Annotated in this window: 105 protein-coding genes and 8 tRNA genes (1 of these 113 only partly in view); 97 read left to right on the plus strand and 16 right to left on the minus strand. The window is 63.2% G+C overall.

Translation table 11 applies throughout. From position 1 onward, the window contains the following. Positions 1–14: 14 nt before the first annotated feature. Positions 15–824, minus strand: a complete 810-nt coding sequence (locus tag AC22G6_RS12280; protein ID WP_108947556.1) for an outer membrane protein assembly factor BamD — start codon at positions 822–824, stop codon at positions 15–17. Here AC22G6_RS12280 and rluD point away from each other — a divergent pair. Together rluD and pgeF are read left to right on the plus strand one after the other, a co-directional pair. Beyond that, entirely contained in the window at positions 811–1800 is a 990-nt protein-coding gene (gene rluD, locus AC22G6_RS12285; protein ID WP_487367016.1) for a 23S rRNA pseudouridine(1911/1915/1917) synthase RluD, read from the plus strand. The genes AC22G6_RS12280 and rluD overlap by 14 nt on opposite strands. Then, positions 1797–2540 carry a peptidoglycan editing factor PgeF gene (gene pgeF, locus AC22G6_RS12290; RefSeq protein ID WP_487367017.1) on the plus strand — a complete coding sequence of 248 codons (744 nt, stop codon included), beginning with the start codon at positions 1797–1799 and terminating at the stop codon, positions 2538–2540. Before rluD ends, pgeF begins: the two co-directional genes overlap by 4 nt. A 30-nt stretch (positions 2541–2570) precedes the next feature. Here the strand turns inward: pgeF and AC22G6_RS12295 are convergent, their stop codons facing one another. Then, entirely contained in the window at positions 2571–2789 is a 219-nt protein-coding gene (locus tag AC22G6_RS12295) for a hypothetical protein (protein ID WP_108947559.1), read from the minus strand. A gap of 107 nt (positions 2790–2896) precedes the next feature. Here AC22G6_RS12295 and phaC point away from each other — a divergent pair, with 107 nt between their 5' ends. The 15 genes from phaC (at position 2897) to AC22G6_RS12370 (ending at position 14276) form a co-directional block, all read left to right on the plus strand. Beyond that, the gene (phaC, locus tag AC22G6_RS12300) at positions 2897–4639 is read left to right on the plus strand and encodes a class I poly(R)-hydroxyalkanoic acid synthase (RefSeq protein WP_487367018.1); all 1743 of its coding nucleotides are present in this window, start codon (positions 2897–2899) and stop codon (positions 4637–4639) included. A 109-nt stretch (positions 4640–4748) separates the two neighbouring features. Beyond that, positions 4749–5489, plus strand: coding sequence for a beta-ketoacyl-ACP reductase (gene phbB / locus AC22G6_RS12305; RefSeq protein WP_108947560.1), 741 nt, complete (start codon positions 4749–4751; stop codon positions 5487–5489). Between the two features lie 204 nt (positions 5490–5693). Further along, complete coding sequence (phbB, locus tag AC22G6_RS12310; RefSeq protein ID WP_108951097.1) at positions 5694–6434, plus strand: beta-ketoacyl-ACP reductase; 741 nt, start codon at positions 5694–5696, stop codon at positions 6432–6434. A gap of 127 nt (positions 6435–6561) precedes the next feature. Continuing rightward, on the plus strand, positions 6562–7161 hold the full coding sequence (gene phaR, locus AC22G6_RS12315; protein WP_487367019.1) for a polyhydroxyalkanoate synthesis repressor PhaR: 600 nt from the start codon (positions 6562–6564) through the stop codon (positions 7159–7161). A gap of 50 nt (positions 7162–7211) precedes the next feature. Continuing rightward, positions 7212–8546 (plus strand): 30S ribosomal protein S12 methylthiotransferase RimO, encoded by a 1335-nt coding sequence (gene rimO / locus AC22G6_RS12320; protein WP_487367020.1) that lies wholly within the window; start codon positions 7212–7214, stop codon positions 8544–8546. Between the two features lie 60 nt (positions 8547–8606). Then, complete coding sequence (rssA, locus tag AC22G6_RS12325; RefSeq protein WP_487367021.1) at positions 8607–9572, plus strand: patatin-like phospholipase RssA; 966 nt, start codon at positions 8607–8609, stop codon at positions 9570–9572. 11 nt (positions 9573–9583) lie between these two features. Beyond that, the gene (locus AC22G6_RS12330; RefSeq protein WP_487367022.1) at positions 9584–10990 is read left to right on the plus strand and encodes an FAD-binding oxidoreductase; all 1407 of its coding nucleotides are present in this window, start codon (positions 9584–9586) and stop codon (positions 10988–10990) included. A 118-nt stretch (positions 10991–11108) separates the two neighbouring features. After that, positions 11109–11184, plus strand: a tRNA-Ala gene (locus AC22G6_RS12335). 26 nt (positions 11185–11210) lie between these two features. Next, positions 11211–11286: transfer RNA gene (locus AC22G6_RS12340), tRNA-Glu, on the plus strand. 59 nt (positions 11287–11345) lie between these two features. Beyond that, a tRNA-Asp gene (locus tag AC22G6_RS12345) sits at positions 11346–11422 on the plus strand. 95 nt (positions 11423–11517) lie between these two features. Beyond that, positions 11518–11593, plus strand: a tRNA-Ala gene (locus AC22G6_RS12350). 25 nt (positions 11594–11618) lie between these two features. Beyond that, positions 11619–11694: transfer RNA gene (locus AC22G6_RS12355), tRNA-Glu, on the plus strand. A 67-nt stretch (positions 11695–11761) separates the two neighbouring features. Then, positions 11762–11838 (plus strand) — tRNA-Asp (locus AC22G6_RS12360). Positions 11839–12188: 350 nt separating this feature from the next. Then, positions 12189–13202, plus strand: a complete 1014-nt coding sequence (locus AC22G6_RS12365; protein ID WP_487367023.1) for an NAD(P)/FAD-dependent oxidoreductase — start codon at positions 12189–12191, stop codon at positions 13200–13202. A 219-nt stretch (positions 13203–13421) separates the two neighbouring features. Next, complete coding sequence (locus tag AC22G6_RS12370) at positions 13422–14276, plus strand: 3-hydroxybutyryl-CoA dehydrogenase (protein ID WP_487367024.1); 855 nt, start codon at positions 13422–13424, stop codon at positions 14274–14276. A 66-nt stretch (positions 14277–14342) separates the two neighbouring features. Here AC22G6_RS12370 and rho read toward each other — a convergent pair whose 3' ends face one another. Together rho and trxA are read right to left on the minus strand one after the other, a co-directional pair. After that, positions 14343–15605, minus strand: coding sequence for a transcription termination factor Rho (gene rho / locus AC22G6_RS12375; RefSeq protein WP_108951098.1), 1263 nt, complete (start codon positions 15603–15605; stop codon positions 14343–14345). A gap of 166 nt (positions 15606–15771) precedes the next feature. Then, on the minus strand, positions 15772–16098 hold the full coding sequence (gene trxA / locus AC22G6_RS12380) for a thioredoxin TrxA (RefSeq protein WP_108947568.1): 327 nt from the start codon (positions 16096–16098) through the stop codon (positions 15772–15774). Positions 16099–16375: 277 nt separating this feature from the next. On the opposite strand from trxA, the gene fdxA reads away from it, so the two are divergent. The 25 genes from fdxA to mgtE all read left to right on the plus strand — a co-directional run bounded on the left by fdxA (position 16376) and on the right by mgtE (position 44439). Continuing rightward, positions 16376–16699, plus strand: coding sequence for a ferredoxin FdxA (gene fdxA, locus AC22G6_RS12385; RefSeq protein ID WP_487367115.1), 324 nt, complete (start codon positions 16376–16378; stop codon positions 16697–16699). A gap of 104 nt (positions 16700–16803) precedes the next feature. Then, positions 16804–17253 carry a CBS domain-containing protein gene (locus tag AC22G6_RS12390; protein ID WP_108947570.1) on the plus strand — a complete coding sequence of 150 codons (450 nt, stop codon included), beginning with the start codon at positions 16804–16806 and terminating at the stop codon, positions 17251–17253. Between the two features lie 191 nt (positions 17254–17444). Beyond that, positions 17445–19127 carry a long-chain-fatty-acid--CoA ligase gene (locus AC22G6_RS12395; protein WP_487367025.1) on the plus strand — a complete coding sequence of 561 codons (1683 nt, stop codon included), beginning with the start codon at positions 17445–17447 and terminating at the stop codon, positions 19125–19127. Between the two features lie 276 nt (positions 19128–19403). Beyond that, a complete protein-coding gene (gene ilvB, locus AC22G6_RS12400; RefSeq protein ID WP_487367026.1) occupies positions 19404–21071 on the plus strand; it encodes an acetolactate synthase large subunit in 1668 nt (555 codons plus the stop codon). Then, the gene (ilvN, locus tag AC22G6_RS12405; RefSeq protein ID WP_199915177.1) at positions 21071–21385 is read left to right on the plus strand and encodes an acetolactate synthase small subunit; all 315 of its coding nucleotides are present in this window, start codon (positions 21071–21073) and stop codon (positions 21383–21385) included. The genes ilvB and ilvN overlap by 1 nt, the downstream gene beginning before the upstream one ends. A gap of 75 nt (positions 21386–21460) precedes the next feature. Then, on the plus strand, positions 21461–22597 hold the full coding sequence (gene aroC, locus AC22G6_RS12410) for a chorismate synthase (protein ID WP_487367027.1): 1137 nt from the start codon (positions 21461–21463) through the stop codon (positions 22595–22597). A gap of 132 nt (positions 22598–22729) precedes the next feature. Further along, positions 22730–23890, plus strand: a complete 1161-nt coding sequence (locus tag AC22G6_RS12415) for an MFS transporter (protein WP_487367028.1) — start codon at positions 22730–22732, stop codon at positions 23888–23890. A 12-nt stretch (positions 23891–23902) separates the two neighbouring features. Beyond that, the gene (locus tag AC22G6_RS12420) at positions 23903–24721 is read left to right on the plus strand and encodes a M48 family metallopeptidase (protein WP_487367029.1); all 819 of its coding nucleotides are present in this window, start codon (positions 23903–23905) and stop codon (positions 24719–24721) included. 89 nt (positions 24722–24810) lie between these two features. Then, a complete protein-coding gene (gene leuC / locus AC22G6_RS12425) occupies positions 24811–26220 on the plus strand; it encodes a 3-isopropylmalate dehydratase large subunit (protein WP_487367030.1) in 1410 nt (469 codons plus the stop codon). 15 nt (positions 26221–26235) lie between these two features. Continuing rightward, the gene (gene leuD, locus AC22G6_RS12430; RefSeq protein WP_487367031.1) at positions 26236–26874 is read left to right on the plus strand and encodes a 3-isopropylmalate dehydratase small subunit; all 639 of its coding nucleotides are present in this window, start codon (positions 26236–26238) and stop codon (positions 26872–26874) included. 34 nt (positions 26875–26908) lie between these two features. Beyond that, positions 26909–27973 (plus strand): 3-isopropylmalate dehydrogenase, encoded by a 1065-nt coding sequence (gene leuB / locus AC22G6_RS12435; RefSeq protein ID WP_108947578.1) that lies wholly within the window; start codon positions 26909–26911, stop codon positions 27971–27973. A 24-nt stretch (positions 27974–27997) separates the two neighbouring features. Beyond that, positions 27998–29131: an aspartate-semialdehyde dehydrogenase gene (gene asd, locus AC22G6_RS12440; protein WP_487367032.1), complete on the plus strand. Its 1134-nt coding sequence runs from the start codon at positions 27998–28000 to the stop codon at positions 29129–29131. Positions 29132–29324: 193 nt separating this feature from the next. Further along, a complete protein-coding gene (locus tag AC22G6_RS12445) occupies positions 29325–32384 on the plus strand; it encodes a motility hub landmark protein FimV (RefSeq protein WP_487367033.1) in 3060 nt (1019 codons plus the stop codon). A 58-nt stretch (positions 32385–32442) separates the two neighbouring features. Then, on the plus strand, positions 32443–33036 hold the full coding sequence (locus AC22G6_RS12450; RefSeq protein ID WP_487367116.1) for a CbiQ family ECF transporter T component: 594 nt from the start codon (positions 32443–32445) through the stop codon (positions 33034–33036). Continuing rightward, positions 33030–33827, plus strand: a complete 798-nt coding sequence (gene truA / locus AC22G6_RS12455; RefSeq protein ID WP_487367117.1) for a tRNA pseudouridine(38-40) synthase TruA — start codon at positions 33030–33032, stop codon at positions 33825–33827. The genes AC22G6_RS12450 and truA overlap by 7 nt, the downstream gene beginning before the upstream one ends. Then, positions 33828–34451 carry a phosphoribosylanthranilate isomerase gene (locus tag AC22G6_RS12460; protein WP_108973659.1) on the plus strand — a complete coding sequence of 208 codons (624 nt, stop codon included), beginning with the start codon at positions 33828–33830 and terminating at the stop codon, positions 34449–34451. After that, the gene (gene trpB / locus AC22G6_RS12465) at positions 34438–35652 is read left to right on the plus strand and encodes a tryptophan synthase subunit beta (RefSeq protein ID WP_108973661.1); all 1215 of its coding nucleotides are present in this window, start codon (positions 34438–34440) and stop codon (positions 35650–35652) included. Before AC22G6_RS12460 ends, trpB begins: the two co-directional genes overlap by 14 nt. 43 nt (positions 35653–35695) lie before the next feature. Further along, entirely contained in the window at positions 35696–36511 is an 816-nt protein-coding gene (gene trpA / locus AC22G6_RS12470; protein ID WP_487367034.1) for a tryptophan synthase subunit alpha, read from the plus strand. Continuing rightward, on the plus strand, positions 36508–37380 hold the full coding sequence (accD, locus tag AC22G6_RS12475) for an acetyl-CoA carboxylase, carboxyltransferase subunit beta (RefSeq protein ID WP_108947583.1): 873 nt from the start codon (positions 36508–36510) through the stop codon (positions 37378–37380). The genes trpA and accD overlap by 4 nt, the downstream gene beginning before the upstream one ends. Then, the gene (gene folC, locus AC22G6_RS12480; RefSeq protein ID WP_487367035.1) at positions 37373–38698 is read left to right on the plus strand and encodes a bifunctional tetrahydrofolate synthase/dihydrofolate synthase; all 1326 of its coding nucleotides are present in this window, start codon (positions 37373–37375) and stop codon (positions 38696–38698) included. Before accD ends, folC begins: the two co-directional genes overlap by 8 nt. Positions 38699–38710: 12 nt before the next feature. Beyond that, entirely contained in the window at positions 38711–39355 is a 645-nt protein-coding gene (locus AC22G6_RS12485; protein WP_487367036.1) for an SPOR domain-containing protein, read from the plus strand. A gap of 9 nt (positions 39356–39364) precedes the next feature. After that, the gene (locus AC22G6_RS12490) at positions 39365–39856 is read left to right on the plus strand and encodes a CvpA family protein (RefSeq protein WP_487367037.1); all 492 of its coding nucleotides are present in this window, start codon (positions 39365–39367) and stop codon (positions 39854–39856) included. Between the two features lie 11 nt (positions 39857–39867). Beyond that, positions 39868–41397: an amidophosphoribosyltransferase gene (gene purF, locus AC22G6_RS12495; protein ID WP_487367038.1), complete on the plus strand. Its 1530-nt coding sequence runs from the start codon at positions 39868–39870 to the stop codon at positions 41395–41397. A 5-nt stretch (positions 41398–41402) separates the two neighbouring features. Then, positions 41403–42584: an O-succinylhomoserine sulfhydrylase gene (locus tag AC22G6_RS12500; RefSeq protein ID WP_487367039.1), complete on the plus strand. Its 1182-nt coding sequence runs from the start codon at positions 41403–41405 to the stop codon at positions 42582–42584. Between the two features lie 226 nt (positions 42585–42810). Continuing rightward, positions 42811–44439 carry a magnesium transporter gene (gene mgtE, locus AC22G6_RS12505; RefSeq protein WP_108947589.1) on the plus strand — a complete coding sequence of 543 codons (1629 nt, stop codon included), beginning with the start codon at positions 42811–42813 and terminating at the stop codon, positions 44437–44439. A gap of 25 nt (positions 44440–44464) precedes the next feature. Here the strand turns inward: mgtE and AC22G6_RS12510 are convergent, their stop codons facing one another. From AC22G6_RS12510 to AC22G6_RS12525, 4 genes are all read right to left on the minus strand, one after another. Then, the gene (locus AC22G6_RS12510; protein WP_487367040.1) at positions 44465–45679 is read right to left on the minus strand and encodes an MFS transporter; all 1215 of its coding nucleotides are present in this window, start codon (positions 45677–45679) and stop codon (positions 44465–44467) included. Positions 45680–45817: 138 nt separating this feature from the next. Beyond that, a complete protein-coding gene (locus tag AC22G6_RS12515) occupies positions 45818–46570 on the minus strand; it encodes a UDP-2,3-diacylglucosamine diphosphatase (RefSeq protein ID WP_487367118.1) in 753 nt (250 codons plus the stop codon). A gap of 46 nt (positions 46571–46616) precedes the next feature. Then, on the minus strand, positions 46617–47111 hold the full coding sequence (locus tag AC22G6_RS12520) for a peptidylprolyl isomerase (protein ID WP_108947591.1): 495 nt from the start codon (positions 47109–47111) through the stop codon (positions 46617–46619). A gap of 17 nt (positions 47112–47128) precedes the next feature. Then, entirely contained in the window at positions 47129–47707 is a 579-nt protein-coding gene (locus AC22G6_RS12525) for a peptidylprolyl isomerase (protein ID WP_487367041.1), read from the minus strand. Between the two features lie 313 nt (positions 47708–48020). Between AC22G6_RS12525 and cysS the strand changes: the two genes are divergently transcribed. Then, positions 48021–49403, plus strand: coding sequence for a cysteine--tRNA ligase (gene cysS, locus AC22G6_RS12530; RefSeq protein ID WP_487367042.1), 1383 nt, complete (start codon positions 48021–48023; stop codon positions 49401–49403). Between the two features lie 76 nt (positions 49404–49479). Here the strand turns inward: cysS and AC22G6_RS12535 are convergent, their stop codons facing one another. The 4 genes from AC22G6_RS12535 to grpE form a co-directional block, all read right to left on the minus strand. Further along, positions 49480–50619, minus strand: coding sequence for an ABC transporter substrate-binding protein (locus AC22G6_RS12535; protein ID WP_487367043.1), 1140 nt, complete (start codon positions 50617–50619; stop codon positions 49480–49482). A 142-nt stretch (positions 50620–50761) separates the two neighbouring features. Beyond that, positions 50762–51886: a molecular chaperone DnaJ gene (gene dnaJ, locus AC22G6_RS12540; RefSeq protein ID WP_487367044.1), complete on the minus strand. Its 1125-nt coding sequence runs from the start codon at positions 51884–51886 to the stop codon at positions 50762–50764. 202 nt (positions 51887–52088) lie between these two features. Continuing rightward, positions 52089–54017, minus strand: coding sequence for a molecular chaperone DnaK (dnaK, locus tag AC22G6_RS12545; RefSeq protein WP_487367045.1), 1929 nt, complete (start codon positions 54015–54017; stop codon positions 52089–52091). Between the two features lie 108 nt (positions 54018–54125). Beyond that, on the minus strand, positions 54126–54698 hold the full coding sequence (gene grpE / locus AC22G6_RS12550) for a nucleotide exchange factor GrpE (RefSeq protein WP_487367046.1): 573 nt from the start codon (positions 54696–54698) through the stop codon (positions 54126–54128). Positions 54699–54893: 195 nt separating this feature from the next. Here grpE and gyrA point away from each other — a divergent pair, with 195 nt between their 5' ends. The 27 genes from gyrA to AC22G6_RS12685 all read left to right on the plus strand — a co-directional run bounded on the left by gyrA (position 54894) and on the right by AC22G6_RS12685 (position 81461). Then, a complete protein-coding gene (gyrA, locus tag AC22G6_RS12555; RefSeq protein ID WP_487367047.1) occupies positions 54894–57566 on the plus strand; it encodes a DNA gyrase subunit A in 2673 nt (890 codons plus the stop codon). Continuing rightward, positions 57563–58660 carry a 3-phosphoserine/phosphohydroxythreonine transaminase gene (serC, locus tag AC22G6_RS12560; RefSeq protein ID WP_487367048.1) on the plus strand — a complete coding sequence of 366 codons (1098 nt, stop codon included), beginning with the start codon at positions 57563–57565 and terminating at the stop codon, positions 58658–58660. The genes gyrA and serC overlap by 4 nt, the downstream gene beginning before the upstream one ends. A 28-nt stretch (positions 58661–58688) precedes the next feature. Next, positions 58689–59753 (plus strand): prephenate dehydratase, encoded by a 1065-nt coding sequence (gene pheA / locus AC22G6_RS12565; protein WP_108947600.1) that lies wholly within the window; start codon positions 58689–58691, stop codon positions 59751–59753. A gap of 17 nt (positions 59754–59770) precedes the next feature. Beyond that, a complete protein-coding gene (hisC, locus tag AC22G6_RS12570; RefSeq protein WP_487367049.1) occupies positions 59771–60868 on the plus strand; it encodes a histidinol-phosphate transaminase in 1098 nt (365 codons plus the stop codon). A gap of 17 nt (positions 60869–60885) precedes the next feature. Beyond that, positions 60886–61776, plus strand: a complete 891-nt coding sequence (locus AC22G6_RS12575) for a prephenate dehydrogenase (RefSeq protein ID WP_487367050.1) — start codon at positions 60886–60888, stop codon at positions 61774–61776. A 3-nt stretch (positions 61777–61779) separates the two neighbouring features. Beyond that, positions 61780–63732, plus strand: coding sequence for a bifunctional 3-phosphoshikimate 1-carboxyvinyltransferase/cytidylate kinase (locus AC22G6_RS12580; RefSeq protein ID WP_487367051.1), 1953 nt, complete (start codon positions 61780–61782; stop codon positions 63730–63732). Positions 63733–63822: 90 nt separating this feature from the next. Continuing rightward, complete coding sequence (gene rpsA / locus AC22G6_RS12585) at positions 63823–65526, plus strand: 30S ribosomal protein S1 (RefSeq protein WP_108947604.1); 1704 nt, start codon at positions 63823–63825, stop codon at positions 65524–65526. Between the two features lie 11 nt (positions 65527–65537). Beyond that, on the plus strand, positions 65538–65822 hold the full coding sequence (locus tag AC22G6_RS12590) for an integration host factor subunit beta (protein WP_108947605.1): 285 nt from the start codon (positions 65538–65540) through the stop codon (positions 65820–65822). Between the two features lie 83 nt (positions 65823–65905). After that, the gene (locus AC22G6_RS12595) at positions 65906–66211 is read left to right on the plus strand and encodes a LapA family protein (RefSeq protein WP_487367052.1); all 306 of its coding nucleotides are present in this window, start codon (positions 65906–65908) and stop codon (positions 66209–66211) included. A gap of 5 nt (positions 66212–66216) precedes the next feature. Beyond that, positions 66217–67392, plus strand: a complete 1176-nt coding sequence (lapB, locus tag AC22G6_RS12600; RefSeq protein WP_108947607.1) for a lipopolysaccharide assembly protein LapB — start codon at positions 66217–66219, stop codon at positions 67390–67392. Positions 67393–67425: 33 nt separating this feature from the next. Beyond that, positions 67426–68748: a UDP-glucose dehydrogenase family protein gene (locus AC22G6_RS12605; protein WP_487367053.1), complete on the plus strand. Its 1323-nt coding sequence runs from the start codon at positions 67426–67428 to the stop codon at positions 68746–68748. 39 nt (positions 68749–68787) lie between these two features. Next, positions 68788–69678, plus strand: coding sequence for a cysteine synthase CysM (cysM, locus tag AC22G6_RS12610; RefSeq protein WP_487367054.1), 891 nt, complete (start codon positions 68788–68790; stop codon positions 69676–69678). A 37-nt stretch (positions 69679–69715) separates the two neighbouring features. After that, positions 69716–71674, plus strand: a complete 1959-nt coding sequence (locus AC22G6_RS12615) for a hypothetical protein (RefSeq protein ID WP_487367055.1) — start codon at positions 69716–69718, stop codon at positions 71672–71674. Between the two features lie 39 nt (positions 71675–71713). Beyond that, the gene (locus AC22G6_RS12620) at positions 71714–71905 is read left to right on the plus strand and encodes a hypothetical protein (protein ID WP_108947610.1); all 192 of its coding nucleotides are present in this window, start codon (positions 71714–71716) and stop codon (positions 71903–71905) included. Beyond that, positions 71902–72312, plus strand: coding sequence for a YdbL family probable chaperone protein (locus tag AC22G6_RS12625; RefSeq protein ID WP_487367056.1), 411 nt, complete (start codon positions 71902–71904; stop codon positions 72310–72312). The genes AC22G6_RS12620 and AC22G6_RS12625 overlap by 4 nt, the downstream gene beginning before the upstream one ends. Then, positions 72312–73100, plus strand: a complete 789-nt coding sequence (locus tag AC22G6_RS12630; protein ID WP_487367057.1) for a 3'-5' exonuclease — start codon at positions 72312–72314, stop codon at positions 73098–73100. The genes AC22G6_RS12625 and AC22G6_RS12630 overlap by 1 nt, the downstream gene beginning before the upstream one ends. Positions 73101–73170: 70 nt before the next feature. After that, a tRNA-Val gene (locus tag AC22G6_RS12635) sits at positions 73171–73247 on the plus strand. A gap of 198 nt (positions 73248–73445) precedes the next feature. After that, on the plus strand, positions 73446–75362 hold the full coding sequence (gene thrS / locus AC22G6_RS12640) for a threonine--tRNA ligase (RefSeq protein ID WP_487367058.1): 1917 nt from the start codon (positions 73446–73448) through the stop codon (positions 75360–75362). Between the two features lie 26 nt (positions 75363–75388). Further along, positions 75389–75913, plus strand: coding sequence for a translation initiation factor IF-3 (infC, locus tag AC22G6_RS12645; RefSeq protein WP_108947614.1), 525 nt, complete (start codon positions 75389–75391; stop codon positions 75911–75913). A 151-nt stretch (positions 75914–76064) separates the two neighbouring features. Next, on the plus strand, positions 76065–76262 hold the full coding sequence (rpmI, locus tag AC22G6_RS12650) for a 50S ribosomal protein L35 (RefSeq protein WP_108947615.1): 198 nt from the start codon (positions 76065–76067) through the stop codon (positions 76260–76262). Positions 76263–76274: 12 nt separating this feature from the next. Next, a complete protein-coding gene (rplT, locus tag AC22G6_RS12655) occupies positions 76275–76634 on the plus strand; it encodes a 50S ribosomal protein L20 (RefSeq protein WP_108947616.1) in 360 nt (119 codons plus the stop codon). Positions 76635–76703: 69 nt separating this feature from the next. Next, on the plus strand, positions 76704–77735 hold the full coding sequence (gene pheS / locus AC22G6_RS12660; RefSeq protein ID WP_108947617.1) for a phenylalanine--tRNA ligase subunit alpha: 1032 nt from the start codon (positions 76704–76706) through the stop codon (positions 77733–77735). Between the two features lie 7 nt (positions 77736–77742). Continuing rightward, positions 77743–80133: a phenylalanine--tRNA ligase subunit beta gene (gene pheT, locus AC22G6_RS12665; RefSeq protein WP_487367059.1), complete on the plus strand. Its 2391-nt coding sequence runs from the start codon at positions 77743–77745 to the stop codon at positions 80131–80133. Then, positions 80130–80441 carry an integration host factor subunit alpha gene (locus AC22G6_RS12670; protein ID WP_108947619.1) on the plus strand — a complete coding sequence of 104 codons (312 nt, stop codon included), beginning with the start codon at positions 80130–80132 and terminating at the stop codon, positions 80439–80441. The genes pheT and AC22G6_RS12670 overlap by 4 nt, the downstream gene beginning before the upstream one ends. Further along, the gene (locus AC22G6_RS12675; RefSeq protein ID WP_487367060.1) at positions 80422–80802 is read left to right on the plus strand and encodes a MerR family transcriptional regulator; all 381 of its coding nucleotides are present in this window, start codon (positions 80422–80424) and stop codon (positions 80800–80802) included. The genes AC22G6_RS12670 and AC22G6_RS12675 overlap by 20 nt, the downstream gene beginning before the upstream one ends. A 48-nt stretch (positions 80803–80850) precedes the next feature. After that, positions 80851–80927, plus strand: a tRNA-Pro gene (locus AC22G6_RS12680). Positions 80928–81089: 162 nt separating this feature from the next. Beyond that, positions 81090–81461 (plus strand): cupin domain-containing protein, encoded by a 372-nt coding sequence (locus AC22G6_RS12685; protein WP_487367061.1) that lies wholly within the window; start codon positions 81090–81092, stop codon positions 81459–81461. 12 nt (positions 81462–81473) lie between these two features. On the opposite strand, the gene AC22G6_RS12690 is transcribed toward AC22G6_RS12685, so the two are convergent. From AC22G6_RS12690 to AC22G6_RS12705, 4 genes are all read right to left on the minus strand, one after another. Continuing rightward, complete coding sequence (locus AC22G6_RS12690) at positions 81474–81941, minus strand: NUDIX hydrolase (RefSeq protein WP_487367062.1); 468 nt, start codon at positions 81939–81941, stop codon at positions 81474–81476. A 257-nt stretch (positions 81942–82198) separates the two neighbouring features. After that, on the minus strand, positions 82199–84343 hold the full coding sequence (locus tag AC22G6_RS12695) for a dihydrolipoyl dehydrogenase family protein (protein ID WP_487367063.1): 2145 nt from the start codon (positions 84341–84343) through the stop codon (positions 82199–82201). Between the two features lie 202 nt (positions 84344–84545). Beyond that, a complete protein-coding gene (sstT, locus tag AC22G6_RS12700) occupies positions 84546–85781 on the minus strand; it encodes a serine/threonine transporter SstT (protein ID WP_487367064.1) in 1236 nt (411 codons plus the stop codon). An 83-nt stretch (positions 85782–85864) separates the two neighbouring features. Further along, positions 85865–87244 carry an L-serine ammonia-lyase gene (locus AC22G6_RS12705; RefSeq protein WP_487367065.1) on the minus strand — a complete coding sequence of 460 codons (1380 nt, stop codon included), beginning with the start codon at positions 87242–87244 and terminating at the stop codon, positions 85865–85867. 365 nt (positions 87245–87609) lie between these two features. Here AC22G6_RS12705 and AC22G6_RS12710 point away from each other — a divergent pair, with 365 nt between their 5' ends. The 27 genes from AC22G6_RS12710 to rpoS all read left to right on the plus strand — a co-directional run. Beyond that, the gene (locus tag AC22G6_RS12710; protein WP_108947626.1) at positions 87610–88704 is read left to right on the plus strand and encodes a hydrogenase small subunit; all 1095 of its coding nucleotides are present in this window, start codon (positions 87610–87612) and stop codon (positions 88702–88704) included. 2 nt (positions 88705–88706) lie between these two features. Then, positions 88707–90497 carry a nickel-dependent hydrogenase large subunit gene (locus AC22G6_RS12715; RefSeq protein ID WP_487367066.1) on the plus strand — a complete coding sequence of 597 codons (1791 nt, stop codon included), beginning with the start codon at positions 88707–88709 and terminating at the stop codon, positions 90495–90497. Positions 90498–90565: 68 nt separating this feature from the next. Next, positions 90566–91273 (plus strand): Ni/Fe-hydrogenase, b-type cytochrome subunit, encoded by a 708-nt coding sequence (gene cybH / locus AC22G6_RS12720; RefSeq protein ID WP_487367067.1) that lies wholly within the window; start codon positions 90566–90568, stop codon positions 91271–91273. A 58-nt stretch (positions 91274–91331) separates the two neighbouring features. Then, on the plus strand, positions 91332–91661 hold the full coding sequence (locus tag AC22G6_RS12725; protein ID WP_487367068.1) for a HigA family addiction module antitoxin: 330 nt from the start codon (positions 91332–91334) through the stop codon (positions 91659–91661). A 182-nt stretch (positions 91662–91843) separates the two neighbouring features. Beyond that, positions 91844–92467, plus strand: coding sequence for a HyaD/HybD family hydrogenase maturation endopeptidase (locus tag AC22G6_RS12730; RefSeq protein WP_487367069.1), 624 nt, complete (start codon positions 91844–91846; stop codon positions 92465–92467). A 1-nt stretch (position 92468) separates the two neighbouring features. Then, positions 92469–92780: a HypC/HybG/HupF family hydrogenase formation chaperone gene (locus tag AC22G6_RS12735; RefSeq protein ID WP_487367070.1), complete on the plus strand. Its 312-nt coding sequence runs from the start codon at positions 92469–92471 to the stop codon at positions 92778–92780. Further along, positions 92777–93238 (plus strand): hypothetical protein, encoded by a 462-nt coding sequence (locus AC22G6_RS12740; RefSeq protein ID WP_487367071.1) that lies wholly within the window; start codon positions 92777–92779, stop codon positions 93236–93238. The genes AC22G6_RS12735 and AC22G6_RS12740 overlap by 4 nt, the downstream gene beginning before the upstream one ends. Before the next feature lie 13 nt (positions 93239–93251). Continuing rightward, a complete protein-coding gene (locus AC22G6_RS12745; RefSeq protein ID WP_487367072.1) occupies positions 93252–94109 on the plus strand; it encodes a hydrogenase expression/formation protein in 858 nt (285 codons plus the stop codon). Positions 94110–94212: 103 nt separating this feature from the next. Then, on the plus strand, positions 94213–94425 hold the full coding sequence (locus tag AC22G6_RS12750) for a rubredoxin (RefSeq protein ID WP_487367073.1): 213 nt from the start codon (positions 94213–94215) through the stop codon (positions 94423–94425). Then, positions 94422–94973 (plus strand): [NiFe]-hydrogenase assembly chaperone HybE, encoded by a 552-nt coding sequence (gene hybE / locus AC22G6_RS12755; protein WP_487367074.1) that lies wholly within the window; start codon positions 94422–94424, stop codon positions 94971–94973. Before AC22G6_RS12750 ends, hybE begins: the two co-directional genes overlap by 4 nt. Beyond that, positions 94970–96103, plus strand: a complete 1134-nt coding sequence (locus tag AC22G6_RS12760; protein WP_487367075.1) for a nickel-dependent hydrogenase large subunit — start codon at positions 94970–94972, stop codon at positions 96101–96103. The genes hybE and AC22G6_RS12760 overlap by 4 nt, the downstream gene beginning before the upstream one ends. After that, complete coding sequence (hypA, locus tag AC22G6_RS12765) at positions 96096–96437, plus strand: hydrogenase maturation nickel metallochaperone HypA (protein ID WP_487367076.1); 342 nt, start codon at positions 96096–96098, stop codon at positions 96435–96437. Before AC22G6_RS12760 ends, hypA begins: the two co-directional genes overlap by 8 nt. A 79-nt stretch (positions 96438–96516) precedes the next feature. Continuing rightward, positions 96517–97470 (plus strand): hydrogenase nickel incorporation protein HypB, encoded by a 954-nt coding sequence (hypB, locus tag AC22G6_RS12770; protein WP_487367077.1) that lies wholly within the window; start codon positions 96517–96519, stop codon positions 97468–97470. Beyond that, entirely contained in the window at positions 97470–99830 is a 2361-nt protein-coding gene (gene hypF / locus AC22G6_RS12775; RefSeq protein WP_487367078.1) for a carbamoyltransferase HypF, read from the plus strand. The genes hypB and hypF overlap by 1 nt, the downstream gene beginning before the upstream one ends. 3 nt (positions 99831–99833) lie before the next feature. Further along, a complete protein-coding gene (locus AC22G6_RS12780) occupies positions 99834–100079 on the plus strand; it encodes a HypC/HybG/HupF family hydrogenase formation chaperone (RefSeq protein ID WP_108973752.1) in 246 nt (81 codons plus the stop codon). Continuing rightward, complete coding sequence (gene hypD / locus AC22G6_RS12785; protein WP_108973754.1) at positions 100076–101218, plus strand: hydrogenase formation protein HypD; 1143 nt, start codon at positions 100076–100078, stop codon at positions 101216–101218. The genes AC22G6_RS12780 and hypD overlap by 4 nt, the downstream gene beginning before the upstream one ends. A gap of 34 nt (positions 101219–101252) precedes the next feature. Beyond that, positions 101253–102308 carry a hydrogenase expression/formation protein HypE gene (gene hypE / locus AC22G6_RS12790; RefSeq protein WP_487367079.1) on the plus strand — a complete coding sequence of 352 codons (1056 nt, stop codon included), beginning with the start codon at positions 101253–101255 and terminating at the stop codon, positions 102306–102308. Positions 102309–102318: 10 nt separating this feature from the next. After that, positions 102319–104049 (plus strand): hydrogenase maturation protein, encoded by a 1731-nt coding sequence (locus AC22G6_RS12795; protein WP_487367080.1) that lies wholly within the window; start codon positions 102319–102321, stop codon positions 104047–104049. Then, the gene (locus tag AC22G6_RS12800; protein ID WP_108947643.1) at positions 104046–105491 is read left to right on the plus strand and encodes a sigma-54-dependent transcriptional regulator; all 1446 of its coding nucleotides are present in this window, start codon (positions 104046–104048) and stop codon (positions 105489–105491) included. The genes AC22G6_RS12795 and AC22G6_RS12800 overlap by 4 nt, the downstream gene beginning before the upstream one ends. Positions 105492–105512: 21 nt before the next feature. Next, positions 105513–106508, plus strand: a complete 996-nt coding sequence (locus AC22G6_RS12805) for an NADH-quinone oxidoreductase subunit B family protein (RefSeq protein ID WP_487367081.1) — start codon at positions 105513–105515, stop codon at positions 106506–106508. Between the two features lie 106 nt (positions 106509–106614). Next, entirely contained in the window at positions 106615–108075 is a 1461-nt protein-coding gene (locus tag AC22G6_RS12810) for a nickel-dependent hydrogenase large subunit (protein WP_487367082.1), read from the plus strand. Positions 108076–108085: 10 nt separating this feature from the next. Further along, entirely contained in the window at positions 108086–109450 is a 1365-nt protein-coding gene (locus AC22G6_RS12815; RefSeq protein ID WP_487367083.1) for a sensor histidine kinase, read from the plus strand. Positions 109451–109633: 183 nt separating this feature from the next. Continuing rightward, on the plus strand, positions 109634–110209 hold the full coding sequence (locus AC22G6_RS12820) for a HupE/UreJ family protein (RefSeq protein WP_487367084.1): 576 nt from the start codon (positions 109634–109636) through the stop codon (positions 110207–110209). Positions 110210–110534: 325 nt separating this feature from the next. Continuing rightward, positions 110535–111278: a 5'/3'-nucleotidase SurE gene (gene surE, locus AC22G6_RS12825; RefSeq protein WP_487367085.1), complete on the plus strand. Its 744-nt coding sequence runs from the start codon at positions 110535–110537 to the stop codon at positions 111276–111278. Next, entirely contained in the window at positions 111275–111919 is a 645-nt protein-coding gene (locus AC22G6_RS12830; RefSeq protein ID WP_199915182.1) for a protein-L-isoaspartate(D-aspartate) O-methyltransferase, read from the plus strand. The genes surE and AC22G6_RS12830 overlap by 4 nt, the downstream gene beginning before the upstream one ends. After that, positions 111916–112824, plus strand: a complete 909-nt coding sequence (locus tag AC22G6_RS12835) for a peptidoglycan DD-metalloendopeptidase family protein (protein WP_487367086.1) — start codon at positions 111916–111918, stop codon at positions 112822–112824. The genes AC22G6_RS12830 and AC22G6_RS12835 overlap by 4 nt, the downstream gene beginning before the upstream one ends. A gap of 11 nt (positions 112825–112835) precedes the next feature. After that, on the plus strand, positions 112836–113481 hold the 5' portion of the coding sequence (rpoS, locus tag AC22G6_RS12840) for an RNA polymerase sigma factor RpoS (RefSeq protein WP_108947650.1). It continues 290 nt past the right edge of the window; 646 of the gene's 936 nt are visible here — the first part of the coding sequence; its start codon is at positions 112836–112838; the stop codon falls past the right edge of the window.

A 113481-nucleotide genomic window follows, 5' to 3' on the forward strand; every position in this document is an offset into this window, starting at 1 on the left:
TGGCGCAGCCGCAATTACCAGAGCTGCCACCACGGCCGGTCGTCCGCCGGGCCGCCTGAGTAATACACGCTGTTGGGGAAGTTCTTGCGCATCACGCGATTGGCGTCATCGCGCAGGTCGGTCATCCCCAGGGCGTCGTAGCTCTTGACCATCAGGAACAGAGCCTCTTCGTTCGCAGGTGCGCGCGGATAGGTCGTGATGGCGGCCTGGGCGCGGTTTGCTGCGGCGATATAGGCGCCACGGTTGTAGTAGTAGCGTGCGACGTGCACTTCATGGGACGCCAGCGCGTTTACCAGATACTGCATGCGCTGACGGGCGTCTTCCGCGTAGCGGCTCTCCGGGAAGCGGGTAACGAGGTCGTTGAACGTGTCGAAGGCTTCGCGCGCGCCGCGCGGGTCACGTTCGGACATGTCCTGGTTGGAGAAGCCGGCGAAGATCCCGAGATCTTCGTTGAAGTTGACCAGGCCCTTCAGGTAATAGACGTAATCGACGTTGGGATGGTTGGGGTGAAGCTTGATGAAACGGTCGGCCGCAGCCAGGGCCAGGGCCGATTCGTTGGACTTGTAATAGGCGTAGGCAGACTCGATCTGCGCCTGCTGGGCAAAGCGACCGTAGGGGTAACGAGCCTCAAGCTTCTCGAACATCTTGATGGCCTGGTCGTAGCCGCCCTCAGACATTGAAGCCTTGGCTTCGGAATACAGCTTTTGTGCACTCCAGCCTGCCGTTTCGTCGATCTGCTCCGGCAGCAGACCGCAGCCGCCAAGCAGCAAGGCGCCGATCAGGGCAGCATTTCCCGCTAAACTTCCGAAGGTGAACCTGGACATCGATAACACTCGCGTGAATGAACTGAAAGATTATAGCCTAGCGGAAGCCGCCGACTCGCGCACCGAAGTGATGATTCCTCGGGATTTTGCCGGTATGAGGATCGATCAGGCCCTCGCCAGGCTGTTTCCCGAGCACTCGCGCAGCCGCCTGCAGGCGTGGTTGCGGGATGGACGCATTCTCGTTGATGGCGGTTCGCCCGATGCGAAGCACAAGGTGTGGGGGGGCGAGCGGTTGGTGGTCGAGGCTGCGCCCGAGCCGCAGGCGAGTGCCGAAGCCGCCGAGGACATCCCCCTGCATATCGTCTTCGAGGACGAGGCCTTGCTGGTCATCGACAAGCCGGCCGGACTCGTCGTCCATCCCGGCAGTGGAAACTGGAGCGGTACCCTGCTCAATGCGCTGCTGCATCATGCTCCGGCGCTGGCGGGCATCCCGCGGGCGGGCATCGTGCATCGGCTGGACAAGGACACCAGCGGTCTGCTGGTGGTCGCCAAGACACTTGAGGCGCAGACCGACCTGATTCGTCAGTTGCAGGCGCGCACGGTGAAACGCCACTATCTTGCGCTGGTTCATGGCGGGGTGAAGGGGCCGGGAGAGGTGGATGCGCCAATTGCGCGCCATCCGACCCAGCGCACCAGAATGGCTGTTGTGGGCGGTGGACGTCAGGCGCTGACCCGCTACGTCGTGCGTGAGCGTCTGGCGCGCACGACGCTGGTCGAGTGCAGGCTAGAAACCGGGCGCACACACCAGATTCGGGTGCACATGGCGCACATCGGGCATCCGCTGGTCGGCGACCCGGTCTATGGCCTCAAACGCAGTGCCGATCCATTGCTCGACGCTTTTTCGCGCCAGGCCCTGCATGCATTCCGGCTGGGTTTGGTGCATCCTGTGTCGGGGGATGAGATGGCATGGTTCGCGCCGCTTCCTGATGATTTTTCTGTGCTGTTGCACAGCCTTGGAGGGAGTTTCAAACCATGACCCGTTCCTTGATCGTGCCCGACTGGCCTGCGCCGGGGAATGTGAAGGCACTGGTAACGACGCGTGCGGGCGGTGTCAGTGCTGCACCCTATGACAGCCTGAATCTCGGCGCCCATGTTGGCGACGACCCTCAGGCCGTGGCCGAAAACCGGGCGCGGCTGAAGCGTTTGTTGCCTGCTGAGCCGACTTGGCTGGATCAGGTGCACGGCACGCGTGTCATCGACCTCGACAATCTGCCGCCCGAACCGAAGGGCGATGCGGCGCTGACGCGGCTTGAGAGACGGGTTTGCGCAGTGATGACTGCGGACTGTCTGCCGGTGCTGTTCTGCGATGATGCCGGCACCGTTGTTGCGGCCGCACATGCGGGCTGGCGCGGGCTGGTGTCGGGTGTGCTGGAGGCAACTGTCGCCCGCATGACGGTGCGGCCCGACTGTGTGCTGGCCTGGTTGGGGCCGGCGATCGGGCCGGGTGCCTTCGAGGTCGGCGACGAGGTGCGGGAAGCCTTTCTGGCGCACGATCGCGGCGCAGCAGAGGCTTTCATCAACAATGGCCAGCCCGGAAAGTGGCTGGCCGATCTCTACATGCTCGCGCGACGACGTCTGGTGCGAGCCGGCGTTGCCCGGATTTATGGCGGGGGCTTATGTACCTGGACCGATCGTGAGCGTTTCTATTCCTATCGCCGTGATGGGGTTACCGGTCGCTTCGCATCCATGATCTGGCTTGGAGACGGAGGCAGATGACGCGCTGCAGCGTCGTATCACGCATATTGGCTATTGCTCGGCGCTCGAATCATCTCTATCGTTGAGGTCCTCAGCGGCCTCGCGCTCCCGTTGGCGCCGACGTCGGGCAGGTGTGCCGAACAGCCACACGAAAAGCGCCATTGGAGCGAGTCCGTAAAATACGAATGTCAGCACACCGCCAACTACCGTGTCATCGGAAATGGCGGCGAGAAGTGCGACGTAGAACCAGGCGATTGCGATCAGGTACATGGCGGGATTCTACCCGCGTGGCCGGATACAGTCGTTAAAGCTGGTGCTGGATCTGACGGTGGGCTCTCGCGGCAACGCAGTGCCTGCCGAAGCCTAAGGAGGGGCTGATGTCCGACTCGAATGACAAGCAGGCGCCCGCCGCCATGCAGGCAATGCTGCTGGCGGGGCAAACCATGGCAACGACTTTTTTCGGCATGGTTGCCAAACAGCATGCTGCCATGCAGGACTCGTCGGGTGTCGCTGCGCCGCAGCTGCCGCTGCCGGAATCCGATGCACTCAAGCGGATGCAGGATGAGTTTGCATCCAAGCACGTCGCGCTGTGGTCCTCGCTGCTCGCGAGCAAACCGGGAGAGCCCCGGGAGCAGGTCGCGCAGCCCGAGCCCGGTGATCGTCGTTTTAACGCACCGGAATGGACCGAGAGTCCGATCTTCGACTACGTGCGTCAGGCCTATCTGGTCAATGCCGGCTTTCTGAAGCAGGTTGCTGACGAGATGCCGATCTCCGACGGTCGAGCAAAGTCCCGCATTCAGTTTCTCACCCGGCAATACATCGACGCGCTGGCGCCGAGCAATTTCGCCGCGACCAACCCCGAGTTCATCAAGGCCGCGGTTGAAAGCAAGGGTGACAGCATTACCCAGGGCATCCGCAATCTCATCGACGACCTTGAGAAGGGCCGGATTTCGATGACCGATGACGGCGCGTTCGAGGTCGGGCGCAACCTGGCGGTGTCGCCGGGTGCGGTGGTCTTCGAGAACGAGCTCATGCAGCTTGTCCAGTACGCGCCGCTCACCGAGAAGGTCGGGCAGGTACCGCTGCTGATCGTGCCGCCCTGCATCAACAAGTTCTACATCATGGACCTCCAGCCGGAGAACTCTCTGGTACGCTTCATTGTGGAGCAGGGCGTCACGGTATTCCTGGTGTCGTGGAAGAACGCCGGGGCTGCCCAGTCCAAATGCAACTGGGACGACTACCTGGAGATGGGGCCGATTGCCGCACTCGATGTGGTGCGTTCGATCACCCGTACAAAGAAACCCAACGTCCTGGGGTTCTGCGTGGGGGGCACAATCCTGAGCTCTGCGATTGCAGTGCTGAAGGCGCGTGGCGAAGACCCTGTCTCCAGCCTCACGCTGATGACAACGCTGCTCGATTTCGCCGATGCCGGCGAGCTGGGCTGTCTGGTGGACGAAGCGAGCGTGACTGCGCGCGAGGCAGCAATCGGAAAGGGCGGTCTGCTCAAGGGGCAGGAGCTGGCGAACGTGTTCTCTTTCCTGCGGGCGAACGACCTTGTGTGGCAGTACGTGGTCGGCAACTACCTCAAGGGCAAGAAGCCCCAGGCCTTCGATCTGCTCTACTGGAACTCGGACTCGACCAACCTGCCGGGGCCGTTCCTGACCTGGTACCTGCGCAACATGTACCTCGAAAACAATCTGCGCGTGCCGGGCAAGCTGAAGATGCTCGGGCAGAAGGTCGATCTGGGCAAGGTGGATGTGCCGGCCTATCTGATGGCTGCGCGTGAGGATCACATCGTGCCGTGGGCGAGTGCCTACCTCGGGCGCAACCTTCTGGGCGGCGACACGACTTTCGTTCTCGGCGCAAGCGGTCATATCGCCGGTGCCATCAACCCGGCGACCAAGAACCGTCGCAGCTACTGGACGAGCGCATCGTCTGCCGCAGATCCGGAAGAATGGCTTGGCGCGGCGGAAGAGCACAAGGGAAGCTGGTGGCTGCACTGGGCGGAATGGCTTAAGAGCTTCAGCGGCAAGCAGGTCGCGGCGCGCGGACGCCTTGGCAGCACGAAGTTCGAGCCGATCGAGCCCGCACCGGGGCGCTACGTAAAAGAAAAATCCTGATACAGACTACGGTGTAGTTTGAGTCAACGGTTGCTTGCGGATCGGGCGGGGCCGCTTGCAGCACAAATTGAACCCCCCCGGCACATCCGATTGGGAGAGGAGGAACAATATGTCTAGAGTTGCACTGGTTACCGGGGGCATGGGTGGGCTTGGCGAAGCCGTTTGCATCAAGCTGGCAGCGCTGGGCTACAAGGTGGTGACGACCCACTCGCCGGGTAACACCAAGGCTGAGGAGTGGCTCGCATCGATGAACAAGATGGGCTACGGCTTCAGGGCCTTTGCATGCGACGTTGCAGATTTCGATTCCTGCAAGGCGTGCGTGGAGCAGGTCACCAAGGAGGTGGGCCCCGTCGATGTTCTGGTGAACAACGCCGGCATAACGCGCGACATGACCTTCAAGAAAATGAACAAGGCCGACTGGGATGCGGTGATCAGCACCAACCTCGACTCCGTGTTCAACATGACCAAGCAGGTCATGGAAGGCATGCTCGAGCGCAAGTGGGGACGTGTGATCAATGTGTCCTCGGTAAATGGTCAGAAAGGCGCATTTGGCCAGACCAACTATTCGGCCGCCAAGGCCGGCATGCACGGCTTCACCAAGGCGCTGGCGCTTGAAGTTGCGCGCAGCGGGGTGACGGTCAACACCATTTCGCCGGGCTATATCGGCACCAAGATGGTGATGGCGATTCCGCAGGAGATTCTCGACTCCAAGATCCTGCCCCAGATTCCGGTGGCCCGTCTGGGCAAGCCGGAAGAGATTGCGGGTCTGGTTGCCTACCTTTCCTCCGAGGAAGCGGCATTCGTGACGGGGGCCAATATCTCGATCAACGGCGGTCAGCACATGTTCTGAGCGGTCTTTGCCGCAGTATGGACGGCCTGGCCCGCGAGGGGCAGGCCGTTTTTTCTTGAGCTATTGCAACGCAGCATTTCTGCAAGAGTGCGTTTATACTGTTGGTGTTATGTGGCTGACGCGCTGCCGCAAGACAGGTGTGGGCAGAGGCGGCTTCAGGCTGCGCTGTCCGAAAACGATAACTCGATGCAGAAGGATTCGATGATGTCTCAGAAAATTGCACTCGTTACGGGCGCTATGGGCGGCCTCGGTACCGCAATTTGCCAATCCCTCGCAAATGGCGGGATGAAGGTTGTCGCCAACTGCCTGCCTGCTTTCCCCCAGAAAGATGAGTGGCTGATGCAGCAGAAGGAGCTGGGCTTCGATTTCGTGGCAGCTGAAGGCGATGTCTCCGACTATGAGTCGTGCAAGGCCATGGTTGCAAAGATCGAGGCTGAGGTGGGTCCGATCGACGTCCTCGTGAACAACGCTGGCATCACCCGCGACAAGTTCTTTCCGAAGATGGAGAAGGGCCAGTGGGATGCGGTGATCAACACCAACCTCAACAGCCTTTTCAACGTCACCCATCACATTTCGCCGAAGATGGCTGAGCGTGGCTGGGGCCGCATCATTAACATCTCCTCGGTTAATGGTGTCAAGGGTCAGGCAGGTCAGGCCAACTACTCGACGGCCAAGGCCGGTGTACTGGGCTTCACCAAGGCATTGGCGTCTGAGCTGGCAACCAAGGGCGTGACAGTCAATGCGATCGCCCCGGGTTATATCGGCACCGACATGGTCATGGCAATCCGTGACGACATCCGTCAGGGCATCATCGACACCGTGCCGATGAAGCGTCTGGGCAAGCCGGAAGAGATCGGTGGGCTTTGCGCCTACCTGTCGTCCGAGCTGGCCGGGTACATCACCGGCGCGACGATCAATATCAACGGCGGCCTGCACATGTGCTGATGCCGCATCCGTGGATATTGCGGATTTGCGTAACCCCGTCCTGTGGCGGGGTTTTTCTTTTCGCAGCGCGGTATAATTTCCAAGACAAGTTAGAGCGGAACCCACCGCCGCCGAGGAGGACTTCACCATGGCCGACAAATCGCGCCTGATCAAGAAATACCCGAACCGTCGTTTGTACGACACCCGGACCAGTTCCTACATCACCCTGTCGGACGTGAAGGAGCTCGTGCTAGGAAACGAAGATTTCCAGGTGGTGGATGCCAAGACGGGCGACGACCTGACGCGCAGCATCCTGCTGCAGATCATCCTCGAGGAAGAGGCCGGTGGTGCGCCGATGTTCACCAGCGACCTGCTCTCGCACATGATCCGCTTCTACGGCAATGCGATGCAGGGCATGATGGGCAAGTATCTTGAGAACAACATCAAGGCCTTCACCGACATGCAGGGCAAGCTCCAGGAGCAGGCCCGTGGCATCTATGGAGAGAACAGCCCGATCAGCCAGGATCTCTGGGCGCAGTTCCTGAACTTTCAGGGGCCGGCGCTGCAAAGCATGATGGGCACCTACGTCGAGCAATCGAAGAAGATGTTCCAGCAGATGCAGGATCAGGTTGAGAGCCAGACGCGCAACATGTTTACCGGCTTCCAGTTTCCGGCCTATACACCGCCGACGGCGGACGACAAGGCAGAAAACGCCGAACCCGACGTCAAGACCCGCACCGACAAATAAGGTGCAGCGCCCCGGACAAGGGGCGTTTTTTCTAACAGGCCGTACCCAGCATGACCACCCTCAAAAAACCTGACGTGCCGCGTGTCGGTTTCGTCAGCCTTGGCTGCCCGAAAGCGACAGTCGACTCCGAACACATCCTTACCCGGCTGCGTGCCGAGGGCTATCAGATTTCCGGTAGCTACGAAGACGCAGACGTGGTGGTGGTGAATACCTGCGGCTTCATCGATGCTGCCGTCGAGGAATCGCTCGACGCCATCGGCGAAGCGCTGGCCGAGAATGGCAAGGTGATCGTGACCGGCTGTCTCGGTGCCAAGGACGGTGTGGTCATGTCTGCTCATCCGCAGGTGCTCGCCGTTACCGGTCCGCATGCAACCGAAGAGGTGATGCAGGCAGTGCACAAGCACCTGCCCAAGCCGCACGATCCTTTCATCGATCTCGTGCCCGCGCAGGGCATTCGCCTGACGCCACAGCATTACGCCTATCTGAAGATTTCCGAAGGCTGCAATCATCGCTGCACCTTCTGCATCATCCCGTCGATGCGCGGCGATCTTGTCAGTCGTCCCATTCACGAGATCATGCGCGAGGCCGAAACGCTGGCCGAGTCCGGCGTCAAGGAGATCCTGGTGATCTCCCAGGACACCTCGGCCTACGGCGTGGACGTCAAGTACCGCACGGGTTTCTGGAACGGCAAGCCGCTCAAGACCAAGCTGTACGACCTGGCCAATGCACTCGGCGAGCTCGGCATCTGGATCCGGATGCACTACGTCTATCCGTATCCGAGCGTGGATGACCTCATTCCGCTGATGGCAGAGGGAAAGATTCTTCCCTATCTCGACGTGCCTTTCCAGCACGCCAGTCCGCGCATCCTGAAGGCAATGAAGCGTCCGGCAAATGCCGAGAATGTCCTCGAGCGGGTACAGAAGTGGCGCAGCATCTGCCCGGATCTGACCATCCGTTCGACCTTCATCACCGGCTTTCCGGGTGAGACCGAGGAAGATTTCGAGCAACTGCTGCAGTTCCTCGACCAGGCTCAGCTCGACCGCGTCGGTGCGTTTGCCTACTCGCCGGTTGAAGGCGCAACGGCCAACGAACTGGCCGATCCCGTGCCTGACGAAGTGCGCGAGGAACGTCGCGCACGCCTGATGGATTACCAGGAGGACATCTCCACTCAGCGCCTTGAGGCCAAGATCGGTCGCGAAATGACCGTGCTGGTCGACGATGTCGATGAGGAAGGGGCGCTAGCCCGTTCGCCCGGCGATGCGCCTGAGATCGACGGCATGGTGGTGATTCCCGATGGCGACGATCTCGCACCCGGCGACTTTGTTCGCGTGCGGATTACCGATTGCGATGTGCACGACCTGTACGCAGAGCGTATCGAGGGCTGAGTTCATGCCTGGCCTCGAAGGCTTTGCGCACGTCTTCCATCCACGTCGGAGCTTGCTTGCATGACAGCGTTTCCGATGGTTTCGCGCAGCGGCAGGGAGCCCGTCATTGGCTTGGCGCTGGGCAGTGGCGCGGCGCGGGGCTGGGCGCATCTCGGCGTCCTGCGTGCGCTGGAGGAGGAGGGGATCGTCCCTCAGGTGATCTGCGGCTGCTCGATCGGCGCATTCGTCGGGGCTGCCGCCGCTGCGGGAGAGCTCGGTAAACTCAGGCGCTGGGCCGATTCACTCAAGTGGAAGGATGTGATCGGCCTGCTCGATGTCAGCCTGCGCAGCGGCCTGATCAAGGGCGAGAAGCTGATCCAGTACTTCGAGCGCAATTTCACCGATCGGGACTTCACCGACTTGCCGGTTCGCTTCGCCTGCGTGGCGACCGAGTTGTCTTCCGGGCGTGAGATCTGGCTTCATTCCGGCAGTGTGTCCGAGGCGGTACGCGCATCGATTGCGCTGCCCGGTCTGATGACACCGGTTGCTCGGGATGGCCGGCTGCTGGTCGATGGTGGTCTGGTGAATCCGGTGCCGGTGTCACTGTGCCGGGCGATGGGTGCGGATATCGTCATCGCGGTCGATCTCGGGTCGGACATGATCGGGCGGGCATGGCGGCACACATCCGCCGAACCCGCACCTGAAGAAGAGACCGAAGCGAGCTGGAGCGACCGCCTGCTGTCCCGGCTCGGGCTTGGCGGCACAGGGCTGGCGGGCAATGCTCATGGCGACGGTGGCCCCGAGGAGAGCCTGCCTTCCCTGGTCTCCGTACTCAATGCCAGCATCAATATCATGCAGGTCCGAATTTCGCGCAGCCGTCTTGCCGGCGAGCCGGCCGATGTGCTGATCTCGCCCCGTGTGGGCCAGCTTGGCCTGATGGACTATCACCGTGCCGAGGAAGCGATTGCAGAGGGTGAGGCTGCCGTGGTGCGCGCGAAACCCTTGCTGCGATATGCGTTGGGGCGTGCAGACGACGCTGGCGCCTGAGGGAGGTCCTGATGGATGAATTTCTGAGTACGCTGGCCGCGATCGTCGGTCGTGACTACCTGCTTGTCGACGGCGCGGAAACCGCCCCGTATCTGAACGACTGGCGCGGCCGCTACCGTGGGGCTGCGCGCGCGGTTGTGCGGCCGGCCGACACTGCTCAGGTCGCCGCCGTGCTGGCAGCCTGCCATGCGGCTGCTGTGCCGGTCGTGCCGCAGGGCGGCAATACCGGTCTTTGCGGTGGCGCGACCCCGCTGCCGGACGGGCGCTCGGTGCTGCTCAGCCTGTCGCGGCTCAATCGCGTTCGTGCGCTGGATCCGGACAACAATACCTTGTGTGTCGAGGCCGGCTGCAAGCTCGCTGCGGTGCAGGCGGCGGCGCAGGAGGCCGGGCGCCTGTTCCCGCTTTCGCTTGCCTCCGAGGGAAGTTGCGAGATTGGCGGCAACCTCTCGACCAATGCGGGTGGGGTTCAGGTGCTGCGCTACGGCAACATGCGCGACCTCGTGCTCGGGCTTGAGGTGGTGCTGCCGGATGGCCAGGTGTGGGATGGCTTGCGTGGCTTGCGCAAAGACAATACGGGTTACGATCTCAAGCATCTGTTCGTGGGGGCGGAGGGCACGCTCGGGGTGATCACCGCGGCGACGCTCAAACTCTTTCCGGCACCGCAGGCGCGCGCAACCGCCTGGGTTGCCGTGCCCGATCCTGCTGCGGCCGTTGCGCTGCTCGCGCATATGCGTGCCGGCTGCGGTGATCGCATCACCGCGTTTGAAATCGTCGGTCGCCCGGCGCTGGATCTCGTTCTTCAGCACATCGAGGGCGCGCGTGATCCGCTCCCCGGGTCGGCGTCATGGGCGGTGCTGGTGGAGCTCTCGGACACGCTTCCCGACGCCGCACTCGAAGACATGTTCGAGCGCGAACTCGGCGCCGCCATCGAAAAGGGCCTGGTGCTCGATGCTGCGGTCGCAGGCAGTCTGGCGCAGGCCGAGGCGTTGTGGGCCTTGCGCGAGAACATCTCCGAGGCGCAGCGCCTGGAAGGGGTCAGCATCAAGCATGACATCGCTGTGCCCGTCAGCCGTATTCCGGCGTTCCTGAGCGCTGCCGGGAGCCGCCTGAGGGCTGTCTGGCCCGATGTGCGCATCGTTGTGTTTGGTCATATCGGCGACGGCAATCTGCACTACAACCTGTCCAAGGCCGCGGCCGAAGAAAACGCCTCCTTTATCGCCAGAACGGAGGAGGCGAACCGGGTGGTTCATGATCTTGTGGCAGAACTTGGTGGATCGATTTCGGCCGAGCACGGTCTCGGCCAGCTCAAGCGCGAGGAGATTCGCCGCTACAAGAGTGAGCTCGAGTTGCTGCTCATGCGCAAGATTAAATCGGCGCTGGATCCGTCTGGTTTGATGAACCCTGGCAAGCTTCTGTGAGTGCAGGGGAGGGGCCGGCAAGGCGTGGTTTCAGGGTTTTTTGTGCAGCCCAGCAGATAATTGTTAGAAGGTGCTTTACAAGGCTGAAACCGCTGCCTATAATGCGCGCTCTTTCGAAGGGGGTATAGCTCAGCTGGGAGAGCGCTTGCATGGCATGCAAGAGGTCAGCGGTTCGATCCCGCTTACCTCCACCATCGAAAAGTTGTACTGCCGTACTTAGGTCCCCATCGTCTAGAGGCCTAGGACACTACCCTTTCACGGTAGGTACCGGGGTTCGAATCCCCGTGGGGACGCCAGATTCGGCATGCTGGCCAAGGCGGGCATGCAAAGCGGCAGAGATGTCGGGCAAGGTTTTGGAGTGGTAGTTCAGTTGGTTAGAATACCGGCCTGTCACGCCGGGGGTCGCGGGTTCGAGTCCCGTCCACTCCGCCAGCTACATAGCAAGACTTCGGTTTTGCAGGTTTCGAAAGTTTTACGAAACCATTGCGGTGAGCTTGATTCAGGAGTTATAATCGCCGGCTTGTTGTGGGGGTATAGCTCAGCTGGGAGAGCGCTTGCATGGCATGCAAGAGGTCAGCGGTTCGATCCCGCTTACCTCCACCAAAAGAATTTGTTTTACGGTACATAGGTCCCCATCGTCTAGAGGCCTAGGACACTACCCTTTCACGGTAGGTACCGGGGTTCGAATCCCCGTGGGGACGCCAGTAAAGGCGGATTGATCAGCGCGGTCAGTCAGCTTCGGCAGCAGTTGTTGCCGATACAGTCAAGCGCGGAGTGGTAGTTCAGTTGGTTAGAATACCGGCCTGTCACGCCGGGGGTCGCGGGTTCGAGTCCCGTCCACTCCGCCAACAAATCAAGCAGAAAGGGAAGCTAGGGCTTCCCTTTCTGCTTTTTGCCGTTCACCTCATCTGCGCCGGGGCGAGTCTGTGCCGTCTGCCGGCGTCGCCTTTCCGTTTCCTGCAGATCTCGCTTGCGTGATCGGGGGGCATGGCGCGCCTCCGCTTTGTCGCCACCGGCTTGTCCTTTATGATGCGTCTTAGTTTGTCCAGGACAAAACGACTTCATACCGACTCAGGGTGTGATGGAGTGCCGATCTGCGGCATCGGTCTGCTTTCCATGTCGCTGAGTGCTCTGCCGTTCCGTGCGGCCCGGCGAAGGGGAGTCCTGGTCGGCGTTTCAATTGAGAGGTGTGTACAGCATGAAGGGAACATTGCAGGTTGCCGTGGTGGGGGCGGGTATCGCAGGTCTGTCGTGCGCCGGGTTTCTGGCACAGGCCGGGCTGAGCCCCGTCGTGTTCGACAAGAGCCGCGGTCCGGGAGGGCGGATGAGCACCCGTCGAGGCGAGGGGTGGCAATGTGATCATGGCGCGCAGTACTTCACAGCCCGCGATCCTGCTTTTCACGCCGAGGTCGAGCGCTGGCGTCAGGCGGGTGTTGCGGCCCGGTGGGCGCCGCGCCTGCGGGTTCTGGGCGGCGACTTGGGGCATGATGCGGATTCGGGCCTAGCGCGATTTGTGGGTACGCCCAGGATGACTGCGCCAGCCCGGCTTCTTGCGGATCGACTTGAGCTTCAAGCTGGCGCGACCATTCAGCAGCTTGAACGCGGGGCAGAGGGCTGGCGTCTCCTGTCGGCCGAGCGGGGATGGCTGGATGGCTTCTACGATGCAGTCGTCCTGGCGCAGCCCGCGCCACAGGCTGCTTCGCTGCTGCGCCAGTCGTCCTTGCACAACGCTGCTGCGTCAGGCCTGGTGACGCTCGCCGAGGGGGCTGTGATGCGGGGCAGCTGGGCCTTGATGGCGCGCTTTGCGGACCCGGTTGCGCTTCCCTTTGATGCGGCCTTCGTCAACGCTGGTCCGCTGCGCTGGATTGCGCGCGATAGCAGCAAGCCGGGGCGCGACGGTGTCGAGACCTGGTTGCTGCATGCGAATGCGCAATGGAGCGAGGCGCATATCGAGGATGATGCCGACGACGTTGCTGCAGCCATGCTGCAAGCCTTTCACGATCTGGGTGGCCCGCTGCCGCAGACGTGGACGGCCCATCGCTGGCGCTATGCCGATAGCCAGCCCGCGGGCGACATGGTGTGTGCGTGGGACGGTGACGCGGGCGTCGGACTGTGCGGGGACTGGCTCAACGGTGGCAAGGTCGAGGGCGCCTGGCTGAGCGGGAGGGCGCTCGCGCAGCGGATTGTGGATGGTCTGCGCGTGGCCGGCTGACGTCGGTGGTCGGGATGCAAGGGCGGGCATCGAGCCGGAGATCGAAAGACTGGCTGTGCTCACGGGGGTGCGCCGACATGATCGCCTGGTCTGCTGTTGCCCCGTTCCGCGTTCCGGTCCGGGGCTGGCGCCACTCGTCAGCTTGCGTTACATTTACTCCATACGCAACGGTATGGAGTTGATGAGCCGGGGCGTGACCGCTAACAGGAGACAACAGGTATGAGCATCAGCAAGATTGGAGTCGTCGGCGCAGGTACGATGGGTAACGGAATCGTTCAGGCCTTCGCCGTCGCAGGCTACCCGGTGGTAATGACCGATATCGCCGACGCCGCCCTGCAGCGCGGACTGGCAACCGTTGCCGGTAGCCTGGATCGTCTGATCAAGAAAGAGAAAATGAGTACCGCCCAGAAAGAAGAGGCGATGGCCAAGATCTCGGTGTCGACCGACATGTGTGCCTTGTCCGACTGCGACCTCATCATCGAGGCGGCGACGGAGAATCTTGAACTCAAGCTCAAGATCTTCGCGCAACTCGACGCCGTCGCCAAGCCGGAGGCGCTGCTGGCCAGCAACACCTCCTCGATCTCGATCACCAAGCTCGCAGCCTCGACCAAGCGTGCTGACCGCATGATCGGCATGCACTTCTTCAATCCGGTGCCGATGATGGCGCTGGTCGAACTGATCCGTGGCCTGCAGACCTCTGACGAGACCTATGCGGCGGTTGATGAAGTGGCGAAAGCGATCGGCAAGACGCCGGTGCAGGTGCGCAACAGCCCGGGGTTCGTGGTTAACCGGATGCTGTGCCCGATGATCAACGAGGCGGTTTTCGCGCTGGGCGAGGGCCTGGCCACGGCAGCGGAGATCGACGAAGCAATGAAGCTGGGGTGCAACCACCCGATCGGTCCGCTCGCACTGTGTGACATGATCGGTCTGGATGTCGAACTGGCCGTGATGCAGGTGCTGTTCGAAGGCTTCAAGGATCCGAAATACCGTCCGGCACCCTTGCTGGTGGAGATGGTGGAAGCGGGCTATCTCGGCCGCAAGACGGGCAAGGGCTTCTTTGAGTACGGCAAGTAATCGCTGCTCACAGACGAAAAAAAGCCACCTGCGAAGGTGGCTTTCTCATGTGGGGCGCCTGATTTCTCAGCGTCCCGAACGCATTGCGTCGAAGAACTCGGCGTTGCTCTTGGTGGCCTTGACCTTGTCCAGCAGGAACTCCATCGCGTCGATATCGTCCATGCCGTACAACAGCTTGCGCAGGATCCAGGCTTTCTGGAGGATGTCCGGCTTCATCAGCAACTCTTCGCGGCGTGTGCCAGAGCGATTGACGTTGATGGCCGGATAGACGCGCTTCTCTGCCATGCGGCGGTCGAGGTGGAGCTCCATGTTGCCGGTGCCCTTGAATTCCTCGTAGATCACGTCGTCCATACGGCTGCCGGTGTCGATCAGCGCGGTGGCGATGATGGTCAGCGAACCGCCTTCCTCGATGTTCCGCGCGGCGCCAAAGAAGCGCTTGGGCTTCTGCAGTGCGTTGGCATCGACGCCGCCGGTCAGGACCTTGCCCGAAGCCGGCACGACCGTGTTGTATGCACGTGCCAGTCGCGTCAGGGAGTCGAGCAGGATGACGACATCCTTCTTGTGCTCGGTCAGGCGCTTGGCCTTCTCGATCACCATTTCGGCAACCTGAACGTGACGGGAGGCGGGTTCGTCGAAGGTGGAGGCTACAACCTCGCCCTTCACCGAGCGCTGCATTTCGGTCACTTCTTCCGGGCGTTCGTCGATCAGCAGCACGATCACCACGACGTCGGGGTGATTGGACGTGATCGCATGGGCGATATGCTGCAGCATCACCGTCTTGCCGCTCTTCGGCGGGGCGACGAGCAGACCACGCTGACCCTTGCCGATGGGCGCGATCATGTCGATGATGCGGCTGGTGACGTTTTCCTCGCCACGAATCTCACGCTCAAGCTTCAGGCACTCCTGCGGATGCAGGGGCGTCAGGTTCTCGAACAGGATCTTGTGCTTGCACTCCTCGGGAGGGCGGCCGTTGATCTTGTCCAGCTTGACCAGCGCGAAATAGCGTTCGCCGTCCTTGGGGGTGCGAATTTCACCCTCGATGGTGTCGCCGGTGCGCATGTTGAAACGCCGGATCTGCGACGGCGACACGTAAATGTCGTCGGTGCCCGCGAGATAGGACGTATCGGGCGAGCGCAGGAAGCCAAACCCATCGGGGAGGACTTCGAGTGCACCGTCGCCGCTGATCGGCTGGCCCTTGCGTGCGCGATTCTTCAGCAGCGCAAAGACGAGCTCCTGCTTGCGCAGGCGATTGGCGCCTTCGACATCATTTGCGACTGCCATCTCGAGCAATTCACTGACGTGCAGTGCCTTGAGCTCGGACAGGTGCAGGGCAGGGATGGCCGGATCGGTGGGCGTACCCGTCTCGCCAGACGATTCTGCGTCGAGCAGGTCGTCATCGGACGGAATGTTTTCGGGAGGATTACCGTCGCGGTGCCGGGGGCCCCGGCGGCGGGCGCGCGTCGCACCGCGAGAACGGGCCGGAGCGGTTTCCGGCTTAGATGTTGCTGTCAATGAAGGCTGTCAGTTGAGATTTTGAAAGGGCGCCGACTTTGGTCGCCTCGATGTTCCCGCCCTTGAAAAGCATCAGGGTGGGAATGCCACGAATGCCGTACTTTGCCGGCGTTTCCTGGTTTTCGTCGATGTTGAGCTTCGCGACCTTGAGCTTGCCGGCGTAGTCTTTGGCGACTTCGTCCAGGATCGGCGCGATCATCTTGCAGGGACCGCACCATTCAGCCCAGTAGTCGACGAGTACCGGCGTCTGGGACTGCAGCACTTCGGACTCGAAGTTGCTGTCGGTCACGTATTGAATATGCTCGCTCATGATTCCTCGCATCAGGGGGGAGATGTGTTGCGTAATACTTGATACTAGAGAGATGAAGGGTCGCTGTGGACCCGTTCGGCCAGGCACTGGGAAGGGTGCCCGGAAGAAGGTTTCCCGAAAGTTATGCGATGACGTCGGTCACGTCAAGGTGTTATCCGCCCAAAGCCCGGAAAAAGTGCATTGTCGTGGCGAAAAAGCAAAGCGCTGGACTATATTGTCGCCTGTGAGCACGAATGCCTATCCAGAGGCAGGTGTCGTTACCCGTGAGAGCAAAGCAATGACCTATGTTGTGACCGAAGCCTGTGTGCGCTGCAAATATACCGATTGCGTGGATGTCTGTCCCGTCGACTGTTTTCGCGAGGGGCCGAATTTTCTGGTCATCGATCCGGAGGAATGCATCGACTGTACGCTTTGTGTTGCCGAATGTCCGGTCGAGGCCATTTTCGCAGAGGATGACGTGCCTGCCGGCCAGGAATCCTTCATCGAGCTCAATGCTGAACTGGCAAGCCAGTGGAAGCCGATTGTTGAGCGCAAGGACCCGCTCCCCGATGCTGACGAGTGGGCGAAGGTGAAGGACAAGCTCGGCGAGCTGAAGCGATGACCGTGCCCTGAAGGCCGGCCTCCGGCGCGGCTTTCAGGGAGTTCCCCAATGCACTAAGATGGCGCACAGCCTCAAACTGAACAAAATATCCGAGGAAAACTATCATGCTGGTAAGCGAGATTCTCGCGATCAAGGGGAAGGTGCTTTACACCATCTCGCCAAACAAGAGTCTGGCCGAAGCGGTGACGATCATGACCGAGCAGGACGTCGGTTCGCTGGTGGTCTTCTCCAAGGGTCAGATGGCCGGCATGCTGACTTTCCGCGAGGTGCTTCAGGCCGTTCAGAAAGGCGGAGCGGCCTGGGCCGACATGCTGATCGAGCAGGCCATGCTGGCCGTGCCCATGGTGGCTGCACCCAACATGGAAATGGACGAGCTGCGTCGCCTGATGGTTGATCATCATCAGCGTTACCTGCCGGTAATGGACGGCAGCACCTTGCTCGGTGTGGTGAGCTTCCATGATGTGGCCAAGGCGGTGCTCGAAGAGCAGAGCTTCGAGAACCGCATGCTCAAGAACTATATTCGCAACTGGCCGGGCGAAGGCGCCGAGAGCTGATTTCGCGTTTGATCGTATTGGAGGCGACCTGCCGGAGTCGCATCTGCGTCGAGTTAATGAAGCGCAACCCGCGTCAGACGGGGCGCTTCTGGTTGGAACGGGGCGGCTTGCTGCCTTGACGCCTCGGGAGGGCGGGCTTGTGCGACCTGTTGGTCGCGCCCAAGCTTTTTCCAGCGATACGAGGAGACAACGTGGAAAAGATCTGGCTCAAGAAATACCCGCCCGGTGTACCCGCCGAGGTGGATGTGAACGAATTCGCTTCGCTCGGCGATCTGTTCGAGCAGGGGGTTCGCAAGTTCGCAGACCGAACCGCCTTTGTCTGCATGGACAAGCGCATCAGCTACAGGGAACTGGATCGCCTTTCTGCGAATTTCGGTGCGTACCTGCAGTCCGAACTCGGCTTGCCGCGCGGTACGCGTATCGCGCTCATGATGCCCAATCTGCTGCAGTACCCGGTGGCAATGTTCGGGGCGCTGCGGGCCGGTTATACGGTCGTCAACGTCAATCCGCTCTACACGGCGCGTGAGCTTGAGCATCAGTTGCGTGACGCCGGTGCGGAAGTGATCGTCATTCTCGAGAACTTTGCCCATACCCTGGAGCAGGTGCGAGACCGGCTGCCGCTCAAGCACGTGCTGGTGACGAGCATCGGTGCCATGCTTGGTTTTCCGAAAGGGCTGATCGTCAATTTCGTGATCAGGCGGGTCAGGAAGATGGTGCCGCCCTGGTCGTTGCGGGGGAGCATCGATTTCGGCGCGGCGGTGCGCAAGGGCGCGCATCATGCGCTCAAGCCGGTCGAGGTCGGTGCTGAAGACATCGCCTTCCTGCAATATACCGGCGGCACGACCGGGGTGGCCAAAGGCGCAGTGCTCACGCACGGCAACATCGTGGCCAACCTGCAGCAGGCACATGCCTGGATCAAGCCCTTCCTGCATGAGGGCGAAGAGGTGATCATCACCGCGCTGCCGCTCTATCACATCTTCTCCCTCACCGCGAACTGCCTCACCTTCTTCAAGATCGGTGCGACCAACGTGCTGATCACGAATCCACGCGACATTCCGGGCTTCGTCAAGGAGCTGGCGAAGTACCGGTTTACCGCGATTACCGGGGTGAACACCCTGTTCAATGCCTTGCTGCACAACGCCGAGTTTGCCCGGCTGGATTTTTCCTCGCTGCGGATTTCGCTCGGAGGCGGGATGGCCGTGCAGCAGGCTGTTGCCGAGAAGTGGAAGGAAGTGACCGGTCTGCCGCTGATCGAGGCCTACGGGCTGACGGAGACCTCACCCGCGGTGACGATCAACCCGCTCGATCTGCCGGAGTTCAATCACGCGATCGGGCTGCCGATCTCTTCGACCGATGTGAGTATTCGCGACGACGATGGAACCGAGCAGGCGATCGGCCAGCGCGGCGAACTGTGCGTGCGCGGGCCGCAGGTGACGCGCGGTTACTGGAACCGGCCGGAGGATACGGCGCGTGCATTTACCGCCGACGGTTTCTTCCGCACCGGCGATGTTGCGGTGATGGACGAAGAGGGTTTCATTCGCATCGTCGATCGCAAGAAGGACATGATTCTGGTGTCCGGCTTCAACGTCTATCCCAACGAGGTGGAAGACGTCGTCGCCAGTCATCCGGGTGTGCTTGAGGTGGCCGCCATCGGTGTGCCGAGCGAGCACAGCGGCGAGGCGGTGAAGGTGTTCGTGGTGCGCAAGGATCCGGCGCTGACCAAGGCCGATCTGATCGCTCACTGCCGGCAGAACCTGACCGGGTACAAGGTGCCGCACATGATCGAGTTCAGGGACGAGCTGCCCAAGACCAACGTCGGCAAGATTCTCCGTCGTGTGCTGCGCGAGGGAGGCGACAAGGCTGACCAGGCTTAGCCCGGGGCAGACGCGCGGTCCGGAAAATGCTTGTTTTCGGGCCGCGTTTATGATTTCATTCGTGCCACAACTTGTCTGATTCGAACATGAACCGTCGTTTCCCGTCCCTCTCTGTATCCGTAGTACGCGTAGTAGTAGGCGTAGGGACGCGCGCGTCGTAGCGGATCAGGACAGGCAGTACCAAATCCAGAACCCCCGCCGGCGCGAAAGCCCGGCGGGGGTTTTCTTTTATGCCGCCGGTCAGAAACGCCGCAACATGACCTGAAGGAGATCAACATGAATCAAATGACCGGCGCCCAGCTGATATTGCGCCTGCTCGAACGCCAGGGTGTGCGCACTGCAGCAGGCATCCCCGGCGGCGCAATCCTGCCGCTTTATGACGCGCTGTCGGGCAGTGACGGCATTCACCATGTGCTTGCGCGTCACGAGCAGGGCGCCGGGTTCATGGCTCAGGGCATGGCGCGGGTGTCGGGCAAGCCCGAGGTGTGCTTTGCCTCCAGCGGTCCGGGCGCGACCAACCTCGTGACCGCGATCGCCGACGCAATGCTCGACTCGATCCCGCTGGTGGCGATCACCGGCCAGGTGCCGCTGTCGATGATTGGTACCGATGCCTTCCAGGAAGTCGATATCTACGGCATGACGGTGCCGATCACCAAGCACAACTTCCTGGTCCGGTCGGCGGAGGAGTTGCTCGAGGTCATTCCCGAGGCCTTCCGGATTGCGATGTCGGGCCGTCCCGGTCCGGTGCTGGTGGATGTGCCCAAGGATGTGCAGTGCCAGCTCGTCACCTTTGACGAGTTCCCGCCCGTCGCGGTGCGTGACGCAGCGCCCCAGGCGCCGATTGAGCTCATCGAAGAAGCTGCGCGCATGATCAACGAAGCCGAACAGCCGGTGCTCTATCTTGGTGGCGGTGTGGTTCATTCCGGCGCTGCGCAACAGGCGGTGACCCTGGCCGAGCAGGCCGGGCTGCCGACGACGATGACCCTGATGGCGCTCGGGGCGATGCCGATGGATCATCCGCTCTCGATCGGCATGCTGGGCATGCATGGCGCGCGCTACACCAACTTCGTGCTGGAAGAGGCGGATCTGCTGATCTGCGTCGGTGCGCGTTTCGACGATCGTGCCATCGGCAAGGCGGCGCAATTCTGCCCGCGTGCAAAGATCGTTCATATCGATGTCGACCCGTCCGAGCTGGACAAGATCAAGAACGCCCATGTCGCCATCAATGGTGATGTCGCCGAGGTGCTCGATGCGCTGATTCCGCGTGTGAAGGTGCAGTTGCGCAAGCGCTGGCTGTCGCATGTCGATAGCCTCAAGACGCGCTTTCCGATGCAGTTCGACGCGCTGGAGAATCCGCGCAGTCACTACGGGCTGATCAGCGCCGTTGCCGCTGCGCTCGACGACGAGGCCATCATCACCACCGACGTGGGGCAGCACCAGATGTGGGTGGCTCAGGCCTATCCCTTCCGCCGTCCGCGCCAATGGCTTACATCGGGGGGTCTCGGCACCATGGGCTTCGGCATGCCGGTAGCGCTTGGCGCGGCGCTGGCCGCGCCCGAGCGCACCGTGGTGTGCTTCAGCGGTGATGGCAGCATCATGATGAACATCCAGGAGCTGGCGACGCTGGCTGAGCAGGGGCTCAACGTCAAGATCGTGTTGATGAACAACAACGCGCTCGGTCTGGTGTACCAGCAGCAGAGCCTGTTCTATGGCAAGCGTACCTTTGCGTCGCGCTATGCCGGCGCGCCGGACTTCATGAAGATCGCGGAGGGCTTCGGCATTCCTGCGGTCGATCTCGATCTCGCGGCCAACCCGCGCGCTTCGCTCGCACAGGCCTTGCAGACCCCGGGGCCGTGCCTGATTCATGCCTCGATCGATCGCGAGGAGTTTGTTTACCCCATGGTGCCGCCGGGTGCGGCCAATACCGAGATGATCGGAGGTTGATGATGGAACAAGTTGCCGAACCGCTGCAGCAGTCGGGTTTTGCCAAGGTCGTGCTCGAGCTCGAAGTGAACAACCATGCAGGCGTGATGAGCCACATCTGCAATCTCTTCGCCCGGCGTGCTTTCAACATGGAGGGCATCATGTGCATGCCCATCCCCAACGGCAACCGGAGTCGCATCTGGTTGCTGGTGTTCGAGGATCAGCGCCTTGAGCAGATGATTCGCCAGCTGGAGAAGCTTGAGGACGTGCTGGCCGTAAATCGTCATGGCGCGGAGCACGAGGTATTCGTGCGCATGGAGGAGTTCTTCCTCTGAGTCTGGTGAGAGCGGGGTGGCTGGCGGCCTGTGCTAAACTCGCCGGCCTCCCCGTCAGAACGCTACGAGTCTCCCATGTCCGGCAATTCCATCGGCACGCTTTTCTGCGTCACGTCTTTCGGTGAATCCCACGGCCCGGCGATCGGCTGCATTGTCGACGGCTGCCCTCCCGGGCTCGCGATCAGCGCGGCCGAGATACAGCTGGAGCTCGATCGTCGCAAGCCGGGTACGTCCCGTCATGTGACGCAGCGCCGCGAGCCGGACGAGGTGGAGATTCTGTCCGGTGTGTTCGAGGGTGTGACCACGGGTACGCCGATTGCGCTGCTGATCCGCAATCAGGATCAGCGCAGCAAGGACTACGGCAATATTGCCGACACCTTCCGTCCCGGCCATGCCGATTACCCCTACTGGCAGAAATACGGTATCCGCGATTACCGCGGCGGCGGTCGTTCATCCGCACGTGAAACCGCCGTGCGCGTGGCCGCCGGCGCAATCGCAAAGAAATGGCTGGACGAGAAGTTCGGCATCGTGATCCGGGGCTACATGGCCCAGCTCGGCCCGCTTTCGATTCCCTTCGAATCCTGGGACGAGGTCGATCGCAACCCCTTCTTTGCGCCCAATGCATCCCTTGTGCCCGAACTTGAGCAGTACATGGACGAACTGCGCAAATCGGGCGACTCGGTCGGCGCCCGCATCAACGTGGTGGCCACTGGTGTGCCCGTAGGCTGGGGCGAGCCGGTGTTCGACCGTCTCGATGCCGAGATCGCCTACGCGATGATGAGCATCAATGCGGTGAAAGGCGTCGAGATCGGTGCCGGTTTCGATTCCGTGTCCCAGCTTGGCACGCAGCATGGTGACGAGATGACGCCCGAGGGCTTCCTCTCCAACAATGCAGGTGGTGTGCTTGGTGGCCTGTCCTCCGGGCAGGACATTCTGGTGAGCATGGCAATCAAGCCGACTTCCAGCATCCGGCTCGACCGCGCGTCGATCAATCGTCAAGGTGAGCCTGTCGTGGTCAATACCCACGGCAGACACGACCCCTGTGTCGGCATTCGCGCCACACCGATTGCCGAGTCCATGCTTGCGCTGGTGCTGATCGACCACGCATTGAGGCATAGAGCGCAGTGTGGTGATGTCGTCACCACCACGCCGCGCATTGCCGGACTGGCGCCGGCGGGGCATCAGGCGGTTCCCTCTCCCGTGCGGCGTTGAGGCGCGCGGCACGCGCTTTCTCGCGCAAGGCTTGCGGAGGCGCAGCTGGCCTGATTCGCGCCCGAATGTCTGTCGGCATCCGGGTGCGGTGTCCTGACGGGTGCCGCCGCCCCCTTGCCATGGGGTGCTGAGATGGGGACGACGCTGCCGTACTGGCGACTTTCGTTCTACTACTTCTTCTATTTCGCCTTCGTCGGCGCATTTTCGCCGTATTTCACGCTCTACCTTCAATCGCTGCAATACCCTGCAACCGACATTGCAATCCTGATGTCGCTGATGCAGCTCATGCGTGTGCTGTCGCCAAACCTCTGGAGCTGGCTTTCCGAGCGCCTGGGCATGCGCCTGCCGATTGTCCGCCTGTCGGCTGCGATGAGCCTCGCGGGCTTCTCGATCTTCTTCATGACGCAGGCGTTCTCCGGTATTTTCGTCGGCATGGCGCTGATGGCTTTTTTCTGGAGCGCCGCGTTGCCGCTGGTCGAGAGCGTGACCTTCGTTCATCTCGGCGCGCAGGGGCATCGTTACGGCAGCATCCGCGTGTGGGGGAGTGTGGGCTTCATCGTGGCCGTACTCGGGCTCGGGCTCCTGCTCGATCATTTCGCAATCGATGTTGTCCTGTGGGTGACCGCGTCGATCCTGCTCGGCATTCTTGTGTGTGGGATCCTGGTGCCCGAGGCGAAGCCGAGCGTGAGTTCGCACGTGACCGCCAGCTTTGGCGCCACACTGCGTCGCCCGGAAGTGCTCGCGCTGTTCGGTGCCTGCTTTCTCATGTCCGCCGCACACGGCGCACTGTATGTCTTCTATTCGATCCTGCTGGTGGATCATGGTTATGACAAGGTTGTGGTCGGTTCGCTGTGGTCGCTCGGCGTGCTGGCTGAGATCGGGGTGTTTCTGGTCATGCCGCGCGTGATGCGCCGCTACTCACTGCGCACCATCCTGCTGGTGGCGTTTGCCTGCGCCGTGCTGCGCTTTGCAACCATCGGCTGGGGTGTGGGCAGCATGCTGGTACTGATCCTTGCGCAACTGCTTCACGGCGCGACCTTCGGCGCCTACCATGCGGCGGCGATCGCGGCGGTGAACAAGTGGTTTCCCGGGCGTCTTCAGTCGAGCGGGCAGGCGCTCTACGGAAGTGTGTCCTTTGGTGCTGGCGGCATGCTGGGCGGCTTGATCAGCGGTTACACCTGGGACACTATCGGATCTGCATGGACCTTCACGCTGGGGTCGGTTTTTGCGCTTGCGGGGCTTGTGTGGCTGGCGTTGAGCTGGCGGGAGCACGGCCCCGAGCGCACGATTTGAGAGGAGTGCTGAATGCTGATATTCAAGAAAAGCCTGTTTCCGGTGCTGCTTGCCGCGATGCTGAGCGTGGGATGCCAGACGGTGCAAACCACCGGCGGAGGCGCGGTCGGGGTGGATCGGGGGCAGATGATGATGATCCCGGCGAGCGATATCGAACAGGCGTCGTCGCAGCAGTACCAGGAAATCATTTCCGAGGCGCGGAGCAAGAACCTGCTCAACCGTGAGGCCCGGCAGGTGCAGCGCGTGCGGCAGGTCGCCTCGCGGCTGATTCCCCAGACCGGCAATTTCCGTCGTGATGCGCCAGGCTGGAAGTGGGAAATCAACGTGCTCAAGTCCGATGAACTCAACGCATGGTGCATGGCCGGGGGCAAGATCGCCTTCTATTCGGGCTTGATCGACCGCCTCGGCCTGAGTGACGACGAGATCGCAGCGGTGATGGGGCACGAGATTGCACATGCGCTGCGCGAGCATGCGCGCGAGCGCGTGTCGAAGAGCATGGCGACCGGCCTCGGCATCTCGGTCGCTGGCGCCTTGCTCGGGGTTGGCGAAGTGGGGCAGGACCTGATGGGGTCGGTGGCGAAAGTGACTTTTGAGTTGCCCAACTCGCGCCTGCACGAAACCGAGGCCGACCGCATTGGCGTGGAACTGGCTGCACGTGCGGGCTATGATCCGCGCGCGGCAGTGACGCTGTGGACCAAGATGGCTTCGCAGTCGTCGGGTGCGCCACCGCAATGGCTGTCCACCCACCCCTCGCACGACTCGCGGCAGAAGGATCTGGCCGAGTACGCTGCCCGGGTCATGCCGATCTACGAGCAGACACGGCGCAGATAGCGCCAAACGGAGCGCAGGGCGGGCGCTGCTACCCAGGCGCACGCCCCTGTGAAATAATCGAAACCTTTTCTTTCCGCGGAATACACTGGATGGAAGCCCAAACGCTGTACGAAAAACTCTGGTCGAGCCATGTCGTTCACCAGGAAGCCGACGGCACTGCGCTGATCTATATCGATCGCCACCTTGTACACGAGGTGACCAGCCCGCAGGCCTTCGAAGGTCTCAAGCTCGCTGGACGCAAACCCTGGCGGATCTCGTCCATCGTTGCGACTGCCGACCACAATACGCCGACCGATCACTGGGATCAGGGGATTCTCGACCCGGTCTCGCGTCAGCAGGTCGAAACCCTCGACAGCAATATCCGCGAAGTTGGTGCGCTGGCCTATTTCCCGTTTCGCGATGCCAAGCAGGGCATCGTGCATGTGATCGGACCCGAGAACGGTGCAACCCTGCCGGGTATGACGGTGGTGTGTGGCGACTCGCACACTTCGACCCACGGTGCGTTTGCCTGTCTGGCGCACGGTATCGGTACGTCCGAGGTCGAGCATGTGATGGCGACGCAGTGCCTGCTGCAGAAGAAGTCGAAGACGCTGCTGGTCAAGGTCGAAGGCGAACTCGGGCGTGGCGTGTCGGCCAAGGATGTCGTGCTCGCGATCATCGGTCGCATCGGCACCGCGGGCGGCAACGGCTATGCCATCGAGTTCGGCGGCAGCGCCATCCGGTCGCTGTCCATGGAAGGGCGGATGACGGTGTGCAACATGGCGATCGAGGCGGGTGCCCGCGCCGGCCTGGTAGCGGTCGACGAAACCACCATTGCCTATCTCAAGGACAAGCCGTTCGCACCGAAGGGTGAGCAGTGGGATGCGGCGCTTGCCTACTGGCGCACGCTGACGTCGGATGACGGCGCGAAGTTCGACAAGGTCGTCGAACTCAACGCGGCCGACATCCTGCCGCAGGTCACCTGGGGTACGTCGCCCGAGATGGTCACCACAATCGCCGGTCGGGTGCCCGATCCCGCAGGCATCACCGACCCGGTGCGCCGCGAGGGCATCGAGCGCGCGCTCAAGTACATGGGGCTGACGGCCAATACGCCGATCAACGAGATCGCCGTAGATCAGGTCTTCATCGGTTCGTGCACCAATTCGCGCATCGAAGACCTGCGTGAGGCGGCTGCGGTCGCCAAGGGGCGGACCAAGGCGGCCAATGTGCGCCGCGTGCTGGTGGTGCCGGGGTCCGGGCTGGTCAAGCGCCAGGCCGAGGCCGAAGGGCTGGACAAGGTGTTCATCGAGGCAGGATTCGAATGGCGCGAGCCGGGCTGTTCGATGTGTCTGGCGATGAACGCCGACCGCCTGGAGCCGGGCGAGCGTTGTGCCTCGACCTCCAACCGCAATTTCGAAGGCCGGCAGGGCGCCGGTGGCCGCACGCACCTGGTGAGCCCCGCCATGGCCGCAGCCGCTGCGGTGGCCGGGCATTTTGCCGATGTGCGCGAGTTGCAATAAAAGGATCAGCAGAAGATGAAACCGTTTACCGTTCTCGATGCGCTGGTGGCGCCGCTCGATCGTGCCAACGTCGATACCGATGCGATCATTCCCAAGCAGTTCCTGAAGTCGATCAAGCGCAGCGGCTTCGGCCCCAACCTGTTTGACGAGTGGCGCTATCTGGATGTCGGTCAGCCCGGGCAGGACAACAGCAAGCGTCCGCTGAACACCGATTTCGTGCTCAATCAGCCGCGTTATCAGGGGGCGCAGGTGCTGCTCACCCGCGACAACTTCGGCTGTGGCAGCTCGCGCGAGCACGCGCCGTGGGCGCTGGAGGATTACGGCTTTCGTGCCATTATCGGCACCAGCTTTGCCGATATCTTCTTCAACAACTGTTTCAAGAACGGCGTGTTGCCGATCGTGCTTCCTGCAGCGGAGGTCGATGAGCTGTTCCGCCAGTGCGAAGCGACCGAGGGCTATCAGCTCAAGGTGGATCTGGCTGCGCAGACGGTCACCCGTCCCGATGGCAAGGTGATTGCATTCGACGTCGATGCCTTCCGCAAGGAATGCATGCTCAATGGCTGGGACGACATCGGCCTGACGCTGCGTCATGCCGACAAGATCCGTGCGTTTGAAGACGCGCGTCGCGCCAAGCACCCCTATTATTTCGCCTGAGCCCTTGCGGCCCGGGTTTGCGTGGAGAAACCGGATGAAGATTTGTGTGCTGCCGGGTGACGGCATTGGTCCCGAGATCATGGCGGAAGCCGTGCGTGTGCTCAAGGCGCTCGACCTCAAGTTTGAACTGGAAGAAGGGCTGCTTGGCGGTTGTGCAGTCGATGCTACCGGCACGCCTTACCCCGAGGCGACCCAGAAGCTCGCCCGTGAAGCGGATGCGGTGCTGCTGGGGGCTGTGGGTGGGCCGAAATGGGACAACCTCCCGCGCGAGCAGCGCCCCGAGCGTGGCCTGCTGGGTATCCGCAAGGATCTCAACCTGTTTGCCAACCTGCGTCCGGCGATCCTGTATCCGGAGCTTGCCAACGCCTCTTCGCTCAAACCCGAAGTCGTGGCCGGGCTGGACATCCTCATCGTGCGCGAACTCACCGGCGATATCTACTTCGGTCAGCCGCGCGGTATTGAGGTGCGCGAGGTCAATGGCGAACAGCAGCGGGTGGGCTGGAACACCATGATCTACGCCGAGTATGAGATCCGCCGCATTCTGAAGGTGGCCTTCGAGGCTGCGCAGAAGCGTGGCAAGCGTCTGTGCTCGGTCGACAAGATGAATGTGCTTGAGTGCACTCAACTTTGGCGCGATATTGCCGAAGAAGTGGCCAAGGACTATCCGGACGTCGAGCTGTCGCACATGCTGGTCGACAATGCGGCGATGCAGCTCGTGCGGGCGCCCAAGCAGTTTGACGTGATGGTGACCGGCAACATGTTCGGCGACATCCTCTCGGACGAAGCTTCGATGCTCACCGGCTCGATCGGCATGCTGCCCTCGGCTTCGCTGGATGCGAACAACAAGGGCTTGTACGAACCCTCTCACGGTTCGGCGCCGGACATCGCAGGCAAGGGCGTGGCCAATCCGCTGGCGACGATCCTGTCGGCTGCAATGATGCTGCGCTATACCTTCGGTCTTGAAGCGCAGGCTCAGCGTATCGAGGCTGCCGTCAAGCAAGTGCTTGCGCAAGGCTTCCGTACCGGCGATATTTTCGAGCCGGGCACGAAGAAGGTCGGCACCAGGGAGATGGGTGACGCGGTTCTCGCGGCGCTTTAAGGTTTTTCGATTCGAGGTGATGTGATGATGCGAGTAGGTCTGGTTGGCTGGCGTGGCATGGTCGGTTCCGTGCTGATGCAGCGCATGGTGGACGAGGGCGATTTCGCCCATATCGAACCCGTGTATTTTTCCACCTCTGCGGCCGGGGGCAAGGCACCCGTTTTCGGCGGCAAGGAAGCGGCGCTGCCGCTGCAGGATGCGATGAGCGTCGATGCGCTCAAGGCCTGCGACATCATCATTACCTGCCAGGGCGGGGATTACACCAAGGAGGTGTTCCCGAAACTGCGTGCGTCCGGCTGGAGCGGCCACTGGATCGATGCCGCCAGCGCGCTGCGCATGGCCGACGATGCCGTGATCATCCTCGATCCGGTGAACATGCATGTGATCAAGGACGCCCTTGCCAAGGGCGGCCGCAACTGGATTGGCGGCAACTGCACGGTGTCGCTGATGCTGATGGGTCTCGGTGGCCTGTTCCGCAACGATCTGGTCGAGTGGGTGTCCGCGATGACCTACCAGGCCGCATCCGGCGCGGGTGCGCAGAACATGCGTGAGCTGATCGCGCAGATGGGCACCATCCATGCATCGGTGGCAGACCTGCTCGCCGACCCGGGTTCGGCAATCCTCGATATCGACCGCAAGGTTGCGGAGACGATTCGCTCCGATGCCTTCCCGAAGAAGAACTTCCGCAACACGCCGCTGGCCGGCAGCCTGATTCCGTGGATCGATGTACCGGTCGAGCACGGCCAGTCGAAAGAGGAGTGGAAGGGCGGCGCCGAGTGCAACAAGATTCTTGGCAACCCCGCATTCCGCACCGCTGGCAGCATCCCCATCGACGGTCTGTGCGTGCGGATCGGTGCAATGCGTTGTCACTCGCAGGCGCTGACCATCAAGCTGAAGAAGGATGTGCCACTCGACGAGATCAGCGAAATCATTGCCGGGGCCAACGAGTGGGTAAAGGTTGTGCCGAACGAGCGTGAGCTCTCCGAGCGCGATCTGACGCCGGCGGCGGTGACCGGCACCTTGTCTGTTCCGGTCGGGCGCCTGCACAAGATGGCAATGGGGCCGGAGTATCTTGGCGCGTTTACGGTCGGTGATCAGCTCCTCTGGGGGGCCGCCGAGCCGCTGCGTCGCATGCTTCGCATTCTGCTTGAAGACTGAGGATGAACTGTCGCGGTCCGGATTGCCTGCATGAGGTCGAGCCGGGCCGCCCGTTCGGGGGGAAAGTTGCTTTCCCCTTTAGACATAATCAGTTGGTGCAGGTCCTTAATAAAAATGCTAGATTGCTAGCCCAAGTCCATGATGTATTGCCCTTTGCCGGCTTGGTGAAGGGGAGCGTGGTTTGAGGATAACTATGAAAACGTCGATTAAGGCATCCCTGATCGCAGCTGCGATCGCCTCGTTTCCACTCGGTGGCTTTGCTGCCGGGCTTGGTCAGATCAATGTTTTCAGTGGCTTGGGTCAGCCCTTGCGGGCCGAAATCCAGATCAGCGCGACGCCTCAGGAATTGAGTTCGGTCACCGCAAAGGTGGCTTCGCCCGATGCCTTCAGACAGGCCGGGATTCCTTACTCGGGATTTATGTCCGGTATCCGGGCCTCAGTTGAGCGCAGCGGTCAGCGCCAGGTGGTCAAGCTCAGCAGTGACCGCCCGATCAACGAACCCTTTGTCGGGCTGCTGATTGAACTCGACTGGGCTTCGGGACGCCTGTCGCGCGAATACACTTTCCTTCTTGATCCGGTCGATATTGCCGCGCCCAAGCCTGTGGCTGCGCGCATTGCCGCACCGGCCCCAGCGGCCGCTCCGCGCCCTGCACCGATGGCAGCGCCGCCTGCGCCCCGGCCCGCCGCGGTGGACCGCTATACAGTACAGCGTGGCGACACCCTGCGCCGCATCGCAGAGGCCAATCGCCCCGACGGCGCCAATCTCGACCAGATGCTGCTGGCCCTGTTCCGCGCCAATCCCTCTGCGTTTGACGGCGACAACATCAACCGTCTGCGCGCAGGCGCCATCATGACGATGCCGTCCGCCGACGCGGTTCTGGCAACCAGTCCTGCCGAGGCTCGCCGCGAGGTCGTGGCCCAGGCCGCTGACTTTGAGGCCTATCGCCAGCGCCTTGCGGGTACCGCAGTGGTGCGTGAGGCGGCGCCTGCGCCGGCCGAACAGGCAAGTGCTGGCCGCATCGTGCCCAAGGTCGAGGACGCGCGCGCGCCCGCCGTTGCAGGTGACAAGCTGCAGATCTCGAAAACCCAGGACGGCGAAGCCGGGATGGACAAGGCAGCGGTTGCCCGCCTGCATGCGCTCGAAGAAGAACTTGTCGCACGTGAAAAGGGTCTCGAAGAGGCGAACGCACGCCTTGCTCAGCTTGAGCAGAGCATCCGCGACCTGCAGAAATTGCTGGAACTGAAGAGCGGTACGCTGGCGCAGCTGCAGCCTGACGCTGCAACACCCGGTGCTGCAACGGCAGGCACTGCTGCAGTTGCAGGCGCTGCTGCGACCGCAGCGCCTGAGGCGGCTGCGGAGCCTGCCGCACCCGCAGTGACGCCGCCCGCAGAAGCGCCGCCGGCAGCTCCGGCGGTGGAAGCCGCCGCGGTCGAGCCGCCCGCCGAGCCGGTTTCCCCTCCGCAAGCAGCGCCTGCACCCGCGCCCGCGCCCGTGCCGCCGGCACCGGTGGCACCGGTGGCAGCAGCCCCTGAGGCCGAACCTGAGCCCGACTTCATGCAGTCGCTGCTTGCCGATCCCGCCATGCTCGCGGCCGGTGGTGGCGTGATTGCGCTCCTGCTCGGTTTCGCCGCCTACCGTTCCCGCCAGCGCAAGCAGGCGATGGAGGCGCTGGACAGCTCGGCGCTGATGAGCGAGTTCCCGCCTGACAGCAGCGCCGTATTCGGTGCGACGGGCGGTCAGAGCGTCGACACCGGCAACAGCAGCATCCTGCAGACCGATTTCAGCCAGTCCGGTCTGTCTTCGATCGATGCGGATGAAGGTGTTGATCCGGTGGCTGAAGCCGATGTGTACATGGCCTATGGCCGTGACGCACAGGCAGAGGAAATTCTTGAGGATGCGCTCAAGGCCGATCCGAACCGCACGGCGATCTATCTCAAGCTGCTTGAGGTGTTCGCACAGCGTCAGAGTCCGAAGCAGTTTGAAACCACGGCAAGCGAGCTCTATTCGCGCACCGGTGGCCAGGGGTCGGACTGGGAGAAGGCTGCGCAGATGGGGCGCAAGCTTGACCCCGATAACCCGCTATACAGCGCAGGACCGGCAGAAGGCGAGCGTACCGTGCCGCCCGCCACTGAGCTGCCTGCGGCGTCCATTCCCGTTTCCGCCGCAGCTGCTGTGACTGCTGCCGCTGCAACGGCGACGGCTGCAGGTGCTGCCAGCGCGGCGAAGCTTCCGGAAGCGGAAGCCGACACCGAAGATGCGGCTGACGAGCTCGGTCAGACCCTGTCCAGTCTCGACTTCACGACTTCGGTTCCGGTCGAGCCGAGTCCTTCGCAGCTCAAGGCTACGTGGACCATGCCGGGTGACCTCGGGCAGATCGCCAGTGGCGATGCCGAAGCGCCTGAGCAGACGTCCGATGCCGGGGCTGAGCAGGAGGAGCCGCTGTCGATTGATGTCGATGCCATCGATTTCGATCTGGGCGGCGATGTGGATGAGCCTGCCGCAGAAGCGGAAGACACGTCCCTGCCCGAGATTGATGCCGTTCTCGCTGATAGCGCACCGGACACCGATACAGCGCCGGATTCGGAGATGGATCTGGAGCTGGATGGTGACGAGTTCACGCTCGAGGTCGGTGGCGGTGAGCCTGCAGAGGAGGCGCCGGTGCCCGCATCGAATACGGCAACGGTTGTGGGCGATGATGTTGCGCTCGCTGCAGCCGATGAGCCCGCACTCGAATTCGATCTGCCTGAACTGGGCAAGTCGGCTGATGACAAGCAGGCCGCATTCGACATGAGCGCGACTGTGGTCCAGTCCGACGATGTTGATCCGGACGCCGACGATACCGTGATGGATCTTGAGAAGACCAGCTTCGATGCCGATCTGCTGGATTTCGATTTCGATCTCGAAACGCCGGTTGGTGGCGATGCTGCGCCGGCAGAGCCTGCAGGCATGGATCTGACCAGCATCGATCTGGACCTCGAGCCGTCGGAAGATGAACGAGCTGCACCCGAGACGGCTGCCGAATCCGAGGCGGCCCCCGAGGCGGTGAAGGAGGATGAGGTCCCGCCGTCGGCAGCGCCTGCCGAGCCCGAGGGCGAGATCAATCACGAGGTTGAGACCAAGCTCGAACTCGCCCGTGCATACGACGAGATGGGCGACAAGGAAGGCGCGCTTGAGTTGCTCAACGAGGTGCTCGCTGAGGGTGGTCCTGCGCAGCAGGCAGCAGCGCGGACCCTGATCGAAAAACTGGGGTGATTCCCGTCAATGTCGCCGCCGTGGGGCGCAGGCCTCGCGGCGGCGTTTTCTTTTGAGCATGCACGCGGGGCTGATCCTGTTCCTTTGGATCGCGGGGGTTGCATCGGTGCAGCTCGCGAGTGGTGCGCTGCTGGCCGCGCTGGTTGCGGGCACGCTGGTGCTGGTGCTCGTGTTCGCCCGCATGCGCGGCGTTCGGCTGATTCGTCGCGTACGAGTGCTGCTGCTGGCCATATTCGTTCTGTTCGCGTGGTTTACACCGGGGGAGGCGCTGGTAAGTGCCTTTCCGGTGCTTAGTCCGACGCGGGAGGGGCTGACGCTGGCACTCGTTCATGCAGGGCGTTTGCTTGTGGTTGTATGCTGCGTGGCCTTGCTCCTCGAGCGCCTGTCACCTGACCGGTTGGTGAGTGGCTTGTATGCCTTGTGCAGGCCGGGGGCAGTGCTCGGTCTGTCGGCGCAGCGGGTTGCGCTCAGGCTTCTGCTGGTTCTGCGTTACGTCGATGACGCGCGCGGCGGCCGTCATGAGTGGAAGCAATGGCTGTTGGCGACCGACGAACCGGTGGCGCCTGTCCATCTCGTGCGTGAGCGTTTTGGGGCGGCAGACCTTGTTGTCCTTGTTCTGGTAGGTGGATTGTTGGGGTGGTGGATGTGGTAAGGATTGCGCTCTGTATCGAGTACGCGGGCGATGCATTCGAAGGCTGGCAGAGCCAGCGTCATGGTCGGACCGTGCAGGATGTTCTTGAAGCTGCAATCGAGCGAATTGCGGGTGAGTTCGTGCGTCTGCAGGTGGCAGGGCGCACCGATACCGGTGTGCATGCGACTGCACAGGTCGCCCATTTCGACACCACTGCGCGTCGCCCGGTCACGGCCTGGGTGCGTGGGGTCAATACCCATTTGCCGAGGACGGTCGTGGTGAAGTGGGCGGTCGAGGTCGATGACCGCTTTCATGCACGGTTTCTCGCCTACGAACGCGCCTACCGCTACATTCTCTACAACTCGCCGTCGCGGCCGGCGGTGATGGCGGGGAAAGTGGGCTGGTTTCATCCGCCGCTGGATGAGTCACGCATGGTCGAAGCCGCCAGCCTGCTGGTGGGCAAGCATGATTTCTCGGCCTTCCGGGCGTCCTGCTGCCAGTCGAAGACGCCCGTCCGGGTGATGTACGATGCGCGCGTTTCGCGTGCCGGCGATTATCTGGCGCTCGATTTCCGGGCCAATGGCTTTCTCCATCACATGGTCCGAAACCTGGTGGGGGCGCTGGTCTACATCGGCAAGGGACACTACCCGCCGGAGTGGATTGGAGAGGTGCTGGAGCGCGGCGACCGTTCTATCGCTGCGCCCACGTTCGAGGCTGCAGGGCTTTACCTCTGTGGCGTGGCGTACCCGCCGAACTGGCCGCTGCCTGGGGATGGGCGTATCATCTCCCAGCCTCAGCTTCCCCTTCTCTGAATGTCACGTACCCGAATCAAGATCTGCGGCCTGACCCGGCCGCAGGATGTCCGCGCGGCGGTTGATGCCGGTGCCGACGCCATCGGCTTCGTGTTCTATCCGCCTAGCCCGCGCCATGTCAGCTTCGATCAGGCGGCCGAGCTCGCAGCCTTGCTGCCGCCCTTTGTCACGGCCGTCGGCCTGTTCGTCAATCCCGATCCCGGATTCGTCGATGAGGCCCTGCGCCGCGTGCCCTTGCAGCTGCTACAGTTCCACGGCGACGAAGCCGAGGCGGACTGTGCCCGCTATGGCCGTCCATGGATCCGGGCTGCGAGAGTGCGGGCGGGGGTCGATCTGTTAGAATTCGCAGCTTGCCACCCCGGCGCCCGCGGTATTTTGCTCGACGCATTTGTCGAGGGTTATGGCGGGGGAGGCAAGACTTTCGATTGGTCCCTCATCCCCGCGGGACTCGACAGGCCTCTCATCCTTTCCGGCGGACTCGATCCGGAAAACGTGCGTGAGGCGGTTCGTCGTGTGCGCCCCTGGGCGGTGGATGTGTCCAGTGGTGTTGAAGTGGCCAAGGGAATCAAGGACGCAGCCATGATGGCTGCGTTCATTGCCGGAGTTCGAGATGCAGATGGCTGACATGCAGTACCAGTTTCCGGATGAGAAGGGCCACTTCGGTCCGTACGGCGGCGTCTTTGTCGCAGAGACGCTCATGCCCGCGCTCGAAGAGTTGCGTCTGGCGTACGCCGAATGTATGGCCGATCCGGCTTTCATCGCCGAGTTCGAGCACGATCTGAAGCACTACGTCGGGCGCCCAAGCCCGATTTACCATGCCAAGCGCTGGTCCGACCTGCTCGGCGGCGCGCAGATCTACCTGAAGCGCGAAGACCTCAATCACACCGGTGCCCACAAGGTGAACAACTGCATCGGCCAGGCGATGGTGGCGCGGCGCATGGGCAAGCCGCGCGTGATCGCAGAAACCGGTGCCGGACAGCACGGCGTGGCAACGGCAACGGTTGCGGCCCGCTACGGCATGGAGTGCGTGGTCTACATGGGCTCGGAAGACGTCAAGCGCCAGGCGGCCAACGTCTATCGCATGAAGCTCCTCGGTGCGACCGTGGTTCCCGTCGAGTCGGGCTCCAAGACGCTCAAGGATGCGCTGAACGAGGCCATGCGCGACTGGGTGACCAACATCGCCAACACCTTCTACATCATTGGTACGGTTGCGGGGCCGCATCCCTATCCGATGATGGTGCGGGACTTCCAGACCGTCATCGGCAAGGAATGCCTAGTGCAGATGCCGGAAGCGGCCGGGCGCCAGCCTGACTACGTGATTGCCTGCGTCGGTGGCGGCTCCAACGCCATGGGCATCTTCCATCCCTACATCGGTGTCGAGGGCGTACGCCTGATCGGTGTCGAAGCGGCAGGCGACGGGATCGAGACCGGGCGTCACGCCGCACCGCTGACCGCCAACGTCAAGCCTGGCGTGCTGCACGGCAACCGTACCTATCTGATGCAGGATGAGGACGGCCAGATCACCGAGACGCATTCGATTTCCGCCGGTCTCGACTACCCCGGCGTCGGCCCAGAACATGCGTGGCTGAAGGATTCTTCACGTGCCGAGTATGTCGCGGTGACGGACAGCGAGGCGCTTCAGGCCTTCCACGATCTGTGCCGCTTCGAAGGCATCATCCCGGCGCTCGAGTCCTCGCATGCCCTTGCGCATGCGGCAAAGCTCGCAGCGACCTTGCCCAGGGACAAGGTTCTGCTCGTGAACCTTTCCGGACGTGGCGACAAGGACATGCACACGGTTGCCGAGCGTTCGGGAATCCAGTTCTAACCCGCTGCGGACCGCCCTGCGGTCCGCATTGCCGGACTTCATCATGTCGAAAATCCAGACCACCTTTCAGCGTTTGCAGGCCGAGGGTCGCAAGGCGTTGATTCCTTTCATCACTGCGGGCGACCCGGACGGCGAGCTCACTGTGCCCTTGATGCATGCGATGGTTGCCGGCGGCGCCGACATCATCGAGCTTGGCGTCCCGTTCTCCGACCCGATGGCCGACGGCCCGACCATTCAGCGTGCTTCCGAACGCGCGCTGGCAGCAGGCATGACCCTGCGCAAGGTGCTTGCGATCGTGCGCACCTTCCGCGTCGAGGATCAGACGACGCCGGTCGTGCTGATGGGTTATGCCAATCCGATCGAGGCGATGGGCGAGGATACCTTCATCGCAGTCGCCAGCGAAGCTGGGGTCGATGGCGTGCTGGTGGTGGACTATCCGCCCGAAGAATGCACCCGCTTTGCTGCGCTGTCCAAGGCCGCCGGGCTCGATCCGATCTTCCTGCTGGCACCGACGTCGTCCGAGCAGCGCTTCCGCGATGTCGCCGAAGCCGGCAGCGGCTATATCTACTACGTGTCGCTCAAGGGCGTGACGGGGTCGGGGAACCTCGACTTCGACGAAGTGGCACGGCGCATTCCGCAGATCCGCGCCGCAGTGGGCATGCCTGTTGGTGTCGGTTTCGGCATCCGTGATGCCGAGAGCGCAAAACGCATTGGTGAAGTGGCCGATGCGGTGGTGATCGGCAGTCGCATCATCGAAGAGATCGAACGCAGTCCCCGCGACGCGGTGGTGTCCAATGTATCCGCCTTCATCCGCGGCATTCGTGCCGCACTGGATGAGATTGCAGGAGCCAAACAATGAGCTGGTTGCAGAAACTGCTGCCGCCCAAGATCAAACGCAATGATCCGGGCGCACGAAACAAATCGATTCCGGAAGGGCTGTGGAGCAAGTGCCCGGCCTGCGAGGCCGTGCTCTATCGCTCCGATCTCGAAAGCAACATGAGCGTCTGTCCCAAGTGCGGCCACCATCAGCGTGTTCGTGCGCGCACGCGTCTCGACCAGCTGCTCGATCCGGAAGGCCGGCACGAGATCGGTGCGGAGGTGATTCCGGTCGATCCGCTCAAGTTCAAGGACTCCCGCAAGTACCCCGAGCGCCTGTCTACCGCTGCGGCCGATACCGGCGAAGCTGACGCAATGGTGGTGATGCAGGGTGCGATTCTTACCGTGCCTGTGGTCGTTGCCTGCTTCGAGTTCGAATTTCTCGGCGGTTCGATGGGGTCGGTGGTCGGGGAGCGTTTCGTGCGCGGTGCAAAGGCTGCACTCGAGCAGCGAATCCCGTTCATCTGCATTACCGCAACCGGCGGCGCGCGCATGCAGGAAGGGCTGTTCTCGTTGATGCAGATGGCGAAGACGACGGCCGTCATTACCCAGTTGGCGCAACGCAAGCTGCCCTTCATCTCCCTGCTGACCGATCCGACCATGGGCGGCGTCTCGGCGAGCTTTGCCTTCATGGGCGATGTGGTGATTGCCGAGCCCGGTGCGCTGATTGGCTTTGCCGGCCCACGCGTGATTGAGCAGACCGTGCGCGAGACCCTGCCGGACGGCTTCCAGCGCTCCGAGTTTCTGCTTGAGAAGGGTGCGATCGACATGATTGTCGATCGTCGCGAACTGCGTCAGCGCATTGCCGAAATTCTTGCGCTGCTCAGCCGGCAGCCCGCCGTCCATGCCTGATCTCCAGGAAGTGAGCGGCGTCACGCCGGATACGATCGACAAGTGGCTCGCGCTGCTCGAATCACGTCACACCCAGACCATCCAGCTCGGACTCGAGCGGGTGGGCGCGGTGCGTGCGGCGCTCGGCCCGGACCCCGAAGGCCTCGTGGTGATCACGGTCGGCGGTACCAATGGCAAGGGCTCGACATGTGCGATGCTCGAATCCATTCTGCTCGCTGAAGGCTACCGCGTCGGCTGCTACACCTCGCCCCACCTGTTGCGCTACAACGAACGGGTGCGCATTGATGGCAAGGATGTCGAGGACGCTGCACTGGTCGCGGCCTTCGATGCCGTCGAGCACGCGCGGGGCGACACCCCGCTGACCTATTTCGAGCATGGCACGCTGGCCGCGTGGGAAGTGTTCCGCACGCAAGGGCTCGACGTGGTCATTCTCGAAGTCGGGCTCGGAGGCCGCCTGGACGCGGTCAATGTGTTCGACTCCGACTGCGCGATCGTTACCGGGGTGGCCATGGATCACATGGATTACCTGGGTGACACCCGGGAAGCTATCGGCTTCGAGAAGGCGGGCATCTTTCGAGCCGGCCGGCCGGCCGTGTTCGGCGATCCGCAGCCGCCGCAGTCGCTGCTCGATCACGCGGCCGCGATCGGTACGCAGTTGTGGATCAGCGGGCGCGATTTCGGGTTCGGCGGTGACCGGCAGCAGTGGGGTTACTGGCGCTACGCGGCGCCACAGGCCAGCGGTGCGCTGACCAAGCGCGGCGGACTCGCCTATCCGTCCCTGCGTGGCGCCAATCAGCTGCTCAACGCCGCAGCTGTCATGACCGCGCTCGACACACTGCGTGACCGGATTCCGGTGTCGATGCAGGCCGTTCGTGAAGGTCTGATGCTGGTCGAGGTGCCGGGCCGCTTCCAGGTGCTTGCCGGGCGGCCCACGGTCGTTCTCGATGTTGCGCACAATCCGCAGGCGGCCGGCGTGTTGTCCGAGAACCTTGCGGGCATGAGCTTCCACCCCGAAACGGCCGCCGTGCTGGGCATGTTCGGCGACAAGGATGTCGAAGGCGTCGTTGCACGACTGCGAGACCGGGTGGACCGCTGGTTTCTCGCCGATCTGCCTGGCCCGCGAGGACTGAGCGCGGACGAGCTTGCCGTGCGCGTGCGCGCTGCAGAGGCGAAGGGCGACATTCAATGTTTCAAAACGCCCGCCGAGGCATTTTCCGCAGCGCGGAAAAGTGTTGAGGAGGGTGATAGAATCGTCGTCTTTGGTTCATTCCTGACAGTGGCCGATGTGCTGGCAACGATTCGTGCAGAGCGGCACTGAAGAGGTTTTCCGGTGAGTGACGCAGACAACCTCGAGATCAAGAAGCGGGCACGCAGGCGCCTGGTAGGTGCGGCCGCGCTCGCGCTGCTGGCCGCGATCGTATTGCCGATGGCAATGGATCAGGAACCCCAAACGTCCTCCCAGGATATCCAGATCTCGATTCCCGACCGCGACGCGACCGCCAGCCAGGCGCGCCCGATTGCGCCCAGCCAGCCTGCGGTGGCAAGCGAGCCTGATGTGGCGCCCGCGCCCGTGGAACAGCCGCCCGGCAATTCACCGCCGCCTGCCGTTGCCGCGACCTCTCCGGCGCCCGCGCCGGTCGCAGACACGCCGGCCGCAGCCCCTAAGCCAGCCGCGTCGCCTTCGCGCGAAGAAGAGGAAGCCGCCAGGGTAAAGGCCTTGCTGAGCGGTGCGGCCGTTCCGGCAGCGGTGGCTTCATCCGAATCCTTCGTCATTCAGATTGGTGCCTTCAGTGACGAAGCCAAGGCATCGGCGCTGGCCGCCGAGCTGAAAAAGAAGGGCTTCGCCGCCTACACTGAAAAGGCAGGCAAGGTTACGCGCGTTCGTGTCGGCCCGGTGCCGGCGCGGAGCGACGCCGAGAAGCTCGCAGAGAAACTGCGTTCGCAGGGACACAACGCGGTGCTCGCGGCGCGCTGATTGGTTGCAATGACGGTTTTCGACTACGTTTTTCTGGCCGTGCTCGGCCTGTCGGCTGCCGTTGGATTGTGGCGCGGGCTGGTGAGCGAGGTCATGGCCCTGGTGGCGTGGCTGGCCGCATTGCTGGCCGCCTGGCGATACTCGGGCGAGGCGGCGGGCCTGCTGAGCGGCATCATCGGTGATCCCGCTTGGCGGCAGATTGCAGGCTTTGCCGCAATCGTCGTCGTTGTGCTGTTGCTGGCGGCGTTTTTGCGCTTCCTGTTGCGAGAGTTGCTCAAGGCTGCAGGCCTGGGGGCAACCGACCGTTTTTTTGGCGCACTGTTCGGCCTGGCCCGCGGCCTGGCGATCACGTTCGCAGTAGTGTTGATTGGTGGTCTGGTGGGGGTGTCGCGTGAGCCGTGGTGGGCAAACGCGATGTTTTCGCCGCCGCTGGAGACGGCAGTGATTGCTGCCAAACCGTGGCTGCCGGATGCGGTAGCCGACAGAGTTCGTTTCAGATAGGCAGGGTTTCCATGTGCGGAATTCTTGGGGTCGTCGCGACTTCCCCGGTTAATCAGTTGCTCTATGACGGTCTGCAGGTGCTTCAGCACCGGGGCCAGGACGCGGCGGGGATCGCCACGGCCGAGGGCGGTCGTTTTCACATGCACAAGGGTTCCGGCCTGGTGCGGGACGTGTTCCGTACGCGCAACATGCGAAACCTGGAAGGTAACTGGGGTATCGGCCATGTTCGTTACCCCACGGCAGGCTCGGCGTACAACGCTGCCGAAGCGCAGCCCTTCTACGTCAATTCGCCTTTCGGGCTGCTGCTGGCACACAACGGCAACCTAACGAATTCGGAAGAGCTCAAGCGCGAGATGTTCCTCGCCGATCTGCGTCACATCAACACCAACTCCGATTCGGAAGTGTTGCTCAACGTGCTGGCGCACGAACTGCAGGCGGCTGCCAACGGCCTCAAACTTGACGAAGACGCGGTCTTCCGTGCGGTTGCAGGCGTACACCGCCGCTGTCGTGGCGCCTACGCGGCTGTCGTGATGATTGCAGGCTATGGTCTGCTCGCCTTCCGCGACCCCTTCGGCATTCGTCCGCTGGTGATCGGACGTAACGACGTCGACGCTGGAACCGAGTGGATGGTGGCCTCCGAGTCGGTTGCACTCGATGTGCTCGGCTTCAAGCTGTTGCGCGACGTCGCACCCGGTGAGGCCGTTCTGGTCGACATTGACGGCAATTTCCGCAGCCGTCAGTGTGCCGAGAAGACCGTCGAAGCACCGTGCATGTTCGAATTCGTTTACCTCGCGCGTCCGGACTCGATCATTGACGGGGTGTCGGTGTACGAGTCGCGGGTCAAGATGGGCGAGTTCCTTGCCGAGAAGATGAAGCGCACGCTGCCGAACGTCCACATCGACGTGGTCATCCCGATTCCGGATTCGAGCCGGCCGTCGGCGATGGAAATGGCTCACCGGCTGAACCTTCCCTATCGCGAAGGCTTCGTCAAGAACCGCTACATCGGCCGCACCTTCATCATGCCGGGGCAGGCGACGCGGCGTAAGTCGGTGCGTCAGAAGCTCAACACCATTCATCAGGAGTTCAAGGGCAAGAGCGTGCTGCTGGTGGATGATTCGATCGTGCGCGGAACGACCAGCAAGGAAATCGTCAACATGGCTCGCGAGGCTGGAGCGAGCAAGGTCTATCTGGCTTCCGCTGCACCACCCGTTCGGTACGCGAACGTGTACGGCATCGACATGCCGACCCGCGGCGAGCTGATCGCGAGCGATCGCGACGAAGCCGAGATCTGCCGGCAGATCGGTGCCGATGGGCTGATCTATCAGGATCTCGATGACCTCAAGGCATCGGTGCGCGCACTGAATCCGTCGATCAAGTTCTTCGAGACGTCCTGTTTCGACGGCACCTATGTGACGGGCGACATCACGGCCGAGTACCTCAGCGGGGTCGAGAACCAGCGTTGTGAGGTCAAGCCGACCTCGCGCGAGGACAGTGACAGCGACCAGATGGACCTGAACCTCATCACGCATCCGGACCAGTGACATCGATGGCCGATAGCAAAGACAACTACGATCTGGACACCCTTGCGGTGCGTGCCGGCATCGATCGCAGTCAGTTCAACGAGCACAGCGAGGCGATGTACCTGACCTCGAGCTTCGTGTTCGACAACGCAGCCCAGGCCGCTGCGCGCTTTTCGGGTGCGGAAGAAGGCAACGTCTATGCCCGTTTCTCGAACCCGACGGTGACGGCGATGCAGACGCGTCTGGCGGCGCTCGAAGGCGGCGAGGCCTGCATCGCGACAGCGTCCGGCATGTCGGCGATCCTGTCGCTGGCCATGTCCGCGCTGCAGGCGGGCGATCATGTGGTGGCGTCGCTGGGGCTGTTCGGTTCCACCCAGCAGCTCTTTGGCAATGTCCTGAGCAAGTTCGGCATCGAGACCACTTTCGTGCCCGCGACCGATCTTGCCGCCTACCGCGACGCCGTGCGTGCTTCCACCAAGCTGTTCTTCATCGAGACGCCGTCCAATCCGCTGACCGAGGTTGTTGATATCGCAGCGGTTGCCGCGGTCGCACACGAAGCAGGGGCCATTCTTGCGGTCGATAACTGCTTCTGTTCGCCGGTATTGCAGCGTCCGCTCGAACTCGGCGCTGACGTGGTCGTGCATTCGGCGACCAAGTATCTGGATGGGCAGGGACGCGTGCTTGGTGGTGCCGTTGTGGGTCCGAAGGTCATTACCGACGAGGTGTTCAAGTTCTTGCGCACTGCGGGACCGACGCTGTCGCCGTTCAATGCCTGGGTCATCCTCAAGGGGCTCGAAACACTTCGCATCCGCATGGATGCGCAGTCCGCGAGCGCGCTTGAGCTCGCACGCTGGCTTGAGGCCCAGCCGGGCGTCGCCCGCGTCTTCTACCCCGGACTGCCTTCGCACCCGCAGCATGAGCTGGCAATGAGACAGCAGAAGAGTGGCGGCGCCATTCTGAGCTTCGAGGTCAAGGGTGGGCGCGAGGCGGCATGGAAGGTGGTCGATTCCACCCGGATGATTTCGATCACCGCCAATCTCGGCGACACCAAGACCACGATCACGCATCCTGCGACCACGACGCATGGACGCATTTCGCCCGAAGCGCGTGCCGCAGCGGGCATTGGCGACGGACTGTTGCGTATCGCCGTGGGGCTGGAGTCGATTGACGACCTCAAGGCCGATCTGGCTCGAGGACTCGCAGGCTGACTCTTGCTGCAGGCGTGCCGTACCCCAGAAAGCGCTGGTTGCATGACCGGCGCTTTTTTTTCGTCACACTGTTTCGTCACGACTGTGCCGCAGTGACTGTCGAGGAGTGCCTGCAGGTGGCCCGGCATCGCGATTGCGGTGCGTGTTGCGGGCGATTTGCGTAGACTGACGGTGGCAGGGCGTATGCGATCTGCGCCTTCGGCACCTGACAACATGGGCGACTTGAATGACGGATCACACAACGGGCAGCGTACATACCGAGATCGAACAGATCATCGCGGCACTCGAACACGGGAAGTACAAACGTGTTCGAAAGATGCTGCATCAGATGCATCATGCGAAGATCGCCGGGCTGCTCGAGGTGCTCGATCCCGAGCAGCGCCTTGCCGTGTGGCAACAGGTCGATTCCGGGCATGAGGCGCGCATTCTCGCTCACCTCAATCCCGCACTTGGGCGCCATCTGGTCAGCGAGTCGGGCGACCATGCCAGTCATCAGGAAGAGGAAGCGGAAAGCGAGGAGTCGTCCGCGGCAACGCAGATCCGGGAAGTGCGGGGCGCGCTGGCGCAGGGCAAGCTCAAACGCGTAGGCAAGATTCTGCGCGACATGCACCCGGCCAAAGCAGCCGGATTGCTGGAGTCACTGCCGCCAAAGGAGCGTGTCGCGGCCTGGGGCATGGTTGAGGCCGATCGCGCGGGTAAGGTTCTGACCTATCTGCATGGTGAGAGCTGCGCTGCGCTGGCGCTCGAAATGGATCACGAGGATCTGGTGATCGCGGCTGAAAGGCTCGATCTCGATGATCTCGTCGACCTTATTCAGGCCTTGCCCGACGAGAACGGGCAGCAACTGATGCGCGCCACCTACGGCCGTCGCCGCGAGAAGCTCGAGTCGATGCTGTCGTATCCCGAGGATTCGGCGGGTGGCCTGATGAACGCCGATCAGATCGTGGTGCGGCCCGATGTGCGTCTGGCAACCGTGCTCGGCTATCTGCGCCTGATCAAATCGCTGCCGGTGCAGACCGACATGCTGATGGTGGTCGACCGCAAGGGCATCTATCAGGGCGTGCTCAGGCTCAGTGCGCTGGTGACGGCCAAGCCGGAGTTCAAGGTGGCCGAGGTGATGGAGACCGAGCTCCCGGTCATCGCGGTGACCACGTCCTCCGATGAGGTCGCGCGCCTGTTTCAGGATCACGACCTGCTGTCTGCCCCGGTGGTGGACGAGAACGGCTTGCTGCTCGGGCGGATTACCGTCGATGACGTGGTCGATCTGATCCGCGAAAGCTCGGACCGCGCCATGATGCACATGGCCGGTCTGGACGAAGAAGCCGACATGTTCGCCCCGGTGCTGACCAGTTCCCGGCGACGGGCGGTCTGGCTCGGGATCAACCTCGTGACCGCCTTCCTTGCCGCCTGGGTGATCGGGCTGTTCCAGACTACGCTCGAACGCGTGGTTGCGCTTGCCGTGCTGATGCCGATCGTTGCCAGCATGGGGGGCATCGCCGGCAGCCAGACGCTCACGCTGGTGATTCGCGGCATGGCGCTCGGTCAGGTCGGGGGCAGCAACGCGCGGGCCCTGCTCGCGAAGGAAATCGGCATCGCGCTGCTGAACGGATTGCTGTGGGCGGTCGTTGTGGCATTGCTGGCCGTCGCCTGGTTTGGCGACTGGCAGATCGGCGGTGTCATCGGCGCGGCGATTCTGATCAATCTGCTGTTTGCTGCGCTCGCGGGTCTGGTGGTACCGATGGTTCTCGATCGCATGGGAATCGACCCCGCGCTGGCGGGCGGGGTGATTCTGACGACCGTGACCGACGTCATCGGTTTCTTTGCCTTTCTCGGACTCGCCTCAATCGTGCTGTAGTCCCGGCCTGCAGACGGGATCGCGTTCAGGCGGCTGCGGTGGCAGGCTTGATCGGCGCTTCCTTGATCGGCAGGTTCACGAGCGCAGCGAAGGCGGCCAAGGCCATGTCGGCGTACCACATCCATGAGTAGTCGCCGAGCATGGTCAGGCTCAGGCCGCCCAGCCATGCCCCCAGAAAGCCGCCGATCTGGTGCGAGAGCAGGGTCATGCCGAACAGGGTGGCCAGGTAGCGCACACCGAAGAGCTTGCCCACGATGCTGGCCGTTGGCGGTACGGTCGCCAGCCAGGTGAAGCCGAGCCCGGCCGCGAACGCGTAAAAGGTCCACTCGGTTTTCGGGAGCATCAGGTAGAGCGCGATCAGCAGCACGCGCGAGCCGTACATCGCCGCCAGCACATGCTTGCTGCGGTAACGGGAGATCCAGGCGCCGGCATACAGGCTGCCGAAGATGTTCGCCAGTCCGATGATTGCGAGCGACCAGCTGGCAACTGACGGCGGCAGACCACACAGGTCGACTTCGCCCGGCAGGTGCGTCACCAGAAACGCGATATGAAAGCCACAGGTGAAGAAGCCCGCATGGAGCAGGATGTAGCTGCGGTCCTTGAGTGCATTGCGAATCGCACGCAAGGCGCCGGTGTCTTCCTCGTGGTGCTGGACAGGCTGCTGCTGCGTGCCGGTGAGTTTGTTGATCAAGGGCAGGGCAAGCAGGGTCATGACCGCCATTGCCCACATTGCACCCATCCATCCGGTGAGCTGAATCAGCTTCTGCAGCAGAGGCGCAAAGACGAACTGACCGAATGATCCGCCAGCATTGATCACGCCCGAGGCCGTGCCGCGGCTTTCCAGCGGAAGGCGCTGTGCAGCGGCGCCGATCAGCACCGAGAAGCTGGCCGCACCCGATCCCATTGCGAACAGCAGGCCAAGCGAAACGGTGAGGCCGAAGCTGGACTCGATGAAGGGTGTGATCGCACTCCCCAGGGCCAATGCAAGCACGCCGGCGATGAGCACCGCTCTTGGGCCGTAGCGATCTGCAGCCGCACCGGCGATGGGCTGGATCGCGCCCCAGGTAAACTGGCCGATGGCCAGCGCAAAGCTGATGGTGGCAATGCCCAGTCCTGTGGAGGTGTTCATCGGGCTGATGAACAGCCCCTGCGACTGGCGGATGCCCATCGTGATCGCAAGAATGCCAGCTGCGGCCAGGGTGACGGCAAGGGCGTCGGGCCGTCTTAAGGTACGAAACATGGTGGGCCTGTTTAGCGCAAGGTGAGATCGGTAAGGCGTCAGCATAGCCTGACGACTACATGTCAAACAAATCGGGCATGACGACGTGCGATCGTTTCTGGCGCTGCCTGCGCCGTCGCACGGTCGTTACGCGCAGCCTCAGGTCTGAGTCGGGACGACTGCCTTGAAGTCCCTGCCGTCAAACGACAGCCAGGTGGCATGGCTGTGCCAGTCGGACAGAACCCAGCGCACGCAGTCGCGGCCGTCTACTCGATGCAGGTGACGAGCCGGGCGGTGAGTATGGCCGTGAATCAGGGCCGGATGGCCGTACTGGCGCAGGATGGCTTCCACCGCACCGGCGTTGACGTCCATGATGGTCATCGCCTTTTCCTGCTTGGCGGTTTCGCTCTGCTTGCGCAGGCTTTCGATGAAGGCCTTGCGGGCGGCGAGCGGCTGGGACAGGAAGCCGGCCTGCCACGCGGGATCGCGAACCTGGCTGCGATAGGCCTGATAGGAAAGGTCGTCAGTGCACAAGGCATCGCCATGGCTGAGCAGGATGCGTTGCGAGCCCAGTACGAGCAGGGACGGGTCGGGCAGCAGTCGCATGCCCGTCATGCGGGCAAAGTCGTCGCCGGCCAGCAGGTCGCGGTTGCCCGTCATGTAGAAAAGCTGGACGCCGCTCTCGGAGAGCGCGCGTAGCGCAGCGCACATCTGACGATTGAAGGGGGCGTCGACATCATCGTCGCCGGCCCAGTACTCGAACAGGTCGCCGAGGATGAACAGGCTGCCGGCTTCACGTGCCGGGCCGCGGAGAAAACCAAGAAAGGCTGTGACCGTCTCCGGGTGGTCCTCGGCGAGATGCAGGTCGGAAATGAACAATGCCGGAAGCGCCGCATGCAGGGCTTCCGGCATTGTGGTGCCATGCCCGCCACTGACGGCGGACATGGCTGCGTCTGAATCAGACAACTTCGGCGCGCTCGATGATCACGTCTTCCTTCGGCACGTCCTGGTGGAAGCCGCTGGAACCGGTCTTCACCGCACGGATCTTGTCGACCACGTCCATGCCATCGCTGACCTGGCCGAACACGCAGTAGCCCCAGCCTTGCAGGTCGGGCGAGCGGTAGTTGAGGAAGTCGTTGTCGGAGAGGTTGATGAAGAACTGGGCCGATGCGGAGTGCGGTGCCTGGGTGCGGGCCATGGCAACGGTGCCGCGGTTGTTCTTGAGGCCGTTGTCGGCTTCGTTCTTGATCGTGTCGCGCGTGGCCTTCTGCTTCATGCCGGGCTCGAAACCACCGCCCTGGATCATGAAGCCGTCGATGACGCGATGGAACACGGTGTTGTCGTAGTGGCCGGCTTCAACGTAGGCAAGAAAGTTCTCGACCGTGACGGGCGCCTTTTCGGCATCGAGTTCGAGGGTGATTACGCCGAAATTGGTGTGCAGTTTGACTGCCATGCTGTTCTCCTGTGGGCTTATTTGCTGGGGGTCGTTGCAGCGTCGAGGACGCGCGCCGACTCGATGGTGACCGGTTCGAGCGGTACGTTCTGATGCATGCCGGCGTTGCCCGTTTTTACCTTGGCGATCTTCTCGACCACATCCATGCCGCGGACAACCTTGCCGAATACCGCATAGCCCCAGCCGTCGCGTGACGGATAGTCGAGAAAGGTGTTGGGCACGAGGTTGATGAAGAACTGTGCCGAGGCCGAATGCGGGTCAGCCGTGCGTGCCATGGCCAGTGTGCCGGGCAGGTTCTTGAGGCCGTTCTTCGCCTCGTTCTCGATCGGGGCACGAGCCGGCTTCTGCGTCATCTTTGCGTCGAAACCGCCGCCCTGGACCATGAAGCCATCGATGACGCGGTGGAACACGGTATTGTCGTAGTGGCCGTCCTTGACGTACTGGACGAAGTTCGCGGACGACTTTGGTGCCTTCTCGGCATTGAGTTCGACCACGATGTCGCCGTGGTTCGTCTTGAGCTCAACCATGGGGTTGGCTGCGAAAGCCTGAATGCTGCAGCTGATGAAAGCGATCAGTGCAAGAGCCTGCTTCTTCATGCGGTCTCCGGGAGATGGGTAACGGCAGGGTTGCCGGATGAGGTGCGAGCAGTCCCTCTTGGCGCCAGGGCGCATGGAGGGTCGGCAAAAGTTCGCAATTATGCGCCGTGCTATAATTTTGGCGGGTGATCCGGGCTGCTAACCAGCCCCGGATTCTACCAACAAGCGGCAAGCACTCATAGTTTCCTGTGTCGCGACGCTGACAGCGGTAACACAACGGAGCGGGTCCGGTCGGAGCCCGCTTTTTTGCTGCCGCGACTGACGAATCACACTGTTTCGCGGCTGTCGCCGCGAGCGCTTTTCGGTTATCTGCATGCTCACCATCTACAACTCGCTCACCCGCAAGAAGGAACACTTTCAACCCATCGATGCCGGCAAGGTCCGCATGTATGTCTGCGGCATGACGGTGTACGACTACTGTCACCTCGGCCACGCACGGGTGATGGTGGTCTTCGACATGGTGACGCGCTGGTTGCGCGCGAGCGGGCTTGATGTGACCTATGTGCGCAACATCACCGATATCGACGACAAGATCATCCGGCGGGCGCAGGAAAACGGCGAAAGCATCCGTGCGCTGACCGATCGCTTCATTGCGGCGATGCATGAGGATGCGGACGCCCTCGGTGTGTTGCGCCCTGACCACGAGCCGCGGGCAATGGATTACGTAGCCGGCATGCAGAGCCTGATCGGCCGCCTCGAGGCCAAGGGGCTGGCCTATGTCGCTGCCAACCGTGACGTGTGCTTTGCGGTGCGCAAGTTCGACGGTTACGGCAAGCTGTCGGGCAAGTCGATCGACGAACTGCGGGCCGGCGAGCGTGTTGATGTGGTCGGCGACAAGAACGATCCGCTCGATTTCGTGCTGTGGAAGCATGCCAAGGCGGAAGAGCCGGAAGAGGCGAAGTGGGCCTCGCCCTGGGGAAGTGGTCGTCCGGGCTGGCATATCGAGTGCTCGGCGATGAGTGCCGATCTGCTCGGCGAGCATTTCGACATTCACGGTGGCGGGCAGGATCTGCAGTTTCCGCATCACGAGAACGAGATTGCGCAGTCGGAAGGCGCGCATGGTCACGCTTTCGTCAACTACTGGATGCACAACGGTTTTGTCCGGGTCGACGACGAAAAGATGTCGAAATCCCTGGGCAATTTCTTCACCATCCGTGAGGTGCTGAAACAGTACGATCCCGAGGTCGTGCGCTTCTTCATCCTGCGTGCCCATTACCGCAGTCCGCTGAACTACTCGGACGCCCACCTCGACGATGCGCGTCAGGCGCTGACACGGCTGTATACGGCGCTCAAGGCCGTGCCGGTCACGGATGCCGACCCTGACTGGAGCACGCCATGGGCGCAGCGTTTCCAGGCTGCGATGGACGACGATTTCAACACCGCCGAAGCGCTTGCCGTGCTGTTCGAGCTTGCCAACGAGGTCAATCGTGGCGCAGCCCCGGAGCTTGCGCAGCAGCTGCGTGCACTGGGCAAGGTGCTCGGTTTGCTCGAACGCGACGCAACAGCGTTCCTGCAGGGCGGGGTGCAGACGGAAGGTGGGCTGGACGTCGCCGAGATCGAGCGCATGATCGAAGCCCGGGTCAGCGCGAAGAAGGGTCGCGATTTCGCCGAAGCCGACCGTCTTCGTGCGGCCTTGCTCGAAGCCGGGATCGTGCTCGAGGACAGCGCTCAGGGCACGACCTGGCGTCGCGCCTGAACCCTGGCCCGCAACAGGCACGAAAAAGGGGCTGCACCTGTCAGGGTGCAGCCCCTTTTTCTGGCCATCGCCGCGCTCAGTTTCCGAAGCTGCCTTTGCCGATCACCGTCAGGTCAACGAAGTTCAGCCCGCTCCTGTTGCGCGCGGAAAACGCCAGACGCAGGCCGCCGGCATCCCAGTCACCGAGGCTCTCCAGCGCACTGATCAGGCGCTCACGGTTGAGCTCGCGGCCTGCACGGCGCAGACCTTCGCTGAAGCTGCGTGCGGCAAGATAGCCTTCGAGGGCGGTGTAGGAGTAGCTTTGCCCCGCCTTGTCGGCTGCCTGCCGGTATTCGCGCACCATCGGGTAGTCGATGCGAAAGGGCGAGGGCATGACCTGGGCGATCACCATGCCGCGCGCCTTGTCCCCGAGCTCGCGGATCAACTGGCGGCTGCTGATTACCGAAAGGCCGAAAAGCATCGGCCGGTAATCGGTTTCGAGAAGCGCCCGCATGAAGGCCGGGGAGCTGTTGCCCGCGGTCACCAGAATGACCGCCGCGGTGTTGCCGGCAACGACCTTGCCAACTGCTTCGGCCGCGTTGCTGCCGTCGGATGCGATCGGTGCAACGACCGGTGCGGGCAGGCCACGACGGGTAAGGGCTGCAGTTGCGGCCTCAAGCCCGGCCTGTCCGAAGGGGTCGGCATGGTGCACCACCGCGATCGATTTCACCCCGATGTTTGCGAGATGGTCGACCATCTTTTCGATCTCCTGCGAATACGAGGCGCGCAGGTGAAAGACGAGCGGGTTGCCTGGGCTACGGACCGCATCGGCCCCTGTGTATGGGGCGAAAAAGGGTACCTTGGCAGCGGTGGCAACCGGAATGGCCTTCAGGCTGGGGCCGGTGCCAAAGCATGCGAACAGTGCCAGCACCTGATCCTTTTCGATCAGCTTGCGGACATTTGCCGCCGCGCGATCGGGGTTGTAGGCATCGTCTTCGGTGATGAGCTCGATCCTGCGACCATTCACGCCACCGCGGGCATTGAGCTGGTCGAAGTGAAGCATCGCACCGGAAAGGTATTCCTTGTTGAGTTCGGCCAGCGGCCCGGTGAGGGCGCCGGAGTGTCCAAGCGTGATGCTGTCGTTGGCGACGCCCTGCTGGGCGTGCGCAGCACCGACCGGAAGCAGTGGCGCAAGGGCCACGAGCACCGCGGCCAGTAGCGGACGTATTACTTTCATAGTGTCTCCATCAAGGTCTCTTCGCGGACCCGATCATCATATCCCGCGGCGTCCGGTTTGTGGACGAAAAACGCCGAGACAGGCGCGACGCCTTGTGGGGCTGTCGCGCGTGCGTCGGCGGTGGTCTTTCCGCAGTCGTCGGTCAGGTGCCGAAAAACTCCCGCACCTTGTCCATCCAGCCTTTGGCTTTCGGATTATGCCGGTCGACATTGCCGCTGGCGATGGATTCGAACTCCTCTAGCAGTTCGCGCTGGCGCTCAGTGAGCTTGACCGGCGTTTCGACCAGCACATGGCACATCAGGTCGCCATGGGTGTGCGAGCGCACGTTCTTGATCCCCTTGCCACGCAGACGGAAGACCTTGCCGCTCTGGGTCTCGGCCGGAATCTTCAGGCGTGCCATGCCTTCCAGGGTCGGAATCTCGATCTCGCCACCCAGTGCAGCGGTGGTGATGCTGATCGGCATCTCGCAGTGCAGGTCGTCGTGGTCGCGCTCGAACACAGAGTGCTTGCGAATGTGGATTTCGACGTAGAGGTCGCCGGCAGGACCGCCATTGACGCCCGGCTCGCCGTGACCGCCGTGACGAAGGCGCATGCCCTCGTCGATGCCCGCCGGAATCTTCACTTCGAGCGTCTTCTGCTTCTTCACCCGGCCTGCGCCACCGCAATCGCGGCAGGGGTCGGGGATGATGCGGCCGCTGCCATGACACTTCGGGCAGGTCTGCTGGATCGAGAAGAAGCCCTGCTGGATACGGACCTGGCCCGCGCCGCCACAGGTGGGGCAGGTCTTGGGCTGCGTGCCGGGCTTGGCGCCGCTGCCGTGGCAGGAGCCGCATTCTTCAACGGTCGGAATGCGGATCGTCTTTTCTGCGCCGCGCGCGGCTTCCTCGAGCGAGATCTCGAGGTTGTAGCGCAGGTCGGCGCCGCGATAGACGTTGGAGCGGCCGCCGCGCCCGCCTGCGCCGCCGAAGATGTCACCGAAGATGTCGGAGAAGGCATCGCCAAAGCCTTCAAAGCCCTGGCCGCCGCCACCGCCCATCGACTGATCGACGCCCGCATGACCGTAGCGGTCATAGGCGGCTTTCTTCTGCGGTTCGGAGAGGATCTCGTAGGCCTCCTTGGCCTCCTTGAACTTCTCCTCTGCGTCCTTGCTGTCCGGATTGCGGTCCGGGTGGTGTTTCATGGCCAGCTTGCGGTAGGCCTTCTTGATCTCATCGTCGCTGGCGTCGCGGTTGACGCCGAGCACTTCGTAGTAATCCCGTTTGGACATGATGTTTCGCTCAGGCTTTTTGGGGGCTCGGCAAGGCAGCGTGGCTGTTTGCACCGACCTTGTGGGGCCGGGGTCTGCCATGCACGTCGTGCTTGCTCATCGCTGCTGTCCGAGAAGTCCCTATTTCGTGCAAAGGCCGAGCCAGCCGGAGCAGGTGCTCCGGCGGGGGCTCGGCCGTTAAGTCTGCCGTCGGGCGAGACGCTTACTTCTTGTCCTTCACTTCGGTGAATTCGGCATCGACCACGTCGGCGTCGTCGGCCTTGTTGCTGCCGCCTGCCGAGCCCGCAGGCTGCTCGCCCGCCTCAGCGCCACCCTGCTGACCGTACATGGCTTCGCCGAGCTTCTGGCTGGCCATGGCAAGGGCCTGGGTCTTGGCTTCGATGCTGTCCTTGTCACCGCTCTGGATGGCTTCTTCGGCTTCCTTGATCGCAGCTTCGATCTTGGCCTTGTCCTCTTCGCCGACCTTGTCGCCGTGCTCGCCCAGTGCCTTCTTGGTCGTGTGGATCAGGGTGTCGCACTGGTTGCGTGCGTCGACCATCTCGCGAGCCTTCTTGTCTTCGTCGGCGTGCGAGGCAGCGTCCTGAACCATGCGCTCGACTTCAGCATCGGACAGACCGGAGTTGGCCTGGATCTTGATCTTGTTTTCCTTGCCGGTTGCCTTGTCCTTGGCCGATACGTGCAGGATGCCGTTGGCGTCGATGTCAAAGGTGACCTCGATCTGCGGCATGCCGCGCGGTGCCGGCGGGATGTCGGACAGGTTGAACTGGCCCAGGCTCTTGTTGCCGGCAGCCATTTCGCGCTCGCCCTGCAGCACGTGAATGGTCACGGCGCTCTGGTTGTCATCGGCGGTGGAGAATACCTGGCTCGCCTTGGTCGGGATCGTGGTGTTCTTCTGGATGAGCTTGGTCATCACGCCACCCATGGTCTCGATACCGAGCGACAGCGGGGTCACGTCGAGCAGCAGCACGTCCTTGACTTCGCCCTGCAGCACGCCGCCCTGGATGGAGGCACCAACTGCAACGGCCTCGTCCGGGTTCACGTCCTTGCGCGGCTCCTTGCCGAAGAATTCCTTAACCTTTTCCTGCACCTTGGGCATGCGGGTCTGGCCGCCGACCAGGATGACGTCGTCGATGTCGGACACCTTGAGGCCGGCATCCTTCAGCGCAACGCGGCAGGGCTCGATCGAGCGCGTGATGAGCTCTTCGACCAGCGATTCGAACTTGGCGCGGGTGATCTTGACTGCAAGGTGCTTCGGGCCGGAAGCGTCTGCGGTGATGTAGGGCAGGTTTACTTCGGTCTGGCTGCCCGAGGACAGTTCGATCTTGGCCTTTTCGGCAGCTTCCTTCAGGCGCTGAAGGGCGAGCACGTCGTTCTTGAGATCGACGCCCTGTTCCTTTTTGAACTCGGTGACGATGTAGTCGATGATGCGCTGGTCGAAGTCTTCGCCGCCAAGGAAGGTGTCGCCGTTGGTGGCCAGCACTTCGAACTGGTGCTCGCCGTCGATGTCGGCGATCTCGATGATCGAGATATCGAAGGTGCCGCCGCCGAGGTCATACACGGCGATCTTGGAGTCGCCCGGCTTCTTGTCCATGCCGAAGGCGAGGGCAGCTGCGGTCGGCTCGTTGATGATGCGCTTCACTTCCAGACCGGCGATCTTGCCTGCGTCCTTGGTGGCCTGACGCTGGCTGTCGTTGAAGTAGGCCGGCACGGTGATGACCGCTTCGGTGACTTCTTCGCCGAGGTAGTCTTCGGCGGTCTTCTTCATCTTGCGCAGCACTTCGGCAGAAACCTGCGGCGGGGCAATCTTCTTGCCGCGCACTTCAACCCAGGCGTCGCCGTTGTCGGCCTTGGCGATCGTGTAGGGCATCATGGCGATGTCCTTCTGCACTTCCTTCTCTTCGAAGCGGCGGCCGATCAGGCGCTTGATGGCGAACAGGGTGTTCTTGGCGTTGGTAACGGCCTGGCGTTTGGCCGGCGCACCGCACAGAATCTCGCCGTCTTCCGCGTAGGCGACGACGGACGGCGTGGTGCGGCCACCTTCGGAGTTTTCGATGACCTTGGGCTTGCCGCCTTCCATGACGGAGACGCAGCTGTTGGTCGTGCCGAGGTCGATGCCGATGATCTTGCCCATGATTGTGTCCTTTAGTTCCAGAATTTGTATGGGAGCCGTGTTTGCCGGCTCAGCCTTGATTCGAATATGGGGCGGGATGGCCGTGTTTCAAGCCACCAGCGCGCCGAATTACGCTGATTTTGCCTTCGAGACCATCACCATGGCGGGACGGATCACGCGGTCGTTCAGCAGGTAACCCTTCTGCAGCACGTTGATCACCGTGTTCGGCTCGGCGTCCGACTCGAGTGCGCCGATGGCCTGGTGCTTGTTGGGGTCGAACTTCTGGCCGGCCGGATTCTCTTCGGTGAGGCTGGCGCCCTCGAATGCGGAGACCAGTTGCTTGAGCGTCAGCTCGACGCCTTCGCGCAGCTTTTCCAGGGTCTGGTTCTCGGTGCCGAGTGCGGCTTCGAGGCTGTCCTTGACCGGCAGCATCGCAGTGGCGAATTTCTCGGCTGCAAACTTGGAGGCCTTGGCGATGTCGTCCTGCGCACGGCGGCGAACGTTCTCGGTTTCAGCCTTGGCGCGCAGCCAGGCGTCGTGGTGCTCGGAGGCCTTGAGTTCGGCTTCACGCAGGCTCTGTTCGAGGCTGGGCATCACGTCCGGTGCTGCATGCTCGCCGGTCGGGTTTTCCGTCGTGGCGTCCGCGGCGGCCGCCTGTTCGAGTTCCGCTGTGCTTTCCGGCGTAGGCTTCTGTTCCTGCATGGATGATCGCTCCCTGTGTTCATCAATCGCCCAACAGCTTGGGGCGTGTGCAGGGATTTCAAGTGCAGGGCAAAGATTTTTTTGCGCGCGAGATGACGTGCTGCTGCAATCGTCTTCTGTCGTCAAGGTAGTGAAGCCCTTGCGCATGCTAAAATTGCACGCTTTTGGTTCAAGCGGGTTTTACCGCCTCAGAGCATGACACAGTTCGCCAAGGAAACACTCCCGATCAGCCTCGAGGAGGAGATGCGCCACTCCTACCTCGATTACGCCATGAGCGTGATCGTGGGGCGCGCGTTGCCCGATGCGCGCGACGGTCTCAAGCCGGTACACAGGCGCGTGCTGTTTGCAATGCACGAGCTCTCCAATGACTGGAACCGTGCATACAAGAAGTCCGCCCGTATCGTCGGTGACGTGATCGGTAAATACCATCCACACGGCGATACCGCGGTGTACGACACCATTGTGCGGATGGCGCAGGACTTTTCGCTGCGCTACATGCTGGTCGACGGCCAGGGCAACTTCGGTTCGGTCGACGGCGACAACGCTGCGGCGATGCGATACACCGAAATCCGCATGGCGCGGATCGGTCATGAACTGCTGGCGGATATCGACAAGGAAACCGTCGATTTCGGGCCGAACTACGACGGCTCGGAGAAAGAGCCGCTGGTCATGCCCGCGCGCATTCCCAATCTGCTGATCAACGGTTCGAGCGGTATTGCGGTCGGCATGGCGACCAACATTCCGCCGCACAACCTCGGCGAGATCATCGATGCCTGTCTGAAGCTGCTCGAAGATCCCGAGACGGATATCGAAGCGCTGATCGAAATCGTCAAGGCGCCCGACTTTCCGACTGCTGCACTGATCTATGGCCTGTCTGGCGTGCACGAGGGTTACCGCACCGGCCGCGGCCGTGTGGTCATGCGTGCGCGCACCCACTTCGAGCCGATCGGCAAGAGCGACCGTCAGGCGATCATCGTCGACGAGCTGCCCTATCAGGTGAACAAGCGCACCCTGCAGGAGCGCATGGCCGAGCTGGTCAACGAGAAGAAGATCGAGGGCATCAGCGAGATCCGCGACGAGTCCGACAAGTCGGGCATGCGTCTGGTGGTCGAGCTCAAGCGCGGCGAGATGCCCGAGGTCGTGCTGAACAAGCTGTTCAAGCACACCCAGCTGCAGGACAGCTTCGGCATGAACATGGTGGCGCTGGTCGACGGCCGTCCGCGCCTGCTCAACCTCAAGCAGATGCTGGTGTGCTTCCTTGAGCACCGGCGCGAGGTCATCACCCGCCGCACCATTTTCGAGCTGCGCAAGGCGCGCGATCGTGGTCACATCCTCGAAGGTCTGGCGGTTGCGCTGTCCAACGTTGACGAGATCATCGCGCTGATCAAGGCGGCGCCGTCCCCGGCCGACGCCAAGCGCGGCCTGATGGATCGCACCTGGCGCTCGCCGCTGGTGGAAGAGATGCTGGCGCGCGCACTGGCGGACAGCTACCGGCCCGAAGGGCTCGACCCGCAGTTCGGTCTGTCGGCCCAGGGCTACCGCCTGTCCGAGGCTCAGGCTCAGGCCATTCTCGAGCTGCGCCTGCAGCGCCTGACTGGTCTCGAGCAGGACAAGATCGTCAACGAGTACCGCGAAGTGATGGACATCATCACCGACCTGCTCGACATCCTGGCCCGTCCGGAACGCATCACCGAGATCATCGTTGCCGAGCTCACCGGCATTCGCAACCAGTTCGGCGACCCGCGTCGCTCCGAGCTGGTGATGAACACCTCCGAGATCAACATCGAAGACCTGATCACGCCGGAAGACATGGTGGTGACCCTGTCGCACACCGGCTACTTCAAGCGTCAGCCGCTGGCGGATTACCGTGCCCAGCGACGTGGTGGGCGCGGCAAGCAGGCGACTTCGATGAAGGACGAGGATTTCATCGATCACCTGTTCGTGGCCAATACCCACGACACCGTGCTGTGCTTCTCCAGCCGTGGCCGTGCCTACTGGCTGAAGGTCTATGAAGTGCCCGAGGGTACGCGCAACTCGCGTGGCAAGCCGATCGTGAACCTGTTCCCGCTGATGGAAGGGGAGAAGATCAACGCCGTGTTGCCGGTGCAGGCCTTCGACGACGACCACTTCGTGTTCATGGCGACCTCTGCCGGAACGGTCAAGAAGACCGCGCTGACCGCCTTCGCCAACCCGCGCAAGGCCGGCATCATTGCGGTGCACCTGGACGATGGCGATCACCTGATCGGCGTCGAGATCACCGATGGCGCCTGCGATGTGATGCTGTTCTCCGACGCCGGCAAGGCAGTGCGCTTTGCCGAGAGCGACGTGCGCCCGATGGGGCGCGAAGCGCGCGGTGTGCGCGGCATGACGCTGGAAGATGGTCAGCGCGTGATCGCAATGCTGGTGGCCAAGGACGAGTCGCAGTCGGTTCTGACCGCAACCGAAAACGGTTACGGCAAGCGTACGCCGGTCGCCGAGTACACCCGTCATGGCCGCGGCACCAAGGGCATGATCGCGATCCAGACGTCCGATCGCAACGGCAAGCTGGTGGGCGCGGTGCTGGTCGAGCCGACCGGCGAAGTCATGCTGATCTCCACCGGTGCAGTGCTGATCCGCACCAAGGTGCAGGACATCCGTGAGCTCGGCCGGGCAACCCAGGGCGTGACCCTGATCAACCTGGACGAGGGGACTTATCTCGCCGGTATCGAGAAGGTTGCCGAGTCGGATGAGGATGAGCTCGTTGGCAGCCTGGACGAGGCGCCGGAGGGCGGTGAAGAGGGCAATGTGGAAGCGGGCGAGGGCCCGGTCGCAGACGCTGGCGGAGATGCGCCGGCCGAGGGCGAAGGTGAGGAAGGAAACGAAGCATGAGTCGGGTGTGGAATTTCAGCGCCGGTCCGGCAGCACTGCCTGAGCCGGTATTGCGCCAGGCCGCCGAGGAGATGCTCGACTGGCATGGCGCCGGCATGAGCGTGATGGAGATGAGCCACCGTGGCAAGGAGTTCATGTCCATTGCCGAGGCGGCCGAAGCCGATCTGCGCGAACTGCTCGCGGTGCCGTCGAATTACCGCATCCTGTTCATGCAGGGCGGTGCGATTGCCGAAAACGCGATCATTCCGATGAACCTGCTTGGTGACAAGCGGGTGGCGGACTATGTCGTTACCGGTTCGTGGTCGCAGAAGTCGCAGAAGGAAGCGCGGCGCTACTGCGAGGTCAATATCGCAGCGAGCGCCGAGGCGAACGGCTTCAGGTCGGTGCCGCCGATGGCAGAGTGGAAGCTGTCGGCCGACCCTGCCTATGTGTTTACCTGCACCAACGAGACCATCGGTGGCGTGGAGTATCCGTTTGAGCCGGATCTGGCCACGATCGGACGCGGCGAGGTGCCGGTGGTGGCCGACGTGTCATCGCACATCCTGTCGCGCAAGGTCGACATCTCCAGGTACGGCCTGCTGTTTGGCGGTGCGCAGAAGAATATCGGCCCCGCCGGCCTGACCATCGTGATCGTGCGCGACGACTTGCTCGGGCGCTCGCTTGCACACTGTCCGACGGCCTTTGACTACAGGACGGTCGCCGACAACGGCTCGATGTACAACACGCCGCCAACCTACGGCATCTACATCGCCGGACTGGTGTTCCAGTGGCTCAAGCGCCAGGGCGGGGTTGCCGCGATCGAGGCGCAGAACATCGCCAAGGCCGAACTGCTCTACGGCTATCTCGATGCCAGCGACTTCTACGAGAACCGTATCGACCCTGCGTGCCGCTCGCGGATGAACGTGCCGTTCTTCCTCAAGGATGAAGCGCTGAACGACGCCTTCCTGGCCGAATCGAAGGCCGCAGGCCTGCTGCAGCTGAAGGGACACAAGTCGGTCGGGGGCATGCGGGCCTCGATCTACAACGCGATGCCGCTTGCCGGAGTGCAGGCGCTGGTGGATTTCATGCGCGACTTTGCCGCGCGCAGGGCCTGAGCCCGATCGGGCGTTTTGAGAGCTGAGCATGAGCGACGAACTGCTGAACCTGAGAAACCGGATTGACAGCCTCGACGAGGAGATCCTCGCCCGTCTTTCCGAGCGTGCCACCTGCGCCCAGCGTGTGGGCGAGATCAAGCATGGCAACATCTATCGCCCAGAGCGTGAAGCCCAGGTGCTGCGCCGCCTGGCCGACATCAACCCCGGTCCCTTGCCCGGTGGTGCGGTGCAGCGGATTTTTCGCGAGATCATGTCGGCCTGCTTGGCGCTCGAGCAGCCGCTGAAGGTGGCCTATCTGGGCCCCGCCGGCACCTTCTCCGAGAGCGCCAGCCGCAAGCACTTCGGTTCGGCCCCCAACTTCCTGCCCATGGCCGCTATCGACGACGTGTTCCGCACGGTCGAGCAGGGCAATGCCGACTACGGCGTGGTGCCGGTGGAGAACTCCACCGAGGGCGCCGTCGGCGGCACGCTGGACCTGCTGCTCGCGAACCCGCTCAAGGTCTGCGGCGAGGTCAAGCTGCGCATCCATCAGCATCTGCTGTCGCGTGCCGAAGGCATCGGTGGCGCCAAGCGGCTGTATTCGCATGCGCAGTCGCTCGCCCAGTGTCACGAGTGGCTCAACCGTCATCTGGCCAATCTGCCGCGCATCCCGGTGGCGAGCAATGCCGAGGCCGCGCGCCTGGCTGCGGAAGATCCTGAGTCGTGCGCGATTGCGGGCGAAGCCGCCGCCGAACTTTACGGCCTGAACAAGCTCGCATCAAATATCGAGGACGATCCCAACAATTCAACCCGTTTCCTCGTGATCGCGCATCACGAGGCCGGTCCGTCGGGCAAGGACAAGACCTCGGTGGTGTGTTCGGCGCCGAACCGGCCGGGCGCAATGTATGCGCTGCTCGAGCCGCTCGCGCGTCATGGCGTCGACATGACCAAGCTGCAGTCGCGGCCCGCCCGTGGCGGGCTGTGGGAATACGTGTTCTATGTCGACCTGCAGGGACACCAGACCGACGCCGATGTCGCCGTCGCGCTCAAGGAGCTCGGCGAGCGTGCCGCCTTCGTCAAGGTGCTGGGGTCCTACCCCGTCGCCGCGATCTGAACAAGCTGGAGACAAGCATGAGTGTTGCTGGAAATGCGCCGGAGTACATCCGCGCAATCATGCCTTACCTGCCCGGCAAGCCGGTTTCCGAACTGGCCCGGGAGATGGGCATTCCCGAAGGGAGCATCGTCAAGCTCGCGTCCAACGAGAACCCGCTCGGCATGAGTGCGCGGGCCCGCGACGCGATCACCGGCGTACTGTCGGAGGTCGCCCGCTACCCGGACGGCAATGCCTTTGCGCTGAAAGCGGCGATCTGCAGCAAGTTCGGCGTGCGTGCCGAGCAACTGGTGATCGGGAACGGCTCCAACGACATTCTCGAGCTTGCCGCGCGGGCGTTCATGGCGCCAGGTTGTGCCGCGGTGTTCTCGCAGCACGCATTTGCGGTGTATCCGCTGGCGACGAACGCGGTGGGGGCGAAGTGTATCGAAGTGCCGGCCCGGGACTTCGGGCACGATCTGGATGCCATGGCCGCGGCGATCACGCCCGAGACCCGCATCGTCTTCATCGCGAACCCGAACAATCCGACCGGGACATTCCTGTCCGGCGAACAGCTCGAAGCTTTCCTCGCGAAGGTGCCGCGGGATGTGCTGGTGGTGCTGGATGAGGCCTACACCGAGTATCTCGCGCCGGAGCAGTCCTATGACGCCCTTGGCTGGCTGGCACGCTTTCCGAATCTGCTGATCTCGCGCACGTTTTCCAAGGCATATGGCCTGGCGGGGCTGCGTGTGGGCTATGCGATTGCGCACCCCGAGGTGGCCGATCTGATGAACCGGGTCCGGCAGCCCTTCAACGTTTCGAGCATCGCCCTCGCGGCCGCGGAAGCAGCGCTCGGTGACGAGGAGTTTCTGGCGCAGAGCGCCGAGGTCAACCGTCGCGGCATGGTGCAGATCACCGGAGCACTGTCCGAACTGGGGCTGGAGTGGATTCCGTCGTCGGGCAATTTCGTGGCCTTCAGGGCAGGCGATGCGGCTGCCGTGAACCTTGGGCTGCTCAAGCGCGGGGTCATCGTGCGCCCGATCGCCGGCTACGGCATGCCCGAATGGTTGCGGGTCTCGATCGGGCTGTCCGAAGAAAACACGCGGTTCATTGAGGCCTTGCGCCAGATTCTGGCGTGAGCGCCCGAGGAGAAGGTATGGCGCTGATCGGCAAACTGGTGGTGTGCGGCGTCGGTCTGATCGGCGGTTCGTTCGCGTTGGCCCTGCGCAAGGCGGGTGTGGTTGAGCGCATTGTCGGAATTGGCCGGACAGCGAGCGCGCTCGAAAGGGCGCGAGAGCTGGGCGTGATCGACGAGGTCGCCACCGACTGGGCATCTGCGCTCGATGGTGCCGATCTGGTGCTGCTTGCGGCGCCCGTCGGGCAGATGGACAGCATCATGGCGGCAATGGCGCCGCATCTCGCCCCCGGCACCGTGGTGACCGATGCCGGCAGTACCAAGCGTGACGTGATCGAGGCGGCCTACCGTCATCTCGACAGCCGGTTGTCGCACGTCGTGCCGGCGCATCCGATTGCCGGCGCCGAGACCAGCGGTGTGGATGCCGCCTTCGGCGAGCTCTACCGTGATCGCAAGGTCGTGATGACCCCCTTGCCCGAGAACGACGCTGACGCTGTGGCGCTGGTGCGGTCGGCCTGGGAGGCCTGTGGGGCAACGGTGGTCGAGATGGCACCAAATGACCACGATAGGGTGTTCGCCGCCGTCAGCCACCTTCCGCATCTGCTCGCCTTTGGCCTGGTGCACGATCTTGCCGGTCGTGCGAATGCCGAATTGCTGTTTTCCCATGCTGCCAGCGGTTTCCGCGATTTCACCCGGATTGCCGGTAGCCATCCCGAAATGTGGCGCGACATCTGCATCGCCAACCGTCAGGCACTGCTAGGTGAGCTCGATCAGTACCTGGCCGAACTGGCCTATGTACGCGCCCTCCTGATGGCGGGGGACGGCAAGCGACTCGAAGAGCTCTTCGACCAGGCCCGCGTTGCGCGCAATGCCTGGGCGTCGCAGTTCCCGCCTACCTCATCTGCTGAGTAAGTCATGCAATTTCTAGATCTGCCTCCCGTGCTCGAGGCCAGTGGAACGGTGCGTCTGCCGGGCTCCAAGAGCATCTCCAACCGGGTCCTGCTGCTGGCCGCGCTGGCCGAGGGCGAAACAGACATTCGTGACCTTCTGGCCTCGGACGACGTCGAACGCATGCTCGATGCGCTGCGTGCGCTCGGGGTCGACTGGCGCCATGAGTCCGGCACCAACGATTACCGCGTGCGTGGTGCCGGTGGGCCGTTTCCGGTCAAGGCCGCAGCGCTCTTTCTGGGCAATGCGGGGACCGCCTTCCGGCCGCTGACGGCCGCACTTGCGCTGTCCGGTGGCAGCTATCAGCTGTCCGGCGTGGCACGCATGCACGAGCGTCCGATCGGGGATCTGGTCGATGCGCTGCGCCAGATCGGTGCGGATATCGACTACCTCGGCAACGACGGTTTCCCGCCGCTGCAGCTGCGTCCGGCAACGATTCGCCGCGGCGGTGTGGTCAGGGTGCGGGGGGACGTCTCGAGTCAGTTTCTGACGGCCTTGCTGATGGCGCTGCCGCTCACCGGTGAAGAGGTCACGATCGAAGTCGTGGGCGAGCTCATTTCGCGGCCTTACATCGCGATCACGCTCGATCTGATGGCGCGCTTCGGCGTACGGGTGACGCATGAGAACTGGGGGCGTTTCATCGTTCCCGGCGGTGCCCGTTATGTCTCGCCCAGCACCCTGTTCGTCGAGGGCGATGCTTCATCGGCCTCCTATTTTCTCGCCGCTGGCGCCATCGGTGGCGGGCCGGTTCGTGTCGAGGGGGTAGGCAGCAGCAGCATCCAGGGCGATGTCCGCTTTGCTGAGGCGCTGGAGCAGATCGGCGCGCGCATCAGCATGGGCGACAACTGGATCGAGGCGTCTGCGCCGGCGTCTGGTCGTCTGCGCGCCTTCGATCTCGATCTGAACCACATTCCCGATGCCGCCATGACGCTTGCGGTGGCGGCGCTCTTCGCTGACGGCCCGTGCCGGTTGCGCAATATCGCCAGCTGGCGGGTCAAGGAGACCGACCGCATCGCGGCCATGGCCATCGAGTTGCGCAAGGTCGGCGCCGACGTGGAAGAGGGTGCCGACTACATTCGCGTCACCCCGCCTGCGACGCTGCAACCCGCTTCGATCGACACCTACGACGATCACCGCATGGCCATGTGCTTCTCGCTGGTGAGCCTGGGTGGCTGCAGGGTGCGGATCAATGATCCGAAATGCGTCAACAAGACCTTTCCCGACTACTTCGCCGCGTTCTCCGGCGTCGTGACACCGGTCCCGGTGGTGGCGATCGACGGTCCGTCCGCATCGGGCAAGGGAACGGTCGGCGCCCGCGTGGCCGAGGCCTTGGGCTGGCATCATCTCGACAGCGGCACGCTGTACAGGCTCACGGCGCTGTCCGCGATCCGCCGTGGCGTCGATCTCGGTGACGCGGCGGCGCTGTCCGCGCTGGCGGCGGCCCTGCCGGCCCGCTTCGATGGCGGCCGTGTGCTGCTTGGCGACGAGGATGTCAGCGATGAGATCCGGGAAGAGGCCTGCTCGGTCGGCGCCTCCAGAGTTGCCGTGCTGCCGGCGGTGCGCGACGCCCTGTTCGGGCGCCAGCGTGACTTCAGGCAGGGCCCGGGGCTGGTGGCGGAAGGGCGCGATATGGGGTCGACGATCTTCCCCGATGCGCAGGTCAAGGTGTTTTTGACGGCCTCTGCCGAGGCGCGCGCAGAGCGCAGATATAAGCAGTTGATCGAAAAGGGTTTGCCTGCTAAGCTTGAGAGCTTGATGCAGGATCTCCGTGAACGGGATGCGCGTGATGTCGCCCGATCCGTTGCTCCATTGCAGCAACAGCCGGACGCGGTACTGCTCGATACCACTTCAATGGACGTCGATGCGGCCGTGGCTTTCGTGCTCGATCTCGTGCGGGATCGGGGACTGGCGACCGGTTGAGTTTTACCATGCCCGGGCAAGGGTGCCCGGTGCGTGTCCATCAACTTACTTTGCTTGCCGTCGCACGCCGGTTCCGGATTCTTTCTCTTTATGTCAACTGCCACCCCCGCCTTCGAAGAAAGCTTTGCCGACCTGTTCGAAGAAAGCCTTGCCCTTCAGGAAATGCGTACCGGTGAAGTCATCACCGCCGAAGTCGTACGCATCGACCAGAATTTTGTCGTCGTCAATGCCGGCCTGAAGTCCGAGAGCTATGTTCCCATCGAGGAATTCCGCGACGATCGCGGCGACCTCGAAGTCAATGTCGGCGATTTCGTCCACGTTGCGATCGATGCACTTGAAGATGGTTTCGGTGAAACCCGCCTGTCGCGTGACAAGGCCAAGCGTATCTCGGCGTGGAACGACCTCGAGAAGGCACTGAACGAAGGCACCCTGGTGAAGGGCGTGATCTCCGGTCGCGTCAAGGGTGGTCTGACCGTCATGACCAACAGCATCCGCGCCTTCCTGCCGGGTTCGCTGGTTGACATGCGTCCGGTCAAGGACACCACGCCGTACGAAGGCAAGGAATTCGAGTTCAAGGTCATCAAGCTCGATCGCAAGCGCAACAACGTTGTCGTTTCGCGTCGTGCAGTGCTCGAAGAGTCGATGGGCGAAGAGCGCGAGAAGCTCCTCGCCAACCTCAAGGAAGGCACGGTCATCAAGGGTATCGTCAAGAACATCACCGACTACGGTGCGTTCGTTGACCTCGGCGGTATCGACGGCCTGCTGCACATCACCGACCTGGCCTGGCGTCGTGTGCGTCACCCGTCGGAAGTGCTCAACGTCGGCGACGAAATCGAAGCCAAGGTGCTCAAGTTCGACCAGGAAAAGAACCGCGTTTCCCTGGGCCTCAAGCAGCTCGGCGAAGATCCGTGGGTGGGCATCTCCCGCCGTTACCCGCAGAGCACCCGCCTGTTCGGCAAGGTCACCAACATCACCGACTACGGCGCCTTTGTCGAAGTCGAGCAGGGTATCGAGGGCCTGGTTCACGTGTCCGAAATGGACTGGACCAACAAGAACATCCATCCGACCAAGGTTGTCCAGCTGGGCGACGAAGTCGAAGTGATGATCCTCGAAATCGACGAAGACCGTCGTCGTATCTCGCTGGGCATGAAGCAGTGCGCTTCGAACCCGTGGGACGATTTCGCCCTGAACCACAAGAAGGGTGACAAGGTCCGCGGCCAGATCAAGTCGATCACCGACTTCGGTGTGTTCATCGGCCTGGAAGGCGGCATTGACGGCCTGGTTCACCTGTCCGACCTGTCGTGGAGCGAGTCCGGTGAAGACGCCGTGCGCCGCTTCAAGAAGGGTGACGAGGTTGAGGCCATCGTTCTGGCAATCGACGTCGAGCGTGAGCGTATCTCGCTGGGCATCAAGCAGATGGAAGGCGATCCGTACACCAACTTCATCGCTACCCACGAGAAGAACAGCCTCGTGACCGGTACGGTCAAGTCGGTTGAAGCTCGCGGTGCCGTGATTGCGCTGGGTGAAGAAGTCGAGGGCTACCTGCGCGCTTCCGAAGCGGCTGCTCATCGTGTTGATGATCTGACCTCCGTGCTGAAGGAAGGCCAGGAAATCGAAGCAGTTGTGATCAACGTTGATCGCAAGACGCGTTCGATCAACCTGTCGATCCGTGCCAAGGATCAGGTTGAGCAGTCCGAAGTCATGAACAAGATGGCTTCCGAAAGCGCTGCTTCGTCCGGCACGACCAACCTCGGTGCGTTGCTCAAGGCCAAGCTGAACGAGCAGAAGCAGTAATCTAACCGATCATGACCAAATCGGAGCTGATTGCCCAGCTGGCGGCACGTTTCCCGCAGCTGGTGGCAAAGGATGCCGATTACGCGGTCAAGATGATTCTCGATGCGATGACCGACGCGCTGGCGCGTGGTGATCGCATCGAGATCCGCGGGTTTGGAAGTTTTGCGCTGAACTATCGTCCTCCCCGAACAGGACGCAACCCCAAGTCCGGTGATAAGGTGCACGTGCCTGAAAAGTACGTACCGCACTTCAAAGCCGGCAAAGAGTTGCGCGAGCGGGTGGATATTGGCGGTTGACCGCGCGGCGATCGGTGGAATGAATCAGGGAAGGCGGCTTAGGCTGCCTTCTTTTTTGTCATGTGCTCGGGGATAATGTCGATATGCGCGCATTGATGTGGTTACTCCGCCTCGTTTTGTTTTTTCTCCTTTTCGGCTTCGCGGTCAAGAATGACCAGCTGGCGAGCCTGAGATTCTTCTTCGGCAGTGAGTGGCAGTTGCCCATTGTCTTCATCATCCTGATTGCATTTGCGGCCGGCTCCCTGCTGGGTGTGACGGCAACTTTCGGCTCCCTGTTGCGGCAGAAACGTGAGATCTCACGCTTGCGCAAGCAGATTGACCGGGCAAAACGCGAGCGTGCCGAGTCGCCCATTCCCGTCGCCGAAGCCCAGGCTCCCGAGACACTCTGACATCTATGGAAATCGAATTCTGGTGGCTGCTTGCACTGCCACTGTTTTTTGCCTTGGGCTGGCTGGCGGCACGCATCGACATCCGGCAGGTCGTCCACGAGTCCAGAGCCTTGCCCCGCTCCTATCTGAGCGGGTTGAATTTTCTCCTGAATGAACAGCCCGACAAAGCCATTGATGCCTTTGTCGAGGCGGTGCGTATCGATCCGCAGACCATCGAGCTGCATTTCGCACTTGGCAGTCTGTTCCGTCGTCGTGGCGAGACCGATCGTGCGATTCGCATGCACCAGCTGCTCGTCGATCGGGAAGATCTGTCCGAAGAACAGCGCCTGCAGGCGCTCGGTGAGCTCGGACAGGATTTTCTCAAGGCCGGTCTGCTCGATCGGGCCGAAGCCGTGTTCATGCGACTGCGTGGCACGCGCGCCGACGATGTCGCGCTGCGTTATCTGCTCGAGATCTATCAGCAGGAAAAGGACTGGGCCAAGGCGATCGAGATTGCGGGCTTCCTGACCGATCACGACAGCCTGCACTGGCGCACGGACGTAGCCAACTTCCATTGCGAACTCGCGACCCAGGCGCTGGCCAGTTCCCGCTTCGACGAGGTTCGTCGACATGTGGAAGAGGCGCTGGCGATCAACCGCCGCTGCGTGCGCGCGAGTCTGATTCAGGGCGACCTCCTGCTCGCCGAAGGGCGTGACGAGGATGCGCTCGAGGCATGGAAGCGGATCGAGAGCCAGGATCCGGTCTATCTTGCGCTGGCGGCGCAACGGGTCATGGATGTCTATGGACGGCTGGGGCGGATCGAGCAAGGTCACCAGTTGTTGCGCTCCTGGCTTGAGCGCCACCCCTCGCTCGATCTGCTCGATGAGCTCTTCCACTGGGAAATCGACAAGCTTGGTGCCAAGGCGGCCTATGATCTGGTGCGCGAGGAGCTGCGTCGCAATCCGACCCTGCTGGGGCTGGACAAGCTGCTTGAGGCTGCCTTGCTGACGGCGCCGAGCGAGTTGCGGGGCGACATCGACATGATCAAGCAGCTGATCCACGGTCATACCCGCAAGGTTGCGCGCTACCGTTGCGACGCCTGCGGGTTCAAGGCGAGACAGTTTCACTGGCGGTGTCCGGCCTGTGGCGGCTGGGAGACCTATCCTCCGCGCAGGACCGAGGAATTCGATCTTACGCCGTGAGCCTCCGGTTCCGGCACTGATGAGGGAAGTCGCATGAAGGTTACGGTTGTCGGTACGGGATATGTGGGGCTCGTCAGCGGTGCGTGCCTTGCGGATGTCGGCAATGACGTGCTCTGCCTCGATGTGGATCCGAACAAGATCCGCATCCTCGAGGAGGGCGGGATTCCGATTCATGAGCCGGGGCTGCTCGATGTGGTTCGACGCAACGTCGAAGCCGGGCGTCTTTCGTTTACGACTGACGTCGAAAAGGCTGCGCGTTTCGGGACCATACAGTTCATCGCCGTCGGTACGCCGCCCGATGAGGACGGCTCGGCCGATCTGCAGTACGTGCTCGCGGCGGCGCGCAACATCGGCCGCTACATGGATGATTACCGGGTGGTGGTCGACAAGTCCACGGTGCCGGTCGGTACCGGTGACAAGGTGCGTGCCGCCATTACCGAAGAGCTTGAGAAGCGTAAGGCCGCGATTGAGTTCTCGGTGGTGTCGAACCCCGAGTTCCTGAAGGAAGGTGCAGCAGTCGACGACTTCATGCGCCCCGACCGCATCATTGTCGGTGCTGACGATGAGCGTGCCATCGACCTGATGCGTCAGCTCTACGGTCCCTTCCAGCGCAATCATGAAAAGCTGCTGGCAATGGATGTAAAGAGTGCCGAGCTCACCAAGTACGCGGCGAACGCGATGCTGGCGACCCGTATCAGCTTCATGAACGAACTGGCCAATCTGGCCGAAACCCTGGGCGCTGACATCGAACTCGTGCGTCAGGGCATCGGTTCCGATCCGCGTATCGGCTGGCACTTTCTCTATGCAGGTTGCGGCTACGGCGGTTCCTGCTTCCCGAAGGACGTGAAGGCGCTGGTGCGTACCGGGCGCGAGAGCGGGCACGACCTGCTGCTGCTCAACGCGGTCGAGGCGGCCAACGATGCACAGAAGATGCTGCTTGTGCGCAAGATCGTGGCCCGTTTCGGAGAAGACCTCAGCGGGCTGCATTTCGGCCTGTGGGGACTCGCGTTCAAGCCCAACACCGACGACATGCGCGACGCCCCCAGCCGGGTCATCATCCGCGAACTGTTCGAGCGTGGCGCAACCGTGACGGCCTACGATCCGGTGGCAATGGACGAGGCAAAGCGGATCTTCGGCGACGAACCGCGCCTGCGCTATGCGCAGCGCCCGATGGCTGCAGTGGAAGGTGCGGATGCGCTGGTGATCGTGACGGAATGGAAGGAATTCCGCAGTCCCGATTTCGATGCAATCTGCCAGACACTGAAGAGCGCGGTCATCTTTGATGGGCGCAACATGTACGATCCCGCCGTGATGCGCAGAATCGGCATCGAATACCACGGTATCGGTCGCCGCTGAGTACGGGCGATGGCCTTGCAGGTCTGAAAGGGTAATCAAATGGAATTCAAGACGCTCGAGGATTACGTTGGGCAGACGCCGCTGGTTCGACTCAAGCGAATCGAGGCGGGGCGCAACAATGTGATCCTGGCCAAGCTCGAGGGCAACAATCCGGCGGGATCGGTAAAGGACCGGCCGGCGCTGTCGATGGTGATGCGTGCCGAGGCGCGGGGGGCGATTCATCCCGGTGACTGCCTGATCGAGGCCACCAGCGGGAATACCGGCATCGCACTGGCGATGGTTGCGGCGATGCGAGGCTATCGCATGATCCTGGTCATGCCGGAGAACCAGAGCGTCGAGCGACGGCAGACCATGCGGGCGTTTGGCGCCGAACTGGTGCTCACCCCCAAGGAAGGCGGCATGGAAATGGCGCGCGACGTAGCGGTGAAAATGCGCGACGAGGGGCAGGGCGTCATTCTCGATCAGTTCGCGAATCCGGATAACCCCCTGGCACACTACGAGGGTACCGGCCCCGAGATCTGGGAGCAGACCGGCGGGCGCATCACGCACTTCGTCAGTTCGATGGGGACGACCGGCACCATCATGGGAACCTCGCGTTTCCTGAAGGAGCAGAATCCGGCCATCCAGATCGTGGGTTGCCAGCCGGAAGAGGGGTCGCAGATCCCCGGTATCCGGAAGTGGCCGGAAGCCTACCTGCCGAGCATCTACGAGAAGCCGAGGGTCGACCGGCTCGAGTACGTTGGGCAGGCCGACGCCGAGGAGATGACCCGCCGACTGGCGCGGGAAGAAGGCATCTTCGCAGGCATCTCGTCCGGCGGCTCCCTGCATGTGGCGCTGCGCCTCGCTCAGGAAGTCGAGAATGCGGTCATCGTGAGCATCGTTTGCGACCGGGGTGATCGTTATCTGTCGACGGGCGTTTTCCCGGGCTGAGCGTCCGCTCTGGTGCCATGCATGGCGATGGCTGTGCGTGGCGCTGCTGTCCCTGCCCTTGACGGCGGCTGCGCTCGGCACCCTGGTCCTCGCGGTCGATCGCGTCGAGCATCCAGCCTTTGCCCTGCAGGGGCTTCAGTTCAGTTTTCCCGCCGGCGGGCGCGCGAGCCTGATTATCGGGCACTTGCGCGTGGCCGATCGGCACTGGCGCAATGTGCGGCTCGATTGCGCGCGCGGCAGTCTCGACGGCGCAGTCGTGCGCTGCGAAGACGGCGTGTTCCGTCTCCCCGGGTTCCCGCACCCACTTCAGGTCTCGTTCCGGTTCGATCTCTCCGCCCGCACGGGCACGCTCGGTCTCGGCTCCCCGGACGGTGCGCGGCTGAATGCGCAACTGCTCAGCGATGGCAGTGTGCGGGCGAAGCTGCTCGGGCTGGATCTCGCGGCGCTGCCTGCGTGGCTGCCGCTGCTCAAGGCGTGGTCTCCGGCGGGACGATTCGATGGTGAGCTCGAGTGGCACCCCACCCGCATGTTCGAACTCACGGGCCGTCTGGCGGGAGGTGCTTTCGGATCTGCAGATGGTCTTCGCGCGGCAGAGAAGCTTGCGCTCGATGTGCGTGTCGATGCGGCGCTGAAGTCAGGCCGCTGGGAGTGGGAGGCTGAACTGGGCTGGGGGGAGGGCGCGGCCTACCTGCACCCCTTTTTCATCGAGGCCGGCCCGTCGCTGCGTGCTCACGGGCAGTTGCGACAGGGTGTGCTCGAGGTCCACGAGGCGGCGGTGGTGCTCGCGGGCGTCGAACAGCTCGCGGCTTCTGCATTGCTCGATCTGCGCACGGGGCAGTTGGACCGCCTCGCGATTTCGCTTGCCGGTGCCGATCTGGCGCTTGTCGGGCCGCGCTGGCTGGCGCCCCTGGTGGCGCCTGCAGCAGGGGCGCGTTTGCGTTTTGCCGGGCGGGTCAGTGGTGCGCTGGAGTTTGAGCGCGGTCAGCTGCGCTCGCTCGATGCGGTCTTCGATGAGGCCGGCTTCAGCCTTGCTGGCGGCGACGGTGGTCCGGGGCTGGCCTTCGGGCCGCTGAGCGGCCATGTGCCATGGCGGCATGGCCTGCCGACCCGCGGCACGCTGCAGGTGGGCGGGGGGCGCTGGCAGAAGCTCGCGCTGGGCGCTTTCGATCTGGGTGTCAGCATCGACGATCGCACGCTGCGTGTCGACCGGCTCCGCATTCCGTTGCTCGACGGCGGCCTCGTCTTCGACGGCATGGTCCTGCATGCCGGCGATGCAGGCTGGACGGGCGAGGGCAGTCTGGTCATCGAGCCGGTGTCGATGCGCCTGCTCACCGATGCGCTGGGGCTGCCATTGATGTCCGGCGTGCTGTCGGGCTCGATACCGGGCTTGCGTGCCTCGCCGGCTGAGGTCGTGCTCGACGGGACCACCGTGGTATCCGTCTTCGATGGCTATCTGCGGGCGACCGGGCTCAGGGTGCTCGAACCCTTTGGTGTGGGCTCGCACCTCACCGGCGACATCGAGGCGCGTCACCTCGATCTTGCGCAGCTGACCGAAACCTTCAGCTTCGGCAGCATTACCGGCTTTGTGGATGCCGACGTTCGCGGGCTGGAGCTGGTGCGCTGGCGTCCGGTCGGTTTCGATGCCAGGGTGAGCAGCAGCGCCGGGCGGTATCCGCGGCGTATCAGTCAGCGTGCGGTACAGAACATCAGCGCGCTGGGCGGTCCGGGGGCGATGGCAGCGATTCAGCGCAGTCTGCTCGGCTTCTTCGACACCTTTGGCTACAGCGAGATCGGGCTTGGCTGTGTCCTGAAAGCTGGAGTGTGCGAGATGAGCGGCATTGGTGACGGCGCGGAGGCGGAGCGCTTCGTGATCGTCAGCGGTGGTGGAATCCCGGCTCTGGATGTCATCGGCTACAATCGACGCGTGGATTGGCGCGAACTTGTTGAGCGCCTTCAGCGCGTCATCGAAGGCAATGCTGCCGCCGAAGTGCGCTGAACCGGGCGGTGCGAAGTGCCGCGTAACGAAGGAGGTGACATGTCGCCGAGCTTGCGAAAGTTGTTGTTGGGCGCCCTGGTTCTGACCAGCAGCGCCTGTGTCACGATCAATATCTATTTTCCGGCCGCTGCGGCAGAGAAGGCGGCAGACCGGATCATCGACGAAGTGTGGCAGCTGCGTGAAGGCGCTGCTGAGCCCGCCCAGCCGCCTGCGGAGGAAAAGAAACCATGAAACTTGCACCCCTGATCTGTGCGGTGCTTCTGAGCGCTTCGCTCTCGGTCGCCGCGCAGGGCAATCTTGAGATCGACTCTCCGGCAATCGGCGCGCTCAAGCAGTCGATGCAGCAACGCCATTCGCAACTCGCGCCGCTGTACCAGTCGGGCGCGGTGGGCCTGGCAGCCGATGGTACGGTTGCGCTGCGCAGTGCAGGCAGTGTGCCGCTGGCGCAGCGTGGCCAGGTCAATGCCCTGATTGCAGCCGAGAATGCCGACCGCCGTGCGCTCTATCGCGAAATCGCGCGCGCCAACGGGCATCCCGAGTGGGAGTCGGATGTGCGCAACACCTTTGCCCAGCGCTGGGTGCAGCGCGCACAGCCGGGCTGGTGGGTGCAGCAGGGTGGAGGCTGGGTTCAGAAGTGATGCCGACCCTGATTTTCGATATCGAAACCATTCCCGATGTGGACGGCATCCGGCGTCTCAACGAGTTGCCGGACGATCTGTCCGATTTCGAGGTGGCGGAGTTTGCCTTTCAGCAACGACGGGCGAGCCACGGGAACGATTTCCTGCCCCACCATCTGCAAAGAGTGGTGACGATTTCGTGCGCCATGCGCGATGCGAACCAGTTCCGCGTGTTCTCGCTGTCCGAGCCGGAGTCGAACGAAGGGCAGATCATCCAGCGCTTCTTTGACGGGGTGGAGCGCTTCACTCCGCAGATCGTGTCCTGGAATGGGGGTGGTTTTGATCTTCCGGTGCTGCACTACCGTGGCTTGCTGCATGGCGTGTCCGCGCCACGCTACTGGGATCTCGGTGACGGCGACTACGCCGATTCGCGCGATTTCAAGTGGAACAACTACATCAGTCGCTATCACACGCGGCATCTCGACCTGATGGACATGCTGGCAATGTACTCCCCGCGTGCCAATGCGCCGCTGGACGACCTCGCCAAGCTCATGGGCTATCCCGGCAAGCTCGGCATGGACGGATCGGCCGTATGGGGCGCCTGGCAGGAGGGGCGCATTGCTGAAATCCGCGACTACTGCGAGACCGATGTCGTGAATACCTACCTCGTGTTCCTGCGCTTTCAGTGCATGCGCGGACACCTGGATGCGGCCGGGCTGGCAAGCGAACAGGCTGTTGTGCGCGAGGCGCTGGGCCGGATCGGCGCTCCGCACTGGGAGGCGTTTCTGGCCGAATGGACCGAAACTTAAGTTTTTTGAAGAAAGTTCTAAAAATAGTTTGACACCTGCCGTGAAGTGCCTATAATTCGCGGCTCTTAGCAGGCGCGTAGCTCAGCTGGTTAGAGCACCACCTTGACATGGTGGGGGTCGTTGGTTCGAGTCCAATCGCGCCTACCAACACTTGGAGTCGATTTGCCATGTTCCGAACTCATACCAAGGCCGGAAACTGAACAGGTCGGGTCCGCTTGTCTGCTTGAGGAAAAAGTGCGGTTCGACCGCACTTTTTTTTCGTCCACGTTTTGTGCAGTGCAACCAAGGTCGCATTACCAGAGCTGTCCCTTTTCATCAGCTCACCCAGTCTAGAGGCTAGAGATCATGCTGAATATCACGCTTCCCGATGGCTCCATTCGTCAGTTCGACCATCCGGTTACTGTGGGCGAGGTCGCCGCTTCGATCGGCGCGGGGCTGGCCAAGGCTTCGCTGGCGGGGCGTGTGGATGGCCGTCTGGTTGATCTCTCGCACCGCATCGAATCCGATGCTGCGCTGGCAATCATTACCGACAAGAATCCGGAAGGTCTCGAGGTCATTCGCCATTCGACGGCGCACTTGCTGGCGCACGCGGCAAAAGAGCTGTTCCCGGAAGCTCAGGTCACGATCGGACCGGTGATCGACAACGGCTTCTACTACGACTTCTCCTATCACCGCCCGTTTACCCCGGAAGATCTGGCCGCCATCGAGCAGCGCATGGGCGAGATCGTCAAGCGCGAACTGCCGGTGCTGCGTGAGGTGTGGCCGCGGGACAAGGCGGTCGAGTTCTTCAAGAGTATCGGTGAGAACTACAAGGCCGAGATCATCGCCTCGATCCCGTCCGACGAGGATGTCTCGCTTTATCGGCAGGGCGATTTCGTCGACCTGTGTCGCGGTCCTCATGTGCCGACCACGGGCAAGCTGAAGGTGTTCAAGCTCACGAAGCTGGCCGGTGCCTACTGGCGCGGCGACTCGAAGAACGAGATGCTGCAGCGGGTCTACGGTACGGCGTGGGTGAAGAAGGAAGATCTCGAATCCTACCTGCACATGCTGGAAGAGGCCGAGAAGCGCGATCACCGCAAGCTGGGTCGTCAGCTCGATCTCTTCCATCTGCAGGAAGAGGCGCCGGGCATGGTGTTCTGGCATGCCAAGGGGTGGACGCTGTGGCAGCAGGTCGAGCAGTACCTGCGCAAGACCATTGGCGACGTCGGCTATCAGGAAGTGAAGACGCCGCAGATCGTTGATCGCTCGCTGTGGGAGAAGTCCGGTCACTGGGGCATGTACGCCGACCTCATGTTCACCACGCAGTCGGAAAAGCGCGACTACGCAGTGAAACCGATGAACTGCCCCTGCCATATCCAGATCTTCAACCAAGGCTTGAAGAGCTACCGCGATCTGCCGCTGCGGATGGCCGAGTTTGGCTCCTGCCACCGTAATGAGCCGTCGGGTGCGCTGCACGGGATCATGCGCGTGCGCAACTTCGTGCAGGACGATGCGCACATCTTCTGTACCGATGCACAGGTGCAGGACGAAGCGGCCGAGTTCATCCGTCTGCTGCAGCGAGTCTATGTCGACTTCGGTTTTACCGATGTGCTGATCAAGCTGTCGACGCGCCCCGACAAGCGGGTGGGCAGCGACGAGCAGTGGGATGCGGCCGAGGCGGCGCTTGCGGCTGCGCTTGATGCCCAGGGGCTTGAATATGACCTGCAGCCGGGCGAGGGCGCGTTCTATGGTCCCAAGATCGAGTTTTCGCTGAAGGACTGCCTTGGACGGGTGTGGCAGTGCGGTACGCTGCAGCTCGACTTCAACCTGCCGGTGAGGCTCGAGGCCGAGTACGTCGCCGAGGACAACACCAAGAAGTATCCGGTGATGCTGCATCGCGCAATCCTGGGTTCGCTGGAGCGATTCATCGGCATCCTGATCGAGCACTACGCCGGGGCGCTGCCGCTGTGGCTGGCGCCGGTTCATGCGGTGGTGATGAATATTTCGGAAGGTCAGGCCGAATACGCGCAGGAAGTCACTCAGAGACTGAAGAAAGCCGGTTTCCGGGTCGAGACGGATTTGCGTAACGAAAAGATTAACTATAAAATTCGCGAACATAGCGTGCACAAGCTGCCTTACCAAATCGTAATCGGCGAGAAGGAAAAGTCCGCCGGGGTGGTTGCTGTGCGCGTCCGGGGTGGCCAGGATCTTGGCCAAATGTCCCTAGATTCGCTGATCGAGCGCTGGCATCGTGAAATTGAAGCGAAAGCCGGCTCGGTCTGATATTGGCCTTTATGGAGAACTGAACCATCGCTCAAGATAAAAAGCAGCGCGTCAACGGGGAGATCACCGCGCCGGAAGTCCGGCTAGTCGGTGAAGACGGTGAACCGCTGGGTATTGTCCCCCTGAGAATTGCCCTCGAAGCAGCAGAAGAAATCGGGCTGGACCTTGTCGAGATCGCGCCAATGGCGGAACCCCCGGTTTGCCGGGTAATGGATCTGGGCAAGTTCAAGTATCAGGAGCAGAAGAAAGCCCACGAGGCGCGTTCCAAGCAGAAGCAGATTCAGATCAAGGAAGTCAAGCTGCGTCCGGGTACGGACGAAAACGACTACCAGATCAAGCTGCGCAACCTGAAGCGCTTCCTGGATGAAGGTGACAAGTGCAAGGTCACGCTTCGCTTCCGCGGACGAGAGATGGCGCACCAGGAATTTGGACTGCGTCAGCTTGAGCGAGTCAAGGCCGATCTCGAAGAGCTCGGTCAGGTTGAGCAGATGCCCAAGATGGAAGGGCGTCAGATGGTTATGGTCATCGCGCCGATCAAGAAGAATCGCTGATCGGGCGGTTGCAGGATTTGCCGCCGGGTATCCGGTGGCAAGACCGCAGACATCCAGCTGTGGAGGTCTGCGGAAAACAAGTGGTGTTAGGTGTAAAACGTACCTGAACCGGTACTACCTGACGGCATTCTATAAACTCGGAGTCTAAGCAATGCCCAAGATGAAGACCAAGAGCGGAGCCAAGAAGCGATTCAAGGTTCGTGCTAGCGGTGGGATCAAGCGGTCCTCGGCGTTCAAACGCCACATCCTTACCAAGAAGACCACCAAGAGCAAGCGCCAGCTGCGCGGCATGAAGGAAATTCATGCAGCCGACGAAAAGCTGATCCGCGCCATGCTGCCTTACGCTTGATAGGAGACCGCTATGCCCAGAGTTAAACGTGGTGTAACAGCCCGCGCACGTCACAAGAAAGTTCTCGTTCAGGCCAAGGGTTACCGCGGCCGTCGCAAAAACGTCTATCGCATCGCCAAACAGGCGGTGATGAAGGCCGGCCAGTACGCTTACCGCGACCGTCGTCAAAGGAAGCGTCAGTTCCGTGCCCTGTGGATCGTCCGTATCAACGCCGCTGCGCGTGAGTGCGGTCTGACCTACAGCGTATTCATGAATGGCCTGAAGAAGGCCGCTGTCGAAGTGGACCGCAAGGTTCTGGCCGATCTGGCCGTTTTCGACAAGCCCGCGTTTGCAGCGCTCGTCGCGCAAGCCAAGGCCCAAATCGCTGCGTAAGTCGTCGCAGCCCGAAAAAAGGAGGCCTGGCCTCCTTTTTTTTTCTGATTTTCCCGAGATGGCAGGGACATGGATAAGCTCGATCAACTGGTTCAACAGGCCGAGGAGGCGTTCTCCGCGGCAGCTGATGGCGCCCAGCTTGAGCAGGCAAAAGCGCGCTTTTTTGGCAAGAGCGGGTCGCTCACCGAACAGATGAAGGCGCTGGGCAAGCTGGCGCCTGAACAGAAGCGCGAAGCTGGCGCTGCAATCAACCGTGCAAAGGTCGCGATCGAAGCTGCGCTCGAAGCGCGCCGCGAATCCTTGCGCGAAGCCGCGCTGCTGGCTCAGCTCGCCGCGGAAGCACTCGACGTCACCCTGCCGGGGCGCGGCTCGGTTTCCGGTGGTTTGCACCCGGTCAGCCGCACCCTTGAGCGTATCGAAAGCCTGTTCCGCTCCGTCGGTTTCGTGGTGGCGGATGGTCCCGAGATCGAGACCGACTGGCACAATTTCACCGCGCTCAACACGCCTGAGAATCACCCAGCGCGTTCGATGCACGACACCTTCTATCTGGAAGGCCGGGACGACGTCCTGCTGCGTACCCACACCAGTCCGGTGCAGAACCGGGCAATGATGGCGCATGTCGAGCGCTACAAGCACCTGGACACCATGCCCGATATTCGCGTGATCGCGCCGGGCCGGGTCTACCGGGTGGACTCCGATGCCACGCACTCGCCGATGTTTCATCAGGTCGAGGGCCTGTGGGTGGGTGAGAACGTCAGCTTTGCCGACCTCAAGGGCGTGATTGCCGATTTCCTGCGCAAGTTCTTCGAGACCGAAGACCTGCAGGTGCGCTTCCGTCCGTCCTTCTTCCCCTTTACCGAACCTTCGGCTGAAATCGACGTGGCCTTCATGAGCGGTGCGCTCGAAGGTCGCTGGCTGGAGATCGCCGGTTGCGGCATGGTCCATCCGAACGTGCTCAGCCTCGGCGGCATCGACCCCGAGCGCTATACCGGCTTTGCCTTCGGCATGGGGCCGGACCGCCTGACCATGCTGCGCTACGGCGTCAACGATCTGCGCCTCTTCTTCGAGGGCGATCTGCGTTTCTTGAGCCAATTCAGGTAAGTGAATCATGCAATTTTCCGAACACTGGCTGCGGACCTTCACCAATCCGCTTCTTGATAGTGCCGCGCTGGGTCACCTGATGACCATGGCGGGCCTTGAAGTGGAAGAAGCCGATCCCGTGGCGCCGGCTTTTACCGGCATTGTCGTGGCGCAGATCGTCGAAGCCGAAAAGCATCCGAATGCGGACAAGCTCAAGCTGTGCAAGGTCGACGCGGGCACCGGAGAGCTCCTCCAGATCGTCTGCGGCGCACCCAATGCGGCTGTCGGCATGAAGGTGCCGTGTGCCAAGGTGGGCGCGATGCTGCCGGGCGATTTCGCCATCAAGGCGGCCAAGCTGCGTGGTGTCGAATCCTTCGGCATGCTGTGCTCCGAGCGTGAGCTTGGACTGTCCGACGAGCATGGCGGTCTGTACGCGCTGCCCGACGATGCGCCGGTGGGTGTGGACATCCGCGAGTACCTGGCGCTCGACGATACCCTGTTCACCATCAAGCTCACGCCGAATCGTTCGGACTGCCTGAGTCTGACCGGGGTGGCGCGCGAGGTCGCGGCGCTTACCGGCGTCGCGCTGGTGCGTCCCGAGTTCGCTGCCGTGGTGCCGACGATCGACGATCGGCGCACGATCGTGCTCGATGCGCCCCAGGCCTGTCCGCGTTATTGCGGTCGTGTGCTCAAGGGCGTCGATGCCAAGGCGCCGACGCCGGACTGGATGAAGCAGCGCCTGCAGCGCAGTGGCATCCGGTCGATCAGCGCGCTGGTGGATATCACCAACTACGTCATGCTAGAGCTCGGGCAGCCGCTGCACGCTTTCGACAACACCCGGCTCAAGGGCGCAATCCATGTGCGCCTTCCGGTGGAGGGCGAGCAGGTACTGCTGCTCAACGAACAGACGGTGACCCCGGCTGCCGACACGCTGCTGATCGCTGACGAACACTGCGCGCTGGCGCTGGCCGGCATCATGGGCGGTGAAGAGAGCGGCATCACGCTGGAGACCTCCGAGGTCTTCCTCGAAAGCGCGTTTTTCGCGCCCGACGCGATCGCAGGGCGTGCCCGTGCCTACGGCTTCTCGTCCGATGCCTCGCATCGTTTCGAACGCGGTGTCGATTTCGCACTCGCCCGCCCGGCGCTGGAGCGCGCCACCGGTCTCATCCTAGAGATCTGTGGCGGTGCTGCTGGCCCGGTTGAAGAGGCGCTGGCCGCCGATGCATTGCCTGCCCGTCCGCCGGTGCGTCTGCGCCCGGCACGTGCTCGCCGTGTGCTCGGCATCGACATGGCCGATGACGCAATGCAGGCGCTGCTCGAGCGCGTCCATCTTGAAGTGAGCCGGGACGGGGATGCGCTGCTCGTGAGCCCGCCTTCCTTCCGTTTCGACATCGAGATCGAAGAAGACCTGATCGAAGAGCTTGCCCGCCTCCACGGGTATGACAACATTCCCGCGGTCGCACCCTTGGGCCGGCTGGTGATGCTGGATCGCAGCGAGTCCGATCGCAGCGAATGGGATGTCCGCCATCTGCTCGCAGCGCGTGGCTTCCAGGAAGTGGTCAACTTTGCCTTCGTCGAAGAAGCGTGGGAGCGCGATTTCTGTTCCAACGAAGATCCGATCCGTCTTGCCAACCCGATCGCGAGTCAGATGAGCGTCATGCGCTCAAGCCTGATTCCGGGACTGGCTGCCAATCTGGTCACGAACCGCAAGCGCCAGCAGAACCGTGTTCGCGTGTTCGAGCTCGGGCGCTGCTTCGAGCGCAAGGCTGACGGTCAGCCGGTAGCCGGCTTCCATCAGCCGCGGCGCATTGCCGCGCTTGCCGCCGGTCCGGTCGTGCCCGAACAGTGGGGCGAGCGCAGCAGGACGACCGACTTCTATGATCTCAAGGGGGATCTTGAGGCCTTGTTTGCGCCGCGCGAGCTCAGCTTTGAATGCCTGGCCGATCCCGCGCTGCATCCGGGGCGGGCGGCGGTCGTCATGCTCGATGGTCGCCGTATCGGTGTGATCGGCGAACTGCATCCGATCTGGGTGCAGCGCTACGATCTCGGGCCTGCACCGGTGGTGTTCGAGGTTGAGTTTGACGCCGCACTGGAGGCGATTCTGCCTGCATCGGGCAGTGTGTCGCGAATGCCGGCGGTTGCCCGCGACCTGGCCCTGGTGGTCAATCAGGAACTCAGTGCGACGCGTGTTCTGGCAGTGCTGCGTGAAGCGGCGCCGAGCCTGGTGCGCGAGATCAGCCTGTTCGACGTCTACCATGGCAAGGGCATTGACCCTGACAAGAAGAGTCTTGCTTTCAGTGTGTTGATGCAAGATACTCAACGGACCCTTGAAGATGCCGAGGTGGAAGCCGCAATGTCAGCATTACTCCGCCACGCCGAGCTCACGCTGGGCGCGAGACTGCGTGGATCGGGAGAATGAACGTGACCTTGACCAAAGCGGAACTGGCCGATCTGCTGTTTGAGCAGGTGGGACTGAACAAGCGCGAAGCCAAGGACATGGTGGAAGGCTTCTTCGAGGAAATCCGGACGGCGCTGGAGCGCGGCGACAGTGTGAAGCTGTCCGGGTTCGGCAACTTTCAGTTGCGTGACAAACCGCAGCGTCCGGGGCGCAACCCCAAGACTGGCGAGGAAATTCCGATCACTGCCCGTCGGGTGGTCACCTTCCACGCCAGCCAGAAGCTCAAGGCCGCGGTAGAGGAACTCAGCGATGCAAGCAAGCAACCCTGAAACCGGTACGGCAGCACTGCCGCCGATTCCCGCCAAACGTTACTTCACCATCGGTGAGGTAAGCGAACTGTGCGGGGTCAAGGCGCATGTGCTGCGTTACTGGGAGCAGGAGTTCACCCAGCTCAAGCCGGTCAAGCGCAGTGGCAACCGTCGCTACTATCAGCACCATGAGGTCATGCTGATCCGGCGCATCCGCCATCTGCTGTACGAAGAAGGTTTCACCATCTCCGGGGCGCGCAACCGTCTCGGCGAGGCCGCAATACAACAGCACGAAGAGACCGAGGCGGAAGCGCGCTACAAGGCCTTGATCGCGGATTTGCGGCAGGAAATCGAGGCCACGCTGGCGGCGCTGAAAAGCTGATTTTTTGCTGGTAAAGTTTTTTTTGCCTGCTATAATGCCGGCTTGTGTCGGGGCGTAGCGCAGCCTGGTAGCGCACTTGCATGGGGTGCAAGGGGTCGTGAGTTCGAATCCCACCGCCCCGACCAAACGAATCAGACAAAAAGCCAATCCTTCGGGGTTGGCTTTTTGTTTTTCCGGCTCAGTCCATTCGGGCACGTCTGCATCTTCTTGCAATGATGGAACGGCGAGGCGGCGCTGGCAGCGATGACTGAAGACCGAGGCGGATGCAATCAGCGGAGGCAGATTTCATGAAGTACGGATACAGCGAAGCCAGGCCCTACATCACGAAGGACGGTTCGACGATTCGCGAACTGATGCATCCGGACGTACATGGCAACAAGGCTCAGAGCCTGGCTGAAGCCACCGTCCCCGCAGGGACGAGAACGCAGCTGCATCGCCACGCCCTGACCGAGGAGCTCTATCACATCACGTCGGGAACGGGGCGGATGCAGCTCGGCGACGCGCGTTTCGACGTGGCGGCCGGCGATACCGTCTGCATTCTGCCTGGCACACCGCACTGCATCGAAGCGCTTGGAGATGCGCCGCTGAAATTGCTGTGCTGCTGCGCACCGGCATACGCTCATGAAGATACCGAGCTTCTTGAACCGGGTGCTTCTTGAGCCGGGTCTGAGCTAGCCCGCGTCCGGTGCGCGCCCGAGCAGTGTTCTGGCGTGTGCGAGCAAGCCCTTTTCCAGCAGCAGTCTCTTCATGCTCTTTGCCAGCCGGACACGCAGTTGCGCGTCGTCAGACCAGGCGAAGCCATCGACTTCCGGCGCACGCTTGCCGGTCACGTAGTGGTCGAAGTAGCTCGTGCAACGGCAATGCTCGGGACGGGTTTCGGTGGATGTGGTGCCGACGCAGAACAGATGAAGGTTCTTGCCGCGGTAGTAGGCGTAACGGCCCAGCTCGACCAGGCGCCCGGTCGGGAGCTCGAGTCCGAACTCCTCGCGAGCCTCGCGCAGGGCGCAAGCCATGGGGCTCTCACCCTCATCTATGAGGCCCTTGGGCAGGTCCCAGTGCGTGCTTCCGGTGGAATGACCCACAAGCAGTTCGCCGCGTTCATTGATCACCAGCAGGCCGCAGGAAAGTTGCGTCGCCATCATGTGCCTGCGGCCTGTTTGAGGACACCGGGTCCCGGTGCCGAGTCGCTTGCTTCCATGAACACCTCCTTCACGCCACATTGTGCGGCAAAAGGAGGGCTGACGAAGCGGCGGGTGCGCAATCCGGCTCAGGGTCTTCCGGGGGCGCGCGGACGCGTGCTGGCGCCTGGCCATCATCGGGAACGCTCCTTTCCGCGTGCCGGTCATCGATGTGCGCACTGTGCCGGGACCCCGCCTTTTCGCAAACGACGTTTGGCTCAGCCCCTGCGCCAGGCGTGGAAGCGTTCGACCCAGGCCAGCAGCTGTTGCGGTGCGTGCGCCTTCTTCCAGTTGCCTGCGACGTACTTGTTGGCCTCGGCCAGTGTCGGGTAGATATGGATGGTGCCGAGGATCTTGTTCAGGCCGATGCCTTGTTTCATGGCCAGCACATATTCGGCGATCAGGTCGCCCGCGTGCTCGCCGACGATGGTCACGCCGAGAATCCTGTCCTTGCCAGGCACGGTGAGGACCTTGATGAAGCCATGTGCCTCGCCGTCGGCGATGGCGCGGTCGAGATCGTCGATGCCGTAAGTGGTCACCTCACAGGCGATGCCTTGTGCCTTTGCGTCCTGTTCGTTCAGGCCGACGCGGGCGACTTCGGGTTCGACGAAGGTGGCCCAGGGGATCACGGAGTAATCCGCCTTGAATTTCTTCAGTGGGTCGAACAGGGCGTTGACTGCAGCGTACCAGGCCTGATGGGCGGCGGTGTGCGTGAACTGGTAGGGGCCGGCGACGTCGCCTGCAGCGTAGATGTTGGGGTAGTTGGTCTGCAGGAACGCGTTGGTGTCCACCGTTCGTCCGGTCGGAATGCCCAGTTCTTCGAGGCCAAAGCCTTTGAGGTTGGCAGCGCGGCCGACGGCGACCAGCACGGCGTCGAAGGGGATGCGCACATCCTCGCCTTCGTGTTCGGCGATCAGGATCTTCTCGCCGTTTTCGATGAGGAATTCCTTGGCCTTGTGTCCGGTCAGCACGGCGACGCCTTCTGCGCGGAAGCGCTCGGTGACGAGGTCCGACACCTCAGGGTCTTCGCGACCCATGATGCGCGCCTCCATCTCGACCTGGGTCACGCTGGCGCCAAGCCGTGCGAAGGCCTGGGTCAGTTCGCATCCAATCGGCCCGCCGCCGAGCACGATCAGGCGCTGCGGCAGTTCGCGCAGTTCCCAGACGTTGCCCGAAGTCAGGTAGCCAACCTGCTCAATGCCCGGAATAGGCGGAACGAAGGGGCGGGCGCCGGTGGCGATGACGATGCTGCGGGTGCTCAGGCGCTGCGTGCTGCCGTCCTCGCGGGTGATGTCGACCTCCCACGGCGAGACAATCTTTGCCGCGCCCTGTACGACATCGACGCCGAGCCCGGTGTAGCGCTCGGCCGAGTCGTGCGGTTCGATCGCCTTGATCACCGACTGAACCCGCTCCATGACGTCGGCGAAATCGACTTCTGCGCGCGCCGACCTGATGCCGAATTCCTGCGACCTGCCGACGTGGGAGAGGAACTTGGCCGAGCGAATCAGCGCCTTCGAGGGCACGCAGCCGGTGTTGAGGCAGTCCCCACCCAGTTTGTGTTTCTCGACCAGTGTGACCTTGGCCTTGACTGCTGCGGCGATGTAGGAGGTCACCAGTCCGGCACTGCCGCCACCGATGACCACGAGGTTGCGGTCGAAGCGCGAAGGCTTCGTCCAGTTGGCGAATACCTTGTTCATGCGAATGACCTCCAGGAGTTTGCGGGCAATCGGCGGGAAGATGCCGAGCAGGACAAAGGAGCCGAGCAGGCCCGGCGAGAGGATGCCGGACAGGGACTCCAGCTTGCCCAGCTGGGTTCCCGCGTTGACGTAGACGATGGTGCCGGCAAGCATGCCGAGCTGGCTGACCCAGTAGTAGGTGCGGGTCTTCATTGCCGTCAGGCCGAGCAGCAGGTTGACCAGGAAGAACGGGAAGGCCGGTACCAGACGCAGGGTGAACAGATAGAACGCCCCTTCGCGACGAACCCCGGCGTCGATGGCCTGCAGACGCTGGCCAAAGCGCTGCTCGACCCAGTTCCGCAGCAGGAAGCGCGACATCAGGAAGGCGAGTGTGGCGCCGATGGTCGAGGCAAAGGAGACGATGACCGTGCCCCACAGCAGGCCGAACACGGCACCACCCGCCAGTGTCAGCAGGGCTGCGCCGGGGAGGGACAAGGCCGCCATCAGCACGTAGATGACGAAGTAGATGGTGACGCTCAGGAACACGTTCTCGTCGCGGAACGCTTCGATGGCGGCCTGCTGATCCTTGAGGTTCTGCAGGTTCACGTATTGGCCCAGGTCCAGGATGAAGAACAGCGCAATGGCCGACGCGACGGCTGCCACGACTGCCAGTTTTCGAGCTTGCATGAAAGACCTCGGTGATTGTGAAGAGCGAGGGCTGTGGCCCCCGCCTGTGCATCACTCAGTCGGATGGATGCTCGATTACTTACACATCGCGTACGACACGTGCGCACACGGGATTGTGCTCAGCGGACGGAACTTGGTGGGGCGGGAAAGGCATGGTCTGACGCGAGCCGGCACCGCCGGACCGGCTCGATCGTCACTCGAGTCACGTCCTTACGGCTTCCGGCGTGGGCGCTGCCGGCGGGCAGGCGGCGGCGGTGAACAGCACGTCGGTGGAGGAGTTCAGCGCCGTTTCGGCAGAGTCCTGCAGTACGCTGATGACAAAGCCGATCGCGACCACCTGCATGGCAACATCGGTCGAGATGCCGAACAGGTTGCACGCCATCGGGATCAGCAGCAGCGAACCGCCGGCCACGCCGGAAACGCCGCAGGCGGCGAGTGCCGACACGATGCACAGCAGGAATGCGGTCGGCAGGTCGACGCTGACGCCCAGGGTGTTCGCAGCGGCCAGCGTCATCACCGTAATGGTGATGGCCGCGCCGGCCATGTTGATGGTCGCGCCCAGCGGGATGGAGATCGCGTACGTGTCTTCGTGCAGGTCCAGGCGCTTGCACAGCTCCATGTTGATCGGGATGTTGGCGGCCGAACTGCGGGTGAAGAATGCGGTGATCGCGCTTTCGCGCAGGCAGGTCAGCACCAGCGGGTAGGGATTGCGGCGGGTCTTCAGGAATACGATCAGCGGATTGACGACCAGGGCAACGAAGATCATGCAGCCGACGATGACCAGCAGCAGCCTGGCGTAGTCGAGCAGGGCGTCGAGTCCGGACTCCACGAGCGTGCTGGCCACGAGGCCGAAGATGCCGAGCGGGGCGAAGCGGATCACGAGCCTGACGATCTTCGATACGGCTTCGGAAAGGTCGGAGAGCATCGTCCGGGTGGTGTCGGACGCGTGGCGCAACATGATGCCGAGGCCGATCGCCCAGCTCAGGATGGCAATGAAGTTCGCTTCCATCAGGGCCTTGGCAGGATTCGAGACCGCGCTCAGCAGCAGGTTCTTGAGTACGCCGACGATGCCGCCCGGTGGCGTGCCGCTCACTGCGGGCGCGTCGAGAACGAGGGTGGTGGGAAACGCAAAGCTGGCGGCGACCGCGACTGCCGCGGCGCCCAGCGTACCGAGCAGATAGAGGATCAGCACCGGGCGGATGTGCGTGGGCTGACCGCGCCTGTGGCTGGCGATTGACGCAATCACCAGCAGGAAGACCAGTACCGGCGCCACCGACTTGAGCGCAGAAATGAAGACGTCTCCGAGGAGCGATACGGAGCGTGCCAGGTCGGGGGCGAGCAGGGCGAGGGCGATGCCGCAGATCAGGCCGACGACGATCTGGGTGATGAGGCTGGTTCTCAGCATGAAAACGGGGGAACGGCTTACTGCGGTGTTCATGACGTGTTTCCTGTCGTGTCGCGTGTGTTGCGGTTAGAAAGGCCACGCAGCCGGGTGGGGCTGCAGGGCCTGCGGCGGAGCGGTCAGCACTCGGTAAAGTTGACCGCCAGCCCGCCGCGCGAGGTTTCCTTGTACTTGTCCAGCATGTCACGCCCGGTGTCGCGCATGGTGCGGATCACCTGGTCGAGCGAAATGGCGTGCGAACCGTCTCCTCGCAGCGCCAGTTGTGCAGCGTTGATTGCCTTGATCGAGGCCATTGCGTTGCGCTCGATGCACGGCAGTTGTACCAGCCCGGCAACCGGGTCACAGGTCAGGCCCAGGTTGTGCTCAAGCCCGATCTCCGCCGCATTCTCCACCTGTTCGGGCGTGCCGCCCATGATCTGCGTCAGGCCGGCGGCCGCCATCGCGCAGGCCGAACCGACTTCGCCCTGGCAGCCAACCTCGGCACCGGAGATCGAGGCGTTCTTCTTGCACAGGGTGCCGATCGCCGCTGCGGTCAGCAGAAAATCGACCACGTCCGCTTCGTCGCTGCCCGGATGAAAGTTCATGTAGTAGTGCAGAACGGCAGGGATGATGCCGGCCGCGCCATTGGTCGGCGCAGTCACTACGCGGCCACCCCCGGCGTTTTCTTCATTCACCGCGAGGGCATACAGATTGACCCAGTCGAGCGCAGCCAGGGTGTCGCTGATGAAGTTGCGGCCGTGTTCGAGCCCGCTCAGTTTTTCGTGCAGGGCATGTGCGCGACGCCGCACCCTGAGGCCCCCCGGCAGCACGCCCTGCTGTTCGATGCCGCGCGTCACGCAGCTGCGCATGGCCGCCCAGATCTGCAGCAGCGCAGCACGCGTCTCGTCCTCGCTGCGCCACGCGAGTTCATTCTCCAGCATGACCTCGCTGATACGCAGCGAATGCTTTTTGCAGATCGCGAGCAGTTCCGCTGCGCTGTCGAATTCGTGCCGCAACGTCGTCTGTGGCACCAGGCCCGCATCTGCCGCGGCCTGGGCCTCGTCGATGACGAAGCCACCGCCGATCGAGTAGAAGGTGTTCTCGTACACCACGCCAGTGTCACCGTGCGCGATGAGTTTCAGTGCGTTGGGGTGATAGGGCAGGCTCACCGGCAGCAATCGCATGTCGCGATCCCAGTGAAAAGGCAGGGCATGGGTTCCGCCAAGGCGCAGGCTCGCGGTCTGCCGGACCTCGGCCACCGCGGGGGCGATGAAGTCCGGGTCAACTTCGTCCGGGCGCTGGCCCATGAGGCCGACGATCACCGCATGATCGGTGCCGTGCCCGATTCCGGTCGCGGACAGCGAGCCATACAGCCTTGCCTCGATGCGGCTCACGCTGGTGGTGAGTTGTCTCGCGTCGAGCTCCGCTGCGAAGTCGTGCGCCGCCCGCATCGGCCCGATGGTGTGTGAGCTCGACGGGCCGATGCCAATCTTGAACAGGTCGAGAACGCTGATGGACATGGCGGCACCTTCATGAAAATGGCGGATTCAGGGCCGTCAGACCGCAGACCCTGAGCCGCGATTCTGTGGTGCGGGGCCGGGCTTTTCAATTGGTGATTGTCCTCTCCCCTGATTCCTGCCAGCTCGCCCCGGCGCGGCGCGGCTGTGCGACGCCGGGTACGCAGCGATCAGCTGCTTTTCGGAAGTGGAAACCATCTTGCCTGGGCGGACCGTCGGCAGATTTTCAGTGGCTTCTTAACGTGTTGATTATCATGAGGAAAGTGATTTCACTGGGCTTTGGCATGGTTCTTGTGTTGTCTCCCGGCATGTGCCGCCGCGCTGCCTGGCTGCGGGGTCAGAAGAAAGACCTTCGAGGGAGACATTCCATGACTGAAACCTTCTACGACGTGCTGCGCCGTCAGGGCATCACACGTCGCAGTTTCCTCAAGTTCTGCAGCCTTACCGCGACTTCGCTGGGGCTGGGTTCGGCCGCTGCGCCGCAGATCGCCCATGCGCTGGAAACCCGGCCGCGCACTCCGGTGCTGTGGCTGCACGGACTGGAGTGCACCTGCTGTTCGGAGTCCTTCATCCGTTCTGCGCATCCGCTGGCCAAGGACGTGGTGCTGTCGATGCTCTCGCTCGACTATGACGACACCCTGATGGCGGCCGCCGGCCACCAGGCCGAGGCCATCATCGAAGAGGTCAAGCGCAAGTACAAGGGCAACTACATCCTGGCGGTGGAAGGCAACCCGCCGCTCAACGAGGATGGCATGTACTGCATCCACGGTGGCCGTCCCTTCATCGAGGTGCTGAAGGAAACCGCTGCCGACGCCAAGGCCATCATCTCGTGGGGCTCGTGTGCTTCCTGGGGCTGCGTGCAGGCGGCCAAGCCCAATCCCACCCGGGCCACGCCGGTGCATAAGGTCATTTTCGACAAGCCCATCATCAAGGTGCCGGGCTGTCCGCCGATCGCCGAGGTCATGACCGGCGTCGTCACCTACATGCTGACCTTCGATCGAATCCCCGAACTCGACCGTCAGGGGCGGCCGAAGATGTTCTACGGCCAGCGCATTCACGACAAGTGCTACCGCCGGCCGCACTTTGACGCCGGTCAGTTCGTCGAGGAGTGGGACGACGAAAACGCGCGCAAGGGCTACTGCCTGTACAAGGTCGGCTGCAAGGGGCCGACCACTTACAACGCCTGCTCCACAGTGCGCTGGAACAGCGGTGTGTCCTTCCCCATCCAGTCCGGCCACGGCTGTATCGGCTGCTCGGAAGACGGCTTCTGGGACAAGGGCAGCTTCTACGACCGGGTCACCGACATCAAGCAGTTCGGCATCGAGGCCAATGCGGACAAGGTCGGCGCCACCGCAGCCGGCGTGGTCGGTGCATCGGTTGCAGCGCACGCGGCCGTGACCGCACTGGCGCGAGCGCGCAGCACGCCCGGACTCGACAACAAACCGCAAGCGGGAGACAAGTGATCATGGGCTCGTACGAGACGCAGGGCTTCAAGCTCGACAACACCGGCAAGCGCGTGGTGGTCGACCCGGTGACCCGGATTGAGGGCCACATGCGGGTCGAGGTCAACCTCGACGAAAGCAATGTGATCCGCAACGCGGTGTCGACGGGCACCATGTGGCGCGGGCTGGAGGTGATTCTGAAGGGGCGCGATCCGCGCGATGCATGGGCCTTTACCGAGCGCATCTGCGGCGTGTGTACCGGCACTCACGCACTGACCTCGGTGCGCGCGGTGGAAGACGCGCTGAAGATCGACATACCCGAGAACGCCAACTCGATCCGCAACATCATGCAGCTCACACTGCAGGTGCATGACCATCTGGTGCATTTCTACCACCTGCACGCGCTCGACTGGGTCGATGTGGTGTCGGCGCTCAAGGCCGACCCCAAGGCCACGTCGGCGCTCGCGCAAAGCATCTCGAACTGGCCCAACAGCTCACCTGGCTATTTCCGTGACATCCAGAACCGGCTGAAGAAATTCGTCGAGTCCGGTCAGCTCGGCCCCTTCATGAACGGCTACTGGGGCAATCCTGCCTACAAGCTGCCGCCCGAAGCCAACCTGATGGCGGTCACGCACTACCTGGAAGCGCTCGACTTTCAGAAGGAAATCGTCAAGATCCACACCATCTTCGGCGGCAAGAACCCGCATCCGAACTGGCTGGTGGGTGGGATGCCATGCGCGATCAATGTGCACGACACCGGCGCGGTGGGCGCGATCAACATGGAGCGCCTCAACCACGTTAGCTACATCATCGACCGCTGCATCGAGTTCGTCGACCAGGTCTACGTGCCCGACCTGACCGCCATCGCGAGCTTCTACAAGGACTGGCTCCATGGTGGTGGCATCTCCTCGCTGTCGGTCATGTCCTACGGTGACATTCCCGACCGCGCCAACGACTACTCCGCGTCCAACCTGCTGCTCCCGCGCGGCGCCATCATCAACGGCGACCTGTCGAAGATTCACGAGATCGATCTGCGTGATCCGGATCAGGTGCAGGAGTTCGTCACCCACAGCTGGTACAGCTATCCGGACGAGACCAAGGGCCTGCACCCCTGGGACGGCATTACCGAGCCCAACTTCGTGCTCGGCAAGAACACCAAGGGCACGAAGACGCGCATCGAGTCGCTGGACGAGGAGGGCAAGTACTCCTGGATCAAGTCGCCGCGCTGGCGCGGACACGCGATGGAAGTCGGCCCCCTGTCGCGTTACATCATCGGCTACGTGCAGAACAACCCGGAGTTCAAGGAGCCGACCGACAAGCTGCTGACCGATCTCGGACTGCCGCTGCAGGCCTTGTTCTCCACGCTGGGACGTACCGCTGCGCGTGGCCTGGAGGCCTCGTGGGCGGCGCACAAGATGCGCTACTTCTTCGACAAGATGATGGCCAACATCAAGGCGGGCGATGAGTCCACCGCCAATGTCGACAAGTGGGACCCGTCGCGCTGGCCAGCCGAGGCCAAGGGCGTCGGCTTCACCGAGGCACCGCGCGGCGCGCTTGGGCACTGGATCCGCATCAAGGACGGCAAGATCGACAACTATCAGGCCGTGGTTCCCACCACCTGGAACGGCAGCCCGCGCGACGACAAGGGGCAGATCGGTGCCTTCGAGGCGTCGCTGATGAATACCCCGGTGGCCAAGGCCGACGAGCCTCTCGAGATCCTGCGCACCCTGCATTCCTTCGATCCCTGCCTGGCGTGCTCGACGCATGTCATGAGTCCGGACGGACAGGAGTTGAGCAAGGTGAAGGTGCGCTGAGTCCCACGCTTCGACGGATTGCGCCGCTGCCGCTCAAGCGGCGCGGTCGTCGGGAAAAGGAGAACGACATGCTGGCAGAACAAGATGCATTCGAGGCCGAGCGTCAGGCGCGGCTGGTCAAGGCCGTCTATGTGTATGAGGCGCCCTTGCGGCTGTGGCACTGGGTCAATGCGCTGGCCATCACCGTGCTGGCCATCACCGGCTATTTCATCGGGCAGCCGCTGCCGTCGGTGCCGGGCGAAGCGAGTGCGAATTTCCTGATGGGCTACATCCGTTTCGCACACTTTGCAGCAGCCTACATCTTCGCCGTCGGCTTTCTCGGCCGGATCTACTGGGCCATGGTGGGCAATCACCACGCCCGGCAGATCTTTCTGGTGCCGGTGTGGAGTCTGAAGTGGTGGAGCGAGGTGTTCTACGAACTGCGCTGGTACCTCTTTCTCGTTCGCGAGCCGAAAAAGTACGTCGGCCACAACCCGCTTGCCCAGCTGATGATGTTCCTGTTCTTCACCATCGGGGCGGTGTACATGATCTGCACCGGCTTCGCGCTGTATGGCGAAGGGCTGGGTGAAGGCAGCTGGGCGGAGTCGATGTTCGGCTGGGTCATCACGGCAGTGGGCGGCAACAGCCTGCAGGTCCACAGCTTCCACCGGCTCGGCATGTGGGTCACCGTCTGCTTCGTGATCGTGCACGTCTATGCAGCCATTCGCGAGGACATCATGAGCCGCCAGAGCCTGATTTCCACCATGATCTCCGGCTGGCGGATGTTCAAGGACTGAAGCCCGTCCTGCCTTTCGCAATGATTTCGCGCCTTTCCCCTTTCGTCTCTCTCTCCTCATGATGACGATCGTTCGCGCGGGCTCCGGCCCGCGCATCTTTTTGCCTGTGGTTCGCGGCCCCGCCAGGGCGCCCACGCATCCGGGGCGCTTTCTCGAAACCCGCTTCATGCGCCCGGCTGGTATCTCGCAGGATGCGCTGGCCCGGGCACTTGGCGTCTCGCGTCGGCGGGTGAATGAGCTGACCCGCGGCAGGCGCGCCTTCACGCCAGACACTGCGGTGCGTCTGGGCGTCTTCTTCGGTACCGACCCGCTGCTGTGGATGCATCTGCAGGCTGCGTGGGATACCCATATCGCGTGGCGCAACCTGTGCGGCGCGGTTGATCGATGAATGCCGAAGTGGAAAGAAGGTTTGCGATTTGATGTAAAGCTGATCGACACAACCCCAGTCTGAGTTTCCTCATTGCCAGCGGGATTTTCTTCAAGTGATTGATTATGCGTTGATTCATGCGCGCGCCCCGGGCTGGCACGGCACATGCAACTGTAACCCCACTCGTTACACCCGGAGCCGGCATGCACACACAGTCCAGTTCAGTCCTGATTCTTGGTATCGGCAACCTCCTGTGGGCTGACGAGGGCTTCGGCGTGCGCTGTGTCGAGGCGCTTGATGCGGCCTGGCAGTTCGGTGCCGAGGTGACCGTGATGGACGGCGGTACCCAGGGCCTGTACCTGCTGCCGTATGTCACTGAAGCCCGCCGCCTGATCGTGTTCGATGCGGTGGACTATGGCCTCGAGCCGGGCACGATGCGCCTGGTCGAGGACGGCGAAGTGCCCCGCTTCATGGGGGCGAAGAAGATGAGCCTGCACCAGACCGGCTTTCAGGAGGTGCTGGCCTCGGCGCAGATGCTCGATCGTCTGCCCGAATCCATGCTGCTCATCGGCGTGCAGCCGGTCGAGCTCGACGATTTTGGCGGCAGCCTGCGTGCTGTCGTGCGCGCCTGTATCGAGCCGGCGGTTGCACATGCGGTGGCGCGCCTGCGCCGCTGGGGCGTGAGTGTCGAGCCCCGTGCCGACGCGGTGCTGCGGCTCAACGACGTTGCGCTCGCCATGGATGCCTACGAAGCAGGTCGCCCCCCGCCCGAGGCGGCCTGCAGGCACGGCGATCTGCGTTTCGTCACGACCTCAGGGGAGGCCTGAGATGTGTGTCGGCATTCCGCTGCAGGTGCAGCGCATGGAGGGCAGCGTTGCGGTCTGCACCGGTCTTGATGGTGCCGAGCACCGCATCGACACGCTGCTCGTGGGGCCGCAGGCCCAAGGCGTCTGGCTGATGACGTTTCTCGGCGCGGCACGGGCGGTGATCGATGGTGCCGAGGCGGCCCGGGTCGGCGCTGCCCTCAATGCCTTGTCGGGCTTGATGGCCGGCCAGCCCGTGGATCTGGACGCAGCCTTTGCCGATCTCGTTGGCCGCGAGCCCCAACTTCCGGAATTTTTGCGAGGACCCCGAACATGAACGACTATGCCGCACCCAATCTCGATTCCCTCGCCGCGTTGCTTGAACGCCAGGCACTGCGGCATGGCATCGCCTGTGTCGATGCAGCCGGCCTCGGCGCGTTCGTCGCCAAGGGGGGCGACGTGCTGATCCTGCTCACCGATGACCCTGCCCGCAGTCCCGAGACCTGGGATGTGGCGGTCATCCTTCCCGAGATCCTCAAGACGTGCGGGCGCCGGCTGCGAGCAGCTGCCCTGATGCCCGCCGACAGCCGCGAAGTGGCCGCGCGTTACGGTATCACCCGCTATCCGGCGCAGTTGTTCCTGCGTGACGGTGACTACGTCGGGGTGCTCGAAGGCATGCTCGACTGGGAGGCATGGGGCGGGGCGGTGGCACGCAAGCTTGCTTTGCCTGTCGGACGTGCGCCTTCGGTCGGCATTCCGGTGCGTGGTCCCGCATCCGATTCCGCCTGCCACTGACCGGAGCCAGACAATGAAAGCCTTTCCCATCCCCGTCGTGGCCTTCGGTCCCGGATCGCAGGACGAAGACGATACGCTCGAGTACATTCCGTCACCGGGCGCAATGAGCACATTCAACGTGCCACGCATGCCCGAGGCGATCGACCCCGCCGTGCGCGACGAGGTGCTCGGCGTGCTTGGGCGCCTGCTCGACGCCATGCGTGCCTGGTCGTTTGGCGATCCGGATTATCCCGAAATCGATCTCGCAGGGCTTTCGGCCCCTGGGCTCAAGTTGGTCAACGAGGCCTTGGGGCAGGGCGAGGTCAGCATCGTTGTAGAGGCCGGTGAAGGTACGCTGCGCATTCAGGAAACGGTGTTTGCCGGCGTCTGGCGCGAACTCGGATTCGACGTCGCGAAGCAGCAGGTGCGCGATGTGGTGTCGGCCGCGCCGGTGCCCGGGGCTGTCGGGGTCTGCGCGCAGCTTGCGGGCAGCGTCGGGACTTCGGTGCCGCCACCGCCGCCAGGCGTGATGAACGCCCCCTCGATTCTGGCCGAACTGGTCGATGCCGCCGCGCGGTGGAAGTCAGGCGATGGCGCCCACATTGTCAATCTCACCCTGCTGCCGCTGGTACCTGACGACCTTGCCTACCTCGACGGCACACTGGGTGCGGGCAGCGTACTGGTGCTCTCCCGCGGGTACGGGAACTGCCGCGTCAGCAGCACCCGGCTCGCCAACACCTGGTGGGTGCAGTACTTCAACAGTGCCGACAACCTGATTCTCAACACCATCGAGGTGACCGACATGCCCGATGTGGTGCCGGCCGCCGCCGAAGACTTCGGCGACAGCGTCGAACGCCTCGCCGAATGGATCGAGACGCTCAGGTTTGAATGATGCGGGCTGACCCGACTGCTCCTCTCCGTGGCTTCGGCGTACCATCGGGTTGCATGAGGGCAGGCGGTGCATATGGATGCGCACGACAACAGGAATTCAGACCATGTTTGAAGGCAGCTATCTCGGCGACGGCAGTCGCATCTCGGACGGAGCCCGTCTCGAGTGCGGCATCTGCTGGCATGTCTATGATCCGGCCGAAGGCGACGAGGTGTGGCAGATCCCGCCCGGCACGCCGTTCTCGGCCTTGCCCGAGCACTGGGCCTGCCCCAACTGTGATGCGCCGCGTCACAAGTTCATGGTGGTGGACGCCCTATGAGCCCCACGACGTCTGCAGATCGCGCTGGCTTTGCGCACGATCCCGCGCCCCGGCTCAGGGCCTGTTTTGCTGCGATCGCAGCGGGGCCAATGGCCGGGCTGCCGCTGTGCAATCCGGCGCTCGAGGTCGCTGCCATCGGTTTTCGGTCGTGGCAGGGCGAGTGGCTGGGCGCGCTGCTGACACCATGGTCGCTGAGTCTGGTGCTGATCCCAGGCGGTGGCGGTCTGTTCCGCCCCCTGGCGGCGGACGAGCGTCAGTGCTGGACCTTTCCCTCGGGCGAATATGCGTTCCTGGGCAACAGCGAACCGGAGATCGGGCCCTACCAGATGTGCTCCCTGTATTCGCCGGTGTTCGAGTTCGAAAGCCAGGCCGATGCAGAAGCCGTGGCGCATGCGGCGCTCGACGCCTTGTTCGTCGCGGCCGATGGGGCGTCCGAAGCGGACGCTGCTGCCGAACAGGCACGGCTGCAGGGCGAATCCGTCGCCGCCGCGCCGGTTTCGCGGCGCGACTTCCTGCGCGGCGGACTCTTGCTGCGGGGGCGGGGATGAGTAGTGCCGGCAACCTGAATATCGTGGTCAGTCTCGATGGCGGGCGCAGTCTGACGGCGCGGGTCGAGAACACGCGGCCGCGTGCCGCAGCGGTGCTGGTCGGACGGCATGTGGATGAAGTGCTGCGCATGGTGCCGGTGCTGTTCAGCCTGTGCGGCCGGGCGCAGGGCATTGCAGCGCGGGCCGCGGTGGCTGCCGCACGCGGCGAGGCCTGTGCGCCGAGCATCGAAGACGAGCGCGCAATCAGCTGCGAGGCTGCTCAGGAACACCTGTGGCGGCTGCTGCTCGACTGGCCGACGCGCTTCGGCCGGTTGCCGCAACGCGTTCGCTTCGCGCAACTGCATCATCGTCTGGCGCAGGTGACCGACACGGCCGCGGCTTTCGATGTCGGCGGCGTGCTGCTCGACCTGGTTGCCAAGGAACTGCTGTCGGGCTTCTTCCTGTCCATGCGCGAACCCGCCAATCTGGCCGAGTTCGTCAGTGCGACGCGCTACGGCGGGTTTGTCGGCGAGACGCTCGCCGAACTGATCGAGGCGGGACGGTGGACGCCCGAAGGCGACAAGGTCGCGCCGCTGCTACCCCCGCATACGGCGCAGGAGTGGGCGCAGATGTTGGGCGGCACGCTACCCGCGCCCGAGTTCGACCGCGCCCCCGCGTGGCATGGCGGAGCCAGTCCCGTCGTCTATGAAACCGGCGCGCTTGCGCGTCAGAGCAGATCGCCACTGGTCGCGGCGCTGCTGGGCTACGGCCATCGTATTGCAGCGCGCGTGTTTGCGCAGGTGGTGGACCTGTCCGACCACGCCAGCCGCCTGCGTCATCCGCTTGCGCGCGACATGCAGCCCTGCTTCGATGCCGCGCCGCTGGGCGAGGGGGCCGGGCTGGCCTGCGTCGAAACCTCACGCGGCGTGCTTCTGCACGCCTTGCGGTTGGAGGGCGACATCGTGGCCGACTATCACATCATCGCCCCCACCGAATGGAATTTTGCACCGGGCGGCGCCTTCATGCAGGAGGCGACCGGCTGGGAGGCCGAGGGGCGCGACGCGGCGCTGGCGCGGCTCGACTGGCTTGCCCTGTCGCTCGACCCCTGTGTCGCATTCACCGTCACGCAGGAGGCGGCGGGGGATGCATGAGATGTCGCTGGCCGAAGGTATCCGCAGCATCGTCGATGATGCAGTGAGTACTCAGCAGCTCGGTCGGGTCAAGACGGTCGTGGTCGAGATCGGCGAGCTGTCGGCGGTTGAAGTCGATGCGCTGAGTTTCTGTTTCGATGCGGTGATGCGCGGCAGTGCGGCTGAAGGCGCGCGGATGGAGGTGGTCAGGGTGGCGGGGAGCGGCTGGTGCATGCAGTGCGCGCAGACGGTCGCGGTGAGCAGGCTGTATGACCCGTGTCCGCAGTGTGGCAGCTATCAGGTCCAGCCGACGAGGGGCACCGAGATGCGGGTGCTGGAACTGGAAGTCGAGTAGTGATTCAGAAGCGAATGCTGAAACCGAGGCAGTAACTGAGAGGCAGCGTGACTGCCCGGGTGATCGAGGAGCAGAGAGCATGTGCACGGTATGTGGTTGCGGAACAGGTGAGATCAGAATCGGTCAGGCCGTCGCCAGGCCGAGGGCCAAAGCCGGGGCGACCGTGGCCTGGCGCGCCGTGGCAGCGCATGAGCACGACCATGATGATCAGCACGGGCACACTGCGCACGATCCGCATGGCGATGCGACCGAGCATGGCCCCCGTGTTGAGGGCGACAACGTGGACTACGGCACTGGCCCGGCGCACGCACATGCGCCCGGACTCAGTCAGGGCCAGATGGTGAGGATCGAGCAGGACATTCTCGGCAAGAACGACCGCCTCGCCGAGGCCAACCGTCGCTGGCTGGGCGAGCGCGGCATCTTTGCGCTCAATCTGGTGTCGAGTCCGGGTTCGGGCAAGACGACCCTGTTGTGCCGCACGATCACCGAACTGGGCGGCAGATTGCCGGTGGCCGTGGTCGAGGGCGACCAGCAGACCGATTTCGACGCCGAGCGCATCCGCGCGACCGGCGTGCGCGCACTGCAGATCAATACCGGCAAGGGCTGCCATCTTGATGCACACATGGTAAGTCAGGCATTGCCGCGCCTCGAGCTTGCGGATGATTCGCTGCTGCTGATCGAAAACGTCGGCAACCTGGTCTGCCCGGCAGCCTTCGACCTCGGTGAGGCGCACAAGGTGGTGATCCTGTCGGTGACCGAGGGAGAGGACAAGCCGCTCAAGTATCCCGACATGTTTGCCGCGGCCGATCTGATGCTGGTGAACAAGGTCGATCTGCTGCCCTACCTGAGCTTCGATGTGGACAGGGCGGTGGAGTTTGCGCTGCGGGTCAATCCGCGCCTGAAGGTGATGAAGGTGTCCGCGACTACCGGCGAAGGTTTCGATGAGTGGCTCGCGTGGATTGGTGCAGGCGTGGAGGCGGCCTCGGCTGACCGGTCGCCGTCGCAAGTGGCCGCAGCAGGTGTCGTGGCTTGATGGCGCAGGACTTCTCCCAGCCCAGGCTCGAGCGCCGGCATATTCGCGTGCGCGGCGTGGTTCAGGGCGTGGGTTTCAGGCCCTTCGTCTATCGTCTGGCGCAGACGCTGGACCTCTCCGGCTGGGTCAGAAACGACGGTGATGGCGTCGAGCTCGAAGGGCAGGGGCTGCCCGGCAACCTTTCGGCGCTGATTGCTCGGATCCGTTCGGAGGCGCCCAGCCTTGCGCGGGTCGATTCGATTCACACCCGGCTGTGCGATGCCGACCCCGCAGATCAGGGTTTTACCATCCGGACCAGCGAGAGCGGCGCGGTGAGCACCACCATCGGCCACGACAGCGCCGTGTGTGCAGACTGTATTGCGGAACTGTTCGATCCTGCCGACCGGCGCTGGCGCTATCCCTTCATCAACTGCACCCACTGCGGTCCGCGCTACACCATCACGCGTGCGCTGCCCTATGACCGCAGCAACACAAGCATGGCGACGTTTGCGCAGTGTCCGGCATGTCAGCGCGAATACGATGCCCCCGTGCATCGGCGTTTTCATGCCGAGCCCAATGCGTGCGCGGACTGCGGGCCGCAGCTGAGCCTGCTCGAAGCGGCCGGCGTGCGGGTGGCGACGCGCGACCCGATTGCCGACACCCTGCTGCGACTGCTCACCGGCGAGATCGTCGCGATCAAGGGGCTCGGCGGCTTTCACCTGGTGTGCGATGCGCGCAACCCGGAGGCGGTCGAGCGTCTGCGTGCGCGCAAGGGGCGGGGCGGGAAGCCGTTTGCGGTGATGGTGGCCAATCTCGCGTCGGCCCGGCGCTGGGCGCGACTGGCTTCCGCCGAAGAAGCCTTGCTGGCTGGTGCCGAGCGACCCGTCGTGCTGTGCGAAAAGCGTCCGAGCGTCGACAACGAGCTCTGGGGACTTGCCCCGGATCTCGGCAGCATCGGGCTGATGCTGCCCTATACGCCGCTTCATTACCTGCTGTTCCACGACAACGCAGGACGCCCGACGGGGACGGACTGGCTCGGCGAGGTGCAGGATCTGGCGCTGGTGATGACCTCGGCCAACCCCGGGGGTGAGCCGCTGGTAACTGACAACCTGGAAGCCCTGCAGCGCCTCAAAGGGATCGCCGACGCTTACCTGATGCACGATCGTGACATCCTGAGCCGTTGCGACGATTCGGTCATGGTCGCCGAGCGCAGCGCGCTTGCCGGGGCGCGGGAAACGCCGCGCTTCGTTCGCCGCGCACGCGGTTTCACCCCGCGGTCTATCCGGCTGGCACAGAAAGGAGTGCCGGTACTGGCCTTTGGCGCGTGGCTGAAGAATGCAGTGTGCCTCACCCGTGGCGACGAAGCCTTCCTCTCCGAGCACATCGGCGATCTCGACAATCCGGGTGTGTGCGTGGCGATGGATCAGGCGGCAGAGCATCTGCAGCGCATTCTGGCCATCCAGCCCGAGGCCGTGGCGCACGACCTGCATCCGGATTTCCATTCCACCCGTGCCGCGCTGGCGCTGGCGGACCGGCTCGGTGTGCCAGCGATCGGGGTGCAGCATCACCATGCCCATATCGCCGCGGTACTTGCCGAGCATCGCCGTTCGGGCCCGGTGCTCGGTGTCGCGCTCGACGGCGTCGGCCTCGGCAGTGACGGCAGTGCCTGGGGCGGCGAGCTGCTGACGGTGGATGGCGCAGCGTTCGAGCGCGTGGGGCATCTCGCGCCGCTGGCGCTGCCCGGTGGCGACCAGGCCGCCAGGGCGCCGTGGCGGATGGCCGCATCCGCGCTGCACCGGATGGGAAGAGGCGCCGACATCGCGCCGCGCTTTGCCGCGCAACGCGGAGCGGCGCAGATCGAGGTCCTGCTGGACAAGCCCCACCTGTGCCCGACCACGACCAGCATGGGGCGCTGGTTCGACGCTGCAGCCGGACTGCTCGGTGTATGCGAGCGCATGGACTACGACGCCGAGGCCGCGATGCGACTGGAGAGTCTTGCCGCAAGCTATGGCTCGGCACTGCGCGCGCATCGAGGGTGGACTGTGCGCGAAGATGAGGTTGGCGTCGAACTTGACCTCCTGCCGCTGCTTGCCGAGCTTGCGCACGAGCGCAATCCGGCGCGTGGCGCCGCGGTCTTTCATGCCACGCTGCTGGCCGCACTCGAGGACTGGATCGTCGCTGCCACGCGGCGCGAGCGGCTGTCGACGGTCGCGCTCGGCGGCGGCTGTTTTCTAAACCGCCAGCTTGCGTTCGAGCTCCCGCGCCGGCTCTCGGCACGCGGGCTCGATGTTCTTACTGCGCGCCAGGCCCCGTGCAACGACGGCGGTATCGCCCTCGGTCAGGCGTGGGTGGCGATCCAGCAACTGCAACCCGGAAACTGAGCCATGTGTCTTGCGATTCCCGCCCGTGTCGTCGAACTGCTCGACGGTGACAATGCCCGCATCGATCTCGGCGGGGTAAAGAAGGAGATTTCGCTCGCCCTGGTCGAGGATGTCGCCGTGGGGGATTACGTGATCGTCCATGTCGGCTACGCCCTGTCCCGGCTCGATGCGGAGGAGGCCGAGCGCACGCTCGCCCTGTTCGCGGAGGCCGGCATCGGTGGCGTGCCGGGCGCCGGAGTGGGCGCATGAAGTACGTGGACGAGTTCCGTGACGGCGGTCTTGCGCAGAAGCTCGCGGCCGCGATTCGCGCCGAGGCGGATCCGGCGCGCGAGTATGCGTTCATGGAGTTCTGCGGCGGCCATACCCATGCCATCTCGCGTTACGGTGTGACCGACCTGCTGCCGCCCAATGTGCGCATGATCCACGGCCCCGGCTGTCCGGTATGCGTGCTGCCGATCGGCCGCATCGACATGGCGATCGGACTGGCGCTTGCGCGGCCCGAGGTGATCGTGTGCACATATGGCGACTGCCTGCGGGTGCCGGCCTCCGACGGGCTGTCGATGCTCAAGGCCAAGGCGCGTGGCGCCGATATCCGCATGGTGTATTCGGCGGCCGACGCAGTGGCGCTCGCTCAGGCCAACCCGGCGCGCGAAGTGGTGTTTTTCGCCATCGGCTTCGAGACCACGACGCCGCCTACCGCGCTCGTGATTCGCCAGGCCGAAGCGCTCGGGCTGAACAATTTCAGTGTGATCTGCAACCACGTGCTCACGCCGTCGGCCATCGTCACCATCCTTGAGTCGCCCGAGGTGCGCGAGATCGGCAGCGTGCCGCTGGACGGCTTCATCGGGCCGGCGCATGTGTCGACCATCATCGGCAGCCGCCCGTATGCCTTCTTCGCCGAGGAGTATCGCAAGCCGGTGGTGATCGCCGGGTTCGAACCGCTCGACGTGATGCAGGCCGTGCGCATGCTGATCCGCCAGGTCAACGAAGGTCGCGCCGAGGTCGAGAACGAGTTCACCCGCGCCGTCACCGAGGACGGCAACCTCAAGGCGCAGGCGCTGGTGAGCGACGTGTTCGAACTGCGTCGCAGCTTTGAATGGCGCGGTCTGCACGAGGTGCCGTATTCGGCGCTGCGCATTCGGGCGCGCTTCGCCGCCTTCGATGCCGAGGCGAAGTTCGACATCGCCTACCGCAGCGTGGCGGACAACAAGGCCTGCGAATGCGGTGCGATCCTGCGCGGGGTGAAAAAGCCGACCGACTGCAGGATCTTCGGCACGGTGTGCACGCCGGAGAATCCGATGGGCTCGTGCATGGTGTCGTCCGAAGGTGCGTGCGCGGCCCACTACAACTATGGTCGCTTCCGCGATATTCCGGTGGTGGCTGCGTGACTGGAGGCTGGAGTACGACGCTGGAGGCCCCAACATGGGTGAGGTAAAGAAAGGCTATGTCCGCCCGCTCGACCTGAAACAGGGCCGGGTGGATATGGGACATGGTGCGGGTGGCCGGGCGATGGCGCAGTTGATCGACGAGGTGTTTGCGCGCGCCTTCGCCAACGAGTGGCTGGGGCAGGGCAATGATGCGGCGGTGCTGCCTGCACCCGCAGCGGGCGAGCGGCTGGTGATGGCCACCGATGCGCACGTGGTGTCACCGCTGTTTTTCCCCGGCGGCGATATCGGTTGCCTGTCGGTGCACGGCACCATCAACGATGTGGCCGTTATGGGCGCCCGCCCGCTTTACCTTGCGGCGAGCTTCATTCTGGAAGAAGGCTTTGCGCTGGCCGATCTGGTGCGCATCGTCAATTCGATGGCCGCGGCGGCGCGTGAGGCCGGCGTGCCGGTGGTGACCGGAGACACCAAGGTGGTCGAAGCCGGCAAGGGCGACGGTGTGTTCATCTCCACCACCGGCGTCGGGGCCTTGCCGGCGGGGCGCGACATTGGCGGCGCGAATGCGCGGGCGGGCGATGTGGTGATCGTGTCCGGCAGCATCGGCGACCATGGCACGGCCATCCTGTCGCAGCGCGAATCGCTCGCCTTCGACACCGAAATCGTGTCCGACACGGCCGCGCTGCACGGCCTGATCGCCCACCTGCTCGAGCTTGTGCCCGGCGTCCGGGTCATGCGCGACCCCACCCGCGGCGGGCTGGCGACCACGCTCAACGAGATCGCGGTCCAGTCGGGTGTCGGGATCAGCCTCGAGGAGGCCGCGATTCCGATCCATCCGCAGGTGGAGGCCGCATGCGAGTTTCTCGGTCTCGATCCGCTGTATGTTGCCAACGAGGGCAAGCTGGTGGTGATCTGCGCCGCGGACGACGCCGATGCGGCCGTTTCCGCGCTGCGCGCGCATCCCCTGGGGACCGAAGCCGCGCGCATCGGCGAGGTGATTGCCGATCCCAACCATTTCGTCCAGATCCGCACCGGCTTTGGTGGCCGGCGCATGGTCGACTGGTTGTCGGGCGAGCAATTGCCCCGCATCTGCTGAGGCCGAACGGATGCGCATCCTGTTTCTGACCCACGCCTTCAACAGCCTGAGCCAGCGTCTCTTTGCCGAACTGAGTGCCGACGGGCATCGGGTGTCGGTGGAGTTCGACATTGCCGACGCGGTGGCCGAAGAAGCCGTGGCCTTGTTCCGGCCCGACGTGATCGTGTGTCCTTTTCTCAAGCGCGCGGTGCCGGCCTCGATCTGGCGCGAACACCTCACCCTGATCGTGCACCCGGGCATCGTCGGCGACCGCGGGCCGTCGGCGCTGGACTGGGCCATTCATGACGGGTTGCCCGAATGGGGCGTGACGGTGCTGCAGGCTGAAGCCGAAATGGACGCCGGCCCGGTGTGGGCGGCGCGGCGCTTTCCGATGCGGGTGGCGACCAAGGCCAGTCTTTACCGCAACGAGGTGACCGATGCCGCGCTCGCAGCGGTGCGCGAGGCGCTGGCGCGCGTCGCCGCGTGGCGAGCAAGACGGTGGCAACCCTGTCCCATCCACGACTGGACGGGCGCGAACGGAACCTGGCACCCACCCATGCAGCAGGCGGATCGCAGCATCGACTGGGCCGCTGACAGCACGGCCACGGTGCTTGCGCGGCTGCGTGCGGCTGACGGCTATCCGGGTGTGGCCGATACGCTTTTCGGTGAAGACTGCCGGCTCTTCGACGCACAGCCCGCTCAGGTGCAGCACGAGGCCGCGGCAGGCGAGGTCGTGGGGCGGCGGGCCGATGGCGCGGTGTTGCGCGCAACGGTCGATGGCGCAGTGTGGATCGGTCACGTCAGGCGCAGCAATGGCGAACACCGATTCAAGCTGCCGGTCGCGGACGCCTTTCCGCAACAGATCGCGGCTTTGCCCTTGCTTGCCGACCCGGATGCCGATGCGATCGGCTACCGCGAGTCTGCCGACGGTCGCGTTGGCTTCCTGCGCTTCGACTTCTACAACGGTGCGATGAGTACCGCCCAGTGCGAGCAGTTGCGTGAAGCCATCGAACAGGCCAATGCACGGCCGACGCGGGTGCTGGTGCTCGAAGGCGGACGTGATTTCTGGTCCAACGGGATTCATCTCAACACCATCGAGGCGGCGCGCTCGGTGGCCGACGAGTCGTGGACAAACATCAACGCCATGGACGACGTCTGTCTGGCGCTGCTGCAGACGAGCGACAAACTGACCGTTGCGGCGATGCGCGGCAATGCCGGCGCGGGCGGCTGCTTTCTGGCGCTGGCTGCGGATTTCGTCTGGGCGCGCGAGGGCGTGGTCCTCAATCCGCACTACCGCAACATGGGCAACCTCTACGGCTCCGAGTACTGGACCTATCTGCTGCCGCGCAGGGTTGGCCCGGAAACCGCGCGCACGATCATGTCCAGCCGCTTGCCGCTGCTGGCCGGACGTGCCCTGGAGGCGGGGCTGATCGACGCCTGTTTCGGTCGCGATCTGCCCGGCTTCGAGCGTGAGGTCGCCGCACGCGCGGATGCGCTTGCGCGTGCCGCGGACTACCCGGACCGGCTGGCAGACAAGCAGAGCCACCGTGCTGCCGACGAAGCCATCAAGCCGCTTGCCGCCTATCGCGACCACGAACTTGAACAGATGCGACGCAACTTCTTCGGCTTTGATCCGAGCTATCACGTGGCGCGCTACCACTTCGTGCACAAATCGGCGCAGTCGTGGACGCCGAGGCATCTGGCACTGCACCGCGAGCTGGGGTGGCGGGTGCCGGAAGGCACAACGGAGGCCGGTGCATGACGAGCGAATTGCCAGGCGTGCTGGTGGTGGATGACGAACTGCGCTCGCAGGAAGCTCTGCATCGCACGCTGGAAGAGGATTTCAACGTCTTCACCGCCTCGTCTGCGGCCGAAGCGGCCGAGATCATGGCGCGCGAGTGGATACAGATCGTGCTTTGCGATCAGCGCATGCCCGGGGTGTCCGGCGTGCAGTTTCTGCGCGAGGTACGCGACAAGTGGCCGGACGCGGTGCGCATCATCATCTCGGGCTACACCGAGTCCGAGGACATCATCGCCGGCATCAACGAGGCTGGCATCTACCAGTATCTGCTCAAACCCTGGCAGCCGGAGCAGCTGCTGCTCACCCTGCGTGGTGCGGCCGAAATCTATCGTCTGCAGACCGAGAACCAGCGCCTGTCGCTCGACCTGAAGGTGACGGGGCCGGTGATGCGCCAGCGGGTGGCGAGCAAGCGCCAGGTGATCGAACGCAAGTTTGCGCTGGACACCTTGCTGCGTGCGCCGGACTCGCCGATGAACGCGGTGTGCGAACTGCTGTGCAAGGTGGCGCGGCTCGATGTGCCGGTGCTGCTCACCGGTGAGTCGGGTACCGGCAAGGAGCTGCTCGCGCGCGCGCTGCATCTGGCCAGCCCGCGCCGTTCCGAGCCCTTCGTTACCGAGAACTGCGGTGCGGTGCCGGACCAGCTGCTCGAGTCCGAACTGTTCGGCTACAAGCGTGGTGCGTTTACCGGCGCCTACGAGGATCGGGTCGGGCTGTTCAAGCAGGCCGATGGGGGCAGCATCTTTCTCGATGAGATCGGCGAAACCACACCGGCTTTCCAGGTCAAGCTGTTGCGGGTGTTGCAGGAAGGGGAGGTGCGACCGATCGGTGCGCCTCGCCCGTTGCCGGTCGACCTGCGCGTGGTGGCGGCAACCAACCGCGACCTCGAGGCCGACGTGCGCGCCGGTCGTTTCCGCGAGGACCTCTACTACCGTATCGCCGCGATCACCATTCAGGTGCCGCCGCTGCGCGAGCGGCCGATGGATATCGGCCTCATCGCCCAGACCTTCGTCGACGAAACCCTGTCCGCGGCGGGGCTGGCGCCACAGCGGCTTGGGCACGATGTGCTTTCCTGTCTGACTGCGTACCGCTGGCCCGGCAACGTGCGCGAACTGCGCAACGAGGTGCTGCGCATGGTCGCACTGGCGGATGACGGCGAATTGCGTGCGGCCGATCTCAGCCCGCGTGTGCTGCGGGCTGCCGCGGTGGAGCAGGAGCCGGCCCTCGAGCTGTTGTCGGGGCTCGACGGTGATCTCAAGACCCGGCTCGATGCGCTCGAGGCCCGCATCGTCAGGGAGAGCCTCGTGCGCCATCGCTGGAACAAGACCCATGCTGCGCGCGAGCTCGGCCTGTCGCGCGTGGGGCTGCGCAACAAGCTCACCCGCTACGGGCTCGACAAGGACTGATCCTGTGCTTCAATACCGCTCATGAACGTGCTCTGGCTTCAATCCGGCGGCTGTGGTGGCTGCACCATGTCCCTGTTGTGCGCCGAGTCGCCCGACGTGCTTGCGACGCTCGAGGGCGGTGGCGTGTCACTGTTGTGGCACCCGAGCCTGTCCGAGGCCAGCGGCCGCGAGGCGGTGGCAATCCTCGAGTCCTGTATCGCCGGGACGACCCCGCTCGACGTCCTCTGCGTGGAGGGCGCGCTGCTGCGCGGACCGCATGGCAGTGGCCGTTTTCATGTGCTGGCGGGTACCGGGCGGGCGATGATCGACTGGGTCCGCGCCCTGGCGGCGCGCGCACGTCATACCGTGGCGGTGGGCACCTGCGCTGCGTTTGGCGGGGTGACCGCAGCCGCATACAACCCGACCGATGCCTGCGGCCTGCAGTACGATGGCAACGAGGCAGGCGGCCTGCTCGGTGCCGGCTATCGCAGCGCAAGCGGCTTGCCGGTGATTAATGTGGCGGGCTGCCCGACGCATCCGGGCTGGGTGCTGGAAACCCTGCTGGCGCTTGCGCTCGACGGCATCGCCGCGGCCGACCTTGATGCGCTCGGGCGTCCGCGCTTCTATGCAGACCAGCTGGTGCACCACGGCTGTTCGCGCAACGAGTTCTACGAGTTCAAGGCCAGCGCGGAGAAGGCGTCCGATCTCGGCTGCATGATGGAGCACATGGGCTGCAAGGGTACGCAGGCGCACGCCGACTGCAATGTGCGCCCATGGAACGGAGCAGGTTCATGTACCAGCGGGGGCTACCCCTGCATCAGCTGTACCGAACCCGGTTTCGAGGAGCCCGGCCATCCCTTCTTTGAAACGCCCAAGGTGGGCGGCATTCCCATCGGTTTGCCGACCGACATGCCAAAGGCATGGTTTGTCGCACTCGCTGCGCTGTCCAAGTCGGCCACGCCGAAGCGGGTGCGAACCAATGCGACGGCGGATCACCCGGTGGTGACGCCGGTCATCCGCAAGACCGGGCTCAAGTAACAGGGTGTGAAATGACCTTGAAGGTGGCAAGTGTGATCGTCCGGATGATGGATCGCGGTTTCGCTCGACGCAGCGTGCCGGTGAGCCGGCGTGTGCAGGTGCGTACATGAGCCGTCGTGTTCTGGGCCCGTTCAACCGCGTCGAGGGCGACCTCGAGCTCAGCCTTGATACCGAGGATGGCGTGGTTTCGGCGGCGCGAGTCAATTCGCCGCTGTATCGTGGTTTCGAGCAGATTCTCGAAGGCAAGGTGCCGGCTGATGCATTGGTCATCGTGCCGCGCATCTGCGGTATCTGCTCCGTATCCCAGTCGGTGGCGGCTGCGACGGCCCTCGCCGATGCGATGGGCGTGACGCCTCCGCCCAATGGCGCGCGTGCGACCAACCTGATGCTTGCTACCGAGAACCTCGCCGATCACCTGACCCATTTCTATCTGTTCTTCATGCCGGATTTCGCGCGCGACGCGTATGCCGGTGCGCCGTGGTTCGCATCGGCCGAAGCGCGCTTCAAGGCAATCCGGGGGGCGGCTGCGGCCGACGTCCTGCCCGCACGGGCGCAGTTCATGCACCTGCTCGGCACGCTGGCCGGCAAGTGGCCGCACACGCTGAGCGTGCAGCCTGGCGGGTCGGCGCGCGCTGTCAGCGCGACCGAGCGCGTGAGGATGGTGTCCCTGATCCGGCGTTTTCGCGCCTGGCTGGAGCGCCATCTGTTCGGCGATGCACTGGAGGCCATCAGCGGTATCGGTTCGGAGGCGGCCCTGTGGGCGTGGTTCGAGGCGAAGGGGCCGGAGCGTGGGGATTTCGCCCGTTTCCTTGGCATTGCGCGCAACCTCCGGCTCGATCGCCTGGGGCGCTGTGAGGGGGGCGAACGCTACCTGAGCCATGGCAATTACGTGTTCGAAGGCGAGCGCCTCTTCGCCCGCGGAGTGTGGGATGCGGCGTCGGCCAGCCTGCTCGACTTCGCCCATGAAGATGTGACCGAGGACGTCTCCCATGCATGGATGGCGGGGGAGGGGGCCTGCCATCCGCTTTCCGGTTTCACCCAGCCCGATATCGCGCGCGAGTCCGGCTACAGCTGGTGCAAGGCGCCGCGCTGGCGGGGCGAGGTGGTGCAGTGCGGCGCCTTGTCGCGGCAGGTGGTGGATGCCCATCCGCTGGCGCGCGATCTCGTGGCTGCGGGCGGCGGAAACGTGTTCAGCCGGGTGGTCGGGCGCTTGCTCGAAATCGCGCGGGTGGTGCCCGAGATGGAGCGTTGGGCGCTTGCGATCGAGCCTGGCGAACGTTTCTGCACCGATGCCGGCGTGCCCGATTCGGCGCAGGGCGTGGGCCTGATCGAAGCCGCGCGCGGTGCGCTCGGACACTGGGTCGTGATCCGCAAGGGGCGGATTCAGCGCTACCAGATCATCGCGCCCACGACCTGGAACTTTTCCCCGCGCGACGAGCGCGGTACGCCCGGCGCGCTCGAACAGGCTCTGGTGGGCACGCCCGCGTGCGAGTCGGATGAAATGCCGCTTGCAGTGCAGCATGTCGTGCGCTCCTTCGACCCCTGCATGGTATGCACGGTGCACTGAGGAGGACTGCGTGAAGAATACCCCTGAGTCTTCCCTCGACGTCGGCCATACCGGACATCCTGGCGAACTCGTCGGTGTGGGCGAGGACGTGTGGATGGATGTGATCCACAAGATGGATGAGGTCTATTCCGATCTGCTGCAGTACGAGGTCGCACTCGAGGAAAAGAACGCCAAGCTTGAGGAGTCGCAGCAGTTCATCCTCAGCGTGCTGACTGCGATGTCCGACATTCTGGTGATCTGTGGGCGCGACGGCACCATCGAGGACGTGAACCCGGCGCTGGAGGTGATCACCGGGCGCAAAGCCGCAGATTTGCGCGGCACCTCGGTATTCGACCTGTTTGCCGATGCCGACGCGCGCGTGCTGGCGCGTGCCCGGCTCAACGTGAGTGGTGGCGATGACGAAGTGCACGATTGCGAACTTCCGCTGCGTGCGCACGACGGCGCGTCGGTGCCAGTCTCCTTCAACTGCACGCCGCGCTTCAATGCGGTGGGCAAGTCCCTGGGCATGGTCGTGACCGGGCGCCCGGTCGGCGAATTGCGCAAGGCCTATCAGGCGCTTACCCAGGCGCATGACGACCTGAAGCGTACCCAGCAGCAACTGCTGCATTCGGAAAAGATGGCCTCTCTTGGGCGCCTCGTGGCCGGCGTTGCGCATGAGTTGAACAACCCGATCAGCTTCATCATCGGCAATGTGCACGCGCTGCGCCGCTATGCCGAGCGTCTCGGGCAGTACCTTGCCGCCGTGCATGAGGGGGTGCCGGCCGAGGAGATCGAACACCTGCGCAAACGTCTGCGCATCGACCGCATCCTGGTCGATCTCGATCCACTGATCGAGGGCACGATCGAGGGCGCCGAGCGTACGCGTGAGATCGTGGATGGATTGAAGCGCTTCTCTGCGGTCGATCGTGACGAGCAGCAACGCTTCGATCTTGCAGAGGTCATCGAACGTGCGGTGCGCTGGGTGTGTCAGGCTGAGCGCAAGACCTTCAAGGTTGCGATGGAGTTTTCCGGTCCGCTGCCCGTGATCGGGTCGGCAGGGCAGATGCAGCAGGTGGCAATGAACCTGGTTCAGAACGCTGCAGATGCCACCCGTCTCACCGACTTGCCGACGCTGCGGATTGCCGCGGAGCAGGTTTCAACGGCACAGGGGCCGCGCATCCTCTTGCGCTTCGTGGACAACGGCCCGGGTATCGCGCCGGCGCATCTGGCTCATGTGTTCGATCCCTTCTTCACCACCAAGCCGGTGGGGCAGGGTACCGGGCTCGGACTGTCCATCAGCTACGGCATCGTCGAGCGGCATGGCGGGTCGCTGCGCGCCGAAAACCTGCCTGCGGGCGGCGCGGCATTCACACTCGAACTGCCGCTTGCGCGCTGACGGCCCCGGTGCGCGCAGTGGAAAGTGTGTGACCGGCTTGGGTTGCACACCGTCAGCGGCGCGTCCGGTGTGGTGTCAGAACGGCTCCGGATTGCCAGCAGGCAGTGGGGGCGCTTGCTGGCACGCATCTTGTATCAATCGATGACAGTTTGCTCGACAACGCCAATAAATGAGGAGATTTCCATGCTTCGCTCTCGTGTTCTGATTGCTGCCGTACTCAGCCTTGGTGCCGGATCGGTGTTTGCACACTCGGGGCATGCGGATGCGGGATTCGCGTCGGGTCTGATGCATCCGGTGACCGGCCTCGACCACCTGCTCGCAATGCTTGCCGTGGGGCTGTACGCCGCGGGTCAGCGCGGCGCGGTTCGGTGGGGACTGCCCCTGGGCTTCGTGCTGGCGATGCTCGGTGGATCGCTGCTGGGGATGGCGGGCATCGCCCTGCCGGCGGTTGAGGCGACGATCGCAGCGTCGGTGATCGTGCTCGGGCTGTTGCTGAGTTCGCTGACAAGCCTGTCACTGGCCTTCACCCTTCCGCTGATCACGATCTTTGCAGTGTTTCATGGCCATGCCCATTACGCCGAGATCGGCGACGCGGGTTTCATGCGTTACGCGGGTGGCTTCGTGCTCGCTACGGCTGCGCTGCATCTGGCGGGATTTCTCAGTGCGCGCTGGTTTCCCGAATCGCGCACCGGGCTGGCCGTGAAGCGGACCATCGGCGTCGTCGTAAGCGGTGCCGGCGTGCTGATGCTCGGAAGCTGATGGGGCGTGAAGGGCCGGCCCGACCGCCCAAGAAATGGTTCTTGCGAGGCTGGCGTGCGATAATCGCCCCGCTTCTCATTTCGAGCAGCGGCCTTTCCGATCGGCGGCCTGATGATCTGTGTGGTGTGGCGAAGCGCGGCGTGTCCGATTTGCCCGCTGCAGGCAGTCTCAGGGTAGCGGGTTCCGGATCCGGAGCCCGGCTCAGACGAATTCAAACCGGCGCAGGCCGGTTTTTGTTCTGGCGCGTCCGGAAGGCATGCCTGCTGCTGTGCTAACATCGGCCGACCTTGTCGATCGACGGGGTCTCATTCCGAACGGATTCAAGATGCGTATTCTGGTCAGTAACGACGACGGCTATTTCGCGCCAGGGCTTGCAGCGCTCGCAGCGGCGCTGGCAGAAATCGGCGAGGTAACCGTCGTTGCGCCCGAGCGTGACCGCAGCGGAGCGAGCAACTCCCTGACGCTCGATCGCCCGCTGTCCCTGCGTCGCGCGGCCAATGGGTTCTACTTCGTCAACGGTACGCCAACCGACTGCGTGCATCTTGCGGTCACGGGCATGCTCGACCATATGCCCGACATGGTGGTGTCCGGCGTCAATCATGGCGCCAACATGGGTGACGACACCATCTACTCGGGCACTGTTGCGGCTGCCACCGAAGGCTTTCTGCTGGGTGTGCCTTCGATTGCGGTGTCGCTGGTCAGCAAGGGGGCGTCGGATTTTTCGGCCGCGGCACGCGTCGCGCGTGACCTCGCCGAGCGCTTCATGCGCCAGCCCTGGCCGCGGCCCGCCTTGCTCAACGTCAACGTGCCCGATCTGCCCTATGAGCAGATCAAGGGGACGCAGGTGACCCGTCTGGGCAAGCGTCACAAGGCCGAGCCGGTTATCCGCAGCGTGACCCCGCGCAACGAAACTGTTTACTGGGTGGGTGCTGCCGGCGGTGCAGCAGACGCCGGTGACGGCACCGACTTCAATGCGGTGACAAACGGCATGGTGTCGATCACGCCCTTGCAGATCGACCTCACGCACACCGCACAGATTCATACTGTAAAGGACTGGCTGGCACGATGAATGCGCGGACGCCGGATGCAGTGCGGACCCGGGCCAGAATGGTCGATCGCCTGCGTGCGCAGGGAATTCGGGACGAGAAAGTCCTCTCGGCCATGGCCCAGATCCCCCGTCACCAGTTTGTCGAGGAAGGGCTGGCCTACGGCGCCTATGACGACACTGCGCTGCCGATCGGCTTTCAGCAAACCATTTCCCAGCCCTTTGTCGTCGCACGCATGATCGAGTTGTTGCGTGCGGGCCGGGAACTTGGCCGCACGCTGGAAATCGGAGCCGGTTGTGGTTACCAGGCTGCAGTGCTTTCCAAGATTGCGACGGATGTCTATGCGGTAGAGCGCATACGCCCGCTTCTGGATCGTGCACGCAACAATCTGCGTCCGCTGCGCCTGCCGAATGTACGTTTGAAATATGCTGACGGCAGCGTAGGCTTGCCCGAGGCAGCACCGTTTGACACGATTATTGTCGCTGCCGCAGCCGTCGGTGTGCCTCAGGCGCTGAAAGATCAGCTTGCGCCTGGCGGGCGTCTGATGATTCCTGTGGGCAGCGGCGAACAACGCCTGTTGCTGATCGAGCGGCAGGGTAACGTATTCAAGGAAAGCTGGTACGAAGCAGTGCGCTTCGTGCCGCTATTGACTGGTACAGAATGAACAAAGAAATTTTTCGTCGTCGCCTGGCCCTGCTCGGGATGGTTTCGCTGCTCGCATTGACCGCGGGCTGCGCCAGTCGCGTTTCCGCTCCGGTTCGTGACGGGACGCAGCCGCCTGCCGCAGCCGCGCCGGTTGAGCGCGTGGGTTTTCACGTGGTGCGCCCCGGTGAGACGGTGTTGGCGCTGTCCCGCATGTACAACGTCAGCGTGGCAGATATCGTGGGCTGGAACGGCCTGACGAACCCCAATCAGATCCACGTCGGGCAGGAACTGCGGGTTGCGCCCGAGACCCCCGCGGTGGCGCAGGTGATTCCGATCACGTCCGAGCCTGTGGTGATTTCGCCGGTTGTTCCGCAGACCGGCGGTGCCGCACCGATCAAGCAGGAGCCGCGTGGCGGCAAGCAGCCGTACTCGGATGAGGCGTGGGAAAAAATGCAGCGCCCGGGCGATGTCGCGGTTGCAGAGCCGAAACCGCCGGTTGCGCCCGCTGCGCCTGAAACCCCGCGTTTGCCGGGGCCTGATGGTGACTGGCTGTGGCCGGTGAAGGGCAAGGTCATCGTCGGTTTCGACGAGCCGGTCGCGGGTGATGCGAAGCTGCGCAACAAGGGGATCGACATCGCCGGAACTCCGGGTACGCCCGTACTTGCCTCGGCAGGCGGCAAGGTGGTCTACTCAGGCAGCGGCTTGCGTGGTCTCGGAAAACTGGTCATCATCAAACACGATGCCAATTACCTGACGGCTTATGCGCACAATCAGCAACTGCTTGTGAAAGAAGCTGAAACCGTGACAAAGGGTCAGAAGATTGCAGAGCTTGGCAGTACCGACGCAGATCGGCCGAAGTTGCATTTCGAGATTCGCAAGCAGGGGCAGCCGGTTGATCCGCTGAAATACCTGCCCGCACACTGACGAGGAGGCACATGGAAGAGCCGGCAAACCCTGACGATATCGATAGTCAAGAACCGGATCTTCCCCTTGAGGTGGAGGTTTTCTCCGACCGTCAGGCGCCGGTGGTCGAGAATGAGTTTCTCAGCGATGTCACCCAGATCTATCTCAACGAGATCGGTGCCAATCCGCTGCTGACGGCCGAAGAGGAAGCGGCCTTGTCGCGCCGGGTGAGGCTGGGTGATTTCGAGGCGCGGCAGACGATGATCGAGCGCAATCTCCGGCTTGTCGTCAATATCGCCAAACACTACCTGAATCGCGGTATTCCGCTGCTGGATCTGGTCGAGGAAGGCAATCTCGGCCTGATTCATGCGCTGGAAAAATTCGACCCTGAGCGCGGGTTCCGCTTCTCGACCTACGCGACCTGGTGGATCCGGCAGAACATCGAGCGCGCGATCATGAATCAGTCGCGCACGATCCGGCTTCCGGTGCACGTGGTCAAGGAACTGAACCAGGTGTTGCGCGCCCAGCGCAGCATCGAGGCGAATTCCAACGGGGAATCAACCCTGGAGGAAATCGCCCAGCGTCTCGACAAACCCATCGAGACCGTTCGCGCCATTCTTGCGTTGAGCGAACATACGGCCTCGCTCGATGCGCCGCTGGACATCGATCCGAGTCTGT

It is taken from the genome of Parazoarcus sp. PS-13 R2A (genome assembly GCF_057621855.1).

Excerpts from the sequence above, each read along its gene's own strand:
- serC (WP_487367048.1), top strand. The coding sequence starts at position 57,563 with ATGAGTCGGGTGTGGAATTTCAGCGCCGGTCCGGCAGCACTGCCTGAG.
- folC (WP_487367035.1), top strand. The coding sequence starts at position 37,373 with ATGCCTGATCTCCAGGAAGTGAGCGGCGTCACGCCGGATACGATCGAC.
- AC22G6_RS12605 (WP_487367053.1), top strand. The coding sequence starts at position 67,426 with ATGAAGGTTACGGTTGTCGGTACGGGATATGTGGGGCTCGTCAGCGGT.
- hisC (WP_487367049.1), top strand. The coding sequence starts at position 59,771 with ATGAGTGTTGCTGGAAATGCGCCGGAGTACATCCGCGCAATCATGCCT.
- hypA (WP_487367076.1), top strand. The coding sequence starts at position 96,096 with ATGCATGAGATGTCGCTGGCCGAAGGTATCCGCAGCATCGTCGATGAT.
- AC22G6_RS12715 (WP_487367066.1), top strand. The coding sequence starts at position 88,707 with ATGGGCTCGTACGAGACGCAGGGCTTCAAGCTCGACAACACCGGCAAG.
- mgtE (WP_108947589.1), top strand. The coding sequence starts at position 42,811 with ATGACGGATCACACAACGGGCAGCGTACATACCGAGATCGAACAGATC.
- AC22G6_RS12500 (WP_487367039.1), top strand. The coding sequence starts at position 41,403 with ATGGCCGATAGCAAAGACAACTACGATCTGGACACCCTTGCGGTGCGT.
- AC22G6_RS12685 (WP_487367061.1), top strand. The coding sequence starts at position 81,090 with ATGAAGTACGGATACAGCGAAGCCAGGCCCTACATCACGAAGGACGGT.
- leuB (WP_108947578.1), top strand. The coding sequence starts at position 26,909 with ATGAAGATTTGTGTGCTGCCGGGTGACGGCATTGGTCCCGAGATCATG.
- AC22G6_RS12690 (WP_487367062.1), bottom strand. The coding sequence starts at position 81,941 with ATGGCGACGCAACTTTCCTGCGGCCTGCTGGTGATCAATGAACGCGGC.
- leuC (WP_487367030.1), top strand. The coding sequence starts at position 24,811 with ATGGAAGCCCAAACGCTGTACGAAAAACTCTGGTCGAGCCATGTCGTT.
- trpA (WP_487367034.1), top strand. The coding sequence starts at position 35,696 with ATGTCGAAAATCCAGACCACCTTTCAGCGTTTGCAGGCCGAGGGTCGC.
- AC22G6_RS12750 (WP_487367073.1), top strand. The coding sequence starts at position 94,213 with ATGTTTGAAGGCAGCTATCTCGGCGACGGCAGTCGCATCTCGGACGGA.
- AC22G6_RS12625 (WP_487367056.1), top strand. The coding sequence starts at position 71,902 with ATGAAACTTGCACCCCTGATCTGTGCGGTGCTTCTGAGCGCTTCGCTC.
- AC22G6_RS12580 (WP_487367051.1), top strand. The coding sequence starts at position 61,780 with ATGCAATTTCTAGATCTGCCTCCCGTGCTCGAGGCCAGTGGAACGGTG.
- gyrA (WP_487367047.1), top strand. The coding sequence starts at position 54,894 with ATGACACAGTTCGCCAAGGAAACACTCCCGATCAGCCTCGAGGAGGAG.
- AC22G6_RS12705 (WP_487367065.1), bottom strand. The coding sequence starts at position 87,244 with ATGTCCATCAGCGTTCTCGACCTGTTCAAGATTGGCATCGGCCCGTCG.
- AC22G6_RS12490 (WP_487367037.1), top strand. The coding sequence starts at position 39,365 with ATGACGGTTTTCGACTACGTTTTTCTGGCCGTGCTCGGCCTGTCGGCT.
- phbB (WP_108947560.1), top strand. The coding sequence starts at position 4,749 with ATGTCTAGAGTTGCACTGGTTACCGGGGGCATGGGTGGGCTTGGCGAA.
- AC22G6_RS12575 (WP_487367050.1), top strand. The coding sequence starts at position 60,886 with ATGGCGCTGATCGGCAAACTGGTGGTGTGCGGCGTCGGTCTGATCGGC.
- AC22G6_RS12535 (WP_487367043.1), bottom strand. The coding sequence starts at position 50,619 with ATGAAAGTAATACGTCCGCTACTGGCCGCGGTGCTCGTGGCCCTTGCG.
- aroC (WP_487367027.1), top strand. The coding sequence starts at position 21,461 with ATGTCCGGCAATTCCATCGGCACGCTTTTCTGCGTCACGTCTTTCGGT.
- pheT (WP_487367059.1), top strand. The coding sequence starts at position 77,743 with ATGCAATTTTCCGAACACTGGCTGCGGACCTTCACCAATCCGCTTCTT.
- pgeF (WP_487367017.1), top strand. The coding sequence starts at position 1,797 with ATGACCCGTTCCTTGATCGTGCCCGACTGGCCTGCGCCGGGGAATGTG.
- rssA (WP_487367021.1), top strand. The coding sequence starts at position 8,607 with ATGACAGCGTTTCCGATGGTTTCGCGCAGCGGCAGGGAGCCCGTCATT.
- rpmI (WP_108947615.1), top strand. The coding sequence starts at position 76,065 with ATGCCCAAGATGAAGACCAAGAGCGGAGCCAAGAAGCGATTCAAGGTT.
- AC22G6_RS12520 (WP_108947591.1), bottom strand. The coding sequence starts at position 47,111 with ATGGCAGTCAAACTGCACACCAATTTCGGCGTAATCACCCTCGAACTC.
- AC22G6_RS12525 (WP_487367041.1), bottom strand. The coding sequence starts at position 47,707 with ATGAAGAAGCAGGCTCTTGCACTGATCGCTTTCATCAGCTGCAGCATT.
- phaR (WP_487367019.1), top strand. The coding sequence starts at position 6,562 with ATGGCCGACAAATCGCGCCTGATCAAGAAATACCCGAACCGTCGTTTG.
- phbB (WP_108951097.1), top strand. The coding sequence starts at position 5,694 with ATGTCTCAGAAAATTGCACTCGTTACGGGCGCTATGGGCGGCCTCGGT.
- AC22G6_RS12515 (WP_487367118.1), bottom strand. The coding sequence starts at position 46,570 with ATGCCGGAAGCCCTGCATGCGGCGCTTCCGGCATTGTTCATTTCCGAC.
- hypD (WP_108973754.1), top strand. The coding sequence starts at position 100,076 with ATGAAGTACGTGGACGAGTTCCGTGACGGCGGTCTTGCGCAGAAGCTC.
- AC22G6_RS12810 (WP_487367082.1), top strand. The coding sequence starts at position 106,615 with ATGAGCCGTCGTGTTCTGGGCCCGTTCAACCGCGTCGAGGGCGACCTC.
- cysS (WP_487367042.1), top strand. The coding sequence starts at position 48,021 with ATGCTCACCATCTACAACTCGCTCACCCGCAAGAAGGAACACTTTCAA.
- AC22G6_RS12745 (WP_487367072.1), top strand. The coding sequence starts at position 93,252 with ATGAAAGCCTTTCCCATCCCCGTCGTGGCCTTCGGTCCCGGATCGCAG.
- AC22G6_RS12695 (WP_487367063.1), bottom strand. The coding sequence starts at position 84,343 with ATGCAAGCTCGAAAACTGGCAGTCGTGGCAGCCGTCGCGTCGGCCATT.
- AC22G6_RS12445 (WP_487367033.1), top strand. The coding sequence starts at position 29,325 with ATGAAAACGTCGATTAAGGCATCCCTGATCGCAGCTGCGATCGCCTCG.
- lapB (WP_108947607.1), top strand. The coding sequence starts at position 66,217 with ATGGAAATCGAATTCTGGTGGCTGCTTGCACTGCCACTGTTTTTTGCC.
- AC22G6_RS12820 (WP_487367084.1), top strand. The coding sequence starts at position 109,634 with ATGCTTCGCTCTCGTGTTCTGATTGCTGCCGTACTCAGCCTTGGTGCC.
- trxA (WP_108947568.1), bottom strand. The coding sequence starts at position 16,098 with ATGAGCGAGCATATTCAATACGTGACCGACAGCAACTTCGAGTCCGAA.
- dnaJ (WP_487367044.1), bottom strand. The coding sequence starts at position 51,886 with ATGTCCAAACGGGATTACTACGAAGTGCTCGGCGTCAACCGCGACGCC.
- AC22G6_RS12370 (WP_487367024.1), top strand. The coding sequence starts at position 13,422 with ATGAGCATCAGCAAGATTGGAGTCGTCGGCGCAGGTACGATGGGTAAC.
- AC22G6_RS12365 (WP_487367023.1), top strand. The coding sequence starts at position 12,189 with ATGAAGGGAACATTGCAGGTTGCCGTGGTGGGGGCGGGTATCGCAGGT.
- hypF (WP_487367078.1), top strand. The coding sequence starts at position 97,470 with ATGGCGCAGGACTTCTCCCAGCCCAGGCTCGAGCGCCGGCATATTCGC.
- rplT (WP_108947616.1), top strand. The coding sequence starts at position 76,275 with ATGCCCAGAGTTAAACGTGGTGTAACAGCCCGCGCACGTCACAAGAAA.
- AC22G6_RS12390 (WP_108947570.1), top strand. The coding sequence starts at position 16,804 with ATGCTGGTAAGCGAGATTCTCGCGATCAAGGGGAAGGTGCTTTACACC.
- cysM (WP_487367054.1), top strand. The coding sequence starts at position 68,788 with ATGGAATTCAAGACGCTCGAGGATTACGTTGGGCAGACGCCGCTGGTT.
- AC22G6_RS12780 (WP_108973752.1), top strand. The coding sequence starts at position 99,834 with ATGTGTCTTGCGATTCCCGCCCGTGTCGTCGAACTGCTCGACGGTGAC.
- AC22G6_RS12830 (WP_199915182.1), top strand. The coding sequence starts at position 111,275 with ATGAATGCGCGGACGCCGGATGCAGTGCGGACCCGGGCCAGAATGGTC.
- AC22G6_RS12760 (WP_487367075.1), top strand. The coding sequence starts at position 94,970 with ATGAGTAGTGCCGGCAACCTGAATATCGTGGTCAGTCTCGATGGCGGG.
- AC22G6_RS12460 (WP_108973659.1), top strand. The coding sequence starts at position 33,828 with ATGTCACGTACCCGAATCAAGATCTGCGGCCTGACCCGGCCGCAGGAT.
- AC22G6_RS12330 (WP_487367022.1), top strand. The coding sequence starts at position 9,584 with ATGGATGAATTTCTGAGTACGCTGGCCGCGATCGTCGGTCGTGACTAC.
- AC22G6_RS12595 (WP_487367052.1), top strand. The coding sequence starts at position 65,906 with ATGCGCGCATTGATGTGGTTACTCCGCCTCGTTTTGTTTTTTCTCCTT.
- asd (WP_487367032.1), top strand. The coding sequence starts at position 27,998 with ATGATGCGAGTAGGTCTGGTTGGCTGGCGTGGCATGGTCGGTTCCGTG.
- dnaK (WP_487367045.1), bottom strand. The coding sequence starts at position 54,017 with ATGGGCAAGATCATCGGCATCGACCTCGGCACGACCAACAGCTGCGTC.
- rimO (WP_487367020.1), top strand. The coding sequence starts at position 7,212 with ATGACCACCCTCAAAAAACCTGACGTGCCGCGTGTCGGTTTCGTCAGC.
- AC22G6_RS12295 (WP_108947559.1), bottom strand. The coding sequence starts at position 2,789 with ATGTACCTGATCGCAATCGCCTGGTTCTACGTCGCACTTCTCGCCGCC.
- leuD (WP_487367031.1), top strand. The coding sequence starts at position 26,236 with ATGAAACCGTTTACCGTTCTCGATGCGCTGGTGGCGCCGCTCGATCGT.
- AC22G6_RS12450 (WP_487367116.1), top strand. The coding sequence starts at position 32,443 with ATGCACGCGGGGCTGATCCTGTTCCTTTGGATCGCGGGGGTTGCATCG.
- hybE (WP_487367074.1), top strand. The coding sequence starts at position 94,422 with ATGAGCCCCACGACGTCTGCAGATCGCGCTGGCTTTGCGCACGATCCC.
- AC22G6_RS12800 (WP_108947643.1), top strand. The coding sequence starts at position 104,046 with ATGACGAGCGAATTGCCAGGCGTGCTGGTGGTGGATGACGAACTGCGC.
- AC22G6_RS12280 (WP_108947556.1), bottom strand. The coding sequence starts at position 824 with ATGTCCAGGTTCACCTTCGGAAGTTTAGCGGGAAATGCTGCCCTGATC.
- hypE (WP_487367079.1), top strand. The coding sequence starts at position 101,253 with ATGGGTGAGGTAAAGAAAGGCTATGTCCGCCCGCTCGACCTGAAACAG.
- AC22G6_RS12415 (WP_487367028.1), top strand. The coding sequence starts at position 22,730 with ATGGGGACGACGCTGCCGTACTGGCGACTTTCGTTCTACTACTTCTTC.
- AC22G6_RS12630 (WP_487367057.1), top strand. The coding sequence starts at position 72,312 with ATGCCGACCCTGATTTTCGATATCGAAACCATTCCCGATGTGGACGGC.
- AC22G6_RS12740 (WP_487367071.1), top strand. The coding sequence starts at position 92,777 with ATGAACGACTATGCCGCACCCAATCTCGATTCCCTCGCCGCGTTGCTT.
- hypB (WP_487367077.1), top strand. The coding sequence starts at position 96,517 with ATGTGCACGGTATGTGGTTGCGGAACAGGTGAGATCAGAATCGGTCAG.
- AC22G6_RS12675 (WP_487367060.1), top strand. The coding sequence starts at position 80,422 with ATGCAAGCAAGCAACCCTGAAACCGGTACGGCAGCACTGCCGCCGATT.
- AC22G6_RS12805 (WP_487367081.1), top strand. The coding sequence starts at position 105,513 with ATGAACGTGCTCTGGCTTCAATCCGGCGGCTGTGGTGGCTGCACCATG.
- accD (WP_108947583.1), top strand. The coding sequence starts at position 36,508 with ATGAGCTGGTTGCAGAAACTGCTGCCGCCCAAGATCAAACGCAATGAT.
- AC22G6_RS12730 (WP_487367069.1), top strand. The coding sequence starts at position 91,844 with ATGCACACACAGTCCAGTTCAGTCCTGATTCTTGGTATCGGCAACCTC.
- AC22G6_RS12735 (WP_487367070.1), top strand. The coding sequence starts at position 92,469 with ATGTGTGTCGGCATTCCGCTGCAGGTGCAGCGCATGGAGGGCAGCGTT.
- AC22G6_RS12510 (WP_487367040.1), bottom strand. The coding sequence starts at position 45,679 with ATGTTTCGTACCTTAAGACGGCCCGACGCCCTTGCCGTCACCCTGGCC.
- trpB (WP_108973661.1), top strand. The coding sequence starts at position 34,438 with ATGCAGATGGCTGACATGCAGTACCAGTTTCCGGATGAGAAGGGCCAC.
- ilvN (WP_199915177.1), top strand. The coding sequence starts at position 21,071 with ATGATGGAACAAGTTGCCGAACCGCTGCAGCAGTCGGGTTTTGCCAAG.
- cybH (WP_487367067.1), top strand. The coding sequence starts at position 90,566 with ATGCTGGCAGAACAAGATGCATTCGAGGCCGAGCGTCAGGCGCGGCTG.
- AC22G6_RS12670 (WP_108947619.1), top strand. The coding sequence starts at position 80,130 with ATGAACGTGACCTTGACCAAAGCGGAACTGGCCGATCTGCTGTTTGAG.
- ilvB (WP_487367026.1), top strand. The coding sequence starts at position 19,404 with ATGAATCAAATGACCGGCGCCCAGCTGATATTGCGCCTGCTCGAACGC.
- AC22G6_RS12590 (WP_108947605.1), top strand. The coding sequence starts at position 65,538 with ATGACCAAATCGGAGCTGATTGCCCAGCTGGCGGCACGTTTCCCGCAG.
- AC22G6_RS12835 (WP_487367086.1), top strand. The coding sequence starts at position 111,916 with ATGAACAAAGAAATTTTTCGTCGTCGCCTGGCCCTGCTCGGGATGGTT.
- AC22G6_RS12795 (WP_487367080.1), top strand. The coding sequence starts at position 102,319 with ATGCGCATCCTGTTTCTGACCCACGCCTTCAACAGCCTGAGCCAGCGT.
- thrS (WP_487367058.1), top strand. The coding sequence starts at position 73,446 with ATGCTGAATATCACGCTTCCCGATGGCTCCATTCGTCAGTTCGACCAT.
- AC22G6_RS12710 (WP_108947626.1), top strand. The coding sequence starts at position 87,610 with ATGACTGAAACCTTCTACGACGTGCTGCGCCGTCAGGGCATCACACGT.
- pheS (WP_108947617.1), top strand. The coding sequence starts at position 76,704 with ATGGATAAGCTCGATCAACTGGTTCAACAGGCCGAGGAGGCGTTCTCC.
- purF (WP_487367038.1), top strand. The coding sequence starts at position 39,868 with ATGTGCGGAATTCTTGGGGTCGTCGCGACTTCCCCGGTTAATCAGTTG.
- AC22G6_RS12725 (WP_487367068.1), top strand. The coding sequence starts at position 91,332 with ATGATGACGATCGTTCGCGCGGGCTCCGGCCCGCGCATCTTTTTGCCT.
- AC22G6_RS12620 (WP_108947610.1), top strand. The coding sequence starts at position 71,714 with ATGTCGCCGAGCTTGCGAAAGTTGTTGTTGGGCGCCCTGGTTCTGACC.
- grpE (WP_487367046.1), bottom strand. The coding sequence starts at position 54,698 with ATGCAGGAACAGAAGCCTACGCCGGAAAGCACAGCGGAACTCGAACAG.
- surE (WP_487367085.1), top strand. The coding sequence starts at position 110,535 with ATGCGTATTCTGGTCAGTAACGACGACGGCTATTTCGCGCCAGGGCTT.
- fdxA (WP_487367115.1), top strand. The coding sequence starts at position 16,376 with ATGACCTATGTTGTGACCGAAGCCTGTGTGCGCTGCAAATATACCGAT.
- rpsA (WP_108947604.1), top strand. The coding sequence starts at position 63,823 with ATGTCAACTGCCACCCCCGCCTTCGAAGAAAGCTTTGCCGACCTGTTC.
- pheA (WP_108947600.1), top strand. The coding sequence starts at position 58,689 with ATGAGCGACGAACTGCTGAACCTGAGAAACCGGATTGACAGCCTCGAC.
- phaC (WP_487367018.1), top strand. The coding sequence starts at position 2,897 with ATGTCCGACTCGAATGACAAGCAGGCGCCCGCCGCCATGCAGGCAATG.
- AC22G6_RS12420 (WP_487367029.1), top strand. The coding sequence starts at position 23,903 with ATGCTGATATTCAAGAAAAGCCTGTTTCCGGTGCTGCTTGCCGCGATG.
- sstT (WP_487367064.1), bottom strand. The coding sequence starts at position 85,781 with ATGAACACCGCAGTAAGCCGTTCCCCCGTTTTCATGCTGAGAACCAGC.